Origin of the sequence: Bacteroides sp. AM41-16, assembly GCF_003603495.1 — a bacterium.
Taxonomy (GTDB): domain Bacteria; phylum Bacteroidota; class Bacteroidia; order Bacteroidales; family Bacteroidaceae; genus Bacteroides; species Bacteroides uniformis.
This window is the reverse complement of sequence record NZ_QTNE01000012.1, coordinates 57,672-152,858: the sequence shown is the minus strand read 5'-3', so window position 1 is coordinate 152,858 and position 95,187 is coordinate 57,672. Positions and strand designations below refer to the sequence as shown.

At 47.5% G+C, this 95,187-nt stretch carries 61 protein-coding genes and 2 pseudogenes (1 of these 63 cut by a window edge); 23 read left to right on the top strand and 40 right to left on the bottom strand.

Going from position 1 to position 95,187, the window contains the following annotated elements:
* Positions 1-129 precede the first annotated feature (129 nt).
* Entirely contained in the window at positions 130-618 is a 489-nt protein-coding gene (locus DW896_RS12350) for a Dps family protein (RefSeq protein ID WP_005826103.1), read from the bottom strand.
* 140 nt (positions 619-758) lie between these two features.
* Here DW896_RS12350 and DW896_RS12345 point away from each other — a divergent pair, with 140 nt between their 5' ends.
* From DW896_RS12345 to ahpF, 3 genes are all read left to right on the top strand, one after another.
* Positions 759-1,685, top strand: a complete 927-nt coding sequence (locus DW896_RS12345) for a hydrogen peroxide-inducible genes activator (protein ID WP_005826104.1) — start codon at positions 759-761, stop codon at positions 1,683-1,685.
* A gap of 195 nt (positions 1,686-1,880) precedes the next feature.
* Positions 1,881-2,447: an alkyl hydroperoxide reductase subunit C gene (gene ahpC, locus DW896_RS12340; protein WP_005826106.1), complete on the top strand. Its 567-nt coding sequence runs from the start codon at positions 1,881-1,883 to the stop codon at positions 2,445-2,447.
* Positions 2,448-2,660: 213 nt separating this feature from the next.
* Positions 2,661-4,220 carry an alkyl hydroperoxide reductase subunit F gene (gene ahpF, locus DW896_RS12335; protein WP_009037443.1) on the top strand — a complete coding sequence of 520 codons (1,560 nt, stop codon included), beginning with the start codon at positions 2,661-2,663 and terminating at the stop codon, positions 4,218-4,220.
* Positions 4,221-4,258: 38 nt separating this feature from the next.
* Here the strand turns inward: ahpF and DW896_RS12330 are convergent, their stop codons facing one another.
* The 7 genes and pseudogenes from DW896_RS12330 to DW896_RS12300 all read right to left on the bottom strand — a co-directional run bounded on the left by DW896_RS12330 (position 4,259) and on the right by DW896_RS12300 (position 12,904).
* Positions 4,259-6,397, bottom strand: coding sequence for a S46 family peptidase (locus DW896_RS12330; RefSeq protein WP_119993299.1), 2,139 nt, complete (start codon positions 6,395-6,397; stop codon positions 4,259-4,261).
* A 16-nt stretch (positions 6,398-6,413) separates the two neighbouring features.
* Positions 6,414-7,784, bottom strand: coding sequence for a TIGR00341 family protein (locus DW896_RS12325; protein WP_005826112.1), 1,371 nt, complete (start codon positions 7,782-7,784; stop codon positions 6,414-6,416).
* Between the two features lie 52 nt (positions 7,785-7,836).
* Positions 7,837-8,469, bottom strand: a pseudogene (gene dinD / locus DW896_RS12320) (DNA damage-inducible protein D); the annotation flags it as partial.
* 180 nt (positions 8,470-8,649) lie between these two features.
* Positions 8,650-10,092, bottom strand: coding sequence for a lipopolysaccharide biosynthesis protein (locus DW896_RS12315; RefSeq protein WP_009037445.1), 1,443 nt, complete (start codon positions 10,090-10,092; stop codon positions 8,650-8,652).
* 42 nt (positions 10,093-10,134) lie between these two features.
* On the bottom strand, positions 10,135-11,172 hold the full coding sequence (ruvB, locus tag DW896_RS12310; protein ID WP_034525480.1) for a Holliday junction branch migration DNA helicase RuvB: 1,038 nt from the start codon (positions 11,170-11,172) through the stop codon (positions 10,135-10,137).
* A gap of 1 nt (position 11,173) precedes the next feature.
* A complete protein-coding gene (locus DW896_RS12305) occupies positions 11,174-11,821 on the bottom strand; it encodes a DUF3226 domain-containing protein (RefSeq protein ID WP_005833902.1) in 648 nt (215 codons plus the stop codon).
* Positions 11,822-11,824: 3 nt separating this feature from the next.
* Positions 11,825-12,904, bottom strand: coding sequence for an ATP/GTP-binding protein (locus DW896_RS12300; RefSeq protein ID WP_009037447.1), 1,080 nt, complete (start codon positions 12,902-12,904; stop codon positions 11,825-11,827).
* Positions 12,905-13,203: 299 nt separating this feature from the next.
* On the opposite strand from DW896_RS12300, the gene DW896_RS12295 reads away from it, so the two are divergent.
* On the top strand, positions 13,204-13,638 hold the full coding sequence (locus DW896_RS12295; RefSeq protein ID WP_005833904.1) for a DUF6078 family protein: 435 nt from the start codon (positions 13,204-13,206) through the stop codon (positions 13,636-13,638).
* 178 nt (positions 13,639-13,816) lie between these two features.
* Here the strand turns inward: DW896_RS12295 and DW896_RS12290 are convergent, their stop codons facing one another.
* Positions 13,817-14,584 (bottom strand): DNA alkylation repair protein, encoded by a 768-nt coding sequence (locus tag DW896_RS12290; protein WP_009037448.1) that lies wholly within the window; start codon positions 14,582-14,584, stop codon positions 13,817-13,819.
* 131 nt (positions 14,585-14,715) lie between these two features.
* On the opposite strand from DW896_RS12290, the gene DW896_RS12285 reads away from it, so the two are divergent.
* From DW896_RS12285 to ybeY, 3 genes are all read left to right on the top strand, one after another.
* Positions 14,716-15,720, top strand: a complete 1,005-nt coding sequence (locus tag DW896_RS12285) for a M28 family metallopeptidase (RefSeq protein WP_009037449.1) — start codon at positions 14,716-14,718, stop codon at positions 15,718-15,720.
* 24 nt (positions 15,721-15,744) lie between these two features.
* The gene (locus DW896_RS12280; protein WP_009037450.1) at positions 15,745-16,977 is read left to right on the top strand and encodes a nucleoside recognition domain-containing protein; all 1,233 of its coding nucleotides are present in this window, start codon (positions 15,745-15,747) and stop codon (positions 16,975-16,977) included.
* A 67-nt stretch (positions 16,978-17,044) separates the two neighbouring features.
* A complete protein-coding gene (gene ybeY / locus DW896_RS12275; protein WP_005826129.1) occupies positions 17,045-17,458 on the top strand; it encodes an rRNA maturation RNase YbeY in 414 nt (137 codons plus the stop codon).
* 71 nt (positions 17,459-17,529) lie between these two features.
* Here the strand turns inward: ybeY and DW896_RS12270 are convergent, their stop codons facing one another.
* From DW896_RS12270 to DW896_RS12195, 17 genes and pseudogenes are all read right to left on the bottom strand, one after another.
* Positions 17,530-18,069: a hypothetical protein gene (locus DW896_RS12270; protein ID WP_009037451.1), complete on the bottom strand. Its 540-nt coding sequence runs from the start codon at positions 18,067-18,069 to the stop codon at positions 17,530-17,532.
* A gap of 128 nt (positions 18,070-18,197) precedes the next feature.
* A complete protein-coding gene (locus DW896_RS12265; protein ID WP_119993297.1) occupies positions 18,198-18,725 on the bottom strand; it encodes a hypothetical protein in 528 nt (175 codons plus the stop codon).
* 6 nt (positions 18,726-18,731) lie between these two features.
* Complete coding sequence (locus DW896_RS21725) at positions 18,732-19,598, bottom strand: C10 family peptidase (protein ID WP_229078198.1); 867 nt, start codon at positions 19,596-19,598, stop codon at positions 18,732-18,734.
* Positions 19,580-20,161, bottom strand: a complete 582-nt coding sequence (locus DW896_RS21720) for a Spi family protease inhibitor (RefSeq protein WP_229078197.1) — start codon at positions 20,159-20,161, stop codon at positions 19,580-19,582. The genes DW896_RS21725 and DW896_RS21720 overlap by 19 nt, the downstream gene beginning before the upstream one ends.
* A 69-nt stretch (positions 20,162-20,230) precedes the next feature.
* Entirely contained in the window at positions 20,231-21,367 is a 1,137-nt protein-coding gene (locus tag DW896_RS12255) for an aldose epimerase family protein (RefSeq protein ID WP_117713645.1), read from the bottom strand.
* A 30-nt stretch (positions 21,368-21,397) separates the two neighbouring features.
* Positions 21,398-23,428, bottom strand: a complete 2,031-nt coding sequence (locus DW896_RS12250; protein WP_119993295.1) for a hypothetical protein — start codon at positions 23,426-23,428, stop codon at positions 21,398-21,400.
* A gap of 33 nt (positions 23,429-23,461) precedes the next feature.
* Positions 23,462-26,188, bottom strand: coding sequence for a glycoside hydrolase family 78 protein (locus tag DW896_RS12245; protein ID WP_119993293.1), 2,727 nt, complete (start codon positions 26,186-26,188; stop codon positions 23,462-23,464).
* 5 nt (positions 26,189-26,193) lie between these two features.
* Entirely contained in the window at positions 26,194-27,201 is a 1,008-nt protein-coding gene (locus DW896_RS12240; protein ID WP_035447558.1) for a family 43 glycosylhydrolase, read from the bottom strand.
* 27 nt (positions 27,202-27,228) lie between these two features.
* Positions 27,229-28,197 (bottom strand): glycoside hydrolase family 43 protein, encoded by a 969-nt coding sequence (locus DW896_RS12235; RefSeq protein WP_117588622.1) that lies wholly within the window; start codon positions 28,195-28,197, stop codon positions 27,229-27,231.
* Between the two features lie 3 nt (positions 28,198-28,200).
* On the bottom strand, positions 28,201-29,169 hold the full coding sequence (locus DW896_RS12230; RefSeq protein ID WP_057256598.1) for a glycoside hydrolase family 43 protein: 969 nt from the start codon (positions 29,167-29,169) through the stop codon (positions 28,201-28,203).
* Between the two features lie 244 nt (positions 29,170-29,413).
* The gene (locus DW896_RS12225; RefSeq protein WP_119993291.1) at positions 29,414-32,056 is read right to left on the bottom strand and encodes a family 43 glycosylhydrolase; all 2,643 of its coding nucleotides are present in this window, start codon (positions 32,054-32,056) and stop codon (positions 29,414-29,416) included.
* An 84-nt stretch (positions 32,057-32,140) separates the two neighbouring features.
* Positions 32,141-33,718 carry a RagB/SusD family nutrient uptake outer membrane protein gene (locus tag DW896_RS12220; protein ID WP_035447546.1) on the bottom strand — a complete coding sequence of 526 codons (1,578 nt, stop codon included), beginning with the start codon at positions 33,716-33,718 and terminating at the stop codon, positions 32,141-32,143.
* 22 nt (positions 33,719-33,740) lie between these two features.
* Positions 33,741-36,791, bottom strand: a complete 3,051-nt coding sequence (locus DW896_RS12215; protein WP_035447543.1) for a TonB-dependent receptor — start codon at positions 36,789-36,791, stop codon at positions 33,741-33,743.
* 300 nt (positions 36,792-37,091) lie between these two features.
* Positions 37,092-41,045 (bottom strand): hybrid sensor histidine kinase/response regulator transcription factor, encoded by a 3,954-nt coding sequence (locus DW896_RS12210; RefSeq protein WP_119993289.1) that lies wholly within the window; start codon positions 41,043-41,045, stop codon positions 37,092-37,094.
* Between the two features lie 105 nt (positions 41,046-41,150).
* Positions 41,151-42,968 (bottom strand): glycoside hydrolase family 2 protein, encoded by a 1,818-nt coding sequence (locus DW896_RS12205; RefSeq protein ID WP_055288455.1) that lies wholly within the window; start codon positions 42,966-42,968, stop codon positions 41,151-41,153.
* Positions 42,969-43,299: 331 nt separating this feature from the next.
* Positions 43,300-44,790 carry a RagB/SusD family nutrient uptake outer membrane protein gene (locus DW896_RS12200; RefSeq protein ID WP_005833916.1) on the bottom strand — a complete coding sequence of 497 codons (1,491 nt, stop codon included), beginning with the start codon at positions 44,788-44,790 and terminating at the stop codon, positions 43,300-43,302.
* A gap of 19 nt (positions 44,791-44,809) precedes the next feature.
* A pseudogene (locus DW896_RS12195) lies at positions 44,810-47,914 on the bottom strand (SusC/RagA family TonB-linked outer membrane protein).
* 352 nt (positions 47,915-48,266) lie between these two features.
* On the opposite strand from DW896_RS12195, the gene mnmG reads away from it, so the two are divergent.
* The 6 genes from mnmG to deoC all read left to right on the top strand — a co-directional run bounded on the left by mnmG (position 48,267) and on the right by deoC (position 54,425).
* Positions 48,267-50,141, top strand: a complete 1,875-nt coding sequence (gene mnmG, locus DW896_RS12190; protein ID WP_005826165.1) for a tRNA uridine-5-carboxymethylaminomethyl(34) synthesis enzyme MnmG — start codon at positions 48,267-48,269, stop codon at positions 50,139-50,141.
* Between the two features lie 56 nt (positions 50,142-50,197).
* Complete coding sequence (locus DW896_RS12185; RefSeq protein ID WP_005826167.1) at positions 50,198-50,722, top strand: adenine phosphoribosyltransferase; 525 nt, start codon at positions 50,198-50,200, stop codon at positions 50,720-50,722.
* A gap of 122 nt (positions 50,723-50,844) precedes the next feature.
* Positions 50,845-52,665, top strand: a complete 1,821-nt coding sequence (gene uvrC / locus DW896_RS12180; protein WP_117703750.1) for an excinuclease ABC subunit UvrC — start codon at positions 50,845-50,847, stop codon at positions 52,663-52,665.
* Positions 52,666-52,745: 80 nt separating this feature from the next.
* Positions 52,746-53,198, top strand: coding sequence for a D-aminoacyl-tRNA deacylase (gene dtd, locus DW896_RS12175; protein WP_005826171.1), 453 nt, complete (start codon positions 52,746-52,748; stop codon positions 53,196-53,198).
* Positions 53,198-53,536, top strand: a complete 339-nt coding sequence (locus tag DW896_RS12170; protein ID WP_009037466.1) for a nucleotide pyrophosphohydrolase — start codon at positions 53,198-53,200, stop codon at positions 53,534-53,536. The genes dtd and DW896_RS12170 overlap by 1 nt, the downstream gene beginning before the upstream one ends.
* Positions 53,523-54,425 (top strand): deoxyribose-phosphate aldolase, encoded by a 903-nt coding sequence (gene deoC, locus DW896_RS12165; protein WP_009037467.1) that lies wholly within the window; start codon positions 53,523-53,525, stop codon positions 54,423-54,425. Before DW896_RS12170 ends, deoC begins: the two co-directional genes overlap by 14 nt.
* An 84-nt stretch (positions 54,426-54,509) precedes the next feature.
* Here deoC and DW896_RS12160 read toward each other — a convergent pair whose 3' ends face one another.
* Positions 54,510-55,484: a polyprenyl synthetase family protein gene (locus tag DW896_RS12160; RefSeq protein ID WP_008662178.1), complete on the bottom strand. Its 975-nt coding sequence runs from the start codon at positions 55,482-55,484 to the stop codon at positions 54,510-54,512.
* Positions 55,485-55,571: 87 nt separating this feature from the next.
* Here DW896_RS12160 and polA point away from each other — a divergent pair, with 87 nt between their 5' ends.
* Both polA and DW896_RS12150 read left to right on the top strand, forming a co-directional pair.
* Positions 55,572-58,427 carry a DNA polymerase I gene (gene polA / locus DW896_RS12155; protein WP_009037468.1) on the top strand — a complete coding sequence of 952 codons (2,856 nt, stop codon included), beginning with the start codon at positions 55,572-55,574 and terminating at the stop codon, positions 58,425-58,427.
* 278 nt (positions 58,428-58,705) lie between these two features.
* Positions 58,706-59,098: a DUF3836 domain-containing protein gene (locus DW896_RS12150; protein ID WP_005826180.1), complete on the top strand. Its 393-nt coding sequence runs from the start codon at positions 58,706-58,708 to the stop codon at positions 59,096-59,098.
* A gap of 153 nt (positions 59,099-59,251) precedes the next feature.
* Here DW896_RS12150 and DW896_RS12145 read toward each other — a convergent pair whose 3' ends face one another.
* Complete coding sequence (locus DW896_RS12145) at positions 59,252-61,039, bottom strand: RagB/SusD family nutrient uptake outer membrane protein (protein ID WP_005833922.1); 1,788 nt, start codon at positions 61,037-61,039, stop codon at positions 59,252-59,254.
* Positions 61,040-61,095: 56 nt separating this feature from the next.
* Positions 61,096-64,146, bottom strand: coding sequence for a TonB-dependent receptor (locus DW896_RS12140; RefSeq protein ID WP_005833923.1), 3,051 nt, complete (start codon positions 64,144-64,146; stop codon positions 61,096-61,098).
* A gap of 215 nt (positions 64,147-64,361) precedes the next feature.
* Here DW896_RS12140 and DW896_RS12135 point away from each other — a divergent pair, with 215 nt between their 5' ends.
* Both DW896_RS12135 and DW896_RS12130 read left to right on the top strand, forming a co-directional pair.
* Positions 64,362-65,777: a calcineurin-like phosphoesterase family protein gene (locus DW896_RS12135; protein ID WP_005833924.1), complete on the top strand. Its 1,416-nt coding sequence runs from the start codon at positions 64,362-64,364 to the stop codon at positions 65,775-65,777.
* Between the two features lie 106 nt (positions 65,778-65,883).
* Complete coding sequence (locus DW896_RS12130) at positions 65,884-66,507, top strand: HD domain-containing protein (RefSeq protein ID WP_005833925.1); 624 nt, start codon at positions 65,884-65,886, stop codon at positions 66,505-66,507.
* A 270-nt stretch (positions 66,508-66,777) separates the two neighbouring features.
* Here DW896_RS12130 and DW896_RS12125 read toward each other — a convergent pair whose 3' ends face one another.
* Positions 66,778-68,394 carry a family 43 glycosylhydrolase gene (locus tag DW896_RS12125; RefSeq protein WP_119993286.1) on the bottom strand — a complete coding sequence of 539 codons (1,617 nt, stop codon included), beginning with the start codon at positions 68,392-68,394 and terminating at the stop codon, positions 66,778-66,780.
* Between the two features lie 339 nt (positions 68,395-68,733).
* Between DW896_RS12125 and ychF the strand changes: the two genes are divergently transcribed.
* From ychF to DW896_RS12095, 6 genes are all read left to right on the top strand, one after another.
* On the top strand, positions 68,734-69,837 hold the full coding sequence (gene ychF, locus DW896_RS12120) for a redox-regulated ATPase YchF (RefSeq protein WP_005824866.1): 1,104 nt from the start codon (positions 68,734-68,736) through the stop codon (positions 69,835-69,837).
* 74 nt (positions 69,838-69,911) lie between these two features.
* The gene (locus tag DW896_RS12115; RefSeq protein ID WP_005824864.1) at positions 69,912-70,724 is read left to right on the top strand and encodes a carboxypeptidase-like regulatory domain-containing protein; all 813 of its coding nucleotides are present in this window, start codon (positions 69,912-69,914) and stop codon (positions 70,722-70,724) included.
* Positions 70,725-70,738: 14 nt separating this feature from the next.
* Positions 70,739-71,659 carry a ketopantoate reductase family protein gene (locus tag DW896_RS12110; protein WP_005824862.1) on the top strand — a complete coding sequence of 307 codons (921 nt, stop codon included), beginning with the start codon at positions 70,739-70,741 and terminating at the stop codon, positions 71,657-71,659.
* Positions 71,660-71,745: 86 nt separating this feature from the next.
* Entirely contained in the window at positions 71,746-72,651 is a 906-nt protein-coding gene (gene lgt, locus DW896_RS12105) for a prolipoprotein diacylglyceryl transferase (protein WP_009037471.1), read from the top strand.
* A gap of 101 nt (positions 72,652-72,752) precedes the next feature.
* Positions 72,753-75,089: an alpha-xylosidase gene (locus tag DW896_RS12100; RefSeq protein WP_009037472.1), complete on the top strand. Its 2,337-nt coding sequence runs from the start codon at positions 72,753-72,755 to the stop codon at positions 75,087-75,089.
* A 34-nt stretch (positions 75,090-75,123) separates the two neighbouring features.
* Positions 75,124-77,301: a glycoside hydrolase family 3 C-terminal domain-containing protein gene (locus tag DW896_RS12095; RefSeq protein ID WP_009037473.1), complete on the top strand. Its 2,178-nt coding sequence runs from the start codon at positions 75,124-75,126 to the stop codon at positions 77,299-77,301.
* A gap of 111 nt (positions 77,302-77,412) precedes the next feature.
* On the opposite strand, the gene DW896_RS12090 is transcribed toward DW896_RS12095, so the two are convergent.
* The 10 genes from DW896_RS12090 to DW896_RS12045 form a co-directional block, all read right to left on the bottom strand.
* On the bottom strand, positions 77,413-80,040 hold the full coding sequence (locus DW896_RS12090) for a glycoside hydrolase family 78 protein (protein ID WP_009037474.1): 2,628 nt from the start codon (positions 80,038-80,040) through the stop codon (positions 77,413-77,415).
* A 15-nt stretch (positions 80,041-80,055) separates the two neighbouring features.
* Positions 80,056-82,206, bottom strand: coding sequence for a GH92 family glycosyl hydrolase (locus tag DW896_RS12085; RefSeq protein ID WP_005833933.1), 2,151 nt, complete (start codon positions 82,204-82,206; stop codon positions 80,056-80,058).
* Between the two features lie 142 nt (positions 82,207-82,348).
* Complete coding sequence (locus tag DW896_RS12080; RefSeq protein ID WP_005824849.1) at positions 82,349-83,482, bottom strand: glycoside hydrolase family 76 protein; 1,134 nt, start codon at positions 83,480-83,482, stop codon at positions 82,349-82,351.
* 14 nt (positions 83,483-83,496) lie between these two features.
* Positions 83,497-84,645: a SusE domain-containing protein gene (locus DW896_RS12075; protein WP_005824847.1), complete on the bottom strand. Its 1,149-nt coding sequence runs from the start codon at positions 84,643-84,645 to the stop codon at positions 83,497-83,499.
* Between the two features lie 33 nt (positions 84,646-84,678).
* A complete protein-coding gene (locus DW896_RS12070) occupies positions 84,679-86,289 on the bottom strand; it encodes a RagB/SusD family nutrient uptake outer membrane protein (protein WP_005824845.1) in 1,611 nt (536 codons plus the stop codon).
* Between the two features lie 15 nt (positions 86,290-86,304).
* Positions 86,305-89,481 (bottom strand): TonB-dependent receptor, encoded by a 3,177-nt coding sequence (locus DW896_RS12065; protein WP_005824843.1) that lies wholly within the window; start codon positions 89,479-89,481, stop codon positions 86,305-86,307.
* A 142-nt stretch (positions 89,482-89,623) separates the two neighbouring features.
* The gene (locus DW896_RS12060) at positions 89,624-91,087 is read right to left on the bottom strand and encodes a glycoside hydrolase family 125 protein (protein ID WP_005824841.1); all 1,464 of its coding nucleotides are present in this window, start codon (positions 91,085-91,087) and stop codon (positions 89,624-89,626) included.
* A gap of 19 nt (positions 91,088-91,106) precedes the next feature.
* Positions 91,107-92,336 carry a glycoside hydrolase family 76 protein gene (locus tag DW896_RS12055; RefSeq protein WP_034529194.1) on the bottom strand — a complete coding sequence of 410 codons (1,230 nt, stop codon included), beginning with the start codon at positions 92,334-92,336 and terminating at the stop codon, positions 91,107-91,109.
* Between the two features lie 225 nt (positions 92,337-92,561).
* Complete coding sequence (locus DW896_RS12050; protein WP_009037476.1) at positions 92,562-94,628, bottom strand: beta-L-arabinofuranosidase domain-containing protein; 2,067 nt, start codon at positions 94,626-94,628, stop codon at positions 92,562-92,564.
* Positions 94,629-94,775: 147 nt separating this feature from the next.
* Positions 94,776-95,187: the final stretch of a glycoside hydrolase family 38 C-terminal domain-containing protein gene (locus DW896_RS12045; protein WP_119993284.1), read on the bottom strand. It continues 3,218 nt past the right edge of the window; the window shows 412 of its 3,630 coding nt (coding positions 3,219-3,630); its start codon lies beyond the right edge, outside the window; the stop codon is at positions 94,776-94,778.

The following is a 95,187-nucleotide window of genomic DNA, read 5'->3' as shown; positions in this document are numbered from 1 at the left end:
TATAACTGAATCCCGTTTCTATTTACACAAAATTATGGATACTGCCCTATAGAAAGATAATAGGGTGATAAAACCGGCAGCATCCGCTACCGTTTTATCACCCTATCCTTTTTCACGACTCTTTATCCTTTATTTCGTGCAGCTTTTCGTACTGAATGCAACGAGCATCCAAACCATTTTCTCCTGCTCTTTCAGGTAGCCGGTCATCAAATCTGCCGTCACGTCATCGCCAGCTTCATTTGCCAGTTCAATTACCTTTCTCTCTTCACCAATCAGGTAGCCGTAAGTCTCGAGGATATGGTCCACAGCCTCACTGCCGCAAGAGATGTCGGACACTTCCTTCACGTTGGCAACCTTCAGGTATTCACTGAACTTATTCTCGGGCACGCCACCCAGCATCAAGATGCGCTCTGCAATCTCGTCAATCTTCTCGGCGGTATCGTCATACATACTCTCGAACTTCTCGTGCAGCACAAAGAAGCCGTGTCCCTTGATGTTCCAGTGCATACCGCGCAGATTGGTGTAATGTACCTGGAAGTCGGCCAATAATTGGTGCAATGCTGATGCTACGCCAGCCACTTTCTTTTCATTCAAATGCAAGTAATCTAAAGTTTTCATAATTCTATTGTTTTAAATATTTATACTATTTTTCTTTTGGGTATTGCAAAGATAAGGGGTAAATCAAGGCTTGTCAAACAGATAATTTCTATCTTTGCATAGACGAACTCTATACATAACCTTCAAATGCCTTGTTCATCATGACTTTACAACAATTGGAATACATCCTTGCCGTCAACCAGTTCCGCCACTTTGCCAAAGCAGCCGAATATTGCCGCGTGACACAGCCCACCCTCAGTGCCATGATTCAGAAACTGGAAGAGGAACTGGACACCCGGATTTTTGACCGCAGCCAGCAGCCGGTATGCCCCACTCCCGTCGGTATCCACATCATAGAACAAGCACAGAATATATTGGTTCAAGCCAACCGTATAAAGAATATTATAGAAGAAGAAAAACACTCACTGACCGGCACCTTCAAGCTGGGCATACTTCCCACCGTAGCTCCTTACCTCCTGCCCCGTTTCTTTCCGCAGCTGATGAAGAAATACCCCGACCTCGACATCCGGGTAGTCGAAATGAAAACAAACGACATCAAGAAAGCCCTGCAGACGGGAGAAATAGATGCAGGTATCGTAGCGAGTCTGGCAGGTATGGAAGAGTTGCAGCAGACGCCGTTGTTCTATGAACAGTTCTTTGCCTACGTGTCGCGCGAAGACGCCCTCTTCAACAACGAGGTAATCCGTACTTCCGACCTGAACGGCGAACAGCTTTGGCTGCTCGACGAGGGCCATTGCTTCCGCGATCAGCTGGTGCGTTTCTGCCAGATGAAGTCGGCACGTGCCAGCCAGCTTGCCTATCACTTGGGCAGCATGGAGACCTTTATGCGCATGGTAGAAAGCGGCAAAGGCGTGACCTTCATCCCCGAACTGGCCGTTCTGCAACTGGGCGATGCCCAGAAAGAGCTGGTACGTTCCTTCGCCATCCCCTGCCCCACCCGCCAGGTCGTGCTGCTGACCAATAAGAACTTTATCCGCCACACGCTGCTCGAAGTGCTGGTTAAGGAGATAAAACTTTCCGTACCCAAGGAAATGCTCTCACTGAAAGCAACCCAAGCAGTCGTATAGATTTCATCTATCGCTCCATAAAATCTTTCAATCGGATTTTTTGTTCTATCGGGGAAAAATGCTATATTTTTGCAAACAGAAAAAGCGAAGGTCGGTTGCACCTCAGCATCATCAAGCAAACTGGCTTCTACATTCTGTCTGCACAATCTTCGCATTGGTAAAACAAAAAACTAAACCTATTAAAAGAGAAAAATTATGGAACCGATCATCAACTCACAACTCCCTGAATTCAAGGTTCAGGCTTTCCAAAACGGAAGTTTCAAAACAGTATCCCACGAAGACGTAAAAGGTAAATGGGCCATTTTCTTCTTCTATCCGGCAGACTTTACCTTCGTATGCCCTACCGAGCTTGTAGACATCGCAGAGAAATATGACCAATTCCAAGCAATGGGCGTAGAAGTATATTCTGTAAGCACAGACTCGCACTTTGTGCACAAGGCATGGCACGATGCTTCCGAAAGCATCCGCAAGATTAAGTACCCCATGCTTGCCGACCCCACAGGCGTGCTGAGCCGCGCATTCGGCGTGATGATTGAAGAGGAAGGCATGGCATATCGCGGCACATTCCTCGTAAATCCCGAGGGTAAAATCAAGATTGCCGAGATACAGGACAACAACATCGGACGCAATGCCGACGAGCTGCTGCGCAAGGTAGAAGCTGCACAGTTTGTTGCCACACACGATGGAGAAGTCTGCCCTGCCAAGTGGAAGAAAGGAGCGGAAACTTTGAAGCCGAGCATCGACCTTGTAGGAAAGATTTGATAAGTAATAGGAGGAGCGGGCGCTTTCACCATAGAAAGACGTCCGCTTTCCTTTAAGACGTCCGCAGTACTTGTACAGAAGTACTGTAGTACTTTCAAAGGAGTACCGCAGTACTTTCGAAGGAGTATTGGAGTACTTCCTCACAAGTTCTGCAACTACTCTATATCAAACATATTAAAAGACTATTTTCTCACCCCAAACACCCTATTAATCATGTTAGAAACAACTATATTAGACCAGGTGCGGAGCGTATTCCAGCATTTGGAAGCCCGCTACGTCTTTCACATCACCTATCATCCGGGTCACGAGCAGGCACAAGAGCTTATCGGATTCTTGAAGGATGTGGCAAGCTGTTCCGACAAGCTCTCCTGCCGGATGAGTGAGATAGAGAACCCCGTGTTGGAGTTCACATTGCTGAAAGACGATGTGGAAACCGGCATCAAGTTCCGCGGCATCCCCGGCGGACACGAGTTCACTTCCCTCCTGCTTGCCGTGCTGAATGCCGATGGAAAGGGGAAAAATCTGCCGGACGAAGCAATTCGTCGCCGCATCCGGGCGTTGCAAGGCGACATCAGCCTGCAAACGTATGTATCGCTTACTTGCACCAACTGTCCGGATGTGGTGCAGGCACTGAACATCATCGCATTGCTGAATCCGCACGTCACCCACGAGATGGTGGACGGGGCGCTTAATCAAGAGGAAGTAGATGCGCTGAAGATACAAGCCGTGCCGTCAGTCTACGCTAATGGCAAGCTGCTTCACGTAGGTCGCGGTTCTTTAGGAGAGCTTTTGCAGAAGCTGGAAGAAGCCTTCGGCAGTGCTCCGCAAGAGGACGAAGCGCCGATAGAGAGAGATTTCGACGTGCTGGTATTGGGCGGCGGACCAGCCGGAGCTTCCGCAGCCATCTACTCTGCACGCAAGGGCCTACGGGTGGCGATTGTTGCCGAGCGCATAGGCGGACAGGTAAAAGAGACGGTAGGCATAGAAAACCTTATCTCCGTGCCGCAGACTACTGGTGCAGAACTTGCCAACGCACTCCGCACACATATAGAGCACTATCCGATAGAGATTTTCGAGGAGCGTAAGATAGAGAAAGTAGAGTTGCAGGGAACGGAGAAAAGTGTCTCCACCGTAGGCAGCGAGATGTTCCATGCACCGGCGGTAATCATTGCCACAGGGGCAAGCTGGCGCAAACTGAATGTGGAGGGCGAAGCGGAATATATAGGACGCGGCGTGGCATTCTGTCCGCATTGCGACGGTCCGTTCTATCAAGGCAAGCATGTGGCGGTTATCGGTGGAGGTAACTCGGGGATTGAAGCTGCCATCGACCTGGCAGGCATCTGCCGGAAGGTAACGGTATTCGAATTTGCCGATACACTGAAAGCCGACCAAGTGCTGCAAGAGAAAGCCCGGAGCCTGCCGAATGTGGAAATCTTCACCTCGTCACAGACCGTAAAAGTCGATGGAAACGGGGAAAAAGTAACTTCTATCCGCATCAAGGACCGCCTTACCGGCGAGGAACGCGACTTCCCGTTAGACGGCATCTTCGTGCAAATCGGTTTGGCAGCCAACAGCGCTCCTTTCCGCAACAAGCTGGAAACGACTCCGACCGGGGAGATTAAGATTGACGCTTTCTGCCGTACCACACTTCCGGGGGTATATGCGGCAGGGGATGTATCGAATGTTCCCTACAAGCAGATAGTCATTGCCATGGGCGAAGGGGCAAAGGCAGCACTCTCGGCATTCGATGACCGTATCCGTGGAGTGATTTAGAAAATATCACCCATAAAAGTATAGGCAGGGGGCACACGTTAAGGATTGGCAAGCTTCAGTTCCTGAATCAGATTTCCTGCCTTCCCATACTTCTCAATCATAAACAGTATGTAGCGTACATCCACCCCGATGGTACGCTGCATCTTCGGCTCATAAAGGATGTCGCTGCTCATGGCTTCCCAGTTCCCATCGAAGGCAAGCCCCAGAAGTTCTCCTTTGGCATTGAACATGGCACTGCCGGAATTGCCTCCCGTAATGTCATTATTGGAGATAAAGCAGACATTCATTTCTCCCTTCTCATCGGCATATCTACCGAAATCACCGGAGGAAAGAAGGGATAGCAACTCAGGCTGCACTTCAAAATCCACATCACCTGCATGGGCTCTGACTTTCTCCAGAATACCTTTCGCGGTGGTATAATAATCATATTCCGCTCCGTCGAAGGGGGCATAACCGCAGACAGTGCCAAAACTCAAACGCATGGTGGAGTTGGCGTCGGGATAGAAGTTACGAGATGCGTACATACGTCGCACGGCAGAGTTGAACAAACGTTCATTCCGCTCGATTTCACCGGAAGCCTGCTGTACCTGCATATTCATCTCGAATAGCTTCGTGATGAGGTCGATGCCCAAGTTGATGGCAGGGTCATTATATATCTGATAGGTGGTGTCCTGCTCCAGAAAACGCTTCAATCCACGGGGGGTGGTCAGCTCCGAGCGGGCATAAAGACTATCCACATAGGTACGCTCGTTACCTCCGTATTCTGTCGCAATCGTCTGGTAGAGCTCGGGCAGATAGGTGGAATCCACTTGGGAGCGGTATTCTTTCAACAGTGCTGTAAACACTTCCTTGTCAATGCCCAAGTCCAGATTGGCATATTTCTCAACGATAGCTTTCAGATTGGCAACCACCGTTTTCTCTTCCCCCTCAAAGTCGAAGTTGAGGATGGACAAAGCAAGCTGCACCAGTTCCGGACCGTTCAGGAAAGATTCGGCAAAGTAAGCTCTGGCACGATAAGCATCACGGCGGCTCTTGTAGTTCAGCTCCAGGTCGGAAAAAAGATGCAGCAGATGTTCCCGCTCCTCCGGTGTCTGCTGTATCCAGCGACGGAGTTCGGTCTCCATGGCACGCTTCTTATCCAGCACATGCAGTTTCTTGATGGTGCGGTTCACTCCTATGCTGTTCTTCCAATAATTGGAACTTTCGTCGTATTTGGAAGCGTACTTGATGCGGATGCTGTCACGGCTATCCATTTCACGCTTCCAGATGGTCTGCTTCACACCACGGACATCTATCTGAGCCTGGTTGGTGGTGGTCATCATCTCTTCGATGCCAAAAGAGGAAAGATAGCGTTCCGTACTGCCCGGATAGCCCATCGTCATACAGAAGGAACCCTCACGATAACCGTCCAGAGATATCGGAGCCACGTATTCGGGATGGTAGGGAACATTGTCGGGAGAATAGTCGGCAGGACGGTTGTCTTTGCCGGCATAGATACGGAATACGGCGAAGTCACCCGTATGGCGCGGCCATACCCAGTTGTCAGTGTCCCAGCCGAACTTGCCCACTGAAGAAGGCGGTGCAAATACCAGACGCACATCATTGTAGTCGCGATAAACGGAAAGCCAGAATTCATTGCCTCCATAGTAAGCATCCACAATGCCTATCAGCGTGGAGTCTTTACGAGAAACCTCTTCGCCAATGACCAGCATCACCGAATCTACTACACTTGTACGCTCAGATTCGTTCATATCCGGTTTTACTGCTCCAAGTACCCGACGGGTCACGTCTTGCTGGTGCAAGAGGAAGCGGACGTAAAGTTCCGGATTAGGCAGTTCTTCACTAAGATTACGTGCCACAAAGCCGTCTTTCAGATAGTCGTGCTCCACAGACGAGTGTTGCTGTATGCTGCTGAAGCCGCAGTGATGATTGGTAAACACCAGCCCGTCCCCGGACACCACCACTCCGGAACAAAAGCCTCCGAAGCTGACTACCGCATCCTTCAGAGACGGGCGTTTCGTATTGTATAGCTTGTTGACAGACATCTGCAAGCCCAACTCTTTCATGGTCTGGCGTGTCTGCTTGTTCAGATTTCCCAGCATCCACATCCCTTCATCCGCTTGTCCCGGCAGAGAAAAAAGGAAGCAGACAGCTATCAGTATAAATCTTATTTTCATTCCGTCAATTCTTGTATTATTCAGTAATCAGCCTCAATTGCTTGGCACCCGTACGCGCCTTGAGCCACTCCGCAATCTTTTCCTTCTCGTGCGCACCCGGATGCTTGCCGAATTTCAAGACGGCAAGGGTCACAGTATCCACCCGTACAGAATCTACCGCCAGTTCAATCGCATGAGATATTGATACAGTCTTTACCGACGGGTAGAGCACTTTCAGTTCCGGGATAATCTTCTTGCCCAATTCATCGAAGGTTTTGTATCTTTCCAAATTCTGCTCCAGTGTGGCAATCTTCTGTTTCTGTTCCACCAGACGCTGCTCACTGTTCTTGTAGAAGTCTTCCATCACCATGGCACGGATGGAAGAAATATCCACCGCTTCATTGTTCATGCCTTGGAGGACTATCAGCTTGGTATTGTCCAGCTTATAGTCTTTCATCTTACTGCGGGCAATGGCGATGGAAGCTTCGGGCACCTCCTGCCCAATCAGCACGACACGTATTTCGTGGCCCTTGCCCTCGTGATGGATTTTCTTGTCCAGCACCTGCGTATTCTCAAAGGAGAGCTGCTCGTTGACAAAACGGTTGGCAGCACTCTCAAAGAAGGTATCCTGGACGATACCTACCGTCAGATAGACAGCGGGACACATGGTCAAGATAGCAATCAGGACGATATATTTACGTACTTTCTTCTCCCGGTTCTTATCCACAAACTCCTTGCGCTGGAAGTGCATCACGCGCACGCCCAGGAAAGTGGCAAGACTGATAAACACGGAATTGATGAAATAAAGATAGAATGCACCGAGGAAATAAATCAAGTTACCCGTTGCCAGCCCGTAGCCTGCCGTACAGAGAGGCGGCATCAAAGCCGTGGCAATGGCAACACCCGGAATCACATTTCCTTTCTCTTTGGTAGAGAGCGCCGTCACACCTGCCAAGCCACCCATCAAGGCGATGAATACGTCATAAATGGTGGGTGACGTACGTGCCAGCAATTCCGACTGCCCTTCGGCAACGGGACTCACCAGAAAGAAAATGGTAGCAGTGGTCACACTGAACAAGGTAGTTATCAAGAAGCTCTTCAAAGACCGCTTCATCAATTCAAAATCATTCAACCCCACAGAAAGCCCCACGCCCATGATAGGCCCCATCAGCGGCGAGATGAGCATGGCACCGATAATCACGGCTGTGGAGTTTACATTCAATCCCAACGAGGCCATGAATATGGCGAATATCAGAATCCAAAGATTGGCTCCTTTGAATTCCACTCCCTTACGGATGGAATCTACAGTTTCCAGTTCATTGTCCTTGTCTTTACGCAAATCAAGATAGTCTTTCAGAAAAGTCTTGATAGCGAAGGTATTTCTGTTGTCGGTCGTCTTTTCTTCCATTATCAATTATCAGTTTTCAATTTTCTCTCAATGAAACGCCTCGTAAAACACTGCTGGTCATCTCGGCAGCAAAGTCCTTTGCCTTAATGCCAAGAGTTGGCAAGAAATCTGCCAAAGCACGTTTTTCCGGTGCCCCAAGTTTACGTTTAAGCATAGCAGTGTTCATGCGAAAAAGAGCTTGGTCGCCCTTACTACGTATGATTCCGAACCCCTTGTCATCCACACCACGCTCGTAAAGAACACCAAAGAGGCGTTTCTCTGTCTCTGCCAACTTATGGCGAGCCTGGACACGGTCGTAGTCAAGAAGTCGTTGCTCTATTACCTCTGCCACACGTGTTTGTACAGCAAAGTAATTTTGGGCAAAAGCAATCTCCGACTTACGAGGGTCACCATTTTGTGCCACGAGGTAGCAGGCATAGCGAGTGAGCATAAAGTCTTCAATGTCCTTTGATGCACCTTTAGGCATAAGTATCGTTTTACTGATGCCGGTAAAATGATTACTCGTCTCTACACCAGCGTTTTGGCAAGCCTCCTTAGCTTTTCCTAAAACATTCTCAAACGTTTGCCATTTGGCATAGCCCAGAATGGGATATAATTCGCGAGCACTCCAGCACTCCACGCCTTCGTATTCACACGCAATGGATTCGAATCTTGCGAGGAAATTCTGAATTGCTTCTGATTTAATCATACTTGATTCTGAATTTATTGTTTGCTCTTCTGCACAATCCTTGATTTCAAAACAATCTTTATGCGATTGATTTTTCTGTCCATTGTGTCACTTCAGTTTTAATAACAGTACAAAAGTAATGCTTTTCTTGACAAAACTGTTAAATACGCAATGTTTATCAATCTAACTTCTCTAACCTCACTTCACCAGCCTACCAATGAACGGAATCTGCCTCAACGGCAAGTCGCACTTCACGATATAGGCCACAAAGAGCAGCAACAAAACGGTACGGTACGCCATACGCAGGTAAATATTTTCTATCGGGACATATTCGGCAGCCAGATAGAGTACTGCCGCAAGCAGCACATAACTACCGATAGCCCTCAGGTCATACTGAATGGGATACTTCTTCTGCCCTACGAAATAGGACAGAAGCATGGCGATGCCATAGCCACAGAATCCTGCCCAGGCACAAGCCATATAACTGTATCGGGGAATCAGAAGTATGTTCATCACTACCAGCACCGTGCAACCTATCAAGGAGAAATAAGCTCCCCAACGCGTTTCGTCAATCAGCTTGTACCAGAAGGAAAGATTGAAATAGATACCCATAAAGATTTCGGCAGCCATCACGATAGGCACTACCCGCAATCCCGGCCAGTAATCAGGGCCGATGATATAGCGCAAAATATCCAGATAGAACATGACAGCCAGGAATGCCAGCAGTGTAAAGATGATGAAAAACTTCATGGCCTGCGCATATACCTGCTTATTGTCTTTGTCCCGGCTCTTTCCGAAGACAAAAGGCTCGTATGCATAGCGGAAAGCTTGTGTAAGCATCGCCATCACCATAGCAATTTTGCTGGCAGCTCCATAAATGCCCAACTGCACGGTAGCTTCCGCCTCATCCGGATAGACAAAAGGAAAAATAATCTTATCGGCCACCTGATTCAAGATACCCGCCAAGCCAAGTACCAGTAACGGCAGACTGTAAGCAAGCATCCGCTTCAACAGTTTTTTATCCAGCACATAAGCAAACCCGCGTAACTCCGGAATCATGCAAAGCATAATGGTAGAGGTGCATATCAGATTGAAAAGGAAGGCATAGCCCACGTCATCCCCTTTCATCCCTACATAATAGACCAGATTCAGTGCTATATTCAGGAAGATAAACAGCAGTTTGAGTGCCGCAAACTTAATGGGACGCTTCTTGTAGCGCAAATAAGCGAAAGGAATGCTTTGAATAGCATCCATCGCCACCACAATCATCATCATGCCCACGTACCAGGGATGCTCACTGTACTCCATCCATCCGGCAATAGGGTCGAGAAACAGCAGCCCCAATGCAAGGAAAGTAAGCGCCCCCATACTCACACTGAGTAATGTCGTGGAGTACACACGCATCGGGTCATCCTCCCCTTTATTGGCAAAGCGGAAGAAACCGGTTTCCATGCCGCACGTCAATAATACCAGCATGAGGGCCACCCACGCATATACATTCGTCACTACGCCATAGCCGCCACTCTGTGCGGACATCGCCATGGTATATACGGGCACCAGCAGGTAATTGAGGAAACGCCCCACAATACTGCTCAGCCCATAAATGGCAGTTTCTTTTGCCAATGATTTTAATCCGGCCACTTCTTTTTAATGATTAATGATTAATGGTTAGTGATTAATGAATCACTCGTCGCCAAACAAGGTACGCTGGCTACTATAGAGACTCCGCCCCAAATGCTTGTAGGCAAGCTCCGTCACTTCACGCCCACGGGGGGTACGTTTCAGGAAACCCTCTTTTATCAAGAACGGTTCATAGACTTCCTCTATCGTGCCGGCATCTTCGCCCAAAGCGGTGGCAATGGTGGTCAGTCCCACCGGGCCGCCTTTGAACTTGTCAATGATGGTGCAGAGTATCTTATTATCTATCTCATCCAGACCGTATTTGTCGATATTCAGGGCTTCGAGGGCAAACTGTGCAATTTCCGTATCGATACTCCCCGAACCTTTCACTTGGGCAAAATCGCGTACACGCCGCAGCAATGCATTGGCAATACGCGGTGTGCCACGGCTGCGGCTCGCAATCTCGGCGGCAGCCCTTACGGAGCAAGGCACATCGAGGATGCCGGACGAACGACGGATAATGCCGCTCAACACATCATCATCGTAATATTCCAGATGCAGGTTGATACCGAAACGGGCACGCAACGGAGCTGTCAACAGACCGCTACGCGTGGTAGCTCCCACCAGCGTGAAAGGATTCAAATCAATCTGTATGCTTCGGGCAGAAGGGCCTTTGTCTATCATGATGTCTATGCGGTAGTCCTCCATGGCTGAGTACAGATATTCCTCCACTACGGGGCTCAACCGGTGTATTTCGTCGATGAAAAGTACATCATTGGGCTCCAGGCTGGTAAGCACTCCCGCCAAATCCCCCGGCTTGTCGAGTACCGGACCGGAAGTTATCTTGAAGCCTACCCCCAGTTCGTTGGCTATGATATTGCTGAGTGTTGTTTTTCCCAATCCGGGAGGGCCGTGAAGCAACACATGGTCCAGCGCCTCGCCACGCAGGCGGGCAGCTTTCACAAATATGCGTAGATTGTCCACCACCTTGTCCTGCCCGCTGAAATCCTCAAAATTCAACGGACGGAGAGCGTTCTCGAAATCACGTTCTCGGCTGGTGACGGGCTGCTGGTTGCGTATATCAAAATCTTCTTGTTCCATACTATCTATCATATAACTTATTCAGCCATCCTATAAAAGCTTTTGCTTCTTCTGCATCCGGATTCAATATACGAGCAGTAATAGCTTGTCCGATAGGCTTTCCCGGTTCATCCTGCCATGCCAAGAACGTATGTATTTTTGCCTTGGAGCGATGCACTTGCTTGTAGCGTTGTATCCCTTCTGCTTCCAACTCTGACAGCACTACTTCAACTTTCCGAATCAAAAGGTCTTCTGCCGGAATCATGTTCAATGCAAAATCCTCCAACATCCCCTCAAAACGATTATTGGGCATAATCCAAATACCTACTACAGCGTCATAGTCATTCAACGGATACAAGACCAGTCCGTCAGAAGGCAAATCTAAGCCATCACAGTCATATTTATTACTGGATTTCAAAATATCAACCAATTGCCTCCAGCGTTTTTCCACATCAGTATCAGCATCCAGCACAACACCGATACGAGGATATGCCGATGGATTAGTAAGTGTCAGCCTGAACAGCCCGATTGCGTTCTCTACACTCTCACAAACTTTGATATTGAAATTCTGATTCACATGATGTAGTCCGCATAAAGACGAAACTACATGAAGGTCATTTTTCCCTTCAACGAACAAATGATAGGGCAAGCTCTTGCTTAATTTACTCATATCCTATCGTATTTCAACACCATTTTGTGCTATAAATTCCATCTCCTTGTCATCGCTATAGTTCACAGCAACGATCTCTCCTCCCCGGTTGTCTAAGCGAATTATCTGACCTCCCCGGTTCACAGCTATAAAACTATTGATACAATCGTGACTATGCGAAGTGGCAAATACCTGGACATTCAGTTTTTCGGAAAGCATGAAGATAACTCTCCACAATTGGGTCTGTACCGTATAGTGAAGCCCCGTTTCAAACTCATCCAGCAAGAAGACGCCACCTTTGCAATTGACCAACGCAAGAATTACAGTAAGAATCCGGTTAATGCCGTCACCCATCGAACTCAAACGGACACGCTCGCCCGTATCTTTCAAAGTGACAAAAGGGACACGCCTATTGGAATATTCATTCTCATTCAAGAAGTTCAGCCGGTCAATACTTGGTTCGATGATGCGCAGGGCATCCAAAACATAACCTTCTCTATCGGATAGAGAGATACGGTCGAAAAGCAATACATTTTTTCTAAGATGAAAGTCTTGCGCCAATACGTACTCAAACGGAACTCTGTCCTTTACATTGCCCGGAAAGCCACGTCGAAAGAAAGGTATTAGCATAGGGGCATTCGAGCCTGAAACCACACTCAAACCATCACCTATGTAACGAAATAAGTGTTCGCCCGAATCAGCATCGTCATCATTATAGACCCAACGTACAATTGTCCCTCCCCTCTGTTCCTCGGCTATATGTACAAGTTTGATATTCAGTAGGTCACTCTGTTCGCCAATGGAAATAGCCGTGGCATTCCTGAAATCCATCTTACGCCCGGAAAACAAGGAGCTGTAATGCTCCGACAATACTTGGCTGAAATCCACATCCCCTTTAGCGAAATCTACATTCACCATTTCCCCTCTGAAATCCAAAATCGTTTTCAGCCATTCGTCATTCCCGTTTGCCAAATAAATGGAAACAGCTTCCAGCAACGTAGATTTACCTACATTGTTGCACCCTACTATCAAATTGACCCGAGCAAGCGAATCAATAGACAGCTCTCTTAGGTTCTTATAGTTCTTGATATACAATGACTTCATACTCCAAAGCTTTTTGTCTACTGCAAAATAACGAATTTATTTTGAGATAGCACTCATCCCCTTTCTTTTTTCACATAAGTAAAAGGCGTATGGCATGCCTGGCACGCTCCATACAACGGAATATTATGCTGCCCGGAGGCAAATTACAGAAAAAAACGATAGAAGTAGCAAGATATATACTTGAAATATATTTGCAGGTTCACACTTTCTTCCTACATTTGTGTAAAATAACCAGCCATTTACTGACAGCAAACCAAATCTACCCCTGCTGAAAGCACAATGCATAGAACACGCTACTTATGAAAGAAGAAATATCCTTTACCCAAGTCCCCTTCGACTACCCCTTATGCCTCAACGGTCAATGCCCCAAGGCTGCCACCTGCCTCCGCCAGCTCGCCATGCAGAGCATGCCTACCGAAAAGGATTACTGGAAAATCATCAGCCCCAAACGCCTTGCCACCGTCAAAGGGGAATGCCCCTTCTACCGCTCCAGTCAGAAGGCGCGCTACGCCAAAGGCTTCATGAACATGCTGAACAGCCTACCCTACAACAAGCGGGGAATCGCCATCGCCAACCTGATAGCCGGCTTCGGCCAACGTACCTACTACCGCGCCCGCAAAGGCGAACGCCTGCTGCTCCCCGAAGAGCAACAATCCGTACTGAACGTCTTCAGACATCTGGATGCCGGCATGGCTACAGAATTTGATAGTTACGCAGAAGGCTACCTTTGGTAACGCACTGACCATCAGAGACTAATTTTGCCAACTCTTTGCCTCACCTTTGGCAAAACTTTGCCATGCCTATGGCAAAAGTTTGCCAACGCGGTGGCAAAGTCTTGCCAATAAGGTGGCAAAAACTTGTCAACTTGTTGGCAAGAAGAGCAAAATACAGTTTAACGATTTTCATTCCCCATCAGCGCTTCATAAACTCCTTGCGCTCCTCCTCCGGAAACTTCTCTATGGCATAGCGCAACATCGTTCGCGGCATCGTCCTGCAATACTTCTCCAAGAATTGTACCAGCAAGTCCTTGTCCCGCTTACCCATCTCCCGGAGCATCCATCCTACCGCCTTTTGCATCAAGTCATGCTTATGATGGAGCAGCCGTTCCGAAAGGGCTAATATATCGATGAAATCACCATTTTTGATAAGAGTATAGGTAGATACCACAGCAATGCGCTGGTCCCAAAGCAGCGGACTATCCGCCAGCCGGTAGAGGTCTTTACGAAGTTTGTCTTTCAAATATTCGCCCACAATGCCGGGGGCAGACAAATCGACCAAATCCCAATTATTGATACGGCCCGTTTGCGAAAGGTAAAAGTCATAAATCTCCTTTTTCCCCTTTTCATCGCTCTTTTTGAATCGCTCCACCAACATCAGCAAGGCACAAAGGCGACACTCGTGCCATTCACTCTGAAGCAAGGCTGCCATTACCCCAAAAGGTTCGTGCTTGTGCTGCTTTGCCACCTGCCGGGTGTTGGGTACCACCACTCCCAGAAACTTATCCCCCTCGCCATACTGCCCCTTTCCGGTCTTGAAGAAACGGGGAAGATACTCCCTTTTCACCGGGTCGATATACGCCTCCAATTCCTGCTGAATCTGTACCGAGATGCACGCCACTTCTTCTGCCGAAAGCACACGTTCGCACAAGACGGTTTCCACTGCTTCATTCTTCTTTTTCATCCTTCTCTCATTTGATTTACACGGATTTGAATTCATCCACCAATGGACAAAAATACAACATTTATATAGAAACTATGGAAAGTTATCTTTAATTTTGCAACCGGTATGTCCAATCCTTAAAACCGTACGACATGTATAAAGCTGTTTTGGGAGCAATCTGCTGCCTTTCTTTCGCACTATCCTTACATGCACAATCTCCACAAGAAAAGGGGTTGCAAAGCATCAGCCGCACTTCAGCCAAGGCTATTGTCGGCTTTCTGGCCGATGATGAGCTGCAAGGACGCGAAGCAGGCATGCACGGTTCACGACTGGCTGCCCGCTATCTGGCATCCTGCCTGAAAGAAGCCGGCATTGCCCCGCTGGAAAAGGACAATTATTACCAGCCCTTCGAGGCTTACAACAAGGAACGCCAACAACGGGGACGGTGGCAAGTGCATCCCGACTCCATCGCCATCCTTAAACAAGGCGTCCACCGCATCCTGCAGATGAGTAATGTATTGGGAACCATCCCGGGAGAACGATCGGATGAATATGTCATCGTAGGTGCCCACTTCGACCATCTGGGTGTGGACGAGACGCTGGCAAACGACCGGATATACAACGGTGCAGACGACAATGCCTCCGGTGTCTCTGCCGTCCTGCAGATAGCCCGTGCATTTCTTGCCACTGGACAGAAGCCTCTGCGCACGGTCATCTTTGCCTTTTGGGATGGGGAAGAAAAGGGATTGCTCGGCTCAAAATACTTTGTACAAAGCTGTCCTTTCATCAGCCAGGTGAAAGGTTATCTCAATTTCGACATGATAGGCCGTAACAATAAGCCCGAGCAGCCTCAACACGTTGTCTACTTCTACACCGCCGCCCACCCCGTATTCGGCGACTGGCTGAAGCAGGACATTGCACGCTACAGCTTGCGCCTGCAACCGGACTACCGCGCCTGGGACCGCCCCACGGGAGGAAGTGACAATGCTTCTTTTGCCCTGTGCAACATCCCCATCATCTGGTACCACACAGACGGACATCCCGATTACCACCAGCCTTCGGACCACCCCGACCGGCTGAACTGGGAAAAAATGATAGAAATAACCAAAGCAGCTTTCCTCAACGCCTGGAATCTTGCCAACGAAAACAAATATTAATCCATTAGAACAAAGTAACGATACATGGTTTTAAATTACATCTGGGTAGCATTTTTCGTCATCGCATTCATCGTAGCCCTCTGCAAACTCATTTTTATGGGTGATGTGGAGATATTCACAGAACTCGTCAACTCCACCTTCTCCTCTTCCAAAACAGCTTTTGAAATATCCCTGGGACTGACGGGAATACTCGCCCTCTGGCTCGGCGTGATGAAGATAGGCGAAAACAGCGGCATGATCAACGCCCTCTCCCGTTGGCTGAGTCCGGTATTCTGCCGCCTTTTTCCCGAAATACCGAAAGGACATCCTGCCATGGGCTCCATTTTCATGAATCTCTCTGCCAACATGCTGGGGCTGGACAATGCCGCTACTCCGATGGGACTGAAAGCCATGAAGGAACTCCAAGAACTGAACCCTAAAAAGGATACTGCCACCAATCCGATGGTAATGTTCCTTGTCCTCAACACCTCGGGACTGATACTTATCCCCGTCAGCATCATGATGTATCGCTCGCAGATGGGTGCCGCCCAACCCACGGACATCTTTATCCCCACACTGATAACGACCGCCATCTCGACCATTGTCGGTGTCATTGCCGTCAGCATTGCACAACGCATCAACCTGCTGAACAAGCCCATACTTATCCTGATTGGCTGCATCAGTCTTTTCTTTGCCGCGCTCATTTATCTGTTCACACAGATTAGCCGTGATGAAATGGGTGTATATTCCACTTTAATTGCCAACATACTGCTGTTCTCCATCATCCTGCTGTTCATCCTCTGGGGGCTATGGAAGAAAATCAATGTATACGATGCCTTCATCGAAGGGGCCAAAGAAGGCTTCACCACCGCTGTACGCATCATTCCCTATCTGGTTGCCTTCCTCGTTGGAATCGCCGTTTTCCGTACTTCCGGCGCCATGGATATACTGGTGAACGGTATCGGTTATGTAGTAGGACTATTCGGTGTAGATACCAGCTTTGTAGGTGCCCTACCCACTGCCCTGATGAAGTCACTGAGCGGCAGCGGTGCCAACGGACTGATGATTGACACCATGAAGCAATATGGTCCCGATTCATTCGTCAGCCGTATGAGCTGCGTGGCACGCGGTGCTTCGGATACTACGTTCTATATCCTTGCTGTGTATTTCGGCAGCGTAGGTATCACCAAAACGAGGAATGCCGTGACGTGTGGGCTGATTGCCGATTTTTCCGGCATCATTGCAGCCATCATCATCAGTTACTTATTCTTCTTTTAAAAGAACTAGCTTAATCGCAAGAACGTAATTTCAATCGTACATCGTAAATCATTAAATCGTAAATAAAATGATTAGTTATCAGACAGACGGCGTGGAAATGCCATCCATCAAGAAGCGTGAAACCACGGAATGGATAAAATCCGTAGCCGCCACTTACGGAAAAAGAGTCGGTGAAATCGCCTACATCTTCTGCTCGGACGAGAAGATACTCGAAGTGAACCGCCAATATCTGCAACACGATTATTACACAGATATCATCACTTTCGACTACTGTGAAGGCAACCGCCTTAGCGGTGACCTCTTCATCAGCCTCGATACCGTACGCACCAATGCGGAACAGTTCGCCGATAACAACTACGAACGTGAACTGTACCGGGTCATCATCCACGGCATCCTCCACCTTTGCGGCATCAATGACAAAGGGCCGGGAGAACGGGAGATTATGGAGGAGGCGGAGAATAAGGCGCTGGCGATGCGGTAATTCCAAAGAATAAAAACTCTGTCTTGATAAAGTGCTGATTTTACCAAGACAGAGTATTTAAGAAAAACAAGTTACTTTGCCAACACAGCGATAACTAACGGTTGTTGATATTTGTCTGTTCCTGATTCGATGCGGGCATCCACACCATCTATAGTTATTCTAATAAGTTCAACACTGCCATAACCATCATTATACTTCCAATGGGAAATAATGGAATGTTCCTCTTCGTCACCAAAGATATAGGGGCAAACAAAGGTACGTGTCAACACTTCAGGCTTCTTGTCATATTTATATCCATCCCATAATGCATCAAAGATTGCCAAAGTAAAAAGTCCGTCCCTGCTTTCCACATAGATACAGTCCGGTCCGGTAAAGTCATCTTTAGAATCGGGTTCTACCAATTTATAGGAGTAATCTTTCTCTCTCAAAGCAGGCTTACCATTTCTTCCAAGACCGGTTTGCATTCCCTCAATCAAATCATTGCCATTTTCATCGACAAATGCTAAATTGTATCCATAATGAATAGGAGGATAAGAATCTTCCTCACTTTTACAACCCATGAAAATCAAAGGGAATAAAGCAGTCAATAACAAAAATCTAAAATTTCTCATAATATATTTTCTGAAGTGAAACATACAAACTTACTCTATCATATTGATAAATCTATCTTCTATAGGACTAACATCATAAGCTGTATACCAACCATTATATCGTCCATATAAAAAACATAAGATACTCTCTATTTATCTAAGCTAACAAGAGCTTGAGGATAAAATTTGTCAAAACCTTCAAGAATCGGACTCTCCACATCATCTATTGTAAGACGGATAAGTTCTGCCTCCCGATAATCAGTATCAAACTTCCAATAAGAAACAATCGTATGTACTTTCTCATCACCGAATATATGCTTACAGGCAAGTTTATGAGTAAGGACTTCCGGCTTCTTATGCCCACACCAGTCTTCCATGCAGACATCAATGCGTAGCGATTGATAGCCACTTACCTTTCCTAATATTAATGATTTGGTATCAAAATAATCATCTTCCGTTGATTTGATAAACTCAAAAGTATAAGTTCCGCGTAATAAAACAGAATCCCTCTCGCTGTTTATTTCAAATGGTACATCTGCAAGCAAATCATTACCCGATTTATCTATGAATGCTAAATAGTATCTATAGAGATGAGGCGGGTAAGAGTCCAATTTATGTTCACAACCGGCAAAGCATATCGCAAACAATAACAATGAATAGATATATACTCTTCTCATAATGCGTCATTTTAAGGGTGAAACATACAGATTTTCTCTGTCGTATTGATAGTTCCTATCATCTGTAGGATTCACATTATTTCCACTAAACCAGCCATTACCAGTGCCATACCACCCCCAGTTCATATGAAAATATATGCGACCAGAACCAAAAGAAGTAGTAGTGGGATTCATATAATTAGGGAATCCACAACTTGAATAACTTGGATTTGTAGAACGGTTTACAAGATACTCCACAAAATAGCTATAGGAACTTCCATATTCTTCCGCACCATCACAAACCCATGCATGCCCTTTCCAAGTTATTCCGATAAAATTTTTCCTGTCACCTGTCATATATACAGGACGTCCTCTAAAATAGATTTCACTTTCTACATCCCACATGTCATGATCCTTTTTAGATACTGCATACCCCATTGCCTCAAAACCTCTTTTGGCATCACCTAAGGAAGCTCCAGATTCGTCTTTACCATATTCCATATTCACGGCTTTACCAATCATCGCTATTAGAGATTGAGATGCAGAAGTCGGTCTATCATTAGCCATACCGCTCCAGTCAAAGGATTGAGGCCATTCATGATACTTCTCAATCTGAGCCATAGCAATGGCAACACAGCCAGCAGGATATTCATTCGGACATAATGCACTATATCCTCCCTCCTGCCCCCATTTTGTATTCATCAAAGGCCCAACTTTTCTGTTATTACTATTATATCCTACTATTGTAAACTCAAGAGGAGAACCATAAAAATTAGCCTTTTCTACAAGACTTTCATAATCTGATTGTGAGAGAAAAGATCTTGCAGAACTTAAAGGACCAAACGAATATCCCGGACACAAAGTATACAATTCGCCTAACCTTTCACGAAACATTGTCCCATCACTATAAGATCAGAAGTAGCATCACGTGTTGTGGCAGGCAGTATTTCGTAAGCCTCCCACATAGAGCGCATATTTGCCAAAGTCTCGGCATTTTGCATATCGCTTTCCTTAATAGCCCAATTTGTTTCATCCATCCAAATAGAAAAGCCACTCTGCTTAGCTTTTTCTATATTGATAGAGTTAGTATCTGAATATGCCAGAATCGGATAGTAATTCTTGGTAGCACCTACTATAACAAAACCACCGCCTTCATAATTTATTATATACATAGAAGGCGTATTGTCTTCACCGTAAACCGTCTTAATATCTTTTACTGTTTTACCAGAAAAGGCATCTGGCTCAATAGAGCCATTTCTTGTTGTCACCGCATCTTTACCATTAGCAGCTAAAAACAAGCCGGCCACCTCTGTGGCTTGACTAACCGGCACAAAGCTTTCATCATTTACAATGTCTACACAATCAGCATCCACTTCTATAGGAAGGGGTTCCATGCTATTCTCACTGCATGAACAAAATGCTGATACAATCCAAGCATACAATAAATACTTTTTCATACGCATTAATTTTTAAAGTTAACAAAAGAGATTATTATAAATATAAGGCAGGCTACGCCTGCCTTATATTTATTTCTTCACCGAAAAGCGATAGATGCAATGACTGTCATACTTTTCTCCCGGCTTCAGCAACGCCGAAGGCCATTCCGGCTTGTTGGGCGTATCGGGATATTTCTGCGTCTCCAAACAGACGGACGCACGATGACCGTACACGATACCTTTCTTTCCGGTCAGTGTGCCATCCAGGAAGTTACCGGCATAAATCTGAATGCCCGGTTCGTTGGTATAGACATCAAGTACAATACCCGTTGAGGGAGATTCGAGGGTGGCACACGGGCGGGTGACATCGCCCTTCGTATTGAGTACCCAGTTGTGGTCATAGCCCTTGCCGTTCTTCAACTGCTCAAAGTCATTGTCGATACGGGCGCCAACAGCAGTAGGAGTGCGGAAATCCATATCCGTACCTTCTACGGAAACAATCTCACCGGTAGTCATGAAGGTACTGTCCACGGGGGTATAAGCATCTGCATCGATAGTGAGCAGATAATCCGAATTGGACTTGGAGGGGTCACCGTCCAGGTTAAAGTAAGAATGGTTCGTCATATTGACAACAGTGGTACGGTCTGTTTCGGCACTGTAACGAATGTCGATGGCATCGTCATCTGTCAGCGAGAAAGTGACCTTGCAGGTCAGGTTACCCGGGAAGCCCTCCTCTCCGTCTTTCGACAGATAAGTCAGTTCCAAAACCTGATTACTCAACTGGCGGGCATCGAACACTTGATATTGGTATCCCTTGGGACCTCCATGCAGGCAATGACCGTAATTGTTGCGCGGCAGCTGATACTCTACCCCATCCACTGTAATCTTACCCTGATTGATACGGTTGGCATAACGTCCGATGGTAGCGCCGAAATCCGAAGGGAACTTGATGTAGTCCTGAATGGAATCGAAGCCCAGCACCACATCACGCATAACGCCATCCTTGTCCGGCACCATCACTGATACAATACGTCCACCGAAATTCGTAATACAAACTTCCATACCATTCTTATTCTTCAAAACAAACAAGTCTGTCTGCTTGCCATCCACTTCCGTACGGAAGTTCGCAGGTTCCAGTCCAGAAGCAGTCTTTTCGCTCGCCTGCTTGCCCGTGCAAGCCGATGCCAATAGCATCACGCTTGCCAACAAAGTCATCATCTTATTCATAAATACAAATATTGGTTACTGTTTAGACTATCATTTTTTCAACAAGAACTGCTCCGCACGTCCCGGAGTGAACAACTCCCACAAAGAAGCAACCGTCCAGCCCGGAGCGAAGATATTGTTGTAATATCCCTTTCCGTTACGTCCGTAATCCCAATTGGTATGCTGCACCACTTCCGGGTAATAGCCTACTTTGGCAATGCCACACATGTGTCCTTCATATGGCAGTAACTGGCGCATGGAAGTGGAAATCACCTCGGCAAAGTCAGAGAAGCGCGGCTCGTTGTACTCCTTGGAGAGCCAATGCAGCACATCGGCAAATTCGAAGATAAATACATCGATATGGTTATTCTCTACCGACACATTTCCCCAACCACGGGTTTTCAAGCCGATATCTCCCAGCATCTGACCTTCGGCAAAAGGAACATCCCAAGTATAATACCACGACAAAGCAAAATAAGCGGCTTTCTTTGCCAGACCGGCATAGTGTGCACGCTCTTCTCCTTTGGTAACCAAAGCCAGATAATAAGCAGCCGTAGCAGCATACAAGGAGGCTTCCTTGTCCTCGCAGTTGGCATCCAGCGTAGAAGAGAAATAATCGGCTTTGGATATCAGTTCCTTCTCCAGATAGTCTACCGTACGCTTGGCGCTTGCCAGATAACGTTTGTCCTTGAAATACTTGGACGCCATCACCAAAGGCAATGTTGCCGAAGGCGTGCTACCACCGCTGGCATCCACGACAGAGAAATCATCCTTGAACTTGCGCGGGAAGCTGCCGTCCTCGTTCTGCAACTTGAGGAAGCTGTCCAGCATGCCCTTGATGCGTTTCTCCCATTCGGGGTGTTTACGCTTCTGCTGTTTCTCGTAGTTCAAATAGTTCAAGATGGCATACACTCCCTCGGACTGACGGCGGATGCTATGTCTGGTTTCCTTGAAGCCGCGGTTGTAGTGTACCACTTCGTTGAAGAAACCGGCAGGCGAAAAACCGTTCTGGAGATAAGTGTCAAAGATATGGTTGGCATTGTCCACCAGGTCTTGGCGGTTCTGCTGTTTGCCATACTCCAAAGCATTGAAAGCGTTCAGCAACGTACGTCCCACAAAGCCCACTTCGGCAACATCGGTATTGGCACAAGTAGCAGTCTCCAACTCTACACCGGAGTAATAATGAGTGGGGGTATTGCTGACATAGCTTTCCACAAAGAAGTTGCTCATCACCTCCTTCATGCGGTCTACCGTGTAAGGTGTGTCAACCGGTTTCGGGCGGTTAGTGTCATAACAATACTCCCAGGTGCGCTGTACGCATTCCGAGAAATCGGCAGCATTCCTTTCGGACACCTCCCAAGTCATGGAGATGCTATCGCCCTTACGCAGCAACTGGAAAGCCTCAACGGCAGGAGCCAGCGTCAATTTGCGGATATATGTCTTCGGTGCTTCCTTATAGGGGAAACCGTATGCCAAGACAGTCACACCATCCACATTGCAGAAACCGGTATATCCGATGGAAGTCTCGCCGGACAAGATTACCTCTCCCTCCTTATGAGTGGTCAAAGCTTCCTTGTCGAACTTGTCAATACGGATAACCGACATGGACGTACCGCTTGCCGGATTGAAAGCTGCCGTCAGCGGAGTGCTCAAACGGTCCTCACGCACCAGCCAACTGTCCGATGTGTGGAAAGAAGGAGCTTCCTTCGGCGAACGCAGGTTGCGGCGATACCAGAAGCCCGGCATGTAGAACTGGCAGTCCGAATGCTTGTAACCGGTCTTTATCTGTTCCCCGTAGTTGAAATACACATTTTCCAGCGCCTTGAGTGTGACGGTAATGCGCTGTTTGCCATCCTTGTCCACCACCTGGCGGATAATGTCCAACGGCAACGTTTCCGAAGCCCGGCAGCTGTACATACCATCCTGCATCTTCTGCAAGGCCAGCGGATATTGCTTGGCATCATTCCCCGGCACTTTTAAGGAAATAGAGGCAGAGATGTCTTCCGGAGCAACATTTGCCGCTCCTGCACCCGTAATGCCTGCCAAAAGCATTACCCCCAAAAACAATCTTTTTAGTCTCATAGTTACATCTGTTTTATTGTTGTTAGAAAAATATCATTCAGACATGAATACATACTTGCCGGAGCCCAATTCGACTACCAGCTTACCGTCAGCCTCCTCCACGGAATGAATCCCCGCCTGACCGGCATCTACCTGTACATGGAAGTCAAGCGGCAGCTTGACCGTAGCGGTTGTATTGGCAGGAATCTCAACGTTCCACTCCAGCTTATTGCCATCACGTTTCCAGGAACTTCCTATTCTGCCATAAGGCGATACATGCGAAGCATTCACATAATTCAGTTTTTCCGGGAATACCGGTTCCATCAGAATCTGCTTGAACCCGACGGAAGCGGGAGTATTCTTTATGCCGGCAAGATCCTCATAGAACCATATCAGCAGATCTCCCAAAAGCATCACATGGTTTCTTGAATTCATCGCCGGATTTGCCGTGTCACCATTCCATAATTCCCAAATGGTGGTTGCACCCTTCTTAATCATGTAGCCCCATGAGGGATAAGTGTCATTGGTCACTATCTTATAGGCAAGTTCCAGTCCACCGTACTCGGTAAGTCCGCGCATCAGATGCTGGATGCCAAGCACACCGGCACTGACATGTCCCTTACAGTCTTTTTCCGTCTTCTCCACGACATTGGCAAATACTTTATCTTCATATCCGTCGGGAACCAGGCCCAGTCTAAGGGAAAGCAGGTTTGCCGTCACCGTATTGTTGTCATACTGTGCAGTCTCAGTATTGAAGAATTTCTTGTTATAAGCGTCCTTGACCTTAATGGCAAGTGCTGCATACTCTTCAGCATCTGCCGGAAGTCCGTTCATTTGCGCGAACTTCTCCATCAGTTGCAGAATGCTGTAAAACACCGTTGTACTCAGCACTTCGCCGTTCGTCTTCCGGGCAGGGTCCTCCGAATGAATCAGCTCCGGCGACTCGGGAGGCATGCACCAATCCCCGTATTCATCCTTCACCAGAATATAGTCCTTCATTTTGGTCTCCGTCATGTGGTTTACCCAGCGCTTCATGGACGGATAGCGCTCTTTGATGGAGCTATCATCGCCAAACTGGCGGTAAAGCATGTCGGCTACGTAAAAATAGGCAGCCGGCCAAGTCACGTCATCATGGAAGATGGTCCAGTAACGGGGAGATACCACAGAGATACTTCCATTTTCATTCATGGACTCTTCTATATCCACCAGCCACTTCTTATACATCAAGGCATTGCCGAAAATGAAACTTTCACCATAGGCACCAGTAGTGCGGTCGCCCAGCCATCCAAGACGTTCATCACGCTGGGGGCAGTCGGTAGGCATACCGCGATAGTTTCCACGGATTCCCCAATAGGCATTCTTGTGAAGTCTGTTAATCAACTCCTCGGAAGTCTCGAACGTACCGTTCGTTGCCATTTCATCATACACCACCTTACCGGTGAAATCATCCGCTACCGGTTCATAGTCCAAACCGGATATTTCCATAAAACGGAAACCATGGTAAACAAACAACGGTTCCCAAACAAACTCACCGTCAGCGGCAGGAGTATAAATATCCGTGACAAGGGCACTGCGCAGGTTGTCAAGATACAGTTCCGTACCATTGTCCTTCAGCACTTCGGCAAAACGCATAGTAATGGGCTTGTCCTTCTTGCCACGCAGTTTCACCTGCTGTATTCCTACCATATTCTGCCCCATATCCACGATATATCTTCCATCACCTACCGATTTAACGGATATTGGCTTTATCTCCTCCATCACCTTCAGACTCGGAGAGAGCTGTGCCACAAGTTTTCCTTTGGGAGCCTCCATCCGTTCGGCCAACTGCCATCCGGAATCATTATAGCCGCTTTCCGTCCATTTACCCAATTCCAAGCGGGCATCGTAATGTTCACCGTCAAATTCGTTGTTCGCAGTTATAGGACCGTGGTTCGTCGCTTTCCAGGAATCATCGCTGACTACCGACACCGTCTCACCATTGTCGTACTCTATATTCAACTGCGCCATGAGACGGGGCAAACCAAAACCTACCATCCCATTGGCGCGCATGGAAAGATAGCGGCCGTTGCCCAGAGCCACGCCTATCGCATTGGTACCGGACTTCAACAAGGGGGTGACATCATAGGTCAGATAAGATACAGAAGCATCGTACCAGGTAGGCAAAGGACCGAATACATCATTTCCAATCCTCTCGCCATTCATATAGCATACGGAAGAGCCTACTCCCGAAACATAAAGGACTGCACGCTTCGGCTGTGACGGCAAATCAAACTCCTTCCGCAGATAACGTGCCGGAAGGATGGTCCGCTCACCGTCCAGTTTCAAGTTTGTACTGTCGTTCAGTCCAATCCAGCCGGCTTTCCAGTCCGAACTGTCCAGCAAAGCCATTGACCAATATTGGATACTACTTTGCGCCTTGTCACCGGTATTTGTCCATACAGTGACACGCCACCAATATTTCTGTCCCGACTCCAAAGGCGCCCCTGCGTACTTCACCAGCACCGATTGGCCAGACTCCACACGACCACTGTTCCATACCAGCCCGGAGCCGGCCTGCAAGCCCTTGTCCGAGTCCGCCACTTCAATCTGATAAGCAGTCTGCATCACATCCTGCTTGTCGGTTACCAGTTGCCATGAGAAACGGGGAGCCGATACAGCCACTCCTTCGGGATTCTTCCGCATTTCAACAGTGGTTTCCTCCACTTTCAAGGAACTGCCACCCGATACTTGACAGCCCATCATCAATAGGGCCAACAAGGAGATTAAAATAGATTTCTTCATACTTGTCAGAATTTCGGTTTCTCCGCTTCCGTGGATGCAACGGAGCCTTCTACCGTCGGCCATCCGTCTTCCCAGCTAATCTTATCCAACATCAATACACGGCCTTCAGGCTTCTTTGTGCTCACCGCATGATAGAAGAACCAGTCATTGCCGGCATTGTCCGTCACAATCTCCGAATTATGACCGGTACCCACAAAGGAATTGCTTTTCTGAATCAGCACTTCGTGCTTGTTATCCATCATGCTACCGCCATTCTTGTCGACATAGGGGCCGAAAAGATTATCTGAACGGCCTACAACAGTAGTGTAAGTACTTTTCAATCCCTCACAACAACTTCCTATGGAAGCAAAGAAGTAGTAATGCCCGTCCTTCTTGTGAATATAGGTACCTTCGTAAGCGGTTCCTGCCACTTGCTGCGGTGTGGCGCCGTCCTTCAGAGAGAGTCCGTCATCAGACAGTTCAATCGCATAGATTCCTCGAAAACTGCCCCAGAAAAGATATTTCTTCCCTCCATCCTCTATATAGAAAGGGTCGATGGAGTTCTGTACATTGATTTCATTGCTGCGGAACATCTTTCCGTGGTCCGTAAAAGGTCCCTCAGGCTTATCGGCAGTAGCACAACCGATGCCGCAAGTTAACTCGCCTCCCCAAACAGACATAGAATAATAGAGCACGTATTTATCACCTATCTTGTTGATGTCCGGCGCCCACAAACCGCCGTTCGGCTCAAAATCAGGCCGCGTACGGTCGGTAAAGGCAGTACCTACATACTCCCAATCCACCAGGTTCCTGGAACGGTGAATCGGCAGATTGCGTATGTCCTCGGTGGCATACAGATAGTAGTATCCGTCATCTCCCTCAATGACAGAAGGGTCTGGCAAACTATAATCTATCACCGGATTGCGATAAACATTCTTCGGCTGTTGTTCTTCCGGTTTATCCTCTTTTGTAGCCGATGACGAGGAACAGGCTATCAGACTGCATAACACTGATAATACAAGAAACTTCTTCATACAATGTATTCTTTTCATTCTTTCATTTTACTTTTCGAGTGATGTACTGCCCAATACCTGCGGACGGATAAGAGAGCCACCGATAGAAACCGTTCCCTGGTCGGAAATGGCAAAATCCTTGATATACGAAGTGCGCGGCTGTACTTTCGTGGAATCCCAATGTGCATGGAAAATGTATTTCCAGCTACCGTCCTTACAGCAGAAGGGTGCTCCATGACCGGTACCCATCAAGCCGTCGGCATGTTGCAGAATCGGATTTCCCTCGTATTTCTTCCACGGTCCCATCGGGCTGTTCGAAGTCGCGTAACCCACTCCGTAGTTCTTGCTTTCAAAGTGATTGGCTGAATAAACCAGATAGTAGACACCCTCTTTCTTCAAAATTGAAGGACCTTCGGCCACCTTAGCAGGCTTGTCCTGCGAAAGTTCCCAAGGCTCTCCCACCTTAATGCACTCCGTCAGCGTTTCCTGCTTAATGCCGGTCAAATCATCGTTCATCTCTGCCACCCAAATAACGTTGCCATCTGTAAAACGCACGAAATAAAGGTAAGGCGTACCGTCATCATCAATGAATAGAGAGGTATCGATACTCTTCTCATCCCATATCGGCTGCTTCACTTCCTGACGGAACGGGCCTTGAGGAACATCTGCCGTTGCCACGCAGATATGCTCCTCGGTGGAGTAGAACAGATAAAACTTCTTTTTCGATTCGATGTAGTAGACCTCCGGCGCCCAGAATCCCCACGTACCGTAGGAATCTGCGGCCGACAACGCCTGGCCTTCACGCGTCCAGTTTTTCAAGTCATCGGAAGAGAAGCAGGCAAAGCCTTCTCCTTCTACCGTACCTCCAGTGCCGTAAGCATAATACTTGCCTTCGTAAAGCATTACGTAAGGGTCGGCAATCGGCAGATAGTCTGATTCTACAACCGTCTTCTCCTTGCATCCTGCAAAGCAAAGACAAAGCAACAGTAGCAATATATAATTCTTTTTCATATCCATCTCTTATTTTACTATTTTGGGCGTCATATAGTCCTTGCTGATTCTCATGCGGTCCACACCGTCCACTTTCTCGAAAGAAACGTCACTGATGTACATGGCACGTGGGTGGATACTACTCTTGTCCTTATGGGCATGGAAAACGATACGAAGCTTGCCTGCCTTGTCTGTGAAGGTGGCACTGTGCCCCACTCCAACCAGTTCTCCGGGTTTCTGCAGCAAAGGATTCTCCTCGTATTTGGTCCAAGTACCCATCAAATCGGTAGCTGTGGCGCAACCTATGCCGTAGAAAGGACTTTCATAGCTATTGGCAGAATAGGTCATATAGTAGAGCCCATTACGCTTAATGACAAACGGGCCTTCATTCACACGGGGCCATACCTCCTCCCATGCCTGAGAGACGTGGATACAAGGGTGCATGGTCTCCTTCTTGATAGTCATGAGGTCTTTCTCCAATTCGGCCACCCAGATGTTGAGCCCGTCGTTGAAACGGTCGAAGAAGAGATAAGGCGTGCCGTCATCATCAATAAACAGAGAGTTGTCAATGCATTTCTCATCGGCAATCATCGGTTCCTTCTTACTTTGGGTAAATGGTCCTGCAGGTGAGTCTGCTGTTGCCACACAGATATGCTCGTCTGCCGAGTAATACATATAGAACTTCCCGTTCACTTCGTAGACCTCCGGTGCCCAGAACCAGCGGTCGGCCCAGACATCCTTCTTCTGGAGCGCCATGCCCTTATACTTCCAAGTTTTCAAATCATCGGAGGTATAGACTTCGATGCCTTCATCCGCATGGGTGCCATAGGCATAGTAAGTGCCATCGTGCAACATGATGAACGGGTCGCCCAAAAGCACCGGCGTTTCAACTCCTTCGACAACAATATCGTCCACATCCTTATAGTCTGAAGAGCAGGACTGGCAGGAAGCCAGCGTGGCCAACAGAAACAGATACATACATATAAAATTCTTTTTCATGATTCTTTCTTAAACAATTGTTATGATGATAAATATTTACTTTCAAGAAGATGTTCCGTTACACCCGTATATTGAACCCTATTCAGTCGTATACTGAATCCTATTCAATCGTATACTGAAATACATTCAGTCGTATACTGAATCACCCCAGTCCATCACACTGATTCACAAGGAAATACAAACACCGGCTTCTATATACATCTTTCATTACATATATACGGAACGGCACATCCCACGATCGCGTCTAATCGCGCCTCTGCCCTACATGATAATACAACGTACCACTATAAACCGGAGAGCCGCCCTCCGAACAGAATCCGATGCGGGATGCAGGGTAGCGTATATCCAAAGCTCCCAGCTCCCTGCCGTCGACAAACAGATACAGCTTGTCTGCACGACGCACGGCACGAAAATTATAGGATTCCTTCCACAATTCATGTACACCTATCTTATAGATATGGCGTTCCAAATCCTCCGCCTCCTTGTTGATGAAGCGGATGCCTTCTGCCTTTACCGGAGTAAAGGTACAATAATTATATGCAGGATGTTCTGCTATCCCCCTATCTTTGTTTTCTATCGGATGCCACTCGCCGCCATTCAGGTATTCTATGTCGAACTTGCCGAACATGTCATCCACAAATTCGGATTTATTGCCTGCTTCGTGACGGTTCAGGTAAAGTGTATCCAACCATGCAGGTGCGGCAAAACGATAACCTTTCTCAATGAAGTCGGTATACTTCACATCCGGATAGAGCGTTTGCAGGCATCCCAACGGGAATTCCTTCTTCCAGGCAGTTTTCCCTTTCTTCACGGCTGTCACCTCAAGCATACGGGTGATGCCATCGAACTGAGCCTTCACATAGTTATCCTTATCCACATAAATCGGATAGCTTCCTGCCTTGTCTTGTCCGGACAAGCCGGACAACTGGAAGCTGAATTCATAATCGTTCAAGAAATCGCCTTTCAACAACTCCTCATTCCCCGAAAGCTGGAAATGCACATCATCGAAGCCGATGGTATAGGTAGCCCCTTCGAACAAGGCAGACTTTGTCTCGTCAAATACTCCGGGAACACCCGCTTCTTCCGTCGGAAGAGCCTCTGCAAAGACATGTTTTCCCGGTGTGGGAATCTCATCCAGCCAAATTTTCAGACAGCCACCATTACGCTCAATGCGCAGATGATGGTACACACCCCAACGGAAATCTTCAGGCAGGGCATAGGATTCCTTATTTTCTTTACCGCCGACAAGTGTACGCAGGTACCAACTCCGGTTCTCGGCATCCAAACCTACATAGGCACAGTTATCTGCATCCTTCCACCAGGCAATGACGCCAGCTCCACCCTCGGTCTTGACTCCCGTCTCGAACAAGTAATCCACGGACGGCTGTACTTGTTGCAACACACCGAACGAAGCTGTCTCGCCTTTGCCTGCAAAGGTAGGCATCGAAGGTTCGGGATGATAACCTGCCGTGCGGGGGCCGGTGATACCATCCACAAACAACGTCTTGTCGAAGAACTGGACACGGTTGATATATTGCCCCCGATGCTCATCGTTCTTGTTTGCCATATAAATCAGCCACCATTCAAATCCGTTGGGGCCTCTCAAAATATTGGGCTGACCGGGAGTCATCAGAATATCATCGGCAATACCGTCTTTCATATCGAACAGAGAAACGTCGAAGAATTGCGAACGTCCCTTGTTTGTTTCTACGGCAAGCAGATTCGTGCCTTCCTTCAAAGCAGCACGCAGCTTCTTGTCCAGGTTCACGATACAATAATCACGCCCCTGCTTCTCGTAGACAAGTGTTCCGTTCAGATAAATCCGGGTATCTCCGTCGTGAGCGACACGCAATGCCAGATTACCGGTTTCGCTACCGGCAGAGAAAGTCTTTCGCAACCATAAGGAGGGCGTATTCCACAAGGTACCCAGATGCCGGGTGGTGGAACCTTTCACTTCACGGGACGAAAAGCCGGTCTCCCCCCTCGCCCAGCCGGAGTCATCGTAGGTCGCTTTTGTCCAATCGCTTCCCGGTTTGCTCTCCGTATAAGCAAACAACGGCTCATACGTGCGGCCATACCGCAATAAATCCACTTGCTTCTCCTCCAGTTGTGTCTGATTGCAGCCTACAACCGGATAGCTATATTTATTACCATTTTGAAAACCTAAAGGAGAGTCTGCCTCAGCAACTCCCAACTGATAATTGCCCCACTCTGTAGAGGTGTGGTTGGCATTATACATCATATAGTAGCGGTCTCTATACTTCATGACCCACGGTCCCTCCGCTACTCTGTTATCCATCGTTTCCCATGTATCCGGCAATGAGGCGAACTGGCACACCGGTTCGCCGGCAAATTCTGCCGGGTTCTTCATTTTACGTCCCCATATGGTATTTCCATCAGTAAAACGTACCATATACATGTATAGTTGTCCATCATCATCTCTGAATATTTTGGGGTCGATACGGTTATCCATCCATGTCTTCTTGTTCGGTTCTGTATAAGCGCCCAAGACATCTTTGCTCTGCGCATGTACAATGTGAACGGCATGCTTGTCCTTTCCCCAATAATTGACTGACCAGTACAAATGAAAATCTCCATTCAGATAGAACATGTCATTGGCATGAATCTGGTCATCTCCGGCTCCGCTGCCTCTGGTCCAGTCATTGTCCATGGATACGACATGGATAGGTTTCCCCCAATGAACCAGGTCATCGGATACATAGAAATCCCCGTTTGTACGGACCCCGCCAATATAATATTTGCCATTATATTTCATTACGCCGGCATCCGCCACTCCCGGAAGTACCGGATTCTGGATGTTCTGCGCAAACAAGCTGCCGCAGCAAGCAAAAGCGAATGGTAATAGTAGTTTTTTACAGACAAGCATATGGTATAAGATTTAAGAAAGAAAAGGCTATGCCGGAAGCATCCTGAATGAGAACAGGCTTCCAGGCATAGCCTTCTTTAGTTATTAATAGTTAGGATTCTGAGTAAGATGTGCAACACCACCTACCGTGCTGTTCATCACTTCATCTCTCGGAATGGGCAAACGTCTGTGCTTACCGACGATGAAGTTATTGAAGTCCTTGTCACGGGCTTTCAGCTCATCAATTCCAGCCTGAGAATCAAGTAATCCCCAACGCTTCAAGTCAGCCCAACGCCAACCTTCGAAACAGAGTTCCAAAGTACGTTCCATCTGCAGGCGCTTGATAAAGGCATCTTTAGAACTCAGGCAGTCTTTCCACTGACTGTCTTTCAACTTGGCCAGACCGGCACGTTCTCTTACCTTATCCACATAAACAGCAGCATCGGCAGGATTAGTACCCGTTTCAACAAGACATTCTGCGTAGTTCATCAAGATATCTGCATAACGCATGATACGATAGTTGTTACGGGCAAAGTAATCTTCTGCATCACGATAGTAAGCAGTATTGTATTTACGTATGTAGCAGTCTTCCGGGTCAGTTCCCCAACCGTCATTCCAATCGGCATTTTCAAATCCATAATATTTCTTCGGTTGATCGGGGAAGTCTTGTGAGAATCCACGGTACAGAATACTACCATACAAACGCAAGTCATTCTTTCCGTCAATACGTTTCTCTTTCAAGAACTCATCTACCAACCAGCGACGTGCCTTACCATCTCCCCAACCTATACCACTCGGAGCATAGAACTGAGTACGCTGGAAACCGAATGCCATACTGGCATCATTACCCGTACCACCCTTGTTTTGGTCATCGAACTGAATTTCAAAGATACCTTCCTTGTTGTTCTCATCCAAGTCAGTGAAATTATCTTCACGATTGGCGATAAGATCGTACAAAGAGCCCTCTTTATCAATCAGCCATTGCAATTGTTCCTTCGCCTTGTCATACTTATGTTGTTGCATATAGGCCTTGCCCAACAATGCTTTGGCAGCGCCTTTGGTGGCACGTCCCAAATTGGCAGCATCCCAAGATTCAGGAAGATAATCCATAGCAAACAGCAAGTCTTTCTCCACTTGATCCCATATTTCCTGCTCGGAAGCGTCTTCCGGAATATAATTGGCATCTTTAGGTTCCAAAGGCATCGTTCCTTTGTCCCACAACAGATTTACCTGAAAATACCACATTGCACGTAAGAAAGAAGCTTGTGCCAATACCTGGTTCTTTGTAGTCTCGTCCATTTCAATATTAGGCACATGACTCAACACTTGGTTGCAACGGAAAATACCTACGTAGAAATGTTCCCAATGTATATTGTTGCCTTCGTAAAAATTATAATTGTTGTAAAGAAAACGTGTCCAGTCACCCAATTCAATCCAAGGAGAAGAACTCCATCCCTCGTCCGAGGTCAAATCGTAGCGAAAAGAGAGCCAACGCATCCAAGTACCTTCCTTATAAAGAAAACTGTAGCAGGCATTTACACCAGCTGTAGCATCTTCCGGCTTATTCCAATAAGTATCGTTGGTCACTTCATTGGGATTATCAATATCCAATAAACTAGAACTGCATCCAGTGCACAATGTCAAGGCACCTGCGAGCATTAATCCATTATATATCTTTTTCATAATTTACAAACTGATTTATAAGTTAAAAGGTCAAATCCAATCCAAACATCACCGAACGGGTATTGGGATAAGCAAAGCTGTCCGTACCACTGTTCCAAACGGAATTCGCACCCTTGAAGTCAGGATCCAGACCGGAATATCCGGTAATAGTAATCAAGTTGCTACCGGTAGCAAACAGACGGAGTTTCTCAACGCCCAAGTTGGTCAGCCACTTCTGCTTGAAATTATAACCGATAGAGATATTCTTCATACGGAAGTAAGAACCATTCTCCAGGAAACGGTCGGCATCACGCGAGTTGCGGAAGTCACCGTAAATGATACGTGGGGTATTGGAGTTAGGATTCACCTGATAAGGCTCTTCGCCCTTCTCAAAGCGGATATAGTTGGAGTTGTCTGCAAACAGACGTCCTTGCCAACGGGATACGTTGTATATCTTATTGCCAAATTGACCGTTCCACATCATACTGAAATCGAAGTTCTTCCACTCTGCATTCAATACCAACGACATTTGCATCTTGGCCCATGGACTACCACAATAATCACGGTCAATATCAGTAATTTGACCGTCATCATTTAAATCAAGATACTTAACGTCTCCCAATTGCGGACGTTTCCCTTCAATCATGATCGGTGTACCGGCAGGTACTTTATCTTCATTAGGTCCCGGTACATGGTTACCTTTCGTCACATAATTGTCTATTTCCTCTTGTGTCCGGAAGATGCCGTCTGTTTTTCTCAGATAGAATTCGGCCAACGACCTTCCCGGCTCTGTTCTGGCTTGACCGGAATCAATAAAGTTTCTTTCCGACCCATCCCGTCCCAAGCTCAGAACTTCGTTATCCATCGTAGTCACATTCAGTAAAGCGCTGTACTTAAAGCCTGAAATCTGGTCTTTCCAACCAAATGTAAACTCGAAGCCCTTGTTGCGCAAGCTGGCAGCATTTTTCCACGGAGAGCCTCCTTGATTACCGGTAGAAATGGCAATCGGAGTCTCAGCCAATACGTCACTGGTTTTTGAATTATAATATTCCGCACTGACAGTCAGGCGTTGGTTCAGGAAACTGGCATCAAAACCTACATTCACCGTTTCTTTTGTTTCCCAAACAAGACCTGCATTCACCAGTTTCACCTGAGTAGAACCCGGAACAATAGCACCACCGAATACAGTTACAATACTCTGGTTGATAGTTCCGATATAATCCCAATCACCAATGGAAGAGTTACCAAGACGACCCCAGTTACCTCTAATTTTCAAGTCATTAATCCAAGGCACATCAAAGAATTCCTCCTTTGAAATTCTCCAGGCACCGGAGAATGAGGGGAAATTGCCCCAGCGGTTTTCCTTAGCCAAGCGAGAAGTACCGTCACGACGGAAAGTGGCAGTCAGATAGTATTTATCATCATAAACGTAGTTTGCACGTCCCAAATAAGAAATCATCGCATTCTCGCTGATGCTGTTTGAATTCTGCTGATTGCTCTGTCCTGCATTCAAAACTGTAAAGTAATCGCCGTTACCCGTCATCGGAAAGTTCAGACGGGAAGCCCACAAACCTTCCCACTCATGGTGCTGGTAAGTAGTACCGACCACGGCATCCACATGATGCTTACCAAAATCCTTATTGAAGTTCAACGTGTGCTCAATCAACATGTTGTAGGTGTTGTCACGTGCCTTCTGGCTTTCCGGATCACGGTGTTCCTGATTCTGAGTCCAGTTACCTTCTCCACGGAACCATGAGTTCTCATAGAAATAAAGGTCAATACCACCATTGAATTTATAAGAAAGGAATTCGAAAGGCTTGAATTCCAACCATAAAGAACCATTCAAACGATTCTGGCGGAAATGACGGTATTCCAAATCTTCACGGGCAATCGGGTTCACACCAAAAGTATTGTATTTGGCAGCATCACCATAGCCATATCCACCCGGATTATTCTCATCATAGATAGGAATAGTAGGCATCATACGCAAAAAGTCATTGTAGGTATTGGTCTGGTTCGGGTCTGTGTTTGTGAGTGAATAAGCCAAGTTTTCACCAAAAGAGAACCAGCCCTTTTTACCTTGTGTATTGACACGGAAGCTATAACGGTCGAAAGTATTTCCATAAGAAACGCCGTCATTGTTATAGTAGCCGGCTGATACAAAATAACTACCGGAGTCACCGCCACCGGAGAGTGATACGTTGTAGTCCTGCACCAATGCGGTCTTCAACACTTCATCCTGCCAGTTGGTATCATACTGTGAGTGTTTCTGAGTGCTGTTTACAGTAGCAATGCCATCTTTGATAGCTTCATTATAGGCAATATCATTATACTTGATATATTCTGCCGCATTCATCAAATCAAATTTCGGGCTCCATTCCAATGTTTCCTTTACGCTTACATTCACCTTCATGGGACCTTTCGTACCCTTCTTGGTAGTAACGATAATCACACCATTGGCAGCACGCGAACCGTAGATGGCAGCAGCAGAAGCGTCCTTCAGAATCTGGATGGATTCTGCATCTGCAGGGTTGAAGTCAACTCCCGGATCTGTAATCATACCATCAATTACCCACAACGGAGAGTTATTACTCAAAGAACCGACACCGCGAATTTCAATAGAGGCATCTTCGCCCGCCCTACCGCTACTGCGTACGTTAATACCGGTTGCCAAACCCTGCATCTGGCTGACCAGTGTTCCTGCAGCGCTTTTCTTCATTTCCTTGGTATCAACAACGGCAACCGCTCCAGTCAAGTCGGACTTCTTCACGGTCTGATAACCGATGACAACCACTTCTTCCAGTGCTTTCGAATCATCTTTCATCACCACGCGCAAGGCAGTTCCCTTATAGACAACTTCCTGCGTAAGCATACCGATATAAGAGAAAACGAGTGTACTTCCTTTTTTTCCACTCACTGAGAAATTACCGTCAATATCGGTAATGGCACCCGTGGTAGTACCCTTCACCAATACATTCACGCCCACCAAAGGCTCACTATTTGCATCCGTCACCGTTCCCGTTATGGTCACATCTTGTGAATAAGCGGTAGCTGCAAACACAACAAAGAATAAGAATAAGATTTTCTTGATCATTTTTTATAGAATTAGATTTTAAAACTATGCGGAAACTAACGCCCGCTTTTTAAATACACCGCAGAAAGTGATTAGTCACTTCTGCCAATCATAGAACATTGATTAGGATTTGTTACGTCATAGGCATAGGGGTCATAGTATTATAAATTGTTGGCTTTCGGATGCAAATATATCCGCATAAAGCTAAAATTAATGCAAATATCGCTTCAATCTATGCAATTATAAATCCAAAAAATGCCCCTGAGAGACACCTCAGGGGCATTTGATTGGATTGTTATATTTAGCAAGCATTCCATGCTATCATTTCACGAAGTCTTTGGGCAGAATACCAAATTGTTTTTGGAAGCACTTGGTAAAATAGGAAGGAGTATTGAAGCCGGTCATATAGCAAACCTCATTGATTTTACACTCTCCTTCCTTTAAAAGCTGCGCCGCTTTCTTCAACCGCTCCAGACGGATGTAGTCATTGGGAGTCATATCCAATATGCCCTTTATCTTCCGGTTCAGGCTCGACCGGCTCATGTTCAGCAGGCTTGCCATATCATCCAGGCAGAAATCCGGATTCTGCATATTGGCAACCACCACTTCCTTCAATGTTTTAAGGAAAGATTCATCTGCCTTTGTCATTGCCATACTGCCCGTCTGCACAAAGGGAGAATTGACAAAAGAAGCCCGTAGCTTCTCACGGTTGTTCAGCAGATTGGCCACACAAACTTTCAGATATTCCACGGAGAAAGGTTTCTCTATATATACGTCAGCCCCCAGCTTCATTCCCTCTATTTTGGCTTGAAGAGTCGTCTTCGCCGTAAGCAGGATAATCGGTATATGGCTATAGTCAAGCTCGGACTTCAGATGCTCGCACAGCTCCAATCCATTCATCTCGGGCATCATAATGTCTGAAATGACAAGATTTACAGTATGTTCCTTCAACACCTTCAAAGCTTCCACCCCATTCACGGCAGTCAGCACACAATATTCCGAAGAGAGCTGTTTCACAACAAATGCCTGCATTTCCAGACTGTCTTCCACCACCAAAAGAGTATACCGGTGCTGTTCCAAGGCAGTACCTGCACCACTTTCCTCAGAGGATTCCCCGCCCGTTACCGGTTCTTTATGCTCCATAGCCACCGTCTGCTCGTGCTTCAGCGGAAGTGACAGCAGGAAACAGTTGTTCTCCATCGAATCTTCCATGCACAACGTACCCTCATGGAGTTCGGCCAATGAACGGGCAAGTGCAAGCCCGATACCGGTGCCGGGCACAGAGCGCAGCGTACCGGTCTTATACTGGATGAACGGCTTGAAAATCTCCTCGCGCATCTCTACCGGAATGACAAGGCCGTCATTGCATACGGAAAGCAGCAGCCTTTCACCTTCCGAGTACAGCCTGATGCGTATATAGGTCTCCGAATACTTTATCGCATTGGTCAGCAGATTGCTGATAATCTTGGTAAGCCCTTCCCTGTCAACCGAAGCATACAAGCTTTCGGGAGTCTCTATGCTCAATGCCAGCCCTTTTTCGCGTGCCAGAGGCTTGAAGCGCTTATACGTCTTCTGCAAGAGCTCAGACACGTCGCATTCCACAAAATTCAATTGGAAGCCTTGCGTCTCCGTCTTCCGGAAGTCCAGCAACTGGTTCACCAAATCGAGCAGCCGGTTGGTGTTCAGTTCCATGGTCTCCAAATCATCCCTGATGTCGTCCGAGACAGACTGGGAAACCAATACATTCTCGAGCGGACTCTTTATCAGTGTAAGCGGTGTACGTATCTCATGCGCCACATTCGTGAAGAAGTCTATCTTCGCAGTATACAACTCCCGCTCCTTTTCCCGCTCAAACTTGTCCATAGCCTGCTGATGCTTCTGCCGGGTCTGTTTTCTGAAATAGATGATTACAGCAGCCAGTGAGCATAACGCCAATACCGTATAACCGGCATATGCCCAGGTGGAGAGATAGAAAGGAGGACGGATATGGATGTCGAGCACACGTTCCGTCGCGTTCCACTTGCCATCGCTGTTGGAACCTTTTATACGCAATGTATAACTTCCATAAGGAAGGTTTGAATAGTTGATGATGGAATTCCGCCCTACCGTATACCAGTCGCGGTCAAAGCCTTCCAGCTTACATTCAAGACCATTCATTTCGGGTGCCTGGTAACTCAGGGCTGCAACCTGAAAAGAGAAAGAATTCTGGTCGGCATCCAGCTCTATCTCATCCGCATAGGTGATGCTCTTCTCCAAAGGAGAATCCGGACTATCCACCGAAAGCCGTTTGTTGAACAGATAAAAATCTGTAATCACTACGGGAGGGAGAAAAGTGTTCTCCACAAAAGTTTCCGGGTCAAAGGCTATGAATCCGTTGATACTTCCCAAATAGATGCGTCCCTTCTTGTCAATGTAACCGGACTGGAAATTAAATTGGTTGCTCAGCAGCCCGTTTGCCGTGGTATAGACATGTTTGCTCTCCGTATCGGGATTGAAGCAGACCAGACCATAATTGGAAGTAATCCATAAGTTACCCCGCTTATCCTCGACCATCTTGTAGATGGTATTACTCGGAAATCCTTTCGACATGTCATAACGGGTAAAATTGTCCGTTTCCGGATTGTAGCGGCAAAAGCCCTCACCCAGCGTCATGAACCACAGACGCTTCCTGCTGTCTTCGTAGATACTGATTACCTTATTGTAGGGAAGAGAGGTCGAATCATTCTCATTAGACAGATAATTCCTCCACTGCTGGCTTCTTACATTGTAGCAGAACACTCCATTAGAAAAAGTAGCAAACCACAGATTTCCGTTGAAGTCCTCCAGAATGTTATAAGTAAACATATTCTTCAGCTGAGGAATCCGGGTAAAGTCATCTGTAGAGCGATTGTACTTCAACAGACCGGACGTGGTGCCTATCCACACGTCTCCCGTAGTGGTCCTGCAAATGGTAAAGGCGTCATTGGCGACCATGGAATTCTCACTCTCACCCTTGGCATAATGTTTCACCTGTCTGGTCCGAAGATTCACCCGATTCAGACCACCGGAGAACGTACCTACCCACAAATCATCCCCGTCCAGGCAAAGACCGTGGACATTCTGATAAATGGCCGGATGCTCAAAAGGCTCTATCTTTCCGTTTTCCGGATTGTAATTGAACAAGCCTTTGTCTTCGGTACCTATCCACAAGGTGCCATCATTACTTTCACAGATTTCCCGTACACGACGGCCGAAATGCCTGAGATTGTCTCTCGGATAGAACTTCTCAAAATAAGTCCACTGATAAGGGCAATAGTTCACTCCACCGAAATAAGACCCTATCCACATGCCGTTCTCCTTGTCGCAGCAGAGCGAATAAATGGCATTGTCCGACAATGCATACAAATCATCCTGGTCGGGAACGGTTAAATGGGTAATCTTGTCATTCGTCAGATTGTAAATATACAAGCCGGACTCTGCGCCCACCCACAGCTCGTTGTCAGATTTGAACTGCAAAGCCCTCACATAGGTGTTCAGCAGTTTCCGCGTCTTGCCTGTAGTCTGATTTATCTCTGTCAACCCGTTCAGCGAAGCGACATACACGCAGTTATGGGGTCCGCTGACCTGCCAGTTGATAATATCATTCTTGAAAATCTCATTTCCTTCCGCGTCCTTGAAAGGCTGCAGAGGAGTTTCAAAGTCAGCTTTCGTATAGTAAAGATTATCCGCATACAAGGCCAGCCAACACGTATTCCCATTCAGCCAAAAGCGGGTTACATTGGGCAGTCCCGAATCGTGCAGATGGTTCAGCAGCCTCCCTTCATCCGGTTTATAGCAGAACAACCCCTGGTTTTCTACCGATATCCAGATATTGTCGTCCTCGTCACTTCCAATCATGGTGACGAAATCCCTGATGATACTGCCATTATCACTGGCCTCATCGAAAGCGGTAAAGGAATCCAGTACCGGGTCGTAAATAAAGACTCCCCCATCGGTACCAATCCAGATATTGCCCCGGCGGTCCTCGTAGAGCGCGGTTATGAAATTCTTGCCTAAACCGGAGTTCTCTTTCTTGTAGACACGGAAAGACAACCCGTCATACCGGTTCAGACCGTCCTTGGTTCCGAACCACATAAAGCCTTTCCTATCCTGCAAAATCTGATACACGGTGTTCTGCGAAAGACCGTTCCGGATATCCATCGTTCTGAAATAGTAATGAACAGCATCCTGCGCACAGACCGGCAATACCGCCCATAGGCACAGACTAAGGAAAAGCTTTATAATCAATCGTTTCATAACAACATTTTTAATGCACAATTTACCATTTACAAAGTACAATTTGGCTGCGCTGTCATCTGCATAGTTAAATTGTACTTTGTAAATGGTAAATTGTAAATGCCCCTATTTCTTAAGTGAATTGCAGATACGTGTATTTATCTCTTTCACGCGTTTCTCATCCAGCTTTATCACCTTGCGGTCGTAAGTCATCAGACCGTTCACTTCCACCTCCACATCCGTGGTCTGTGTATAGACGGCTGCCGAGAAACCTCTTTTTATCATCTGATACAGCATATCGGCATATTTCACGTACTCATCAGTCACTTCTTTGGAAGAGTTGAACTGAACATATCCCCAGTTGCGGTTCGGTTCCCAAAGATGATCTTTCAAGACAAGGCCAATGCCGCCATACTCACCCAAAACCGTGGCGCGCTGTGCATCATACAAATACATTTCCGGTTGGGGATAGTTGTGGAGGTCGAGCATGTCACCGCAAGTATAATGGTTACCGCCACTTGCCGGATTCACCAGGCGGGTCGGGTCATACTGTTTCGTCCATTCGGCTATCTCTACCGTCTTGAACTGCCCCCAGGCTTCGTTGAACGGTACCCATGTACCGATACACGGATAAGAGTAGAGACAATCCATTATTTCCTTCCATTCCTTGTGATAATAGGCTTCGGATTCGGTGGAGCGTTTCAGTTCTGTTCCGTCGAAATAGCGGCGGTTCTGCCATTCCGGATTACGGTCACCGCTCGGCATATCCTGCCATACGATGATACCCAAACGGTCACAATGTGTGTACCAACGTGCCGGTTCCACCTTGATATGCTTGCGAATCATATTGAAACCGAAATCTTTCGTCTTCTGTACATCATACAGCAAAGCCTCGTCTGTGGGAGCTGTATACAGTCCGTCGGGCCACCAACCCTGGTCCAGCGGTCCAAACTGGAACAAAGCCTCGTTATTCAGTTCCAGGCGTACGATGCCATCCGCGTCACGACGGGTGGAGTACTTACGCATGGCAGCATAGCTGTCCACCTTATCCACTACCTTGCCTCCACTTTTCAGAGTCACTTTCAGCGTATAGAGGAAGGGGGAATCTGGACTCCACAACTTGGCATTCCGGGGCATGGACACCTCCACCGGCTCTGCATTGATACTTTTGCCGGTGGCTACCAGTTGATTGCCGTCATACACATTCACTTCCACAAAGTCGGAAGGGCATGCACTATTCAATTCAGCCCTCACTGTCAACAGATTACGGTCAATATCGGGAGTGATACGGAGATTCTCGATATGTTTTCCGGCAACCGGCTCCATCCATACCGTCTGCCAGATACCGCTTACGGGAGTATACCAGATACCTTCCGGATTGCTGACCTGCTTTCCACGGGGTTGAGGTCCTTTATCCGTCGGGTCCCAAACCTTTACGACCAACTGATTATTGCCTTTGCCAGAAAGGGCGGCAGTAATATCGAAGGAGAACGGAGTAAATCCACCCGTATGGCTGCCTACTTTCACATCATTCACCCATACATCCGTTTTCCAGTCGACAGCACCAAAGTGCAACAGCACTTGTTTTCCCTTCCAGGCGGAAGGAATATCAAAACTGCGCTGGTAGACCAGTTCCTGGTTTTCATTGATTCTTTTTCCAACTCCGGACAAGGAGGATTCGATGGCAAAAGGAACAAGTATCTGCCCTTCGAACTCTGCCGGAAGATGCTCACCTTTATTTATAACGGCATAATTCCACAGTCCGTTCAAGTTCTTCCAGTCACTCCGTTCCATGATGGGACGAGGATATTCGGGCAACACATTCGCGGGATTAATCTGGGATGCCCAGTCCGTTTTGATTTTATCACCTGCCGGCTTCCATTGCGCCGAGCTTCCGATTGCAAACAACGCCAAGAATGACGATATGAGGAAAAATCTTCTCATAGTATTATAACTTTTTATTGGTTTCTACGAAAGCAAAGATAAGCCGATTCAGAAAAAAAGAATAGAAATTTCGAACCAATAAATAGTATTTTTGTGGAATATCAAGGTATTACCGTCTCATTTTATCAAAGAAATTCATCAAAGGCACCTTTTTCCGCTTTTCTTGCCACGCCTATGACAAGGTTTTGCCTTCCCATTGGCAAGACTTTGCCACCGCGTTGGCAAAACTTTGCCATAGGCGTGGCAAAAGTTTGCCAAGGCAGTGACAACTTGTTGGCAAAATACCTCCCTGATATACAAGGAGTAGCAAACAATAGACAGCAGGGAACGACTAATATCCCGGATTCTGCTGGTTCTCCAATGCCGGATTGGCATTTATCTCATCTTGCGAAATAGGAAGCACAATCTTCTCGAAAGTACGGTCGATTGTTTTTCCACGGTGACTCACCGGAATATCTTGAAAATCGTCGTTGAATTCGATGGTTCTGCCCATACGCATCATGTCGAAGAAGCGTTGTCCTTCACCAAAAAGCTCCTTGCTGCGCTCGTCCAGAATCATATCATCGGTAATGGTAGCGGCAGTGGCCGGTGCCAGTCCGGGAGAACGCCTGCGGATTTCATTCAGGTAACCGGCGGCGGCATCTGCGCCTGCTTCCTGCTTCGTGGAGTGCAAGGCTGCTTCGGCGGCAATCAGATATATCTCGGAAAGACGGATTATCTTGATATTGACGGCTGTATTGGTTGCCTTGCCGTCACCTGCCAGAGTGGTACTGCCCATATACTTGTAGCAGGCTCCCTTGCGTTCAATCTCATTGTCCACCCAGTATTCATCGTTGTCCATGATTCCCCAACGCACATCCGTCTCGTCTTCACCCAGACGGTTCAAGAAATAATCGCTGGCAAGATACCAGCCCATGGCATTCTTCAACTGTCCGTAGCGCATCAGGTAAAAGCCCAAAGAAGAAGTTCCCAGGTCTGATTCCTCAGTGGTGATGCCCAGCTCAAAGATGGACTCGGAACCAAACTGCTTGCTCCAGGAAGCCGTCCAATCGGCAGGCTCATACAGTTTGTACACACCGCTTTCTATAATCTCCCGGGCAGCGTTCAAAGCACCGTCATAATCTTCCATATAGAGTTTCACACGCGCTTGCAGGGCTATGTTGGTGTAATAGTCCGCATATCCGCTCTGCTTTGTCTTCTTCTTGGCAAGCAGGGCCGCCCCGTCCGACAAGTCCTGCAGAATCTGGCGATAGTTCTCCTCCACAGTAGCACGGGTGGGCTGGGCGTTCACCGTAAGCGGCTCGGTTACATTGGGAACTCCATAAGAGGTCTTGTTGTAATTGTAAGGAAGCCCGTAGAGACGGACCAAATCGAAATAGAACAGCGCCCTCAGAGTCAACGCCTGCCCTTTGGCTTCGGAAAAGTCTTCCATACTGCCCGATTCTTCCAGCTTCTCAATGTTGCTCAACAAGGTGTTGACCTGCAGAATGCAGTAATATCCACGGCTCCAGAAACCGGAATAAGTATTGCTGTTGGAAGTGTGGTTGAACGTATAGAATGCATCCAGTCCGCGTCCGGCAGCAAAAATCGTGAGGTCACCGCCCTTGGCATCACCGTACATAAAAAGGTTTCTGCCGTAATAGGACGATGAGGTCATCGCACTCATCACACCGTTGATAACCACCTGCGCATCGGCTACCGTACCGACAGCACCTTCTGCATTTCCGGAGTTGGTGGGCTGCATATCCAGAAAATCGTCACACGAAGTGAATGTAAAGGCACCAAGTATCACAAGTGCCAATAAATGATATATCTTTTTCATTGTTAGTTCCTCCAGTTCATTAAAATTTCAATTCAACGCCAACGACAAACGTTTTTCCGATAGGGGTTTCCCAACCACGTGTGCCGTATTCGCTCACTTCGGGGTCTGCCTCCTTGTATTTGGCTATTGTCCAAAGGTTGCTGGCAGTGAAGAAAAGGCGGGCATTCTCGATGAAAGCCTTGCGGGTCATGGCTTTGGGCAGCGTATAGGCCAATGAGAGATTCTTCAAGCGCAGATAACTGGCATTGAACAAGTGGCGGCTGCTGTATTGTTGCGGGTCATCGAGGTCTACACCTTCGATACGGGGCTCTGTACCGTTCGTATGGTCTGGCGTCCAAAGGTTGTTGTAGTAGCTTTTAGCACGGATACGCTCCCAATAATAACCGTCGTCGGCCACATCCATGTAGGCTCCGTCGTACAAGTCTCCTCCTATCTTATAGGTAAAGCCCAACGAAAGGGCTATGCCTTTGTAGGAGACCGAGGTATTGATGCCCCCATACACTTTGGGAACGGCATTGCCGATGATGGTGTAGTTGGCATTGTTATAGTCATAAGTAGCTCCGCGCCCGTTATACTCAAAATCTCCGGCCTTGCCATTCTTGGGGTCATTTACATAGTAGACGTTCTTGCCGTTGGTCTTGTCCACACCTGCCCATTCGTATCCATAGAAAGCCAGCGTGGACTGACCTTCCCGGTATACATATTGCGCACGGCTGTCGCTACTGGTGGGGTCGTACCAGATAATGTCCGCACCGCCATACAACTCTTTCACCTCAGAACGGAGGAAGGTTGCGTTGGCACCGGCACTCCATAACCATCCTTTACTATCAATGATGTCACCACTCAACTCCACCTCTACCCCATGGTTGTTGATGCATCCTACGTTCCGCAACGTAGAGGAAAATCCCGTAACCATCGAAATGGGAACATCCTGGAGCAGGTTCTTCGAATCACGGTTGAAGTATTCCACCGTACCGCGCAGACGTTGGCCGAAGAAGCCGAAGTCGATACCCACATTCGTGTTGTAGCTCGTCTCCCAAGACAGCTTGTCATTGGTGACGGTAGTGATTGTACCGCCCGGGTTACCCATGTACTTACTGGTATAGCTCATCAAGCTCATATAGCCGTAATTGTCCGAAGGCAGCGTACCGTTAATACCATAAGAGGCACGTATACGCAGGTTGCTCAGGAAAGAATATTTGCTCATAAAACCCTCGCGCATGATGTTCCACGCTCCCGCCACTGACCAGAAGTTTCCCCAACGTTCCTGCTTGCTGAGCCGGGAAGAACCGTCGCGGCGGTAAGAACCGGAAATGAAGTAGCGTTCATCGTAATTATAATCCAACTTGGAGAGCACGGACACCATCGAGTTTCCCCAGGAATATCCGGCAGAAGTCTGCGTTCCGGCAGTAGAAACTGTATGAATGGTGCTGACCGCAAGATTGCTTCCTGTGGCACGCACATAGTCTGTCTTGTTCTTCTCCGCTTCGAAACCCACCATGGTGCCAACTGTGTGTTTGTCGAAGGTGCCGGTATAATTGGCGGTAGTGGAGGTAACCATCTTCTCGTATGTAGTACGGTATTCGTTGACATTCCCATTGTCTGCCGAGCCTTTATAGTGATTGGCACTGTAATAGATATGGTCTTTTACAGTAGTATTGTCGTAAGAGTAGATAGAACGAAGGTCCAGGCCCGGCATCAGATGCAGGGTGAGCGTCTCCGCAGCTATGATTTTGGTACTGGTAGAACCGTTCTCCCACTCTTTGTCATAATAAAGCCCATTGTAGGCGTAGCTACCGTAACGTTCGGTCCAGAGCTCGCCGGTCTTGTAATCAGTGGGTCAGTAGAGTCCCCACAGCAAGTTACGGGTCTGCATGAAGTAATTACTGCCCGTGTTGCGTGTATCATTATAACCGCTTTTCTTGGTACGCGCCAGGCTGGCATTGGTGGTCAGTTCAAGGAATTTCCCCACCTTCTGGGTGAGGTTCAGGCGACCGGAAACACGGTCGAAGCTGTTCATCTTCAAACGTCCTTCGTCCTGGGTATAGGAAAGGGAAGTGTAATAGTTGGTATTCTGCGTAGCACCGCTGACGGACATATCGTAGGTCTGGTAAATGGCGGTACGGAAATATGCCTTGTCCCAATCGTAGTATTTGCCTCCACGCCCGGAGTTGTCGTACTCAAGGATATTGACGTTCTCGTAAGCTCCCGTACCATTTGTGGTAAATTGGTAGCCATGTTTGTTGAAACGGCTGTTCAACTGGCCTATGGCATAGGCTGCCGCCTTTTCGTCCGTTTCGCCCTTACCGCTTGTACGGGCATCGTGAAATACGGTGTAGAGCATATTCACATTCTCCTGTACGCTGGCCGTTTCATAGTTGTCCGTTGCCCAGCAGGGCGTGAAGCCCACTTCGGCTTTCAGCGTCACCACCGGCTTGCCAATCTGTCCTTTTTTGGTAGTAATCAGAATGACGCCGTTTGCCGCACGCGACCCATAAAGCGAGCTGGCCGCCGCATCTTTCAATACAGAAATAGATTCGATGTCTTCCGGGTTCAACGTATTCATGATGTTGTTGGTAGAATAGAGCTCACCGCTCATCTGCCCCGTATTGCCCGAAGAGACCGGAACACCGTCCACTACATACAACGGTTCATTCCCGGCATTCATAGAACCTATGCCACGGATGCGGATGGCCGGTGCGGAACCCGCCTGGCCGGAATTATTCGTCAGTTGCAAGCCCGCCACTTTACCGTTCAACGCGTTTTCAAAGCTGGTCGTCGGAATGTCTTTCAGCGCATCCGCTTTCACTAAAGAAGCCGAACCTGCATAGCTGCTCTTTTTGGCCGTGCCGTAAGCCACCACCATCACTTCATCCAACAGTTCCGAATCCGATTTCAGCACCACCTTCATAGCAGGCTTTATGGCAGCTTCTACTTTCTGCATACCTACAAAAGAGACAATCACTGTCTTTGCCGTGCCCGGCACATTCAAGATTGTAAATTTACCTTCGATATCGGTCACGGCCCCCAGCGTTGTGCCCTTCACCAATACCGATGCCCCAATAATCGGCTCATTGTTGTCCTCGGCAAATACTGTTCCCGAGACCGTAGACGTCTGAGCCATCACTCCCGCCCCCATAACCAGGCAGACAATGATTAACAAGAAGAATTTCTTTCTCATGCTTCTCTTCCTTAAAATTAGTCAATCAAAACACTTTTTAATATCCAAACGCTGCAAAGGTATGTATCTTTTTCAAAAAGAAAAGCAATAGTATTCAAAAAGCTTCATTTTGATTGTATTTTAAGCCAAACACAAGCAATATGTCTATAACCTAAGCATTCCAAGCAATAAGTATGATGCTGGATACGGAAATATAAGCAATGCCAAAGAAGATATATCCGGATTTTAAGATATGACACGTCCCGGCATACAACTTTTTTCGTAACTTTGCACAGTTTTAAAATACACTGAACGAATGGAGTTTAAGTATGACGTTATTGTAATCGGCGCCGGACACGCAGGATGCGAAGCCGCTGCCGCTGCTGCAAACCTGGGTTCGAAGACTTGTCTTATCACAATGGATATGAACAAAATCGGACAGATGAGTTGTAACCCGGCAGTGGGAGGCATCGCCAAAGGACAGATAGTACGCGAAATAGACGCCTTGGGAGGATATATGGGATTGGTGACAGACCAGACAGCCATACAGTTCCGTATACTGAACCGTTCCAAAGGTCCCGCTATGTGGAGTCCGCGCGCGCAGTGCGACCGCAACAAATTCATCTGGGCATGGAGAGAGATACTGGAAAATATCCCCAACCTGCATATCTGGCAGGATACCGTGCAGGAAATCCTCGTTGAAAACGGTGAGATTACGGGAGTAGTCACATTATGGGGAGTAACGTTCCATGCCAAATGTGTAGTACTCACCGCAGGAACTTTCCTCAATGGACTGATGCACGTGGGACGTACCATGCTTCCAGGTGGACGTATGGCAGAACCTGCATCCTACCAATTAACCGAATCCATCGCAAAGCATGGCATCACCTTTGGACGCATGAAGACGGGAACCCCCGTACGCATAGATGGACGCAGCGTGCATTATGAGGATATGGAAATCCAAGACGGAGAATGTGACTTCCACAAGTTCTCGTTCATGGACACTCATGTACGCCATTTGAAACAGCTCCCTTGCTGGACCTGCTTCACCAACGAAGAAGCACACCGCATCCTGCAGGAAGGTCTGCCGGATTCTCCCCTTTTCAACGGACAAATCCAAAGTATCGGCCCACGTTATTGCCCCAGTATAGAAACCAAGATTGTGACTTTCCCCGACAAACCGCAGCACCAGCTTTTCCTGGAGCCCGAAGGGGAAACAACCCAAGAGCTCTACTTGAATGGATTCTCTTCTTCATTGCCCATGAATATCCAGATTGCAGCATTGAAAAAGATACCGGCGTTCAGAGACCTCGTCATCTACCGCCCGGGCTATGCCATCGAATACGACTTCTTTGACCCCACCCAACTGAAACATACGCTGGAAACGAAGAATATAAAGAATCTGTTCTTTGCCGGACAAGTAAACGGAACAACCGGTTACGAGGAAGCAGCTGGACAAGGAATCATGGCAGGTATCAACGCCCACATCAATTGCCACGGCGGAGAACCGTTCACCCTTGCAAGGGATGAAGCATATATCGGCGTTTTAATCGATGACTTGGTAACAAAAGGTGTGGACGAGCCTTACCGTATGTTTACTTCCCGTGCCGAATATCGCATCCTGCTCCGTATGGATGATGCGGACATGCGACTCACGGAAAAAGCCTGGAAGCTGGGACTCGCCAAGGAAGAGCGGTACAAGCTGCTGACAGAAAAACGTGAAGCCGTGAACCGAATTATAGACTTCGCGCGGAATTACTCGATGAAACCGGCATTAATCAATCCGGTATTGGAGCAGCTCGGCACAACTCCACTGCGCCAGGGATGCAAATTGATAGATTTGATAAACCGTCCGCAGATAACGATTGAGAACATTGCCGAACACGTCAGTGCCTTTAAACGAGAACTGGATAAAATATCCGATAGAAAGGAAGAAATTGTAGAAGCTGCAGAAATACTCATCAAGTACGAGGGATACATCGGACGCGAACGGATTATTGCGGATAAATTGGCAAGATTGGAAAGCATCAAGATAAAAGGTAAGTTTGACTATAATTCCATTCAATCCCTTTCTACCGAAGCTAGACAGAAGCTGATGAAGATAGATCCGGAAACAATAGCCCAAGCGAGTCGGATTCCGGGAGTATCTCCAAGCGACATCAACGTGCTACTGGTACTTTGCGGACGATAGAGCGCAAAGTTCCACGTGAAACAAAGAATTCAATAAACGTATTAAATAAACTGATTATGAGCAAAGAAACTCTTACCAAAAGCATCCGAGAAATACCCGACTTCCCCATTCCGGGAATTCTATTCTACGATGTAACTACCTTGTTCAAGGAGCCTACCGCCTTGCAGGAACTCTCGGACACACTATACGAGATGTATAAAGACAAAGGCATCACCAAAGTAGTGGGTATAGAATCAAGAGGATTCATTATGGGCCCCATTCTCGCCACCAGACTGGGGGCAGGCTTCGTACCTATCCGCAAGCCGGGAAAGCTTCCTGCAGAAACCATTGAAGAAAGCTATGATAAAGAATATGGCAAAGACACCGTGCAGATGCACAAGGATGCCATCAATGAAGACGATGTAGTATTGCTACACGACGACTTGCTGGCAACCGGTGGAACAATGGAAGCCGCCTGCAAACTGGTGAAACAGATGAACCCCAAGAAAGTGTATGTAAACTTCATCATCGAGCTGAAAGAGCTTCATGGCAAGGATGTGTTTGGAGATGATGTGGAAGTGGAGGCTGTGCTGTCGCTTTAGCCATTTCATATTTCACCACAGATTACACAGATTAACACAGATTATTTATCCACCACAAAACACAGTTTTATCGAATAGAAATCTGCGCTAATCTGTGTAATCTGTGGTGAAACGTCGGTATTATGGAAGAACTCAGAACTAACGACTACCTCAAAGGGATTGTATCCAACCTTCCCGAAAGTCCCGGTATTTACCAATATCTGAATACCGAAGGGACTATTATATATGTAGGAAAGGCAAAGAATCTGAAGCGAAGAGTGTCTTCCTACTTCAACCGGGAGCACGAACCGGGAAAGACGAGGGTGCTGGTCAGCAAGATTGCAGATATCCGATATATCGTGGTGAATACGGAAGAAGACGCGCTATTGCTGGAAAACAATCTTATCAAGAAATACAAGCCTCGCTACAACGTACTGTTGAAAGACGACAAGACGTATCCCAGCATCTGCGTGCAGAACGAATACTTTCCACGCGTATTCAGAACCCGGAAGATAATCCGTAACGGTTCCTCCTATTATGGCCCTTACAGCCATATACCTTCCATGTACGCATTACTCGACCTCATCAAGCATCTGTACCCTTTGCGTACATGCCACCTGAACCTCTCTCCGGAAAACATACGTGCCGGAAAGTTCAATGTTTGCCTGGAATACCACATCAAGAACTGTGCAGGACCTTGCATCGGGAAGCAAAGCCAGGAAGAGTATCTGAAAAACATCGCTGAAATCAAGGAAATACTCAAAGGGAATACCCAGGAGATAGAACGGATGCTTTTCCAGCAAATGCAGGAACTGGCAGCCGAAATGAAGTTTGAAGAAGCACAGAAGATAAAGAAGAAATACCTGCTGCTGGAAAACTACCGGGCGAAATCGGAAGTGGTAAGCAACGTGCTGCACAATATCGACGTGTTCTCCATCGAAGAAGACAGCGATGAAAAGTCCGCTTTCGTCAACTACCTGCACATTACGAACGGTGCCATCAACCAGGCTTTCACCTTTGAATACAAGAAACGATTGAATGAGAGCAAAGAAGAACTGCTCTCTCTCGGCATCATCGAAATGCGGGAAAGATACAAGAGCCTTTCTCGTGAAATCATCGTGCCTTTTGAGCTGGATATGGAGCTGAAAGATGTCGTCTTTACCATCCCGCAACGGGGAGACAAAAAGAAACTGCTGGAACTCTCCATCCTCAATGTGAAGCAGTACAAAGCCGACCGCCTGAAGCAAGCCGAAAAGCTGAATCCGGAGCAACGGACCGTGCGCCTGCTGAAAGAAATACAGCAAGAGCTGCACCTGGACCGCCTGCCCATGCAGATAGAATGTTTCGACAACTCCAACATCCAGGGTTCCGACCCCGTGGCCGGGTGCGTGGTCTTCGTCAAGGGGAAACCTTCCAAGAAGGATTACCGCAAGTACAATATCAAGACCGTAGAGGGACCGGATGACTATGCCTCCATGAAAGAGGTCGTAAAACGGCGCTATCAGCGCGCTATAGAAGAGAAAGCACCCCTGCCCGACCTTCTTATCACCGACGGCGGAAAAGGGCAAATGAGCGCCGTAAAAGAGGCGATAGACGAGCTTGGCCTGAACATCCCCATCGCCGGACTTGCCAAAGATGGCAAACACCGCACTTCCGAGCTATTGTATGGCTACCCTCCCCAGACCATCGGATTGAAACAGAACACCCCCCTCTTCCGACTGCTGACGCAGATTCAAGATGAAGTGCACCGCTTCGCCATTACCTTCCACCGCGACAAGCGCAGCAAACGGCAGATTGCCTCTGCACTGGACGAGATAAAAGGCATCGGCGAAAAGACGAAAAGCGCATTGCTCAAGGAGTTCAAAAGCGTGAAGCGTATCCGCGAAGCATCTGCCGAGGAGCTTGCCGCCGTGGTGGGAGAAGCGAAAGCCAAAATCATCCAGACCTATTTCTCAGAGAAATAATAACTGATAAATCCGTCTGTAAAGCCATGCACACAACGAATTAATTCGTAACTTTGTTCCCTCAAAAAGACAAGAATAACATGAGAGTAGTGATACAACGTGCCGGACACGCTTCCGTCACCATCAACGGAACCTGCAAAGCCTCCATTGGAAAGGGCCTCATGATACTCGTAGGCATCGAAGAATCCGATGGAAAAGAAGATATCGACTGGCTTTGCAAGAAGATAGTCAACCTGCGCATTTTCGATGACGAAAACGGCGTAATGAACAAATCCATTCTTGAAGCAGACGGCGAGATACTGGTTATCAGCCAGTTCACCCTCCACGCCTCCACCAAGAAAGGCAACCGTCCCTCCTACATACGGGCAGCACGGCCGGAAATATCCGTCCCGCTGTACGAACAATTCTGCCGGGAACTGAGTTTAGCATTAGGTAAAGAAATAGGTACCGGCGAATTTGGTGCCGATATGAAAGTAGAACTGATGAACGATGGTCCCGTGACCATCTGTATAGATACAAAAAACAAGGAATAATGACGTTAGAAGAAGCACAGAAACAAGTGGATTCCTGGATAAAGGAATACGGAGTGCGCTATTTCAGCGAACTCACCAATATGGCGATACTGACCGAAGAAGTGGGCGAACTCGCCCGCGTCATGGCACGCAAGTATGGCGACCAATCCTTCAAGAAAGGAGAAAAAGACAATCTCGACGATGAGATGGCAGATGTTCTTTGGGTACTTCTCTGCCTTGCGAACCAGACCGGAGTGAACCTGACAGACGCCTTCTGCCGCAACTTCGAGAAGAAAACCAGACGTGACCAGACAAGACATATCAATAATCCTAAATTGAAAAACCATGGAGAAGAATGAGCCTACCCAGAGTAAGTATGACGCCGCCCTGGCAAAGTACAACACCCAACTGGATGATGCAGAAATAGCTGCACAAGCTGCCAGAATCATTGCAGAGAAAGTACCGGCAAACAATACACCGGAGGTAAAGAAATTCCTGTTCAACTGCATTGACCTTACCACCCTGAAGAGTGAAGACAGCGATGAAAGCGTCATGAAATTCACCCAGAAAGTGAATAAATTCGACGAAGAGTTCCCCGACCTGAAGAATGTGGCAGCCATCTGTGTATACCCCAATTTTGCAGAAGTCGTAAAAGACACGCTGGAAGTGGAAGATGTAAAAATAGCTTGTGTATCAGCAGGTTTCCCCTCCTCCCAGACTTTCATTGAAGTGAAAGTGGCAGAAACTGCCATGGCACTGATGGAAGGCGCCGATGAAATAGACATCGTTATTTCGGTGGGCAAGTTCCTGGCGGGAGACTATGAAGGCATGTGCGAGGAGATACAAGAACTCAAAGCAACCTGCAAAGAGCACCACATGAAGGTAATCCTCGAAACCGGAGCTTTGAAGACGGCTTCGAACATCAAAAAAGCATCCATCCTTTCCATGTATTCGGGTGCCGATTTCATCAAGACTTCCACCGGCAAGCAGCAGCCTGCCGCCACGCCGGAGGCCGCCCTGGTTATGTGCCAGGCCATCAAGGAATATCACGAGCTGACGGGTATCAAGGTAGGCTTTAAGCCCGCAGGAGGAATCAACTGCGTGAACGATGCACTGATTTATTACACCATCGTCAAGGAAGTGCTCGGCGAAGAATGGCTGAACAACGAACTGTTCCGCTTGGGAACCAGTCGTCTTGCCAACCTGCTGCTTTCGGAAATCAAGGGCGAGGAAATGAAATTCTTTTAAGAGGAAGCTGCATTTACCTATAAATAAAGCCTGATGGAGTGGGTTCCATCAGGCTTTCTCATATTATCAACTGGAAACAGTCCGTCATTTTTCCCGTTCTACCACATAATCCAGATACCCGGCTAGCGCTACTTTTACCTCCGTATCGGGCAAAGAAGCCAGCAAAGAAAGAGCCTTTTCCTTATAGTCATACATCACTTGCGAAGCATACTCTATACCACCATTCTGCTTGGTAAATTCGATTAAATGGGCTATTTCGCCAGGCGTTGCCTCCCCATTCTTTATCTTTACGGCAATTTCTTCCGCTGTTTTATCCTTCACGGTATTGAGCACATGAAGCGCAGGCAGAGTCAACTTCCCCTCCACCATATCATTTCCGGTAGGTTTGCCTATTTCCTTGCTCTCGGAGTAATCGAAAATATCATCCTTTATCTGAAAACAAAGCCCGATATATTCACCGAACAGACGCGCAGATTCCGCCTTTTCATCGCTGGCCCCCACCGAGAGAGCGCCCGCCTTCGTACAAGCTGCAAAGAGCACGGCCGTCTTCTTGCGGATAACGTCGAAATAGACTTCCTCGGAGAAATGGAGATTGCTGACGTTGGAAAGCTGCAGAAGTTCACCATCTGCCAAATCCTGCCCCAGGCAGGAGACGATGTCGATAATGTCATGGTTACGGGTCATGCCCACTTGCACCAACGCTGTTGCAAGCAGATAATCGCCTGCCAGTACGGCTACTTTATTATTGAAAATGGCATTAACGGAGAGTTGTCCACGGCGTTCAGTACTTTCGTCCACTACATCATCGTGCACAAGGCTGGCATTATGAAGAAGTTCCAACGCAACCGCAGCATGCAGGGTTGCAGGACATACCTTGCCAAAAAGCTTCGCAGCCAGAAGCACCAGAATGGGGCGCATCATCTTCCCGTTCTTCTGCCGGATATGCGCAATTACGCTGTTCAGCAAAAGGTTGGAACTGGAGAGGGTACTTTCAAAAAGCTTCTTGAAGTCCTCCAATTCCTCAGAAATCGGAGATTTTATCAATGATGAGTTGTCCATGCATCGCTATTTGCCTACAAAAATAGTAATAAAACGGTTAATACGGTATTTTTTTGTACTTTTACCATGAAAAAAAGGATTAAATGTATGAATTCAATCGATAAACTGTTTTTGCTCGATGCCTATGCACTGATATATCGAGCCTATTACGCGTTCATCAAGAACCCGAGAATCAATTCAAAAGGATTCAACACTTCGGCCATTCTGGGCTTTGTAAACACCCTGGAAGAAGTGCTCAAAAAAGAGAATCCCACACACATAGGAGTAGCCTTCGACCCGTCGGGCCCCACCTTCCGCCACGAGGCCTACGAGCAATACAAGGCACAGCGCGAGGAGACACCCGAGGCCATCCGCCTTTCCGTACCTATTATAAAGGACATCATCCGCGCCTACCGCATTCCCATCCTCGAAGTATCCGGCTACGAAGCCGACGACGTGATAGGCACGCTCGCCACCGAAGCCGGACGGCAGGGCATCACCACCTATATGATGACTCCCGACAAGGACTACGGGCAACTGGTATCGGACCGCGTCTTCATGTACCGCCCCAAGCACACCGGCGGATTCGAAGTGATGGGTACCGAAGAAGTAAAAACCAAGTTCAACATACAGACCACCGAGCAGGTCATCGACATGCTGGGACTGATGGGTGATGCTTCCGACAACATCCCCGGCTGTCCGGGTGTGGGCGAGAAAACCGCACAGAAACTGATTGCCGAATTCGGCAGTATCGAAAACCTGCTGGAACATACCGACCAGCTGAAAGGCGCACTGAAAACGAAAGTGGAAACCAACCGCGAGATGATAACCTTCTCCAAATTCCTTGCCACCATCAAAACAGATGTTCCCATTCAGCTCGACATGGATTCGCTCGTCCGCGAAGAACCGAACGAAGAGGAACTCCGCAAGATTTTCGAGGAGTTGGAATTCCGCACACTCATCGATCGGGTACTCAAAAAGGGAAGCGGCAATTCGTCCTCCCCTACTCCAACCTCTCCGGTACCCGACCTCTTTGCCGGGACTCTGTTTGCCCAGCCGCAAACCTCCACTCCCGAAAACAGCGCCCCGATTCAAGGCGATTTGTTTGCAAATTTTGCGGGCGAGGGGACGGGCGTTTCTGAAAATTCAAACCTGACGCGGTTAGAAATGCTCGATGTAGACTACCAACTCATTGATACAGAAGACAAAAGAGCAGAAATTATTCAAAAGTTACTTACAAGCGAAATTCTCTCAATAGATACCGAGACTACCGGAACCGAGCCAATGGACGCCGAACTTGTAGGAATGAGCTTCAGCGATGCCGAAAACCGTGCATACTACGTACCCGTTCCCGCCGAACGAGAGGAAGTCTTAAAAATTGTAAACGAGTTCCGTCCCCTCTTCGAAAACGAGAAATCCATGAAGGTGGGACAAAATATCAAGTACGATATGATTATCCTCCAAAATTACGGCGTCCAGGTGAAAGGCAAACTTTTCGACACCATGCTTGCCCACTACGTGCTTCAACCCGAACTGCGACACAACATGGACTATCTGGCGGAAATCTACCTGCACTACCAGACCATCCACATCGATGAGCTAATTGGAGCGCGAGGCAAAAACCAAAAGAACATGCGCGACCTTCCACCCGAAGATGTCTACCGTTATGCCTGCGAGGATGCGGACGTCACCCTCAAACTGAAAAACGTGCTGGAAAAGGAACTGAAGGAGCAAGGTGCCGAACATCTGTTCTACGAAATAGAGATGCCGCTCGTCCCCGTACTTGTCAATATAGAGAGCAACGGAGTGCTGCTCGACACGGAAGCCTTGAAGCAATCGTCCCAACACTTCACCGTCCGTCTGCAGGAGATTGAGAAGGAAATCTACGAGATGGCTGGCGAGACATTCAACATCAGCTCCGCCAAGCAGGTAGGCGAAGTGCTGTTCGACAAGCTGAAAATCGTGGAGAAGGCCAAAAAGACCAAGACCGGACAATACGTCACTTCCGAAGAGGTGCTGCAGAGCTACCGCAGCAAGCACGACATCATCGGAAAGATACTGGAATACCGCGGACTGAAGAAACTACTGAGCACCTATATAGATGCCCTACCCCAGCTCATCAACCCGCGCACGGGTCGCATACACACCTCCTTCAACCAGGCGGTGACCGCTACCGGACGCCTCAGCTCCAGCAATCCCAACCTGCAGAACATCCCCATCCGCGACGAAGACGGAAAGGAAATCCGCAAGGCGTTCATCCCCGACACCGGCTGCGAGTTCTTCTCTGCCGACTACTCGCAGATAGAGCTGCGCATCATGGCACACCTCAGCGAAGATAAGAACATGATAGACGCCTTCCTCAGCGGACACGACATCCACGCCGCCACCGCTGCCAAGATATATAAAATAGATATAAACGACGTAACCGCCGACATGCGCCGCAAGGCAAAAACGGCAAACTTCGGCATCATCTACGGCATCTCCGTCTTTGGGCTTGCCGAACGCATGGGCGTTTCCCGCCAGGAAGCCAAAGAGCTGATAGACGGCTACTTTGAAACCTACCCACAAGTGAAGGAGTATATGGATAAAAGCATCCAGGTGGCACGCGAGAACGGCTATGTGGAAACCATCTTCCACCGCAAGCGCTTCCTGCCGGACATCAACTCAAGAAACGGGGTGGTACGGGGCTATGCCGAACGGAATGCCATCAACGCTCCCATCCAGGGAAGTGCCGCCGACATCATAAAAGTAGCCATGGCACACATCTATCAGCGCTTCCAAGCTTACAATCTGAAAGCAAAGATGATTTTACAAGTCCATGACGAACTAAATTTCAGCGTTCCAGAGGCTGAAAAGGAACTTGTACAGAAAATCGTAATCGAAGAGATGGAGCAGGCATATCACATGCACGTACCTCTGAAAGCCGATTGTGGGTGGGGAAACAACTGGTTGCAGGCACACTAAACCACCCAATAACTTTATTTAACTTACAATCAGAAAGCAACAGAAGCAATCCTTTCGAAATACAGTTTGCTCATCAGAATATCCGGCAACCTCACTGCCGGATATTTTTTATTCACCAATCTTGCCAAAAAGAAAGCATACCGAAGCCCTCACTACTGACATATTGATAAAATTTAATATGATATTTATATTTATGTCAATTTAATACGTACCTTTGCAGCGAAATCAATGACATATTGATAGAAAATAGAAAGTTAAACTAAAAAAGACATAAAACCATGAAAGCAAAAGTATCTTTAAAAACAGTGATTGTTTCAGCACTTCTCTTAGTTTGCGGATTAAATGCCTCAGCCGACAATAAGAGCAACCTCATTTACAATTCGGAAGAAGTAAATGGCATGAAAGTGGCAGAGACCGTATACAAGATGGACGGAAACACGCTTGCCAACTATATGAAGTACAATTATAAGTACGACGACCAGAACCGCATGACGGAAAGCGAAGCCCTGAAATGGAACAGCACCAAGAATACATGGGGCAAGGACATGTGCATCCGCTATGCATACCAAGGCAAGACGATGACTACCACATACTACAAATGGAACAACAAGAAAGGCGAATACATACTGGTTCCCGAGATGACAGTAATCATGGACAACCCTAACATGTAATTGACAAACTCTCTCTTAAAGTAAGAAATCTTATTCCTAACAACAATAACCGAAACCTTTTATAAAAGAGCCGGAATGATTCGCACATTCCGGCTCTTTTATTATATCTTGAAAAACAAATCCTTTCCGTCAGATACCAATAACCTTACACGATTAGTATCCTGGATTGTTTTCTATAATGGCACTGTTTGTATCAATCTCACTTTGGGGAAGCGGCCAAAGTTCATCCTTTCCTTTGATATACTTCATCGTGTTATACACACGGAGATTCAGTGCTTTCCCATCCCAAGAACTACCCTCTGAATATGCCGGATGCCAGTTGTCATCAAATGAAGGCTTGGCATTGGACATAAGCCCTTTTTGATTGGGAGCATAAATCTTACCTGTCATCACTGTAGAAGCCATACCCCAACGACGGAGATCAAACCAACGAAAACCTTCATTACAAAGTTCAACAGTACGTTCGTAACGTAATGCCTTTCGGAGTCCGCTCTGCGAAGTAACTACCACATCGGGCATTCCTACACGATTACGAATTATATTGATGTCCGTTCGTGCTAACTCCAGATTGCCATCAGCCATTTCAATATTGGCTTCTGCCTCTATTAGATAAACCTCTGCTAAACGCATCAAGCCGCAATTAAGATCACTGGTTTCATGGTTGGAGATTGCAGCTCTTTCCAACTCGGCTATATCCAAATATTTCCTCCAGAGATATCCAGCAGGACCTTTAGTGCCATTGGCACCGTATACGCCCTTGGTTCCCTGTGACTCCATGTTTGTCACGTCCTTGCCCGTGCTATAGTCGTGAATCTTTTTACTGGTAGTGGAAGTCTGGAATTCTAGATTGAATATGCGTGAACCAGGTCGCAAACAGAAAAGATCCAGACGAGGGTCCCGGTTTTGCCAAGGGTTCTGCCAGTCATACAGAGAAGATTCCGTAATCGATTTGCCATCCTTGCATTGAAACATATCAACAAATGTTTGTGTAGGACCAAAATAGGCGCATCCTCCCAGTGTACGTGGAGCCATGTAATATGCCTCCTTGGTTTTATTACTGGATATTACCGCATCATACTGCACGGACCAGAGCCACTCATTGCTTGCCTCACCGTCATAACCAAACAGAGCCGTCTGACCGGTTGGCTCTCCTGCCTCATGACTTTCTCCACAATACTGTGTATTGATGGATTCCAATTCAAAGCCTGCCTCCTTAGCCAAATTCAAGGCTTGTTTGGCCGAACTGGCAGCCAAGTCATACTTTTTCCAATTCAAGGCAATACGGGCACGTAACGCATACGCTGCTACCCGTCCGATGCGTGCACTGCCATAGCTTTCTGCTTTATGGCGGAGTGGAAGGTTAGCCAAACACTCGTCGCTAAGATCCGAAAGCAGATTCTCTACAATGGTCTCTCTCGGTGTACGTGGGGTCTGGCTGTCATTTATACCCGCTGTGTGGACCACATACGGCAAGTCTCCATAGTGCTGGCAAGCTTGATCATAACAGAATGCCCGTATGCACAGCAGCTCTGCCCGTATACTCTCTATATCCGTATCAGAGGCTGTGCCACGCAGATTATCCAGCGCATCGAGAAGCTGGTTGATACGTGCCACGGTCTTATACACGCAATTATAAAGCTTGTTTGCCACCGCGTTTTCAGCAGAAGCTCCGGAGGTGATTAATTCCGTATACATAGCCGTGTTGACACGTGTAGCACCAATATCGGTAATATTGTCTGTCACCTTCCACCAGGTGGTGGTGCTGGCACTATAAGCTGTCAGAGATGAGTAAACAGCGTTCAAACCGAAATTCGCCTCTTCCATACTCGAAGGATAAGAGGAAGAAGACGGTGAAGTGAGTGGTTCAAGGTCGAGTGAACAAGCACCGAGACCTAATAGAGACAGCGAAAGGAGTGCTGTATAAATATTGTTTCGTTTCATATCATTTTTTCTTTTTATGTCTTCTTGAATACAGACGGTTTCCCTATTCCGGCTAATCAGAATTTGATGTCAACGCCAAAAGTGAAGGCTTTCGTCTGGGGATAATTGTTTGCCGCACCCAGAGATACCCCATCTGTTGCTGATGCGTTATAGTTGACTTCGGGGTCATAGCCATCCCAAAAGTCAGTAAAAGTCAAGAGATTCTCAGCATTGGCATAAATGTAGGCAGACTTCAGTCCGATGGCTTTCATCCACTTGGAGGGCAGGTCGTAACCCAGCTGCAGGTTCTTCAGACGCAGGTAAGCGGCACTCTTCATCCAGAAGGATGATGTATAGGTGTTGTTACTGCTCTTATAAGAGAGGCGAGGCGTGGATGCATCATGATTCTGCTCCGTCCAATAGTCAAGGTGTTCCTTGCGGTAGGTTCCTCCCTGATAGCAAGGCATCACGTAGTAGGAATTGAGATAACCGTCGGCCTTGCCAACTCCTTGCAAGAAAGCCGAAAGACGAATTCCTTTGTATCCCACTCCTAAATTAAAGCTATAACTATAGCGTGGAACTGTACTTCCGATAATCGTCTTGTCATCTGTAGTAATTTTGTTGTCTCCGCTGACATTCCGGTATTTCAGGTCACCGGGATATACGGTTGTACCGAATTGGGGACAGTTGGCATTGATTTCGTCCGCTTCTTCTTGTGAATTGATGAAACCGTCGCATATCAATCCGTAAATGGAGTTAATGGAAGACCCCTCTTGGTTACGAATATCACCGCTTGTGCTGCTTGTGCCCCGCATGTCGGTGATGGTGTTTTTCACGTCGCTCAGCGTAAGGGCGGCATCCAGCGAAAAGTCCCTCGTCAGCTTCTTGCTGTAGCCTACGCTTAGCTCCCATCCCTGGTTTCTTACCTTGCCGGCATTCTGGAAGGGAGCACCCATACCAATGTGGTTGGGGATGTCCAGCTTCATCAGGATACCATCCGTTATCTTCCTATACCAGTCGGCAGTGATGTTGATACAGCCGAACAGTGAAAGATCTATGCCTAAGTCAGTCATGGTAGAAGTCTCCCATGTAAGGTCCCTATTGGAGAGCGAGGTAACAGCAGAGGTCGTGTAAAGATTACCTCCCATAGATATAGAGCCCGTAGAGAGTTGCTGAGTAGTGGGATAATAGGAACTTCCGATATTCTGGTTGCCCAGTTTGCCCCAAGAGGCACGTAATTTCAGATTATCCACTCTATCGCGTATAGATTCCATAAAGGGTTCCTCGCTGATGCGCCATGCTGCAGAGAATGAAGGGAACACGCCATATCGGTTACCCTCTGCAAATCTGGAAGAACCGTCGGTACGGATATTGGCCTCCACAAGGTAGCGTTCCTTGTAGTTGTAATTCAAGCGGCCAAAGAAGGAGTTGATGGCCCATTGGTACTCCCCTCCTCCATTGTTCATGTTCTCAATGTTACCGGCATCAATTTGGTCATATTGAGGGAAGTTGAATACTTGACGATAGGCAGAAAGAGTCTTTTCTGTATAGGTCTGACACTCCATACCTGCCATTACTTTGAAGTAGTGGTCATCCAGCTGTTTCTCATAGTTGGTCAGTGCCTGTGTGTTCCAGTAGAAGTAACGATAGGCCGATTCTGTAAGCGAGTTGTAGGTTTCGCCGCTCTTGAAGCTGGTAGTACCTTCCGGGTCACCATACGTGGTGACAGAATTCTTATAGTTATGGTTATTCTTGGTGATATAACGTGGAGTGGCTTGAACTGACACATTCCATCCATCGAGAATCTTATAGGTCAGAGCCATCGCCATGGTAGCACGGATAACATTGTTTTTCACAATACCGCCTTCACGCAACAACAGCACGGGGTTATTGCCCATCAGACCATTTGCCCCATTATAAAGACCAGTAGTAAATTGATTGACAATGTTCGGGGTTCGGGTGTTCATATAATTGAAGGCATGTCCTTCGTAGGGAGAACTATTTTTATTGGCATTGCTTACTTGTATGTCAAACTTCATGTCCAGACGGTCGCTAAGCTTGATGTCCATATTGTTGCGTACAGAGATTTTACGGTAAGAGGAATTGACCACTATACCCGTCTGGTCCAGATACCCTATAGAAGTAAGTGTCTTGATACGTTCTGATGAAGAAGTCAGAGTAAGCGTATGCCCATGGTTGAATCCGTTTTCTGTAAGAATCAAGTCCTGCCAGTCTGTATTAGGATAGATGTCCGGGTCAGTAGCCATGCCAGCCACATATTCCCTTATATATTCATCACTATAGGGCAGGTCGGATCCGTCGTTACCTGCTGCCACATTTTCCAATTGCATATATTCCAATGCATCCACTTTTTGAGGAAGCATCGTTGCGCCTTGGAATCCAAAATATCCTTTATAGGATATGCTGAACTTGTCTTGACTGCCACCCCGTTTGGTAGTCACCAGAATGACACCATTGGCAGCACGTGAGCCATAGATGGATGCAGATGCAGCATCTTTCAAGACGGACACTGACTCGATGATGTTAGGATCCACTTCATCTATGGTTCCTTCTACGCCATCGACCAACACCAACGGGGCGGCACTATCACCACCGAAGGTTCCGATACCACGTATACGTATATGACCGCCATTGCCGCCTGGCTCACCGCTCTGTGTAGTGACAGTTACACCTGCAGCCATGCCTTGCAGAGCCGAAGATACGTTTGATACTCGACGGCTTGCAAGCTTCTCGCTGTTAAGCGAAGAAACCGAGCCTGACAGATTAACCTTCTTGTTAGTGCTATAACCTACCACTACCACGTCGTTAAGCAATTGTGAGTCTTCATCCAGTACCACATGAATGAAGTTCTCCCCTGCAGTCTTCAGCTTGAGGGTACGGAAGCCGATGTAGGATACGATGAGTTCCGCGTCTTCGATGGTTTCAAAATTGAAGTTGCCGTCCACATCGGTAATGGTTTTCTCGGGAGAATGGGTCACTTGAATTGTAGCACCGGGAAGTGGATTATTGAACCGGTCCACCACTTTACCTTTGACGGGTTTCAGTGAAGCTGCGACTACATTCAACGAAACAAGCAGCCCACATACACACACAAAGGATTTAATCATTCTTGTTTTCATTAGTTTCTATGATGATTTTAATTTCGGCTGCAAAAGAATGGATGCTGTATTACAGACTTGTGTCACTTCTGTGATTTTGATATGACACCGGATGAGAGCCCGACATATGTAACTTGAACGTAACCCCATAGAAACGACGAAGTAATTTCACTCACCTATTTTTGCTCTCAATTCAAACAACAAATAATTGAAAGAGAAAAGCAATGAACAAAAAGAACATTTTTTACGCCGCATTGCTGCTTATGGCAATAGGGGCAGAAGCTAAAGAGATTAAAGGCAAAGTCATGGCCGACGGCAAGGGGCTGGCCAAAGTTGTAGTAACCGATGGCACCGCATTCGCTCTTACCAGTGAAGACGGAAGCTATATGATTGATGCTGATGAGAAGGCCCACTTTATCTATGTAGTGACACCTTCAGGCTATATGGCTCCTTGCAACGGGGGTACTCCCGTCTTCTATAAGACTCTGAACGAGAACAGCCACGATTTCCAGCTCCATCGCTGGGGAACAGTAGGAGGCAAATACGCCATGATGGCAGCAGCCGATACACAACCGCGCGGAGAGAACGCATTCCATCGGCTTGAAACGGAAGCTTTCCCCGACCTCAAGCAAGTGGGCTTTGAATATATGAGCCAGAATATTCCTGCTTTCGCCATCTTCTTGGGTGACATCTTATGGGATAACCTGGAAATGTTTCCCCACATCAAGCAAGAGATAGCAAAGATCCAAATTCCCATCTATCCGGTTATCGGCAACCACGACCACGACAAGGAGGTGAGCGACGATGATGCCAGTGCACATCTTTATCGGCATTTCTTTGGACCCACTTACTATGCGTTCAATGCTGGAAAAGACTATTATATCGTTTTGGACAATATCCTTTATAAAGGAAACAAGAAGTATGAAGTGGGGCTCAATGATCAGCAGCTCAATTGGGTGAAGAGCTATCTGCAGTACGTCCCCAAAGGGGCTCATCTGTTTGTTTGCATGCATGCTCCGGCATACTTCTATAACGAGAACTACAAGTTGGGACGCGTAGCCGAGTTACTCGACCTTTTCGAGGGTTATAAGGTAGATATTCTCAGTGGTCACACTCATGTACAATGCAACACACAAATCAGAAACAACATTCGTGAGTACAATATCGCCTCCATCGGAGGCGCGTGGTGGTTATGGGACGGCATCTATAGCAAAGACGGTACCCCTATTGGCTACCAAGTATTCGAATCCGGCAAGAACGGAATTGCAAATTATTTCAAGTCATTAGGACATGACCGTGACTATCAGTTCCGTTACTATCCCGTGGGTACAGTACCCGGCCATGAAGACGAACTCTGCGTCAAGGTATGGAATTGGGATAACCGCTGGAAAGTGGAATACTACGAAGACGGGAAGTTGAAAGGCGAAATGAAGCAGTATAAAGGCATGGATCCTGATTATGATTTCTTCCTGCAGCGCAAAGCTGTCACAGAGGGAAAGGATATGAAGGAACGTGGTCGCCAAGCTAACAAGAATGCTTATTTCTTTTTCTCTACAAAACCGAGCGATAAAGCAAAGAAAATAAAAATCGTGGTGACTGACGCCAACGGGAAAAGCTACGAGCAGTCTTTGGAACATTAAGTAAACAGACAGATAGTAATCGGTACCTGATTATGAGCCATTCCCTGCTCCTCGTTATTCAGCTATCGGTTATTATTCGTACCTTTACCCGAAAAAGGAATGCCACATGATACCCAAGCCCCTCATTACCTACATCGAGACAGCAATCATCCCCCGTTACAAGGAGTTTGACAAAGCACACAACCTCTCACACGTCCGCACCGTCATCGAAGAAAGCCTTGCCCTCGCCCGGCAATATCCCGAAGCGGACGAACGCCTGGCATACGTCATTGCCGCCTACCATGACACGGGACTGTGCCGCGACCGCGCCACCCACCACCTTGTCTCCGGCGAGATACTGATGGCGGACTCCACCCTGCGGCAATGGTTCTCCGACACGGAAATCCTCCTCATGAAAGAAGCCGTAGAGGACCACCGGGCCTCTACAGACCACGAACCTCGTAGCATCTACGGCAAGATTGTTGCCGAAGCGGACCGTATCATCGACCCGGACATCACCCTGCGCCGCACCGTGCAGTACGGATTGAAACAGAATCCTGCCGCCGACAAGGAGTGGCACTACCAGCGGTTCCATCAGCATCTCATGGCAAAATATGCACCTGGCGGTTATCTGAAGCTCTGGTTTCCCGAGGGGAAGAATGCGGAACAGCTGAAGAAGCTCCAAGCCATTATCGCAGACGAAGGACAGCTGCGGCAAGTTTTCAACCGAATATTCGAGGAGGAAAAGTAATAGCGGTATCAATGAAGCATATGCCCCATTTCATTTCCGACTATGGAAACGGTTTGTTTCCTATAATGGAACAGAGTGTTCTCTATAAGGAAACAAAGTGTTTCCTATAACGGAACAAATCGTTTTATCCCGTCGAAACAAGTCGTTTCATACAAGAGAAACAATCTGTTCCGACGGGGTGTAACAAAGTGTTCAGTGCTGTGAACTAATACAATAGCTCTATTTAGAAGGTCTCACAAGATAAGTATCCGCCTCCATAAGTATAAAGACTTATGGGCGTGCCAACATGAGGAAATCATAAAACTCACAGATGGACTGGCCTTCGGTCTCTGATTCGAAGACAAAGAAGAGCGGCTGCTTTCCCTTATGCAGCTTTGCCGGAATAGAGAGCGAAGCATAGAACTCCCTGCAAGTGCTGCCAGCCTTCACATTCACAAGTCCTATCTCTACACCGCCTTTTGTTGTCCAAGGGCTACCCAGCATGATGCGGATGCGCCCGTCGGTATCTTCAGCCTTCAACCTTAACTGCATCTGCAAAGACTTATCTCGCGGAACGGCATTCATATTCAAGTATTTATATCCTACAATCGACCCACTTGTGTTATTCACCACCGGAGCGAACGGGATTTTGTGGTTGTTATCGCCGGCATAGGGATTATTATCCCGGTACACAGGCCGGATGTAAGACCCCGTGTAGACATAATGGGGATAGACCTCTTTGATACCTCCGGGATTGGTGTGCCAACAAGCCAACCCGGCCGAGATGCGCTGCATAGGATTGAGCCCTTCAAGAAGGAAACCCTCAGAGTTGAATTCCCCGCGCGAAATCACGACTTTCCCACCTTTTCCTTTTTCCACCTTTACATCAATGGCCGACACCATAGCCTGGCGTGCATAGCAATCAGTACCTATCTGGCGATGATAGAACACGTACCATTGCCCTCCTATCTTGCAGATACTGCCATGCGTATTTCCACCGGGCATGGCCGAAGCTATCACATTGCCTTTTTCATCATACTCGCGCGCACGGGCATCGATGATTGTTCCGCCATAGGTCCAGGGACCCAGAGGATGCTCGCTATAAGCGTATGCCAGCGTATAGTTGCTGGCGTTCGGCAAGCCATCTTCACCCTCAGCGGTAGTACGGCTATAGATAAACACATACTTATCCTCAATCTTGCGGATGGAGGATGCCTCAAAGAAGCGGAATATACCTTCCTGCCGATAGCCTGAAATCATGTTCTCCACCACTTCGGTACCCGGCTTTACCGTGCACATGGTAGCAGGGTCCAACTCCGCGCCATGCGAAATGCCAAATCCCCAATAACCATACACACGTCCATCATCATCGACAAACACTGCGGGGTCGAATCCCAAACAACCGAAAGTCTCGCGAGGACGCTCCTTATGCCAGTTGCATACCGTAAACGGGCCATCGGGACGGTCGCTTTTGGCAATCATGGAATTGCGTCCACCACCTTGATTATTCGGAAAGAGGTAGTAAGTTTTCTTACCATCGGCATCGGTAGTTACTGTCACGTCAGGGGCAAAAAGCACGTCGTCGGTTCCATCAGCATTCAGTTTATACAGTTCGGGCGACTCATTGACTTTAAATATCACGCCGTCATATCTCCAACGGGTCAGGTCCTCTATGGGTGCCGACCACACCACTTGGTCACGTCCGCAATACATCCACTTGAGATTGTCGTGCGAACCATAAATATAGACACGGTACTTGCCGGGACAGTCAGGATCCTCAAACACATAGGGCTCACCATCAGGAATAAATTCCCAAAGCGGCAGATAAGGATTCTGTGCAGATAATGTAAAAGACAAGCTGATGAGACATGATAAAATCATCAGAATTTTTCTTACTTTGTTTTTCATAATCGCATTGATTTATAGAATGATACTTAAATTATAATTGCGACAAAACTATCAATTTATCGTTTCATCGTCATGCTTTTAATGCAAATTAACACGTTCAATACGAATTTCTAAATACCGTTCCGGCGGCTCTCCCATCTCCTCCTTTCTTCGTTGGTGTATGCAAAAATCAGCTATTTTTCAGTAAGTTTGTCCGGTTTGCACTATCTTTGCTTAAAAAAGCGAAGATAGGCTGCACCTCAGCATAAAAAATGAACGAGTTCATTTTATTCTGCATTCGGTTTGCACTATCTTTGCATCCAATTAACTGAACAATAACTAAAAAAACAAGATAACACTATGGCATTAAAAGCTGGTATCGTGGGCCTTCCCAACGTAGGAAAATCCACTCTTTTCAACTGCTTGAGCAGCGCAAAGGCACAAGCGGCAAACTTCCCGTTCTGTACAATCGACGCCCAAATGGGGCAAGTGTCCGTACCCGACGAACGACTGACGAAGCTCGCCGAGCTGGTTCACCCGGGGCGTATCGTACCTGCCGTGTGCGACATCGTCGACATTGCCGGACTGGTGAAGGGCGCCAGCAAAGGTGAAGGACTCGGCAACCAGTTCTTGGGCAACATCCGCGAGTGCGACGCCATCATTCACGTGCTGCGCTGCTTCGACAACGGCAACATCGTCCACGTGGACGGTTCGGTGAACCCCGTGCGCGACAAGGAAATCATCGACACAGAGCTGCAACTGAAGGACCTCGACACGGTGGAAAACCGCATCAAGCGTGTAGAGAAGATTGCCAAAGTGGGTGGCGACAAGGCGGCAAAGATAGAGTACGAACTCCTGCTCCGCTACAAGGATGCCCTGGAACAAGGACAAAGCGCCCGCACCGTCATCCCACAGAACGACGACGAGGAACAATGTGCCAAGCAGATGTTCCTGCTCACCACCAAACCTGTGCTCTACGTCTGCAACGTGGATGACGTCAGTGCCGCCAGCGGCAACCAGTACGTAGAGCAGGTGCGCGAAGCCATTAAGGGCGAGGATGCGGAACTCATCATCATCTCCGCCCAGACCGAAGCCGACATCGCCGAACTGGAGACATACGAAGAAAAGCAGATGTTCCTCGAAGACCTGGGACTGAAAGAGAGCGGCTGCAACCGTTTGATTAAAGCTATCTACAGCCTGCTGAACCTCGAAACCTTCATCACTGCCGGAGAGATGGAAGTAAAGGCATGGACCTATCGCAAGGGATGGAAAGCGCCGCAATGCGCCGGCGTTATCCATACGGATTTCGAGAAAGGGTTTATCCGGGCAGAGGTCATCAAGTATGAGGATTATATCAAGTATGGCAGCGAAACAGCCGTGCGCGAAGCCGGAAAGTTGGGTGTGGAAGGTAAGGAATACGTGGTGCAGGATGGGGACATCATGCACTTCAGGTTCAATGTGTAATGATATTCATTCCAGATGGCAATGTACTTTCTTTGTACATTGCCATTTTCTAATAAACTCCATACAATAACAATATGAAACAGATTATCTTCCTTTTATTCTTATTGTCCTGTACTGCCGTTTATGCACAACAGCAAGACTCAGTAACCATTCACGGACGGGTGACTGATTACAACGGACAGCCGATAGACAGTGCCAGCGTCTGGTGGCAAAACCCGCAGTTCAATGACATCATAGAAGCCATAACCGACAAAGACGGGCATTACACGGCCCGTATACCCAAAGGGAAATATCAAAGTGCAGCCTCTATTTATCTGCCCTCCTATGCGCACATTGCCATGAAAAGCGGGCTGCCCGAGACTGAACACCGCCTGGAGTTCTGGGCCTGGGATTTCATCGCCGACCGCGACACTACACTCGACATACGTTATCATCGTATGGAAGCTTATGGCCTGCGTGCTTTCTGCATCCCCGGAGCCATGCCTACTTATCAGATATACGTCCGTCCCATGAGCTTGACACGTACCTACCAATGGATGAAAGAAACAAAGCCCGAGTCATTGGTACACGGTGAAAACCTGAGTGACATTGAGCAACAAGAACAAAACAAAGAAGCCAGAGAATGCCAGATGGCTCCCCGCCCCGGGCAACTGAAAGTCACCGTCTGGATAGACGGCGAGAAAGTCCCCGTGCTGATGAAGCAGGAAATAAAAGAATATTTCGACAGCAACGAATATGGCAACGCCTATCTATTGACAGTAGACATGCCCAAGCATCCCAAAAAAGACCTTCCCTACCGTATCTTCAAAGTAGAGCTGGAAGACATGGAAAACGGTGACCGGGGCGAAGGGCTTTACTATATGGAAAAGGAAAACTACGTTCAATAAACCATACACAACAAATGGCAAACAGTAATCTGAAATACCTCATAGCAGGTACCGGCGGCGTAGGCGGAAGCATCGCCGCCTTTCTTTCATTATCCGGCAAAGACGTCACTTGCATTGCACGTGGCGAACACCTTGCCGCCATACGCGGGAACGGTCTGCAACTGCACTCCGATTTGAAAGGTGAACATTGTCTGAAAGTGGCGGCATTTACCGCAGAAGAATTCCAAGGCAAAGCGGATGTTATCTTCGTCTGCGTCAAAGGTTATTCCGTAGACTCCATTACGGAACTCATCAAACGTGCCTCACACGAGCGTACAGTGGTAATCCCCATCCTGAATGTTTACGGAACCGGTCCCCGTATCCAGCGGTTGGTCCCCGGCGTCACGGTGCTCGACGGCTGCATCTACATCGTAGGATTCGTATCCGGACGGGGAGAAATCACGCAGATGGGAAAGATTTTCCGGCTCGTCTACGGAGCACACCGCAGCACGATTGTTTCCCGTGAAACATTGGAAGCCGTGCAACGCGATTTGCAGGAAAGCGGCATCAAAGCCGACATCTCCGACGACATCGACCGGGACACATTCGTCAAGTGGTCGTTCATCTCCGCTATGGCAGTCACCGGAGCCTACTATGACGTGCCTATGGGCGAAGTACAGAAACCGGGGAAGGTGCGCGATACCTTCATCGGACTGTCACAAGAGAGCGCAGCTTTGGGCCGAAAATTGGGTATAGAATTCAAGGAAGACATCGTGGAGTACAACCTCAAAGTAATAGACAAACTCGCCCCTGAAAGTACCGCCTCCATGCAGAAAGATATGGCCAAAGGACATCAGAGCGAAGTACAAGGCTTGTTGTTCGACATGATTACGGCTGCAGAGGAACAAGGGATTGAGGTGCTGACGTATAGGATGGTGGCGGAGAAATTCAAATAAACTGCCACGATGAACTGCCAAACGAGATAATTTCATACCTTTGTCCCGAACAACCCCGTAATTCAGTAATTTAATTCTTCATAAATATGTTATCATTACTCACCATCAACTGGAATCCCGACCCCGAACTGTTCAAGTTCTTCGGCATATCCATCCGCTACTACGGACTGTTATGGATTATCGGTCTTGCTCTTGCCTACTTCATCGTGCAACGCCAGTATAGCGACCGCAGAATAGACGAAAAGAAATTCGAACCTCTCTTCTTCTATTGCTTCTTCGGCATACTGATAGGCGCACGACTGGGCCACTGCATATTCTACGACTGGGCCTACTACCAGGACCATTTCCTCGAGATGATTCTCCCCATAAAAATCCTGCCGGACGGCAGTTGGAAAATGACGGGCTACACCGGCCTTGCCAGCCACGGAGGCACGCTGGGCCTGATTATCGCCCTCTGGATGTACTGCCGCAAGACGAAGATGCACTACATGGACGTGCTCGACATGATAGCCGTTGCCACCCCCATCACCGCCTGCTGCATCCGCCTTGCCAACCTGATGAACTCCGAAATCATCGGCAAACCGACCGACGTACCCTGGGCATTCATCTTTGAACGAGAAGACATGCTACCCCGCCATCCGGCACAGCTCTATGAAGCCATCGCCTACTTCATCTTCTTCTTAGGGATGGTCTGGCTATACAAACGCGGACAGAAAAAACAAGAAACCAAACTTGAAACAGACTTCAGCACCACCAAGCAGAAATCAACCGCCGTGCAGGCCGAAGCCTCCCTGCCCTATCACCGCGGTTTCTTCTTCGGACTCTGCCTGACGGAAATATTCACCTTCCGCTTCTTCATCGAGTTCCTGAAAGAAAACCAGGTGAACTTTGAGGACAGCATGACGCTGAACATGGGCCAGTGGCTCAGTATCCCGTTTGTGATTATCGGAGTGTATTTTATGTGTTTCTACGGAAAGAAAGCTTCCAAATAAACATTTCAGCCCTACATAAGCAACATACCCACCCCTTTCATCCGTGCAGATTTCTCTACTTTTACGGCATCGAAACAGTAACCGTAAATCATATATTTATCATGAAAGAGAGACAACTGATGAAAGGGGCAGCTTTTATGCTGCTGGCAGCAACTGCCACCCTGCCTGCGCATGCCCAACTGAAAACAAATGCCGGCGTGCAATACTTGCTTTCCCAGCCGAAAGACATGAGCCAGGATTTTCTGGACTTCAGCAACACCTATTTCTTTGCCGACAGCCTGGTATCGTTCGACACCTCCACCGGCAAGGGGACTGTCCAATGGAAACGCCAGCAACTGATGCCCCGCCAGGCATTCAATGCAAACACCTACCTGCACCAGCCCCTCCAGTCGCTGGACTTCCCGGAGACGGCCTACGACAACAATCCGCAATTGACGTTCACCGTCGAACCGGTCAGCGAACGTACCCTCCGCATCCGTATGCTTACCTCGCCCATCGTACCGAAAGAAGATGCCGACGACCCCATGCTCATAGGAAAGCCTGCCGACGGACGCTCCTTCTGGAAAGCCGAGAAGACGGACAAAGGTACGCTGTACACCTCCCGATACGGCAGCCTGCTCATCCAGAACTATCCCTGGCGCCTGGTACTGAAAGACGCCGACGGACGCCTGCTGACACAGACCCGTTGCTGGAGCGACAACGACTCCACGCAGGTCAAGGTACCTCCATTCAGCTTCATCAAGCGCGGCTCGGACAACTCACGCAGCATCAATCCCGTATTCAGCCTCGCGCCGAACGAGAAAATCTACGGTTGCGGCGAGTCCGCCACCGCACTGAACAAAGCCGGACAGAAGGTCAACCTCTTTGTCACCGACCCACAAGGGCCCGAAACCCCAGATATGTACAAGCCCATCCCCTTCTTCTTCAGCAACCGTGGCTACGGCATGTTTATGCACACTTCCGCCCCCGTGACCTGCGACTTCGGCCGCTCCTACATCGGAGCCACCAAACTCTTTATGGCAGACGAGGCGATGGACATCTTCATCTTTCTGGGCTCGCCAAAGGAGATGCTGAGCGAATACACCGCACTGGTAGGACGGCCCGAAATGCCCCCTTTGTGGAGCTTCGGCACTTGGATGAGCCGTATCACCTACTTCAGCGAAGCAGAGGGCCGCGACGTAGCCCGGAAACTGCGTGAGAACAAGATACCGAGCGACGTCATCCACTTCGATACCGGCTGGTTCGGCGTGGACTGGCAATGCGACTACGCCTTTGCCGCCGACCGCTTCGACAATCCCCGGCAGATGCTCACCGACCTAAGGTCACAAGGCTTCCGTACCTGCCTCTGGCAACTCCCCTACTTTACCCCGAAGAATAAGTTCTTCCCCGAGCTGGTGGAACGCGGTCTGTACGTACGCAACGGCAAAGGACAGCTTCCCTACGAGGACGTGGTGCTGGACTTCACCAATCCCGAAACCGTGCAGTGGTATCAAGAGAAGCTCGGCAATCTGATTGAAATGGGTGTAGGTGCCATCAAAGTAGACTTCGGCGAAGGTGCCCCACTGGATGCCATCTATGCCAACGGCCGTAGCGGACTATACGAACACAACCTCTATCCCCTGCGCTACAACAAGACCGTGGCCGACATCATCAAGAAGCTGCACGGCGAAAACATCATCTGGGCACGCTCCGCATGGGCAGGCTCACAACGCTACCCATTGCACTGGGGCGGTGATGCCGCAACTACCGAAACCGGTTTCGAGGGAACCATCCGCAGTGGCCTCTCCATCGGACTGAGCGGATTCTGCTTCTGGAGCAATGACATAGGCGGCTTCGTGACCCAAAGCCCCGAAAGCCTCTACCGCCGCTGGTTACCCTTCGGCTTCCTCACCAGCCACAGCCGCGTGCACGGAGCACCTCCCACCGAACCGTGGTACTACGGGAAAGAGTTCACAGACTATTTCCGCCGTTGTGCCGAACTGAAGTACAAACTGATGCCCTACGTATATGCACAATCCAAAGAGTGCACCGAGAACGGCTGGCCGATGCTCCGCGCCCTGCTGCTGGAGTATCCCGACGACCCGGGTGCATGGCTGGTAGAGGACGAGTACATGTTCGGCTCCAACCTCCTCGTGGCACCCATGCTCGAAGAGGGCAGCGGACGGGATGTCTACCTCCCCGGACGGCAGAAATGGATAGACTACCAGACCGGAAAGGTGTATGCTCCGGGATGGAACCATATCGAGTGCGGCACCCTGCCCATCGTCATTCTTGTAAAGGACGGTTCGGCCATCCCCCATATCCCCGTGGCACAATGCACAGACCAGATGAAATGGGACAAGATTACGTGGAAGAAGTATCTGGCAGACGAAAAGAAAGCTGAAGGATTGCTCTGCCTGCCGCAGGACGGACAGTTACAACGGATATCAATCCCATAACCGGTATATCAAACACATTAAACCCTAATACCCCATGCGAAACAAGTTATTGTTCCTCGCCTTGCCCCTGCTATTCGGCTTACAGGCAAGCGCACAACACACACAAGCCTTTCAAGATACCACGCTCAGTGACGAACAGCGCGTGGAACATCTTCTCTCCATCCTGACATTGGATGAAAAGATAAACCTTCTTTCCACCGACCTCGGTGTCCCCCGCTTCAACATTCCCCGTTGCGGACACTACGAAGGACTGCACGGGCTGACCCTCGGCGGTCCTGCCATGTGGGGTGGACGCCAAAGAACGGAAGACGGGAAAGTAGTCCCTACCGACTGCCCCACCACCATATTCCCCCAGTCCTACGGTCTGGGCTCCACATGGGACACCGATTTGGTGCAGAAAGTAGCGGAACAAGCCGCTGAAGAAGCCCGCTACTACATGCAGACCACCGGCAACAAGCGTCATGCCCTCGTGATGCGCGCTCCGAATGCCGACCTTGCCCGCGACCCACGCTGGGGACGCACCGAGGAGAGTTTCGGAGAAGATGCTTTCCTCACCGCCCAACTCACCATTGCCAGCGTACGCGGCCTGCAAGGCAATCATCCCCGCTACTGGAAAACCGCCTCTCTGATGAAGCATTTCCTTGCCAACAGCAACGAGGACGGACGGGACAGCACTTCCTCCGACTTCGACACGCGCTTGTTCCATGAATACTATGCTTATCCTTTCTATAAAGGCATCACCGAGGGAGGCAGCCGTGCCTTCATGGCCGCCTACAACAGTTGGAACGGCATCCCCATGTCCATCCATCCCTGCCTCGAAGAGATTACCCGCAAGCAGTGGGGCAACAACGGTATCATCTGTACGGACGGCGGTGCCCTGAAACTGCTGATTGAAGCGCACAAGAGTTTTCCGAGCTTTGCGGAGGGTGCTGCTGCCGTAGTAAAAGCCACCACAGGACAATTTCTCGACGCATACGTTCCTTACGTCAAGGAAGCTCTGGAAAAGGGATTACTGACCGAAGTCGACATCGACAAGGCTATCCGCGGGAACATCTTCGTCGCCCTCAAGCTCGGCTTGCTGGACGGGGACAACTCCCGTAACCCTTATCTCTCTATCGGAAAGAACAGTACGGAGACACCGCCTTTCATGACAGCAGAAGCCCGCAGGCTGGCACGGGAAGTCACCGCCAAGTCCGTGGTGTTATTGAAAAACAAAAAACTCCTGCCACTCGATGCCGGAAAGCTGCGTAAAATAGCCGTTATAGGCCCGTATTCGGACAAAATCGTGCAAGACTGGTATAGTGGTACCCCGCCTTACGAAACAACGATTCTGAGTGGCATACGCAATGCTGTGAAAGAAGGAACCGAAATCATCCACGCCGAAGACAACCGCATGGGCCAGGCAGAAAAGGCTGCTGCAGCCGCCGACGTTGCCATCGTGTGTGTAGGAAACCATCCTTACGGCACGCGTGCGGACTGGAAGTTCTCTCCCGTCCCCAGTGACGGCCGCGAAGCCGTGGACCGCAAATCGCTGATGCTGCCCGATGAAGACTTGGTGAAGCTGGTGCTCAAAGCCAATCCCAATACCATACTGGTGCTCGTCAGCAGTTTCCCCTACACCATCAACTGGAGCCAGGAGCACGTGCCTGCCATCGTCCACATCACCCACTGCAGCCAGGAGCAGGGCAACGGACTGGCCGACGTACTCTTCGGCAAGGTAAATCCAGCCGGACGTACCGTACAGACGTGGGTGAAAGACATCACCGACCTACCCGACATAATGGACTACGACATCCGCAACGGACGTACGTATATGTACCACCAAGGCCCTGTGCTCTATCCTTTCGGCTATGGTCTGAGCTATTCCGACTTTACGTACGAGAAGATTGAATCCGTCAAGCAAGACAAGAAGAACATCCGCGTGACGGTATCAGTGAAGAATACCAGCGGACGCGACGGAGAAGAAGTCGTACAGCTCTATGCCAGCTATCCGGACTCCAAAGTGGAACGTCCTTCCAAGCAGTTGCGCGCCTTCAGGCGTATCCCCATCAAGGCCGGCGAAACCCGGAAAGTGACGCTTACCGTGCCCAAAGAAGAGCTCGGCTATTGGAACGAAGGAAAGCAGATGTTCGTTGTAGAACCCGGAACGGTGAAGCTGCTGATAGGGGCTTCATCGGAAGATATACGGTTGGAGGGAAAGATCAGGCTATAAGAATGAAAAAGCCATCCCTTAACATACCGACTATAAAAATTAGCGAGTTATGCCACAACAACGTGGCAAACCCGCTAATTACATATTTGCAAGCATAAATGAAGTACAAGGTCACTTTACAATAAACTCATATCTTCCTGCCGCCAGTTCCACCACCCGTACATTCTCGGCCTTGTCAGGTAAAGTGAGTGTAGCTGTACTGTTAGCGGGCACTGTAACTTCATAATGCACACATTTCCCTTTCCATTCCCAGCGAGAAACAATTTCACCGTAAGGCGACCGATGACGAGCTTCAAACCGTTTCAATCCCTTTATGAAATGGGGACGGAGCAGAATGTTTTGAAAACCAGGTTGCACGGGATCAGGGAAAATACCTCCCAGCCCCTTGTAGAACCAAGCACCTATTTCACCGAACATCATATGATTGTCCGAGATGTCACGAGTAGCCTGCAAATCCCAGTTCTCGAGCAGCGTAGTGGCACCGTTCACCATCCACCAACCCCATGAAGGATAAGTGTCCTGTACAGCCACCTTATAAGCTGTTTCAGCATAACCATTTTCGCTGAGTGCATTCAGAATAGCTTTAGCTCCTAATACACCCACATCCAAGTGAAAACCGTCCTCCTCTACCTTATGTGCCAAGTTAGCTGCCACTTTTCCTATCAACTCTTCGGGCACAATCTTCCATTGCAAGGGAACACTCAATTCGGTTTGTGAACCTTCGGCATAGATGCCTGTTTCTCGATTCAGGAACTTATCATTGACAGCTTGCTTTATCTCCTCCGACAAGGCATTATAATATTCGTAATCGGCCTGTTTGCCGAAGAGTTTGGCAGCAGCGGCCAAAATCTTGGTATCTACATAAAAGTAGACCGAGGAAGTCAGCTCTTTATTGGATTTTGACTTCACCGGCACCCAGTCTCCGCGCCCCCACGTAGTGAGATGATTGTTAGAGATACGCTCCACATAATCCACATAACGTTTGATGCTCTCGTAACAATCGCTCAAGGGCTTGCTATCACCGTAGAAGAGGTAGATATTCCAAGGGATGATGGCAATAGTACTAGTCCAGTCCAGCCCGTTGTCTGTACCATATCCCCATCCACCAGTTGGAATAATATCGGGCAGCACTCCGTTGGGCTGCTGTTCGTCACGATGGTCGGCCAACCATTTTTCGTAAACGGTAATTCCATCAAAGTTATAAAATGCTGCCTCAATGGCAAAATGACCGTCACCAGTCCAACCGTTCTTCTCGCGCTGAGGGCAATCGGTGGGGTAGCCCATCAGATTGGAAAGGTAAGAGTGATTGGCAGCATGGAGCAGCTTGCCTATCAGTGGGCTCGAAGATTCCAAGCTACCTACTGCCGGCACATCACTGTGCATGAAGTAAGCAATCAAGCTGTTTTGGTCAAGCTCAATAGGCTTATCTGCCACTACCTCCACATAACGAAATCCCTTGTAATTAAATCGGGGCATGAACTCATCCTCTTCTCCACTCAGAATGAGAATGTCCGTCTGAAAAGGGTCTTTCTCCTTATCGCCTCGAAAGTAGACATCAATGTTCGAGAGATCGAGGCGGCCATTTGGATGTAAGCGTTCGCCATGTTTGATTCTGACCTCCGTTCCCCGTTCACCCGAAACATGAATACAAGTCACACCGGACATATTTTGCCCGAAATCATAGATGTATGTTTTCTCGTCCACTTTGCGGAAAGAGACGGCGGGGAAAATCTTTACATTACGGATGGGATGTACTTGCTGGGCAGTGACATTGGAAGAAGGTACACTCCGATAGGCTACTCCGCGCCACTTGGAATCATCGAATTCCGGAGTGCTCCATCCTTTCTGCTCCAGACGTGCATCGTAGTGCTCGCCAGTATAGATACTATTAAAAGTGATTGCACCCGACGCTGTCCGCCAACTGAGATCGGTGGGAATAGTCTCCACGCTTCCATCGGTGTAGGTAATGCGCAAGTCCAGACAGAAAGTGGGACGGTTGCGCCAAGGGGCACGGTCGAAGTCCCACACTGCTTTGGATTGATGGTTATACCAGCCGTTACCCAAAAGTACGCCAATAGCGTTGTCACCATTCTGTAATTGTGAAGTCACATCATAAGCCACATACAAGTTGCGGCGATCAAAGCGGGTATAGAGAGGGGCAAGGCAGTGGTCTCCTATCTTCTCGCCATTGATGTAAAGCTCATATAGTCCAGCAGCGGCAATATAAGCACGCGCTGACTTTACCTTTTTGCCGGTCTTGAACTCTTTTCGGAAGTAAGGGGCAGACCCATAATGAATATCCTTGCCATCGCCAATCCAAGCACCTTGCCAATGTTGCATCCCCATCATGCCCGTTTCAAAGTAAGAGACAGGAGAAGCAGTCTCCTTATATTCCATGTCGCTGCAGATTACTTTCCAATAATATCTAGTGAAAGGCTGCAGTTTTTTGCCCGCATAGGCCACAAGCTGATTACGGGAATCGTTCTTTCCACTATCCCACATCCTGCCACAGCCATTGACCACATTCAACGAGTCTTCGTCTACCACAATCCGCCAGGAAGTCTGCACAGCTCCCTGCCTACCATCTTCCATCCGCCAAGAAAGGCGTGGAACGGGATTATCCAAACCTATAGGTCTGTCAAGATGTTCGCTCCTCAGATCAACCAAACGAACCGGAGTCTGCCCTTGTACAGTAATGCAAGCAAAGAATGTGAATAGAAGCAGTATATTTCTTTTCATAACTCCATTGTTTATCTATTCCGTAGTAATCACCAGTTCCTTGCCCTCCCTCAGTTGGTCATGGGTGATAAAGTAACCGTCAATCTTTTTACCGTCATAAGTAATGTCAATAATCTTCTTGCCGCTTCCTTTCTTCACAATCGTAAAGGGACGACCATTCAGATTGAACGTCACTTTATCGAACAAGGGAACAGTAACAATATATTCAGGATCGGCAGGCGAATAAGTGTAAAGTCCAATAGCATTGAGCACATACCACGAAGACATCTCGCCGGCATCATCCATCCCTGCATAAGCCAGCTTGTCGGCACCCATGTCATAGTAGTGGTTCATCAGGCTGTCGAGAATGCATTGGGCTTTCTCTTGTTTGTCTATGAAATAATAGGTGTAAGGAATGCTGTGTCCCGGCTGGTTTCCGTGGCAATAGTTTCCGATGAATCCGGTCAGGTTGTGGGCCTCGTAACCTCTCCACGGTTCGCTGAATAAGGAATCCAGTTTAGCCTCCACCGCCTCTTTACTGGGATAGAGCTTAATCATGCCTTCGGGGTCGTGGGGGGCGAAGAAGAGGGCGTTCCATGCATTGGCCTCACGGTACATGTACTGGTAATAGGGATAATACGGATCGAAATCCTGAATCCAGCTACCATCGTCAATCTTACCTCTCCAAAAGCCGGTAGAGGGGTCGAATAGCGTCTTGTAGTTGTTGGAGCGTTCCATCATCAGTTTGTAGTTGGCTTCATCTCCCAGCTCCTTGGCTACCAAGGCTACGGCATAGTCATCGTAAGCATATTCCTGGGTCTTGGTCACAGCCCCTTTGTATTCGTCCCATGTGGGTACATTCACTGTGTCTTTTTCAGCAATCCAACCTCGCTCCATATACTCATCCAAATAGCGACGTCCTCCTTTACCGGGCACCGTAGCATTTTTCAGAATCAACTTATAAGCACGCTCCAGATCGAAATCATGCAAACCACGCAACCAAGAACCAGAAATAAAAGTGGAAGCGTGATCACCATGGAAGAAGGTGGGCATGTAGCCGTCACGCTTCTCACCTTTGTCAATAATAGACCTAATGATGTCAGTAGTCACATCGGGAGAAATCATACCTATGAGTACCAGTTTGTTGCGATAATCGTCCCAAAAAGAAGGGTCAGTGTAATAGTGGAAGCCGTTATTCACTACTTCGCCACGGACATCAGTATATTCATGATTCACATCGCTACGCAAAGCCGGCCATTTAAAAGCATGGAAGAAAGTAGAATAAAACAATCTCTTTTCACGTTCCGTGCCACCTGCAACTTGAATCTTGGAGAGGAGTGCTTCCCAAGCCGCATCGGCTTCTTCTGCCACTTGTGCAAAACTTTTGTTCAACATTTCGGCCTTCAAATTCATTTGAGCATTCTCTATACTCACAAACGAGAAACCAGCCTTCACTTCCAAAGGTTCAACACCTTTGCTGTCGATAAAACGCAGCACAGCCACCTCATGTTTGTCGTCTTTTACCATTTCCACTTGGCCTATTTTATAGTTGGTCTTAGCGTAAAAGTAGATTTTACCATCGCCATCTTGATAACCCGTGAACGTATTATCGTCAACCTTCTCAATCTTCCAATCACGGACATCATTATTAGAACGGCGGATGTCTACCAATAATGACTTATCGTCGCCCTTGCCGAAAGTATATTTATGGTAGGCACAACGCAAGGTACTGGTCAACTCGGCGTTCACTTTATAGCGTTCCAGATAAACTTGGTAATACCCCGGATGCGCAGATTCCTTCTCGTGACTAAACCCGGAGCAATAATTACCCGGAGCGATAGTTCCCACCACTGGCAACATGGGGACATGCAACAAGTTCCAATGCCCTTTAGCTGTATGTGAAAAACCATAAATCACAGTGTCCTCATATTGATAGCCCGCACCGCTACGAAACTGTGTAACGGGGCTGAGCTGCACCATTGCGTTGGGCAAGGTAGCACCCGGATAAGTTTCCGCACCCCATGTACGTGACTTTATTTTGCGCGTATACCCTAAGTCCTCAGGCTCCCACAAAGTAGCCGTACCCAAGAAAGGATTGACATATTCGGTTAATTTCTTCTGCGTACCGCCACAGCCCGTCAGAACAATCAGGGCGAACAGTAGAAATAAATATTGATTCTGTTTCATCTTTTGTATTTATTTTATATAAAAAACTGTTGTCTCTAAAAACATTATTTCCAAAATAACTGCCAATTAAAACTGGCTCTAAAAAAAAATGTGCCGAAACCCAATAACCAGATTGAGTTTCGACACACTTTTAATTGCTAACTTATTTCAGGCTCTTTTCAAAGAGAGCTTTGGCTTCAATCAAAGTACAACCACTTGTCTGCGTAGTCAGATGGTTGTTGCCGCTATTGTTCATTGCCCAGTTAGTATTATACAGCAAATCAAGTTTATTGATTCCCTTTCGCCACAAGATTTCAGCATTATTGTTAAAGAAAGTGATGAATTTCTTCTTATATATGGGGTCCAAATTCGGTTCCATAATCAGCTGCACATAATAACGCATGAAAATACCCTTAAACAAACCTCCGTCCCCATCGCCTTCATCACGAAGTAAATTATTTCCAGTATCTATCATGCTGCTATTACTGATAGCGAAATTGGCAGCCTTACGAGCATCTTTCAAATAGGACTCTTCTCCTGTGATCTTATACAGTTCGTAAGCAGCACCCAAGAATGTACCTTGGTTATAAGAAAGAGAAAGTGTACTCAACTCACCCGTCTCACCGTTCACATTATCATAGATGGCGCCGGTAGCAGGGTTAAATAAATTTTCACGCTCCCATTTATAAATATTGACAGCCCAATCCAAATCCTCCTGATTCCCGTTAATACGGTAAAGACGAGCAGCAATCAAAGCAGCAGGGCCGTTGGAACAAGCATTTTTGCTCCATAGCTGGTCGTGAGTCCAAGCAATGCCACCACCTGCGTAATCGTTCCAACCGGTCTTGATTTCATTCCACATCTCTTGAGAAGTTTCCAGATACTTGTTTTCATCAGTAACTTCGTACAAGCGAATCATGGTGAGAGCAATCCACTCCATATCATCATAAAAGTTGTTCCAATAACTGCCACCGTTCTTTGCCTTGATACCGACATACCATTTGTCGAACAAGTCGCTGTACTTGCTATCTCCGGTACGATTGTAAGCATCTATCATCACATCCATAGCATGAGCCTGCGGCCAATAATGGAAATCCTTGATTGAACCGTCATTCCCGTAGTTGAAATAATTCTCTTCCGTATTCCAGAAACGATCTATCAGGGTCACAGAACTGCTATCGGCAGCCGCATCCCAATCTATGGTGTAAAGCCCCTTATCATACATATACTCATCTTCTATCTCGCACGATTGAAGTGCCAAAAGAAGCAGGGGCAGACAAAATAATATTTTTTTCATAATCTCTCCTTAAATTAGTTGGCCAATTCCACTTTATGAGTATAGTTCTCCACATTGAATATCACACTAATCTTGGTGATGGCACCCGGATTGTGGCCATCGGCCGCACCATCGAATTCATCGTTCAGTTTCCACTTCTGATCCCATTGGTTATCAGGAGTCTCCATAATATAGAAATAAGGATCTTCGGGAGTAGCCGCACCAGGATTAGAGTCTGTAGTATTCTTGGTTCCCCAATACTGTATACTACCATCAGCATAAGTCATCAAGAACTTATAGCGTTGGTCGCGCCCCCATCCTTCTTGCTTGAACTCAATTTTATCCTGACCGCAGAACACACCGTTTCCAACATAAGGCAATTCAAAAGTTGCGGCACCACTCGGACAGAAGTAGAATTCCATCTTACTTACTTCCCTGACGGTTACAGATGCAATGGAGAAATCCATCTCAATGCGGTAAACTCCCGTCTTTTCTACGGTTGTCTCGCCTTCGCCTTCCATAATCTTATTGCCATTGATATAAAACACCTTGGCACCTTCGGCTGCTCTATCTACCAGTTTGTAAGTCTTTCCGCCTTCCAACTTCGTAAAGACTTCGAACTTATCCTTTTCGGGTGAAGCACACGCCACGGCCTTAGAAGCATCCATACCACCTTCAGTAGCACTTCCGGTCAAGTAAAGCTGTGCCGGAATCTCTTCAAATCCCACCAAGCGAGTGATGGTGAGCTTCTTGCTTTCCTTTGCCATTACAGAATTCAAACCTCTGGAAGCCATTACTGTCCAAACAAGTGTACCCGTCTCACCACTGTTCAATCCGGCAGCCGCACCAACCTTGTTCAATGTCTTGTGGCTGATGGTAGCATAGCTCAAAGAACCGCCATTGTCAGAAAGCACTTTGTAAATAGGCTTAGAAAAATCTCCACCTTCTTTATCGAATACCACTTCATAAAGAGGGGCACCGCTATCTTCAGCCTTGGCCGACTCCCATTCAAAGAACAGGCTGGCGCTGGCCGACGATTGCAAGACTACTTCCTTGCCGTCAGTGGGTTCATACAACTGATTTACTGAGGAAACTTTGGAATCCTTGTATTCCATGTCTTCCGTACAAGACGTAGCAAAGAGGACTGCCGAAAAAAGAGCTATTGTTGAGAATATTGTTTTCATTGTTCTATTGTTTTTAATGAGTTTAGATACACGTTAATTTCCATATCCTGGATTGTTAGGCGCCAGATTGGGATTCAAATTGATTTCACTGATAGGAACTGCCCAAAGGTAATCTCTTGCCTCTTCGAACTTGCGAGTGTCAAGCTTATTCTCGTCCACGAAGCTTGCACCGCGCACCTTGCCCGACAAGTATTCGTTGCCAGCCTTCCAACGCTTAATATCATACCAGCGCAAACCTTCCATCGCCATTTCTACACGACGTTCGTCGCGAATAATCTGCCTCATCTCTTCCTTGCTCTTTCCGGCAGGAAAGTTCAAGGCTGCATCGGCAGTGAATCCGGCACGTTCGCGGATGGGACGGATGGTCTTGTTCCATACCGCTTCAGTCATACCGCTTGTTTCGTGAACAGCCTCAGCATACATCAGCAAGATGTCAGCATAGCGCATAGTGATGATGTTCATACCGGAATTCTGATCACCGGAAGCCTGCGGATTATAATACTTACGGGTGAAATAACCGGTAGAAGTGCCGTTTCCACCACCATCGTAGGCATCGGTTCCCGAACCCGGACGAATGTTGATGACTACGTCTTTACTGCCATCGTCCACATTGCCACTCCAGTCATAGCCATCATAAATGATAGTAGCGGTGAGACGTGGGTCACGGTTGTCGTAAGGATAAGCAGGGTTATAATCTGTCCCGGCTTCACTGATAGTCTTTCCACTAAGCATCAGATAAGTATCTACCAATGATTGTTGCGGCACACGGTTCACGGCACGTCCGCCTCTTGACAAAGGAATCATGTCTACCATCTCACCCCAAGTAATCAAATTGGGTACATAAGAACGGTCCATGATAATCTCTTCATTATACTCATTGGCTTCATCAAAAAGCCCGGCATAATCAGGAAATAAGGCATAAGTACCATATTCGCCCTGTTTGTTCATCAGATTGTCGCAATAAAGCATCACATTGTTCCAGTCGCTATCCATCAAGTAGACACGAGCCTGCAAAGCACAAACGGCACCTTTAGTAATTTTGCCCTTGTCTTCTTCGGGCAATTGGTCGCGAGTGGGAAGCGCATCCTTGATGTCTTCCAATTCTTGGTGAATGAAGCTGATAATGGTTTCGCGGTCTGTACGACTTACACTCCGCGATTCTTCCAGCGTGATGTCCTCCGTAAAGAAAGGTACTGCACCATAAAGGTTAGTCAGACGGAAGTAGAGGCTTGCACGGATATAGCGTATCTCGGCAATCATACGTGCTTTAACAGATGCGTCCATGTTGGGTACCAGATCCACCTTTTCAAGGAACACGTGGCAGGTCTTTATGCCTCCGTAAAGGTCTTTCCATTCATTCTTGAAGATGTCGAGCGAGGGAGTAGCCATACCTTTGCGAATGGCACGTTGGTCGTCCACACTGCGACCGTCGTAAGCATTGTCACTCAAACTTTCATCGCTCCACATACGGCCTGCATTGTACATCTGGCTGTAAGCCATGTTCACCACATACTGGGCTTTGGTGGTGGAAGTCCAATAAGAGTTATCCGTAAATTTGTTTGTCGGTGCGTTCTCCATCTCGTTGCAACTGCAAAGCATCAGAACAGCCATTCCGGCAAAAGCTATATATTTTCTTAGTCTCATAGTTATCTGTTGTTTTTAGAATTCAATGTCTATACCGAAACCATAGTAACGGAGCGTCGGGTAGTTTCTACCAGAATTGGCGCCACTATTACCCATCTTAGAGTCGAACTCAGAAGATTCAGGGTCAATAAACGAGTTATTACTGAAAGTCAGCAAGTTTTGTCCGTTGACATAGATACGTGCCTTTTCCATGCCCACCTTGCGGCTCCATGTTTTGGGGAATGTGTAACCAATCTGCAAGTTCTTCAGACGCAGGTATTTTCCATCCATCAAGAATAGGTCGGAACCTTGTCCGTTTCCGTAGTTGTTTCTGTTGGAAGTAGAACCCGGAGCAGTAAGTCTCGGCCAACGTGCATCGGTGTTGGTAGGAGTCCAGAAATCCAGTTGATGCTTATAGATATTATAAGAGTAATTGGCGTGGAACGGTTCAATCAATTCACCACGAAGCATCATGTCACGCTTGCCCACACCCTGCCAGAACATACCGAAATCGAATCCTTTCCATTCTACATTGTAGTTGAAACCGAAAGTAAGACGAGGGAAGGCATTACCCAAGATAAACTTATCCTTCGAGTCGATGACACCATCTTCGTTACGGTCTACAAACTTCACGTCACCCGGCTGTACCTTTCCACCTACAGGAATAGCCGATGCCTCAATCTCCTCGTAGCTTTGGAAAAAGCCGTCCATCTTGTAACCGTAGTAAGACTCCAACGGACATCCTTCACGGGTGATACGGCTCAACTCCTCTATTTGTGAGATTCTTTCGTGACCAGGGTACTTCAGCACTTCATTCCAAGAGTCACCAAGATTGAAGTTGAAGTTATGATTTGCAGCTCCCGTTTTCAAACGATAGTTGATAGAGAGGTCCCAACCTTGATTCTGCATCTCACCAATGTTGTCCATCGCCATATCCGTACCGAATACCGAAGGCACAAGGGGCTTCATTAAAATGTCGCTCGTACGCTTGTAGAAATAGTCGAACGTCACATTCAAAGCGTTATTGAAGAACGAAGCGTCTACACCCACGTTGAAGGTTTTGGTCTTTTCCCAAGTCAAATTATCCTTACCTAACTTAAAACCTGCGCCCGATACTGTCTGGTTGTTGTATGCGTAAGAGTTGTTGTACAGTTCGTAAACAGTAAAACGGTCATAAGTACCAATAGACTGGTTACCCAAGATACCAAAAGAAGTACGCAGTTTCAAGTCACCCACACGTTCCTTGTAAGCCTGCATAAAGTTCTCCTCGCTCAAACGCCAGCCTAATGAAACAGAAGGGAAGAAACCCCATCGGTAGTCTTTATGAAACTTGGAAGAAGCGTCATAACGGAAGCTGAATTCTGTATAATATCTGTCAGCGTAAGAATACCCCACACGTCCCAACAGAGAAGTCAGACTGGTACGGTTGGATTCATCTACAAATGTTTTTCCTGTGATGTTTCCCACAGTACTATTGGTAATGTCTGTACCGATACCCAAGTCGGGATCTACCCCCTTCTTCTCAATCTCATTGCTAGACGAAGTAAACGATTCATTGGTTACTCCAAAAAGCCCGCTGACATTGTGTTTACCGAATGTCTTGTTGTAATCCAACAAAAGTTGGCTATTAATAAGGTAAGCCGTATGATTCCAGTTACTGGTCCGATAGTCAGTATCTTTCACTGGACGTGGTTCGGTAGCCTCTTCATTCAAGTAATAGGATACGCCCAAATTGCGGGTAGAACGCATGTCGTTTATCACATCCGCACCCAACACTCCACGCAACTTCAATCCGTCAATAAGCCGGAATTCAGCATTGACATTAGCGTTCAGATAATTGTTACGATACTTGTTACGGCCACCAGCTTCCAATGCTCCCAATGGGTTAAATTCAGTCAATACATCATTTAACAAATATCTTCCATCTTCCGATTTCATTTTGTAATAATAATAAGTAGGTACACGGGCGGCATCCACTTCCAAACTCCCACCGGTGGTACTTACACTATTATTACGTGTATAAGCCAAAATAGCATTCAGTTTCAAACGTCCCACTTCCGTGCTAACATTGGTACGAAAATTATAACGCTGCACGCCAAAATCACTGTTGCCCACATAATTACTTTCCTGGTCATAATAACCCATGGACACCATGTAAGTAGTTTTATCACTACCTCCAGATACGCTTAGATTGTAATTCTGCTGTAAGGCTGTGCGGACTATCTGATCAAAAAACCAGCTTTCTTCATTTTGATGGGCAGCCAGGTCACGGATTTGATCGGGTGTATACAAAGGAGCCTCTCCAGCATTGGTGGCAGCTAAATTGCGCAAAGTAGCGTTCTGATAGCCTTTCACCGGAGAAAACAAGATATCCGGATTCTGCCATCCCATCATACCACTTAACCGAACTGTCGCACGCTGGTTCTTCTTACCTTTCTTAGTAGTAACCAAAACTACACCATTGGAAGAACGTGAACCATAAATAGCAGCTGTACCGGCATCTTTCAAGATGGAAATGTTCTCAATATCATTGGGATTCAATTTATCGAAACTACCACCATCAGCTACCAATCCGTCTATGACAAAAAGCGGACTATTGTCATTCACAGTGCTGATACCACGAATATTAAAGTTAGTCTTACGATCATTAGGATTGCTACTGCGCTGCTGGATAACCACGTTGGGCGCAGCCCCTTGCAAAGCATCTGTCATGTTAGCCACGGGACGGTCTTCGATCATGGAAGCCTTTACCTGGTCTACAGCACCTACGGCACTCTTGCGGGTAGTAGTACCATAACCGATGACAATAACTTCATCCAGCACCTTGGTATCCTCCTTTAAGACAACATTCAATTGTTTTTGATTTTTCACAGCAATTTCCTGAGTGGCATATCCCACATAGGAAAAGACGAGAACATCTTGGGCACTACAAACAATGGAATAGTTTCCATCCACATCTGTAATGGTACCCACACCTTCTTTACCCTTAACAGTAACACTCACTCCAATCAGGCTTTCACCTGTGGCATCCTTAACGGAACCTCTCACCGTGGCATTGTTTTGCTGCACCACAGTAATAGTCTCCGCATGTGCATAAACCGCAGGAGCCTGCGCCAGCATAGTCACAGCAGGCAAGGCAATAAGCCAGAACTTATAGTTCCCACCTATCCGAGCCAGCAATGAATTTACTGTGTACACTCGATTCTTTTTCATATTCTTTAAGATTAAACATTATAATAAATCACGATAAAAAAAGGAAAAGAACACAAATAATACCAACGAACAACCAATTCATGCAATTTGTATCCTAATCCTCCTTCCAGCGCACTTTATTGATTTTAAATAATTCCTGTTTTTACAAGCTGTTCAGCAAATCCACTTTACCCTCGTTCACTAATTTCAAAATCAATTCTCCAAACAGCGTATTCTGCCAAGCAAACCATGCACGGGTAAAGTTAGTGGGGTCATCCTTGTGGAAAGACTCGTGCATGAATCCCGTACCGGCATCCGTATCCATCAGCATTTTGATACAAATCTTTATCTCCTCATCATTCTGGCTGGTGAATGCCTTCATCATGATACTCATAGGCCATACCATATCATAACCAATGTGCGGACCTCCGATACCTTCACCGGCTTTACCTTTAAAAAAGTAAGGGTTGCTGCCACTCCACACAAAGCGGCGTGTATTCTGATAGATAGGATCGTTTACGTCCACATCACCCAAATAAGGCATAGCAAGAAGGCTGGGTACATTGGCATCGTCCATTAACAGATGATTGCCGAATCCATCTACTTCAAATGCATAGATTGTCCCAAACTCAGGATGATTGTAAGTGGCATATTTCTTCAGGGCTGCCTCCACTTCGGCTGCCAAATCGGTGCATTCTTTGGCCAAGGATGTTTCCTTGTTTACTTCCGTCAGAATTTCAGCAGCCTTTCTCAGAGAAGAGACAGCGAAAAAGTTGGAAGGGACCAGGTACTGAAGCGTAGTGGCATCGTCCGATGGGCGGAAAGCGGAAACAATCAGTCCCACCGGTTTGACCGGAGCACCCAAGCCGTCGTTATTCAGCGTATCCAGAGCACGTTCCGTCTTACGTTGGAAACGGTAAGGGCCTACACCGTCCTTACGCTGCTGTTCCTTGAAAGTCTTCAGGATAGCAGTAATTGCCTTCATCCATTCACCGTCGAAGATACTGCTGTCACCAGTTACTTTCCAATACTGGTAAGCCAGACGAAGCGGGTAACAAAGAGAGTCTATCTCCCATTTGCGCTCGTGCAGTTCGGGCTTCATATCTGTCAAGTCAGTCATCCAGTTGCCACCCGTAGGTCCGTCGTTGAAAGCATTGGCGTACGGATCAATGTTGATGCAAAGGAACTGACGGCGAATGACACCTTCGAGCATCTCTTTCAATTGCGCATCATTGTTGGCTAACTGCACATATGGCCACACCTGCGCACCGGAGTCACGCAGCCACATAGCATGGATGTCACCGGTATAAACAAAAGTATCGGGTTTACCGTCCAGCATGCGAAAGTGTACAGTAGTGTCAAGCGTATTAGGAAAGCAATTCTCAAACATCCACGCCAACTTAGGATTGGTAAGCAGTTTCTTCACGCGAACAATCTCAGCTTCCACCGCTTTTGAGGTGAAAAGGCGTTTCTTCATTTTTGGACGATTGCTCTTGTAAGCAGCAGTCATCTGAGCATAGTTCTCCACACAAGTGTTGTCACCTTTCAGGATAAAAGTGTCTGCCTTAGCATAGCCTTGCATACAGAGCATGGCAACAGCGCACAAGGTAATGTTTCTCTTTTTCATTTGGTCTGATTCGTTTTAATTATAAAGACTGATTAGCGAACACGGCCAAACGCGCGTACATCTCTACCATGGCGGCTTGTGTCAGCAGCCATTTACGATTGTCGCGGCTCTTGCCGGTGAAATCAGTATTGAAAAGGCCGTTCTCTTCACGGGCATGCGTCCAAGCATAGTCCAGACTGCGGGCAAAGGAATCAAGATAAACCTTGTTACCGTCCACCTGATAGAGTTCCATAAAACCACGCAACATAACGGCGGTGAACCACACATCACCCTTCTTCAGCATATGAAACGGTTCTCCCTGTCCGGGGGTGAATTCCATGAAGAAATAATTATGACAAGCAGCAGCAATCGCTTGCGCATCCTTCAGATACTGCCCATTACCGGTAAGCTGATAGAGCAAAGCAGCCGACTGCATCATCTGACCGCTGTTATAGGCAAATTTGGCACGTCCTATCTCACCGTCCAAACGCATGTTGTCGAAGTAAAGGCAGTCTGTTGTGTCCTGCAATGTTGCTTTAGTCCACTCGTACAAACTCTTCCCTTTCTCAAAATAGGAGCTGTCTTGCGTAGCCTTGAAAAGTTTCAGGGCAAAGACGGAACCAGGGGCGTTGGAACAAGTGTTCTTTGATTCCTTCTTCTGTTCGCACCAATAGATACCTCCTCCCAAACAATCGTCCATACCGCTTTCTATAAACTTCCAGATAAGCTTGGCGCTCTGCAGATAGTTCTCTTGGCTAGTCATCAGATAGACGTCTGTGAAGTCAATGCCGAGCCACACGTTGTCATCGTAAAAGCGGTCGGACAACGGAGCGTCCTTGATGTAAGAAGCATACGCTTTGGGCATACGACGAGTATCGAAATATTCAGCAAGTCCCGGAAGCACTTTCTCATCAAGCAACTTCTGATAGTTCCCGAAATCTTTCTTGTTATCTTTAGTGGCCTCCATCAACGCATTCACTGCGGAGAAGGTACCGGAATAAGGCCACAAATAAGAGTAAAGATTGGGACGGTTCTTCTGTTCCTCGGAAGCCAGATAAGTAGCGGTATAGCCTTCCACGTCCGAAGGATAATTCTCACGCAACAGACAAGTGCCCGGTGCGGAATAGTGAGCATATAAGGAATCAAGTGTTTGTGTAGATCTGACCAGCATTGCGTTGTCTGCCACAGCCGGTTCTTTCTGTGTCTTGCATCCGGTTACTGCCAAGGCGCATGCCAATAGGCAGAGGAGTGCTTTCTTGGAATTTTTCATCTTTTTTCTACGGCATTAAATTGTTCGACTTGTTTTTCACTCCGTTGCAGGAGTCTTCTTTTATATAATATATAAACCCTATTAAAAACGATTGCAAAAATAGACAGTAAGGTTAAAAGCCAACTATAAATCCGTGACATAACCGTCCACATTCCGGACATGGCAGAATTCTAAAACAAGTTTGTCACAAAACAGACACACCGTTTCCCCCATACTTCGGAAACATCATTTCCCAACAACTGGAAATTCTGAAATACGCAGGGTTGTACAACCGTAGGGTATCAGCGTGATTTCTTGCTCTCCTCCTTCGGCACTGCCACAGAAAGAGAAAGGCTGGGGCCCTGCCATTTCATTATATACTGTCCAAGTAGGGATAAGACGAGCCTTCATCTTTATTTCAACCGGTGCATTTTCCTGATTCCAAGGAAAGTCCAATTGCTGTTTTTGGCTATTGATACTTACTTGGGCCACCTCGTTCATTCTGTTACGGTCAAAATCCACCAATCCGTAGTTCCATGGATCCGAAGAAGTCACCTGATAATAATAAGAACCATACCAACTATCCTTAAACTCTTTCTTTTCCCAATTTTCTTCCATTTTCAGGGCATATACCAACGGACCTCTTTCAATAGATACTGCGTTTTCATACCAAGTGCTAGTAAAGACCTCCATGGGCAGATACAGTTCAATCTTATCATTCCGCTTCCATATACGGTCTACGATAGCTATTTTCCCACCTTTGACAGTTTGCTCCATCTTTCCATTTACCCGTATTTCAGCTTGCTTGCACCACTTCGGAACACGCAGGTGAAATGGAAATTTCACTTGTTTCACCTTATTCCTCACCTCTTTAATGGTAAAAGTTATCTGATGATCCATCGGATAGTAAGTATCTTCACTGATAACCACCGGTACATTATCACCCACATTGGCTGTTACTTCCGACGGAGAATAGACAATGGCTGCAATGCCGTTATCAGGTGTGGCATACCATAGGTGCTGTGTAAATTTTGGCCAACCTTGGTGCATATTCGAAAAACAACATGGGTATCCGGTCAGAGTGCCAAAAGCAAGGTCTGTCCCTTCATGATCCTGGTCGAAGTTGCGACGATGGCGTGTTACCATCACCTGATTCGGTTGCTGGAAATATTGCTTAGTCATAAAGTCATCGGATATTTGGGCTGGTAAAGCATTAAAAGCAATGCGTTCCAAATGGTCGGCAAAGTCTATGTCTCCTGTAATCTCCACCATTTTTTCCAGCGAGTACATCAACTCTACGGCCGAACACAACTCCGAGCCTTGTGTAGGATTGTTTCCATGCAAAGCCTCATCGCCTCCATACATGCCTTGCGGCTGTCCGTGGAACCGGCGAATATCTCGAAAGCCTTCCTTGACAGCATCAATATATTTCCGGTCGGTATCTTGCAGATAATAAATAATCGGTTCTTTGATGCCTTGTGCCAAATTAACACAGTGTATAGTGCAGGGTCTGCGCAAGTCTCCCCTATCTACCATATCTATGAAACTGAAACTCTGCCGGTGCAGCAAATGCCCCAATTCAAGCAAAAAATCCTCCCCCGTAAGATTATAAAGCCAATATACAGCTTGCAAATTGTCACAAGCACGGAATTCTGCCCAACTGCTCCAGTGTCCTAAAGGTTTTTGCGGCAAGGTATTCAGTTGATAACGGAAATATTTTGTCATAAAAGCGACGACTCTCTTATCGTTCGTTGCCGAATAATACTGCTGTAGGATTTTCAGCACGACCATACGCGGCCACCAGTCTTGCGAGTTATCACGTTGCAGTCCAGGCTCTCCCGGATAATCTTTTTCAGGACCGAAGAATCCGTCCTCACGCTGGCTCTGCAAAGCCCATTCTATCCAAGGTTGCACTTTGGCTTTCAAGACATCATCATCCAGTATATACGCCAAAGGAAGTAGACCGTCTATCCAGTATGGACCGCGTTCCCACTGGTCTCCATCACCACCTAACCAACCATTGCGTTTGCCCATAACCGAAGGGTAAAGAACATCCATCTGACCACTGGCGCCATTTTTCTGACGAACCAGCATTTCGTGCAACCAGCCTTTAGGTTTGATACTGCCTAAAGGAAGTTCCATTAAGGGCTTACGGAGTAGAGGATAGCGATTATTCTTGTAGTTTCCTTCTACTACCTGGCTCAAAAGAGCATCCACTTGTTTCTCCGCCTCAGGCGTAAACCACTTTTGAGCAGATATTGTAAAGAGATTAGCAGCTAATAAACATACAACAGCAAATATTTTAATTTTCATTTTTCAAGGTATTTGTTATTTCCAATAAATTTACTTCAATAGAGTTGTTAACTTACTCACATTAAGCACTTACACCTGAGAATCATCAGATCCTTGTGTCTGTGGTGACAGACACAAGGATCTGAAAAATGGGAATATAATAACTGTTTATTCGTATACTTCCATTTCATAAATGCGCACATCTTTACCAGAAGCCGATTGCATGGGCTGTGTCACTAAAAGACGCAGGTAGCGAACACTTTCAGACTTATTTAGCGTGCGATTCAGTACATTCTTACCATTACCAGAAACATAGTCCAGTGTGCGCCATTCACCATTCTTGTCGCTCTTACCTTGCAGAAAGCAGGAGGAAGTGACGTAGGAATGGTTTTCGCCGGCAGCGTTCAGTAACTTCCAGCCATTAATGCTTCTTTCACCGCCCAAATCAAAGTCTACGTAGTGGGGCATTTCAGCAATAGCACACCACTTTGTGTTTTCGTCGCCATCTACCATGAAAGCCGGCTTCTCTTTCTCGTTCACATAGCTTGAATAGCCCATTACCATGTCCTGCTTCAGAATG

Excerpts from the sequence above, each read along its gene's own strand:
- DW896_RS12350 (WP_005826103.1), bottom strand. The coding sequence starts at position 618 with ATGAAAACTTTAGATTACTTGCATTTGAATGAAAAGAAAGTGGCTGGC.
- DW896_RS12345 (WP_005826104.1), top strand. The coding sequence starts at position 759 with ATGACTTTACAACAATTGGAATACATCCTTGCCGTCAACCAGTTCCGC.
- ahpC (WP_005826106.1), top strand. The coding sequence starts at position 1,881 with ATGGAACCGATCATCAACTCACAACTCCCTGAATTCAAGGTTCAGGCT.
- ahpF (WP_009037443.1), top strand. The coding sequence starts at position 2,661 with ATGTTAGAAACAACTATATTAGACCAGGTGCGGAGCGTATTCCAGCAT.
- DW896_RS12330 (WP_119993299.1), bottom strand. The coding sequence starts at position 6,397 with ATGAAAATAAGATTTATACTGATAGCTGTCTGCTTCCTTTTTTCTCTG.
- DW896_RS12325 (WP_005826112.1), bottom strand. The coding sequence starts at position 7,784 with ATGGAAGAAAAGACGACCGACAACAGAAATACCTTCGCTATCAAGACT.
- ruvB (WP_034525480.1), bottom strand. The coding sequence starts at position 11,172 with ATGGAACAAGAAGATTTTGATATACGCAACCAGCAGCCCGTCACCAGC.
- DW896_RS12305 (WP_005833902.1), bottom strand. The coding sequence starts at position 11,821 with ATGAGTAAATTAAGCAAGAGCTTGCCCTATCATTTGTTCGTTGAAGGG.
- DW896_RS12300 (WP_009037447.1), bottom strand. The coding sequence starts at position 12,904 with ATGAAGTCATTGTATATCAAGAACTATAAGAACCTAAGAGAGCTGTCT.
- DW896_RS12295 (WP_005833904.1), top strand. The coding sequence starts at position 13,204 with ATGAAAGAAGAAATATCCTTTACCCAAGTCCCCTTCGACTACCCCTTA.
- DW896_RS12290 (WP_009037448.1), bottom strand. The coding sequence starts at position 14,584 with ATGAAAAAGAAGAATGAAGCAGTGGAAACCGTCTTGTGCGAACGTGTG.
- DW896_RS12285 (WP_009037449.1), top strand. The coding sequence starts at position 14,716 with ATGTATAAAGCTGTTTTGGGAGCAATCTGCTGCCTTTCTTTCGCACTA.
- DW896_RS12280 (WP_009037450.1), top strand. The coding sequence starts at position 15,745 with ATGGTTTTAAATTACATCTGGGTAGCATTTTTCGTCATCGCATTCATC.
- ybeY (WP_005826129.1), top strand. The coding sequence starts at position 17,045 with ATGATTAGTTATCAGACAGACGGCGTGGAAATGCCATCCATCAAGAAG.
- DW896_RS12270 (WP_009037451.1), bottom strand. The coding sequence starts at position 18,069 with ATGAGAAATTTTAGATTTTTGTTATTGACTGCTTTATTCCCTTTGATT.
- DW896_RS12265 (WP_119993297.1), bottom strand. The coding sequence starts at position 18,725 with ATGAGAAGAGTATATATCTATTCATTGTTATTGTTTGCGATATGCTTT.
- DW896_RS21725 (WP_229078198.1), bottom strand. The coding sequence starts at position 19,598 with ATGTTTCGTGAAAGGTTAGGCGAATTGTATACTTTGTGTCCGGGATAT.
- DW896_RS21720 (WP_229078197.1), bottom strand. The coding sequence starts at position 20,161 with ATGAAAAAGTATTTATTGTATGCTTGGATTGTATCAGCATTTTGTTCA.
- DW896_RS12255 (WP_117713645.1), bottom strand. The coding sequence starts at position 21,367 with ATGAATAAGATGATGACTTTGTTGGCAAGCGTGATGCTATTGGCATCG.
- DW896_RS12250 (WP_119993295.1), bottom strand. The coding sequence starts at position 23,428 with ATGAGACTAAAAAGATTGTTTTTGGGGGTAATGCTTTTGGCAGGCATT.
- DW896_RS12245 (WP_119993293.1), bottom strand. The coding sequence starts at position 26,188 with ATGAAGAAATCTATTTTAATCTCCTTGTTGGCCCTATTGATGATGGGC.
- DW896_RS12240 (WP_035447558.1), bottom strand. The coding sequence starts at position 27,201 with ATGAAGAAGTTTCTTGTATTATCAGTGTTATGCAGTCTGATAGCCTGT.
- DW896_RS12235 (WP_117588622.1), bottom strand. The coding sequence starts at position 28,197 with ATGGATATGAAAAAGAATTATATATTGCTACTGTTGCTTTGTCTTTGC.
- DW896_RS12230 (WP_057256598.1), bottom strand. The coding sequence starts at position 29,169 with ATGAAAAAGAATTTTATATGTATGTATCTGTTTCTGTTGGCCACGCTG.
- DW896_RS12225 (WP_119993291.1), bottom strand. The coding sequence starts at position 32,056 with ATGCTTGTCTGTAAAAAACTACTATTACCATTCGCTTTTGCTTGCTGC.
- DW896_RS12220 (WP_035447546.1), bottom strand. The coding sequence starts at position 33,718 with ATGAAAAAGATATATAATGGATTAATGCTCGCAGGTGCCTTGACATTG.
- DW896_RS12215 (WP_035447543.1), bottom strand. The coding sequence starts at position 36,791 with ATGATCAAGAAAATCTTATTCTTATTCTTTGTTGTGTTTGCAGCTACC.
- DW896_RS12210 (WP_119993289.1), bottom strand. The coding sequence starts at position 41,045 with ATGAAACGATTGATTATAAAGCTTTTCCTTAGTCTGTGCCTATGGGCG.
- DW896_RS12205 (WP_055288455.1), bottom strand. The coding sequence starts at position 42,968 with ATGAGAAGATTTTTCCTCATATCGTCATTCTTGGCGTTGTTTGCAATC.
- DW896_RS12200 (WP_005833916.1), bottom strand. The coding sequence starts at position 44,790 with ATGAAAAAGATATATCATTTATTGGCACTTGTGATACTTGGTGCCTTT.
- mnmG (WP_005826165.1), top strand. The coding sequence starts at position 48,267 with ATGGAGTTTAAGTATGACGTTATTGTAATCGGCGCCGGACACGCAGGA.
- DW896_RS12185 (WP_005826167.1), top strand. The coding sequence starts at position 50,198 with ATGAGCAAAGAAACTCTTACCAAAAGCATCCGAGAAATACCCGACTTC.
- uvrC (WP_117703750.1), top strand. The coding sequence starts at position 50,845 with ATGGAAGAACTCAGAACTAACGACTACCTCAAAGGGATTGTATCCAAC.
- dtd (WP_005826171.1), top strand. The coding sequence starts at position 52,746 with ATGAGAGTAGTGATACAACGTGCCGGACACGCTTCCGTCACCATCAAC.
- DW896_RS12170 (WP_009037466.1), top strand. The coding sequence starts at position 53,198 with ATGACGTTAGAAGAAGCACAGAAACAAGTGGATTCCTGGATAAAGGAA.
- deoC (WP_009037467.1), top strand. The coding sequence starts at position 53,523 with ATGGAGAAGAATGAGCCTACCCAGAGTAAGTATGACGCCGCCCTGGCA.
- DW896_RS12160 (WP_008662178.1), bottom strand. The coding sequence starts at position 55,484 with ATGGACAACTCATCATTGATAAAATCTCCGATTTCTGAGGAATTGGAG.
- polA (WP_009037468.1), top strand. The coding sequence starts at position 55,572 with ATGAATTCAATCGATAAACTGTTTTTGCTCGATGCCTATGCACTGATA.
- DW896_RS12150 (WP_005826180.1), top strand. The coding sequence starts at position 58,706 with ATGAAAGCAAAAGTATCTTTAAAAACAGTGATTGTTTCAGCACTTCTC.
- DW896_RS12145 (WP_005833922.1), bottom strand. The coding sequence starts at position 61,039 with ATGAAACGAAACAATATTTATACAGCACTCCTTTCGCTGTCTCTATTA.
- DW896_RS12140 (WP_005833923.1), bottom strand. The coding sequence starts at position 64,146 with ATGATTAAATCCTTTGTGTGTGTATGTGGGCTGCTTGTTTCGTTGAAT.
- DW896_RS12135 (WP_005833924.1), top strand. The coding sequence starts at position 64,362 with ATGAACAAAAAGAACATTTTTTACGCCGCATTGCTGCTTATGGCAATA.
- DW896_RS12130 (WP_005833925.1), top strand. The coding sequence starts at position 65,884 with ATGATACCCAAGCCCCTCATTACCTACATCGAGACAGCAATCATCCCC.
- DW896_RS12125 (WP_119993286.1), bottom strand. The coding sequence starts at position 68,394 with ATGAAAAACAAAGTAAGAAAAATTCTGATGATTTTATCATGTCTCATC.
- ychF (WP_005824866.1), top strand. The coding sequence starts at position 68,734 with ATGGCATTAAAAGCTGGTATCGTGGGCCTTCCCAACGTAGGAAAATCC.
- DW896_RS12115 (WP_005824864.1), top strand. The coding sequence starts at position 69,912 with ATGAAACAGATTATCTTCCTTTTATTCTTATTGTCCTGTACTGCCGTT.
- DW896_RS12110 (WP_005824862.1), top strand. The coding sequence starts at position 70,739 with ATGGCAAACAGTAATCTGAAATACCTCATAGCAGGTACCGGCGGCGTA.
- lgt (WP_009037471.1), top strand. The coding sequence starts at position 71,746 with ATGTTATCATTACTCACCATCAACTGGAATCCCGACCCCGAACTGTTC.
- DW896_RS12100 (WP_009037472.1), top strand. The coding sequence starts at position 72,753 with ATGAAAGAGAGACAACTGATGAAAGGGGCAGCTTTTATGCTGCTGGCA.
- DW896_RS12095 (WP_009037473.1), top strand. The coding sequence starts at position 75,124 with ATGCGAAACAAGTTATTGTTCCTCGCCTTGCCCCTGCTATTCGGCTTA.
- DW896_RS12090 (WP_009037474.1), bottom strand. The coding sequence starts at position 80,040 with ATGAAAAGAAATATACTGCTTCTATTCACATTCTTTGCTTGCATTACT.
- DW896_RS12085 (WP_005833933.1), bottom strand. The coding sequence starts at position 82,206 with ATGAAACAGAATCAATATTTATTTCTACTGTTCGCCCTGATTGTTCTG.
- DW896_RS12080 (WP_005824849.1), bottom strand. The coding sequence starts at position 83,482 with ATGAAAAAAATATTATTTTGTCTGCCCCTGCTTCTTTTGGCACTTCAA.
- DW896_RS12075 (WP_005824847.1), bottom strand. The coding sequence starts at position 84,645 with ATGAAAACAATATTCTCAACAATAGCTCTTTTTTCGGCAGTCCTCTTT.
- DW896_RS12070 (WP_005824845.1), bottom strand. The coding sequence starts at position 86,289 with ATGAGACTAAGAAAATATATAGCTTTTGCCGGAATGGCTGTTCTGATG.
- DW896_RS12065 (WP_005824843.1), bottom strand. The coding sequence starts at position 89,481 with ATGAAAAAGAATCGAGTGTACACAGTAAATTCATTGCTGGCTCGGATA.
- DW896_RS12060 (WP_005824841.1), bottom strand. The coding sequence starts at position 91,087 with ATGAAAAAGAGAAACATTACCTTGTGCGCTGTTGCCATGCTCTGTATG.
- DW896_RS12055 (WP_034529194.1), bottom strand. The coding sequence starts at position 92,336 with ATGAAAAATTCCAAGAAAGCACTCCTCTGCCTATTGGCATGCGCCTTG.
- DW896_RS12050 (WP_009037476.1), bottom strand. The coding sequence starts at position 94,628 with ATGAAAATTAAAATATTTGCTGTTGTATGTTTATTAGCTGCTAATCTC.